The sequence below is a fragment of the Streptomyces boetiae genome (assembly GCF_031845405.1).
In the GTDB taxonomy this organism is placed as follows: domain Bacteria; phylum Actinomycetota; class Actinomycetes; order Streptomycetales; family Streptomycetaceae; genus Streptomyces; species Streptomyces boetiae.
Map to the genome: position 1 here is coordinate 1 of NZ_JAVREN010000011.1, position 113,127 is coordinate 113,127.

General features: G+C 73.7%; 97 protein-coding genes, 2 tRNA genes and 1 riboswitch (1 of these 100 only partly in view). Of the genes, 54 read left to right on the plus strand and 45 right to left on the minus strand.

Features of this window, described 5'->3' with window-relative positions; translation table 11 throughout:
- Positions 1 to 329: 329 nt before the first annotated feature.
- The 3 genes from RM780_RS10140 to RM780_RS10150 all read left to right on the plus strand — a co-directional run bounded on the left by RM780_RS10140 (position 330) and on the right by RM780_RS10150 (position 4,122).
- Positions 330 to 2,162 (plus strand): DEAD/DEAH box helicase, encoded by a 1,833-nt coding sequence (locus RM780_RS10140; protein WP_311630268.1) that lies wholly within the window; start codon positions 330 to 332, stop codon positions 2,160 to 2,162.
- An 87-nt stretch (positions 2,163 to 2,249) separates the two neighbouring features.
- Positions 2,250 to 2,325 (plus strand) — tRNA-Lys (locus RM780_RS10145).
- A gap of 105 nt (positions 2,326 to 2,430) precedes the next feature.
- Positions 2,431 to 4,122, plus strand: a complete 1,692-nt coding sequence (locus tag RM780_RS10150) for an ATP-binding SpoIIE family protein phosphatase (RefSeq protein WP_311630269.1) — start codon at positions 2,431 to 2,433, stop codon at positions 4,120 to 4,122.
- A 29-nt stretch (positions 4,123 to 4,151) separates the two neighbouring features.
- On the opposite strand, the gene RM780_RS10155 is transcribed toward RM780_RS10150, so the two are convergent.
- The gene (locus RM780_RS10155; RefSeq protein WP_311630270.1) at positions 4,152 to 5,300 is read right to left on the minus strand and encodes a thiolase family protein; all 1,149 of its coding nucleotides are present in this window, start codon (positions 5,298 to 5,300) and stop codon (positions 4,152 to 4,154) included.
- A gap of 110 nt (positions 5,301 to 5,410) precedes the next feature.
- Complete coding sequence (locus RM780_RS10160; RefSeq protein ID WP_311630271.1) at positions 5,411 to 6,142, minus strand: GntR family transcriptional regulator; 732 nt, start codon at positions 6,140 to 6,142, stop codon at positions 5,411 to 5,413.
- A 57-nt stretch (positions 6,143 to 6,199) separates the two neighbouring features.
- On the opposite strand from RM780_RS10160, the gene RM780_RS10165 reads away from it, so the two are divergent.
- The 12 genes from RM780_RS10165 to RM780_RS10220 are packed head-to-tail and all read left to right on the plus strand — an operon-like array spanning position 6,200 to position 17,669.
- Positions 6,200 to 7,120, plus strand: coding sequence for an amidohydrolase family protein (locus RM780_RS10165; protein WP_311630272.1), 921 nt, complete (start codon positions 6,200 to 6,202; stop codon positions 7,118 to 7,120).
- Positions 7,120 to 8,595, plus strand: a complete 1,476-nt coding sequence (locus RM780_RS10170; protein WP_311630273.1) for an aldehyde dehydrogenase family protein — start codon at positions 7,120 to 7,122, stop codon at positions 8,593 to 8,595. The genes RM780_RS10165 and RM780_RS10170 overlap by 1 nt, the downstream gene beginning before the upstream one ends.
- Before the next feature lies 1 nt (position 8,596).
- Positions 8,597 to 9,316 (plus strand): ABC transporter ATP-binding protein, encoded by a 720-nt coding sequence (locus tag RM780_RS10175; RefSeq protein ID WP_311630274.1) that lies wholly within the window; start codon positions 8,597 to 8,599, stop codon positions 9,314 to 9,316.
- The gene (locus RM780_RS10180; protein ID WP_311630275.1) at positions 9,313 to 10,056 is read left to right on the plus strand and encodes an ABC transporter ATP-binding protein; all 744 of its coding nucleotides are present in this window, start codon (positions 9,313 to 9,315) and stop codon (positions 10,054 to 10,056) included. Before RM780_RS10175 ends, RM780_RS10180 begins: the two co-directional genes overlap by 4 nt.
- Entirely contained in the window at positions 10,053 to 10,931 is an 879-nt protein-coding gene (locus tag RM780_RS10185) for a branched-chain amino acid ABC transporter permease (RefSeq protein WP_311630276.1), read from the plus strand. The genes RM780_RS10180 and RM780_RS10185 overlap by 4 nt, the downstream gene beginning before the upstream one ends.
- Positions 10,931 to 12,040, plus strand: coding sequence for a branched-chain amino acid ABC transporter permease (locus RM780_RS10190; protein ID WP_311630277.1), 1,110 nt, complete (start codon positions 10,931 to 10,933; stop codon positions 12,038 to 12,040). Before RM780_RS10185 ends, RM780_RS10190 begins: the two co-directional genes overlap by 1 nt.
- On the plus strand, positions 12,037 to 13,281 hold the full coding sequence (locus RM780_RS10195; protein ID WP_311630278.1) for an ABC transporter substrate-binding protein: 1,245 nt from the start codon (positions 12,037 to 12,039) through the stop codon (positions 13,279 to 13,281). Before RM780_RS10190 ends, RM780_RS10195 begins: the two co-directional genes overlap by 4 nt.
- 12 nt (positions 13,282 to 13,293) lie before the next feature.
- The gene (locus tag RM780_RS10200) at positions 13,294 to 14,853 is read left to right on the plus strand and encodes a long-chain-fatty-acid--CoA ligase (RefSeq protein WP_311630279.1); all 1,560 of its coding nucleotides are present in this window, start codon (positions 13,294 to 13,296) and stop codon (positions 14,851 to 14,853) included.
- A gap of 42 nt (positions 14,854 to 14,895) precedes the next feature.
- Positions 14,896 to 15,339: an ester cyclase gene (locus RM780_RS10205; RefSeq protein ID WP_311630280.1), complete on the plus strand. Its 444-nt coding sequence runs from the start codon at positions 14,896 to 14,898 to the stop codon at positions 15,337 to 15,339.
- Positions 15,336 to 16,442: an alcohol dehydrogenase catalytic domain-containing protein gene (locus RM780_RS10210; RefSeq protein ID WP_311630281.1), complete on the plus strand. Its 1,107-nt coding sequence runs from the start codon at positions 15,336 to 15,338 to the stop codon at positions 16,440 to 16,442. Before RM780_RS10205 ends, RM780_RS10210 begins: the two co-directional genes overlap by 4 nt.
- The gene (locus RM780_RS10215) at positions 16,439 to 16,870 is read left to right on the plus strand and encodes a carboxymuconolactone decarboxylase family protein (protein WP_311630282.1); all 432 of its coding nucleotides are present in this window, start codon (positions 16,439 to 16,441) and stop codon (positions 16,868 to 16,870) included. Before RM780_RS10210 ends, RM780_RS10215 begins: the two co-directional genes overlap by 4 nt.
- Positions 16,871 to 16,907: 37 nt before the next feature.
- Positions 16,908 to 17,669: an SDR family NAD(P)-dependent oxidoreductase gene (locus tag RM780_RS10220; RefSeq protein ID WP_311630283.1), complete on the plus strand. Its 762-nt coding sequence runs from the start codon at positions 16,908 to 16,910 to the stop codon at positions 17,667 to 17,669.
- A 203-nt stretch (positions 17,670 to 17,872) separates the two neighbouring features.
- Here RM780_RS10220 and RM780_RS10225 read toward each other — a convergent pair whose 3' ends face one another.
- Both RM780_RS10225 and RM780_RS10230 read right to left on the minus strand, forming a co-directional pair.
- Entirely contained in the window at positions 17,873 to 18,718 is an 846-nt protein-coding gene (locus RM780_RS10225) for a formylglycine-generating enzyme family protein (protein WP_311630284.1), read from the minus strand.
- Between the two features lie 100 nt (positions 18,719 to 18,818).
- The gene (locus RM780_RS10230) at positions 18,819 to 19,598 is read right to left on the minus strand and encodes an aminotransferase class IV family protein (RefSeq protein ID WP_394812929.1); all 780 of its coding nucleotides are present in this window, start codon (positions 19,596 to 19,598) and stop codon (positions 18,819 to 18,821) included.
- A 183-nt stretch (positions 19,599 to 19,781) separates the two neighbouring features.
- Between RM780_RS10230 and fxlM (RM780_RS10235) the strand changes: the two genes are divergently transcribed.
- From fxlM (RM780_RS10235) to RM780_RS10255, 5 genes are all read left to right on the plus strand, one after another.
- On the plus strand, positions 19,782 to 21,029 hold the full coding sequence (fxlM, locus tag RM780_RS10235) for a methyltransferase, FxLD system (protein WP_311630286.1): 1,248 nt from the start codon (positions 19,782 to 19,784) through the stop codon (positions 21,027 to 21,029).
- A 62-nt stretch (positions 21,030 to 21,091) separates the two neighbouring features.
- Complete coding sequence (locus tag RM780_RS10240; protein ID WP_311630287.1) at positions 21,092 to 21,283, plus strand: FxLD family lanthipeptide; 192 nt, start codon at positions 21,092 to 21,094, stop codon at positions 21,281 to 21,283.
- A gap of 77 nt (positions 21,284 to 21,360) precedes the next feature.
- Positions 21,361 to 24,411, plus strand: a complete 3,051-nt coding sequence (locus RM780_RS10245; RefSeq protein ID WP_311630288.1) for a lantibiotic dehydratase — start codon at positions 21,361 to 21,363, stop codon at positions 24,409 to 24,411.
- Positions 24,408 to 25,544 (plus strand): lanthionine synthetase C family protein, encoded by a 1,137-nt coding sequence (locus tag RM780_RS10250; protein WP_311630289.1) that lies wholly within the window; start codon positions 24,408 to 24,410, stop codon positions 25,542 to 25,544. Before RM780_RS10245 ends, RM780_RS10250 begins: the two co-directional genes overlap by 4 nt.
- A gap of 12 nt (positions 25,545 to 25,556) precedes the next feature.
- Complete coding sequence (locus RM780_RS10255) at positions 25,557 to 26,513, plus strand: thiopeptide-type bacteriocin biosynthesis protein (RefSeq protein ID WP_311630290.1); 957 nt, start codon at positions 25,557 to 25,559, stop codon at positions 26,511 to 26,513.
- Between the two features lie 14 nt (positions 26,514 to 26,527).
- On the opposite strand, the gene RM780_RS10260 is transcribed toward RM780_RS10255, so the two are convergent.
- The 6 genes from RM780_RS10260 to RM780_RS10285 all read right to left on the minus strand — a co-directional run bounded on the left by RM780_RS10260 (position 26,528) and on the right by RM780_RS10285 (position 37,716).
- Positions 26,528 to 26,935, minus strand: coding sequence for a hypothetical protein (locus RM780_RS10260; RefSeq protein ID WP_311630291.1), 408 nt, complete (start codon positions 26,933 to 26,935; stop codon positions 26,528 to 26,530).
- Complete coding sequence (locus tag RM780_RS10265; protein WP_311630292.1) at positions 26,932 to 29,409, minus strand: AAA family ATPase; 2,478 nt, start codon at positions 29,407 to 29,409, stop codon at positions 26,932 to 26,934. Before RM780_RS10265 ends, RM780_RS10260 begins: the two co-directional genes overlap by 4 nt.
- 208 nt (positions 29,410 to 29,617) lie before the next feature.
- Positions 29,618 to 32,878, minus strand: coding sequence for a type I restriction endonuclease subunit R (locus RM780_RS10270; protein WP_311630293.1), 3,261 nt, complete (start codon positions 32,876 to 32,878; stop codon positions 29,618 to 29,620).
- The gene (locus tag RM780_RS10275; protein ID WP_311630294.1) at positions 32,875 to 33,981 is read right to left on the minus strand and encodes a restriction endonuclease subunit S; all 1,107 of its coding nucleotides are present in this window, start codon (positions 33,979 to 33,981) and stop codon (positions 32,875 to 32,877) included. The genes RM780_RS10270 and RM780_RS10275 overlap by 4 nt, the downstream gene beginning before the upstream one ends.
- The gene (locus RM780_RS10280) at positions 33,974 to 35,614 is read right to left on the minus strand and encodes a class I SAM-dependent DNA methyltransferase (protein ID WP_311630295.1); all 1,641 of its coding nucleotides are present in this window, start codon (positions 35,612 to 35,614) and stop codon (positions 33,974 to 33,976) included. Before RM780_RS10280 ends, RM780_RS10275 begins: the two co-directional genes overlap by 8 nt.
- Positions 35,615 to 35,655: 41 nt before the next feature.
- Positions 35,656 to 37,716 (minus strand): hypothetical protein, encoded by a 2,061-nt coding sequence (locus RM780_RS10285; RefSeq protein WP_311630296.1) that lies wholly within the window; start codon positions 37,714 to 37,716, stop codon positions 35,656 to 35,658.
- A 360-nt stretch (positions 37,717 to 38,076) separates the two neighbouring features.
- Between RM780_RS10285 and RM780_RS10290 the strand changes: the two genes are divergently transcribed.
- The 3 genes from RM780_RS10290 (at position 38,077) to RM780_RS10300 (ending at position 39,537) form a co-directional block, all read left to right on the plus strand.
- Positions 38,077 to 38,625: a hypothetical protein gene (locus RM780_RS10290; RefSeq protein ID WP_311630297.1), complete on the plus strand. Its 549-nt coding sequence runs from the start codon at positions 38,077 to 38,079 to the stop codon at positions 38,623 to 38,625.
- Positions 38,622 to 39,305, plus strand: coding sequence for a hypothetical protein (locus tag RM780_RS10295; protein ID WP_311630298.1), 684 nt, complete (start codon positions 38,622 to 38,624; stop codon positions 39,303 to 39,305). The genes RM780_RS10290 and RM780_RS10295 overlap by 4 nt, the downstream gene beginning before the upstream one ends.
- A gap of 170 nt (positions 39,306 to 39,475) precedes the next feature.
- Positions 39,476 to 39,537, plus strand: a tRNA-Lys gene (locus RM780_RS10300).
- 4 nt (positions 39,538 to 39,541) lie between these two features.
- Here the strand turns inward: RM780_RS10300 and RM780_RS10305 are convergent.
- Entirely contained in the window at positions 39,542 to 39,997 is a 456-nt protein-coding gene (locus tag RM780_RS10305) for a DUF6907 domain-containing protein (protein ID WP_311630299.1), read from the minus strand.
- Positions 39,998 to 40,411: 414 nt separating this feature from the next.
- Between RM780_RS10305 and RM780_RS10310 the strand changes: the two genes are divergently transcribed.
- The 3 genes from RM780_RS10310 (at position 40,412) to gltX (ending at position 42,628) form a co-directional block, all read left to right on the plus strand.
- Positions 40,412 to 40,807: a hypothetical protein gene (locus RM780_RS10310; protein WP_311630300.1), complete on the plus strand. Its 396-nt coding sequence runs from the start codon at positions 40,412 to 40,414 to the stop codon at positions 40,805 to 40,807.
- The gene (locus RM780_RS10315; protein WP_311630301.1) at positions 40,804 to 41,166 is read left to right on the plus strand and encodes a hypothetical protein; all 363 of its coding nucleotides are present in this window, start codon (positions 40,804 to 40,806) and stop codon (positions 41,164 to 41,166) included. Before RM780_RS10310 ends, RM780_RS10315 begins: the two co-directional genes overlap by 4 nt.
- Before the next feature lie 94 nt (positions 41,167 to 41,260).
- Positions 41,261 to 42,628, plus strand: a complete 1,368-nt coding sequence (gene gltX, locus RM780_RS10320; protein ID WP_311630396.1) for a glutamate--tRNA ligase — start codon at positions 41,261 to 41,263, stop codon at positions 42,626 to 42,628.
- A 20-nt stretch (positions 42,629 to 42,648) separates the two neighbouring features.
- Here the strand turns inward: gltX and RM780_RS10325 are convergent, their stop codons facing one another.
- Positions 42,649 to 43,053 carry a type II toxin-antitoxin system VapC family toxin gene (locus RM780_RS10325; RefSeq protein WP_311630302.1) on the minus strand — a complete coding sequence of 135 codons (405 nt, stop codon included), beginning with the start codon at positions 43,051 to 43,053 and terminating at the stop codon, positions 42,649 to 42,651.
- Entirely contained in the window at positions 43,050 to 43,367 is a 318-nt protein-coding gene (locus RM780_RS10330; protein WP_311630303.1) for a type II toxin-antitoxin system Phd/YefM family antitoxin, read from the minus strand. The genes RM780_RS10325 and RM780_RS10330 overlap by 4 nt, the downstream gene beginning before the upstream one ends.
- A gap of 108 nt (positions 43,368 to 43,475) precedes the next feature.
- On the opposite strand from RM780_RS10330, the gene RM780_RS10335 reads away from it, so the two are divergent.
- Both RM780_RS10335 and RM780_RS10340 read left to right on the plus strand, forming a co-directional pair.
- Positions 43,476 to 44,675, plus strand: coding sequence for a macrolide family glycosyltransferase (locus RM780_RS10335; RefSeq protein ID WP_311630304.1), 1,200 nt, complete (start codon positions 43,476 to 43,478; stop codon positions 44,673 to 44,675).
- Positions 44,676 to 44,743: 68 nt separating this feature from the next.
- The gene (locus RM780_RS10340; RefSeq protein ID WP_311630305.1) at positions 44,744 to 45,178 is read left to right on the plus strand and encodes a hypothetical protein; all 435 of its coding nucleotides are present in this window, start codon (positions 44,744 to 44,746) and stop codon (positions 45,176 to 45,178) included.
- Positions 45,179 to 45,190: 12 nt separating this feature from the next.
- On the opposite strand, the gene RM780_RS10345 is transcribed toward RM780_RS10340, so the two are convergent.
- From RM780_RS10345 to RM780_RS10380, 8 genes are all read right to left on the minus strand, one after another.
- Complete coding sequence (locus RM780_RS10345; protein WP_311630306.1) at positions 45,191 to 46,420, minus strand: helix-turn-helix domain-containing protein; 1,230 nt, start codon at positions 46,418 to 46,420, stop codon at positions 45,191 to 45,193.
- A gap of 123 nt (positions 46,421 to 46,543) precedes the next feature.
- Positions 46,544 to 48,787 (minus strand): MMPL family transporter, encoded by a 2,244-nt coding sequence (locus RM780_RS10350; protein ID WP_311630307.1) that lies wholly within the window; start codon positions 48,785 to 48,787, stop codon positions 46,544 to 46,546.
- Between the two features lie 129 nt (positions 48,788 to 48,916).
- On the minus strand, positions 48,917 to 50,074 hold the full coding sequence (locus RM780_RS10355; RefSeq protein WP_311630308.1) for an alpha/beta hydrolase: 1,158 nt from the start codon (positions 50,072 to 50,074) through the stop codon (positions 48,917 to 48,919).
- A 229-nt stretch (positions 50,075 to 50,303) separates the two neighbouring features.
- Positions 50,304 to 51,371, minus strand: a complete 1,068-nt coding sequence (locus RM780_RS10360; RefSeq protein ID WP_311630309.1) for an NAD-dependent epimerase/dehydratase family protein — start codon at positions 51,369 to 51,371, stop codon at positions 50,304 to 50,306.
- Positions 51,368 to 53,710: an MMPL family transporter gene (locus RM780_RS10365; protein WP_311630310.1), complete on the minus strand. Its 2,343-nt coding sequence runs from the start codon at positions 53,708 to 53,710 to the stop codon at positions 51,368 to 51,370. The genes RM780_RS10360 and RM780_RS10365 overlap by 4 nt, the downstream gene beginning before the upstream one ends.
- On the minus strand, positions 53,710 to 55,383 hold the full coding sequence (locus tag RM780_RS10370) for an FAD-dependent monooxygenase (RefSeq protein WP_311630311.1): 1,674 nt from the start codon (positions 55,381 to 55,383) through the stop codon (positions 53,710 to 53,712). The genes RM780_RS10365 and RM780_RS10370 overlap by 1 nt, the downstream gene beginning before the upstream one ends.
- Entirely contained in the window at positions 55,380 to 56,150 is a 771-nt protein-coding gene (locus RM780_RS10375) for an HAD family hydrolase (RefSeq protein WP_311630312.1), read from the minus strand. Before RM780_RS10375 ends, RM780_RS10370 begins: the two co-directional genes overlap by 4 nt.
- Positions 56,147 to 57,166, minus strand: coding sequence for an AfsA-related hotdog domain-containing protein (locus RM780_RS10380; protein ID WP_311630313.1), 1,020 nt, complete (start codon positions 57,164 to 57,166; stop codon positions 56,147 to 56,149). The genes RM780_RS10375 and RM780_RS10380 overlap by 4 nt, the downstream gene beginning before the upstream one ends.
- A gap of 324 nt (positions 57,167 to 57,490) precedes the next feature.
- Between RM780_RS10380 and RM780_RS10385 the strand changes: the two genes are divergently transcribed.
- Together RM780_RS10385 and RM780_RS10390 are read left to right on the plus strand one after the other, a co-directional pair.
- Positions 57,491 to 59,539 (plus strand): AfsR/SARP family transcriptional regulator, encoded by a 2,049-nt coding sequence (locus RM780_RS10385; protein WP_311630314.1) that lies wholly within the window; start codon positions 57,491 to 57,493, stop codon positions 59,537 to 59,539.
- A gap of 356 nt (positions 59,540 to 59,895) precedes the next feature.
- A complete protein-coding gene (locus RM780_RS10390) occupies positions 59,896 to 61,143 on the plus strand; it encodes a lipase family protein (protein WP_311630315.1) in 1,248 nt (415 codons plus the stop codon).
- Positions 61,144 to 61,210: 67 nt separating this feature from the next.
- Here RM780_RS10390 and RM780_RS10395 read toward each other — a convergent pair whose 3' ends face one another.
- Together RM780_RS10395 and RM780_RS10400 are read right to left on the minus strand one after the other, a co-directional pair.
- On the minus strand, positions 61,211 to 61,492 hold the full coding sequence (locus RM780_RS10395) for a hypothetical protein (RefSeq protein WP_311630316.1): 282 nt from the start codon (positions 61,490 to 61,492) through the stop codon (positions 61,211 to 61,213).
- A 199-nt stretch (positions 61,493 to 61,691) separates the two neighbouring features.
- On the minus strand, positions 61,692 to 62,660 hold the full coding sequence (locus RM780_RS10400; protein WP_311630317.1) for an endonuclease/exonuclease/phosphatase family protein: 969 nt from the start codon (positions 62,658 to 62,660) through the stop codon (positions 61,692 to 61,694).
- A 194-nt stretch (positions 62,661 to 62,854) separates the two neighbouring features.
- Between RM780_RS10400 and RM780_RS10405 the strand changes: the two genes are divergently transcribed.
- Positions 62,855 to 63,994 (plus strand): PP2C family protein-serine/threonine phosphatase, encoded by a 1,140-nt coding sequence (locus RM780_RS10405; RefSeq protein ID WP_311630318.1) that lies wholly within the window; start codon positions 62,855 to 62,857, stop codon positions 63,992 to 63,994.
- A 410-nt stretch (positions 63,995 to 64,404) separates the two neighbouring features.
- On the opposite strand, the gene RM780_RS10410 is transcribed toward RM780_RS10405, so the two are convergent.
- Positions 64,405 to 65,898, minus strand: coding sequence for an MFS transporter (locus RM780_RS10410; protein ID WP_311630319.1), 1,494 nt, complete (start codon positions 65,896 to 65,898; stop codon positions 64,405 to 64,407).
- 90 nt (positions 65,899 to 65,988) lie between these two features.
- Between RM780_RS10410 and RM780_RS10415 the strand changes: the two genes are divergently transcribed.
- From RM780_RS10415 to RM780_RS10425, 3 genes are all read left to right on the plus strand, one after another.
- Entirely contained in the window at positions 65,989 to 66,504 is a 516-nt protein-coding gene (locus RM780_RS10415) for a winged helix-turn-helix transcriptional regulator (RefSeq protein WP_311630320.1), read from the plus strand.
- Positions 66,505 to 66,717: 213 nt separating this feature from the next.
- A riboswitch (cyclic di-AMP (ydaO/yuaA leader) is annotated at positions 66,718 to 66,888 on the plus strand.
- Between the two features lie 10 nt (positions 66,889 to 66,898).
- On the plus strand, positions 66,899 to 68,422 hold the full coding sequence (locus RM780_RS10420; protein ID WP_311630321.1) for a M23 family metallopeptidase: 1,524 nt from the start codon (positions 66,899 to 66,901) through the stop codon (positions 68,420 to 68,422).
- Between the two features lie 88 nt (positions 68,423 to 68,510).
- The gene (locus RM780_RS10425) at positions 68,511 to 69,470 is read left to right on the plus strand and encodes an aldo/keto reductase (RefSeq protein WP_311630322.1); all 960 of its coding nucleotides are present in this window, start codon (positions 68,511 to 68,513) and stop codon (positions 69,468 to 69,470) included.
- A 78-nt stretch (positions 69,471 to 69,548) separates the two neighbouring features.
- Here the strand turns inward: RM780_RS10425 and RM780_RS10430 are convergent, their stop codons facing one another.
- Genes RM780_RS10430 through RM780_RS10440 form a run of 3 tightly spaced genes read right to left on the minus strand, consistent with a single transcriptional unit; the run spans position 69,549 to position 75,333 of the window.
- Positions 69,549 to 72,143: an NB-ARC domain-containing protein gene (locus tag RM780_RS10430; protein WP_311630323.1), complete on the minus strand. Its 2,595-nt coding sequence runs from the start codon at positions 72,141 to 72,143 to the stop codon at positions 69,549 to 69,551.
- Between the two features lie 2 nt (positions 72,144 to 72,145).
- Complete coding sequence (locus RM780_RS10435) at positions 72,146 to 74,881, minus strand: tetratricopeptide repeat protein (protein ID WP_311630324.1); 2,736 nt, start codon at positions 74,879 to 74,881, stop codon at positions 72,146 to 72,148.
- 14 nt (positions 74,882 to 74,895) lie between these two features.
- On the minus strand, positions 74,896 to 75,333 hold the full coding sequence (locus tag RM780_RS10440; RefSeq protein ID WP_311630325.1) for a hypothetical protein: 438 nt from the start codon (positions 75,331 to 75,333) through the stop codon (positions 74,896 to 74,898).
- Positions 75,334 to 75,439: 106 nt separating this feature from the next.
- On the opposite strand from RM780_RS10440, the gene RM780_RS10445 reads away from it, so the two are divergent.
- Positions 75,440 to 76,249, plus strand: a complete 810-nt coding sequence (locus tag RM780_RS10445) for a phosphotransferase (protein WP_311630326.1) — start codon at positions 75,440 to 75,442, stop codon at positions 76,247 to 76,249.
- Here the strand turns inward: RM780_RS10445 and RM780_RS10450 are convergent.
- On the minus strand, positions 76,246 to 77,139 hold the full coding sequence (locus RM780_RS10450) for an NAD(P)-dependent oxidoreductase (protein ID WP_311630327.1): 894 nt from the start codon (positions 77,137 to 77,139) through the stop codon (positions 76,246 to 76,248). The genes RM780_RS10445 and RM780_RS10450 overlap by 4 nt on opposite strands.
- A 143-nt stretch (positions 77,140 to 77,282) precedes the next feature.
- Here RM780_RS10450 and RM780_RS10455 point away from each other — a divergent pair, with 143 nt between their 5' ends.
- Genes RM780_RS10455 through RM780_RS10465 form a run of 3 tightly spaced genes read left to right on the plus strand, consistent with a single transcriptional unit; the run spans position 77,283 to position 78,448 of the window.
- Positions 77,283 to 77,612 carry a winged helix-turn-helix transcriptional regulator gene (locus RM780_RS10455; RefSeq protein ID WP_311630329.1) on the plus strand — a complete coding sequence of 110 codons (330 nt, stop codon included), beginning with the start codon at positions 77,283 to 77,285 and terminating at the stop codon, positions 77,610 to 77,612.
- A gap of 35 nt (positions 77,613 to 77,647) precedes the next feature.
- Positions 77,648 to 78,199: a DUF6247 family protein gene (locus tag RM780_RS10460; RefSeq protein ID WP_311630330.1), complete on the plus strand. Its 552-nt coding sequence runs from the start codon at positions 77,648 to 77,650 to the stop codon at positions 78,197 to 78,199.
- Between the two features lie 15 nt (positions 78,200 to 78,214).
- Entirely contained in the window at positions 78,215 to 78,448 is a 234-nt protein-coding gene (locus tag RM780_RS10465) for a type II toxin-antitoxin system RelE family toxin (protein ID WP_311630331.1), read from the plus strand.
- Between the two features lie 167 nt (positions 78,449 to 78,615).
- Here the strand turns inward: RM780_RS10465 and fxlM (RM780_RS10470) are convergent, their stop codons facing one another.
- From fxlM (RM780_RS10470) to RM780_RS10480, 3 genes are read right to left on the minus strand one after another with little or no spacing between them, the layout of a single operon-like run.
- Positions 78,616 to 79,617, minus strand: coding sequence for a methyltransferase, FxLD system (gene fxlM, locus RM780_RS10470; RefSeq protein ID WP_311630332.1), 1,002 nt, complete (start codon positions 79,615 to 79,617; stop codon positions 78,616 to 78,618).
- 8 nt (positions 79,618 to 79,625) lie between these two features.
- A complete protein-coding gene (locus RM780_RS10475; RefSeq protein ID WP_311630333.1) occupies positions 79,626 to 79,859 on the minus strand; it encodes a hypothetical protein in 234 nt (77 codons plus the stop codon).
- Entirely contained in the window at positions 79,856 to 80,230 is a 375-nt protein-coding gene (locus tag RM780_RS10480) for an ATP-binding protein (protein WP_311630397.1), read from the minus strand. The genes RM780_RS10475 and RM780_RS10480 overlap by 4 nt, the downstream gene beginning before the upstream one ends.
- Before the next feature lie 292 nt (positions 80,231 to 80,522).
- Between RM780_RS10480 and RM780_RS10485 the strand changes: the two genes are divergently transcribed.
- Complete coding sequence (locus RM780_RS10485; protein ID WP_311630334.1) at positions 80,523 to 81,086, plus strand: Rv1733c family protein; 564 nt, start codon at positions 80,523 to 80,525, stop codon at positions 81,084 to 81,086.
- 33 nt (positions 81,087 to 81,119) lie between these two features.
- Positions 81,120 to 82,691 carry an Hsp70 family protein gene (locus RM780_RS10490; protein WP_311630335.1) on the plus strand — a complete coding sequence of 524 codons (1,572 nt, stop codon included), beginning with the start codon at positions 81,120 to 81,122 and terminating at the stop codon, positions 82,689 to 82,691.
- A gap of 64 nt (positions 82,692 to 82,755) precedes the next feature.
- On the opposite strand, the gene RM780_RS10495 is transcribed toward RM780_RS10490, so the two are convergent.
- Positions 82,756 to 84,666, minus strand: a complete 1,911-nt coding sequence (locus RM780_RS10495; RefSeq protein ID WP_311630336.1) for an AMP-dependent synthetase/ligase — start codon at positions 84,664 to 84,666, stop codon at positions 82,756 to 82,758.
- Between the two features lie 99 nt (positions 84,667 to 84,765).
- On the opposite strand from RM780_RS10495, the gene RM780_RS10500 reads away from it, so the two are divergent.
- Positions 84,766 to 85,224 carry an SCP2 sterol-binding domain-containing protein gene (locus RM780_RS10500; protein ID WP_311630337.1) on the plus strand — a complete coding sequence of 153 codons (459 nt, stop codon included), beginning with the start codon at positions 84,766 to 84,768 and terminating at the stop codon, positions 85,222 to 85,224.
- 147 nt (positions 85,225 to 85,371) lie between these two features.
- Here RM780_RS10500 and RM780_RS10505 read toward each other — a convergent pair whose 3' ends face one another.
- Genes RM780_RS10505 through RM780_RS10530 form a run of 6 tightly spaced genes read right to left on the minus strand, consistent with a single transcriptional unit; the run spans position 85,372 to position 91,508 of the window.
- Positions 85,372 to 86,943, minus strand: a complete 1,572-nt coding sequence (locus tag RM780_RS10505) for a nucleotide pyrophosphatase/phosphodiesterase family protein (protein WP_311630338.1) — start codon at positions 86,941 to 86,943, stop codon at positions 85,372 to 85,374.
- Positions 86,940 to 88,097: a metabolite traffic protein EboE gene (gene eboE, locus RM780_RS10510; protein WP_311630339.1), complete on the minus strand. Its 1,158-nt coding sequence runs from the start codon at positions 88,095 to 88,097 to the stop codon at positions 86,940 to 86,942. The genes RM780_RS10505 and eboE overlap by 4 nt, the downstream gene beginning before the upstream one ends.
- Positions 88,098 to 88,111: 14 nt before the next feature.
- Complete coding sequence (locus tag RM780_RS10515; protein ID WP_311630340.1) at positions 88,112 to 88,972, minus strand: TatD family hydrolase; 861 nt, start codon at positions 88,970 to 88,972, stop codon at positions 88,112 to 88,114.
- A 6-nt stretch (positions 88,973 to 88,978) separates the two neighbouring features.
- A complete protein-coding gene (locus RM780_RS10520; protein ID WP_311630341.1) occupies positions 88,979 to 89,683 on the minus strand; it encodes an EboA domain-containing protein in 705 nt (234 codons plus the stop codon).
- The gene (locus RM780_RS10525; RefSeq protein WP_394812930.1) at positions 89,677 to 90,585 is read right to left on the minus strand and encodes a sugar phosphate isomerase/epimerase family protein; all 909 of its coding nucleotides are present in this window, start codon (positions 90,583 to 90,585) and stop codon (positions 89,677 to 89,679) included. The genes RM780_RS10520 and RM780_RS10525 overlap by 7 nt, the downstream gene beginning before the upstream one ends.
- The gene (locus RM780_RS10530) at positions 90,582 to 91,508 is read right to left on the minus strand and encodes an SCO3242 family prenyltransferase (protein WP_311630342.1); all 927 of its coding nucleotides are present in this window, start codon (positions 91,506 to 91,508) and stop codon (positions 90,582 to 90,584) included. The genes RM780_RS10525 and RM780_RS10530 overlap by 4 nt, the downstream gene beginning before the upstream one ends.
- 345 nt (positions 91,509 to 91,853) lie before the next feature.
- Here RM780_RS10530 and RM780_RS10535 point away from each other — a divergent pair, with 345 nt between their 5' ends.
- From RM780_RS10535 to RM780_RS10550, 4 genes are all read left to right on the plus strand, one after another.
- Complete coding sequence (locus tag RM780_RS10535; protein ID WP_311630343.1) at positions 91,854 to 92,660, plus strand: SAM-dependent methyltransferase; 807 nt, start codon at positions 91,854 to 91,856, stop codon at positions 92,658 to 92,660.
- Positions 92,661 to 92,836: 176 nt separating this feature from the next.
- Positions 92,837 to 97,501 carry an RHS repeat-associated core domain-containing protein gene (locus tag RM780_RS10540; RefSeq protein ID WP_311630344.1) on the plus strand — a complete coding sequence of 1,555 codons (4,665 nt, stop codon included), beginning with the start codon at positions 92,837 to 92,839 and terminating at the stop codon, positions 97,499 to 97,501.
- Between the two features lie 53 nt (positions 97,502 to 97,554).
- Positions 97,555 to 97,869, plus strand: coding sequence for a hypothetical protein (locus RM780_RS10545; RefSeq protein ID WP_311630345.1), 315 nt, complete (start codon positions 97,555 to 97,557; stop codon positions 97,867 to 97,869).
- 28 nt (positions 97,870 to 97,897) lie between these two features.
- Entirely contained in the window at positions 97,898 to 98,362 is a 465-nt protein-coding gene (locus RM780_RS10550; protein ID WP_311630346.1) for a hypothetical protein, read from the plus strand.
- A 28-nt stretch (positions 98,363 to 98,390) separates the two neighbouring features.
- Here the strand turns inward: RM780_RS10550 and RM780_RS10555 are convergent, their stop codons facing one another.
- Positions 98,391 to 99,017 carry a TetR/AcrR family transcriptional regulator gene (locus RM780_RS10555; protein ID WP_311630347.1) on the minus strand — a complete coding sequence of 209 codons (627 nt, stop codon included), beginning with the start codon at positions 99,015 to 99,017 and terminating at the stop codon, positions 98,391 to 98,393.
- 148 nt (positions 99,018 to 99,165) lie between these two features.
- Between RM780_RS10555 and RM780_RS10560 the strand changes: the two genes are divergently transcribed.
- From RM780_RS10560 to fabG, 3 genes are all read left to right on the plus strand, one after another.
- Positions 99,166 to 100,317 (plus strand): acyl-CoA dehydrogenase family protein, encoded by a 1,152-nt coding sequence (locus RM780_RS10560; protein ID WP_311630348.1) that lies wholly within the window; start codon positions 99,166 to 99,168, stop codon positions 100,315 to 100,317.
- A 54-nt stretch (positions 100,318 to 100,371) separates the two neighbouring features.
- A complete protein-coding gene (locus RM780_RS10565; protein ID WP_311630349.1) occupies positions 100,372 to 101,559 on the plus strand; it encodes a thiolase family protein in 1,188 nt (395 codons plus the stop codon).
- A 67-nt stretch (positions 101,560 to 101,626) separates the two neighbouring features.
- On the plus strand, positions 101,627 to 102,385 hold the full coding sequence (gene fabG, locus RM780_RS10570; protein ID WP_311630350.1) for a 3-oxoacyl-ACP reductase FabG: 759 nt from the start codon (positions 101,627 to 101,629) through the stop codon (positions 102,383 to 102,385).
- On the opposite strand, the gene RM780_RS10575 is transcribed toward fabG, so the two are convergent.
- Together RM780_RS10575 and RM780_RS10580 are read right to left on the minus strand one after the other, a co-directional pair.
- A complete protein-coding gene (locus RM780_RS10575; RefSeq protein ID WP_311630351.1) occupies positions 102,366 to 103,754 on the minus strand; it encodes a helix-turn-helix domain-containing protein in 1,389 nt (462 codons plus the stop codon). The genes fabG and RM780_RS10575 overlap by 20 nt on opposite strands.
- Before the next feature lie 172 nt (positions 103,755 to 103,926).
- Positions 103,927 to 104,919 carry a helix-turn-helix transcriptional regulator gene (locus tag RM780_RS10580; RefSeq protein WP_311630352.1) on the minus strand — a complete coding sequence of 331 codons (993 nt, stop codon included), beginning with the start codon at positions 104,917 to 104,919 and terminating at the stop codon, positions 103,927 to 103,929.
- 62 nt (positions 104,920 to 104,981) lie between these two features.
- On the opposite strand from RM780_RS10580, the gene RM780_RS10585 reads away from it, so the two are divergent.
- The 4 genes from RM780_RS10585 (at position 104,982) to RM780_RS10600 (ending at position 108,837) form a co-directional block, all read left to right on the plus strand.
- Complete coding sequence (locus RM780_RS10585) at positions 104,982 to 106,520, plus strand: MFS transporter (protein WP_311630353.1); 1,539 nt, start codon at positions 104,982 to 104,984, stop codon at positions 106,518 to 106,520.
- Positions 106,521 to 106,606: 86 nt separating this feature from the next.
- Positions 106,607 to 107,275 (plus strand): hypothetical protein, encoded by a 669-nt coding sequence (locus tag RM780_RS10590; RefSeq protein WP_311630354.1) that lies wholly within the window; start codon positions 106,607 to 106,609, stop codon positions 107,273 to 107,275.
- 121 nt (positions 107,276 to 107,396) lie between these two features.
- On the plus strand, positions 107,397 to 107,903 hold the full coding sequence (locus tag RM780_RS10595; protein ID WP_311630355.1) for a hypothetical protein: 507 nt from the start codon (positions 107,397 to 107,399) through the stop codon (positions 107,901 to 107,903).
- 262 nt (positions 107,904 to 108,165) lie between these two features.
- Positions 108,166 to 108,837, plus strand: a complete 672-nt coding sequence (locus tag RM780_RS10600; RefSeq protein ID WP_311630356.1) for an enoyl-CoA hydratase-related protein — start codon at positions 108,166 to 108,168, stop codon at positions 108,835 to 108,837.
- A gap of 22 nt (positions 108,838 to 108,859) precedes the next feature.
- Here RM780_RS10600 and RM780_RS10605 read toward each other — a convergent pair whose 3' ends face one another.
- From RM780_RS10605 to RM780_RS10615, 3 genes are all read right to left on the minus strand, one after another.
- Positions 108,860 to 109,858 carry a zinc-dependent alcohol dehydrogenase family protein gene (locus RM780_RS10605; protein ID WP_311630357.1) on the minus strand — a complete coding sequence of 333 codons (999 nt, stop codon included), beginning with the start codon at positions 109,856 to 109,858 and terminating at the stop codon, positions 108,860 to 108,862.
- Positions 109,859 to 110,080: 222 nt separating this feature from the next.
- Positions 110,081 to 110,296, minus strand: coding sequence for a hypothetical protein (locus tag RM780_RS10610; protein ID WP_311630358.1), 216 nt, complete (start codon positions 110,294 to 110,296; stop codon positions 110,081 to 110,083).
- Positions 110,293 to 110,685: a hypothetical protein gene (locus RM780_RS10615; protein WP_311630360.1), complete on the minus strand. Its 393-nt coding sequence runs from the start codon at positions 110,683 to 110,685 to the stop codon at positions 110,293 to 110,295. Before RM780_RS10615 ends, RM780_RS10610 begins: the two co-directional genes overlap by 4 nt.
- 168 nt (positions 110,686 to 110,853) lie before the next feature.
- On the opposite strand from RM780_RS10615, the gene RM780_RS10620 reads away from it, so the two are divergent.
- Positions 110,854 to 112,212, plus strand: coding sequence for a hypothetical protein (locus RM780_RS10620; protein ID WP_311630361.1), 1,359 nt, complete (start codon positions 110,854 to 110,856; stop codon positions 112,210 to 112,212).
- Here the strand turns inward: RM780_RS10620 and RM780_RS10625 are convergent.
- Positions 112,202 to 112,693: a hypothetical protein gene (locus tag RM780_RS10625; protein WP_311630362.1), complete on the minus strand. Its 492-nt coding sequence runs from the start codon at positions 112,691 to 112,693 to the stop codon at positions 112,202 to 112,204. The two genes, RM780_RS10620 and RM780_RS10625, sit on opposite strands and share 11 nt — an antisense overlap.
- Before the next feature lie 213 nt (positions 112,694 to 112,906).
- Here RM780_RS10625 and RM780_RS10630 point away from each other — a divergent pair, with 213 nt between their 5' ends.
- Positions 112,907 to 113,127, plus strand: partial view of a VOC family protein gene (locus RM780_RS10630; RefSeq protein ID WP_311630363.1) — the beginning only. It continues 568 nt past the right edge of the window; 221 of the gene's 789 nt are visible here — the first part of the coding sequence; its start codon is at positions 112,907 to 112,909; its stop codon lies beyond the right edge, outside the window.

Below are 113,127 nucleotides of genomic sequence, written 5' to 3' on the forward strand. Positions count from 1 at the left end.
CCTCGGCCGCCCCCGAGGACCCCCGGCCCGACCCCGAGGAGCCGCCCGCGCCGCCGCAGCCCAGCGACCCGCCGCCGAGCCCCGAGCCGACGCCCGAGCCGTCCTCGCAGCCGCCGGGGGAGGGGGGCTCGCACTGATCCGTTTGCGCGCGCGGCCCTGGCGTGCGTATGCTTGTAGATCGTTTGATCCCACTTGCCCGGCGCCCCGAAGCAGCGCGCCGCGTGGCGCGTTCCTCATCTAGCCGTGGCTGACCGCATCCAGGCGGTCCAGAGCACCTACGGAGCCAAGGCGCGTGCCGACGACCGAACTCCGGAAGGTTCTCACTTCGCATGTCCGTCACCACCCCTGAGGCTCTCCTCCCCCTGGACGACGAGCCCACCATCACCTTCGCCGACCTCGGCCTGCCGCAGCCCGTCGTGCGCAAGCTGGCGGAGAACGGCGTCACCACCCCGTTCCCCATCCAGGCCGCGACCATCCCCGACGCGCTGGCCGGCCGGGACGTCCTCGGCCGCGGGCGCACCGGCTCCGGCAAGACGCTGAGCTTCGGCCTGCCGGTCCTCGCCCGCCTCTCCGGCGGCCGGACCGCCGCCAAGCGCCCGCGCGCCATCATCCTCACCCCGACCCGCGAGCTGGCCATGCAGGTCTCCGACGCGCTGGAGCCCTACGGCGACCTGCTCGGCCTGCGCCTGAAGGTCGTCTGCGGCGGCACCTCCATGGGCAACCAGATCTACGCCCTGGAGCGCGGCGTCGACATCCTCGTCGCCACCCCCGGCCGCCTGCGCGACCTCATCGGCCGCGGCTCCTGCGCGCTGGACGACGTCGAGATCGCCGTGCTGGACGAGGCCGACCAGATGGCCGACCTCGGCTTCCTGCCCGAGGTCACCGAGCTGCTGGACCTGGTGCCGCCGGGCGGCCAGCGGATGCTCTTCTCCGCCACGCTGGAGAACGAGATCGACACCCTGGTCAAGCGGTACCTGGTCGAGCCGGTCAGCCACGAGGTGGACGCCGCCCAGGGCGCGGTGAGCACCATGAGCCACCACGTGATGATCGTCAAGCCGCGCGACAAGGCGCCGCTGACCGCCGCCATCGCGGCCCGCGAGGGCCGCACCATCGTCTTCGTCCGCACCCAGCTCGGCGCCGACCGCGTGGCCGGGCAGCTGCGCGAGGCCGGGGTCCGGGCGGACGCGCTGCACGGCGGCATGACCCAGGGCGCGCGCACCCGCACGCTCTCCGACTTCAAGGACGGCCGGGCCAGCGTTCTCGTCGCCACCGACGTCGCCGCCCGCGGCATCCACGTGGACGACGTGGACCTGGTCCTCAACGTCGACCCGGCCGCCGACCACAAGGACTACCTGCACCGCTCCGGCCGCACCGCGCGCGCCGGCCGGTCCGGGACCGTCGTCTCCCTCGCGCTGCCGCACCAGCGGCGGACGATCTTCCGGCTGATGGAGGACGCGGGCGTGCACGCCGCGCGGCACACCATCGGCGGGCGGGGCGACCTGTTCGACCAGGACGTGGCCGAGATCGTCGGCGCGCGCTCGCTGACCGAGGTCCAGGCCGAGGCGGCGATGGGCGGCGTACGGCACGCCGAGCTGGAGGTCGCGCGCCTGGCCCGGGAGCTGGAGGGGGCCCGGGCGCGGGCCGCCGAGCTGCTGGAGGAGGCCGAACGCCTGACCGTGCGCGCGGCGCGCGAGCGCGGCGACGACCCGGCCGAGGCCGTGGCGGCGGCCGCCGAGGCGCGGCAGCGGGCCGTGGCCGAGGCGGAGCGGGCCGCGGAGCGCGAGGCGATCCGCGAGGCGCGGCGCGCGGAGAAGGCGGCGCGGACCGACGACCGTCGGGGCGGCTTCCGTGACGGGGACCGCGACGACCGGCGGGGCGGCTTCCGCGACGGGGACCGCGACCGCGACCGGCGGCCGTACCAGCGGCGGGACCGGGACGAGCGGGGCGGCGGCGAGGGCTTCCGCCGCGGGCCCTCCTCCTCCGGCGGCGGCTTCCGCCGGGACCGCGACGACCGCGGCGGGCACCGCCCGGGCGGCTCCTCTTCCACCTCGTCCTCCGGCGGCGGCTTCCGCCGCGACCGGGACCGGGACGACCGCCCCCGCTCCACCTCCTACGACCGCCGCCCCTCCACGGGCAAGCCCCGCTGGAAGCGCGACAGCTAACACCCGCGAGCACGCGCCGGCCCGGCCTCATCCGCGACACTCAATGTCCCGGGGGCCGGCCCGGCGCGGCGGCTATGCTGCTCCTGCGGGCCGTTAGCTCAATTGGCAGAGCAGAGGACTTTTAATCCTTTGGTTGTGGGTTCGAGTCCCACACGGCCTACCACGGCACAAGCGCCCGCCGGGGGCGTTCCCCGGACAGCCGCCTTCCGCTGGTGATGCAGCCGCTCCTCGCCAACGCTGGGAGTCCGGCGGTCCGAGGAGGTGCGGTATGGCGGAGGACGCCGGGGCCTTGAGCGGAGAGCGCCGGGCGGACCGGCGGGCGCGGTACATGGAGGAGCTGACCGACGCCCTGGCGCGGGCGGTCACCACCACGGACGTCCTCACGGCGGTCGCCGAGCACGTGCTGCCGCCCTTCGAGGCCACGGGCGAGGTCGTCTACAGCGTGGCCGACGACCAGTGGCGGCTGGTGGGGGTGGTCGGCTACTCCGACGAGTTCGTCGCCCGGCTGAAGCGCCAGGACGAGACCGGCGGGCCGTCCGACATCCTGCTCCTCGACCACCCGCAGTTCGCCGAGAATCCGGCCCAGTTCCTGAAGCTGTGGCCGCAGCGCGAGGAACTGGTCCGCATCAGCGAGAAGGGGGCCTGGGCGATCCTGCCCCTGTTCGCGGCCGGGCGGAGGGTGGGGACCTGCGCGGTGTCGTGGCCCAGGCCGCACTCCTTCGACGCCGAGCAGCGCAGTCTGCTCGGCACGTTCAGCGGCCTGGTCGCCCAGGCGCTGGAGCGGGCCAGGCTGTACGACGACGAGCACCTGCGCGCCGAGCGGCTCCAGGCCGCCCTGTTGCCCCGCGTGCTGCGCCCGCTGCCCGCCCTGACCGCCGTCGCCCGGCACCGGGGGGAGAACGGCGGCGCGGACGCCGGTGGCCACCTGTGTGACGTGATGCGCCTCCCGGCCGAGCGGGCGGCTCTGGTCGTCGGGGCCGCGCGGGCGGGCGGCGGGCTGGACGAGGCCATCATCATGGGGCGGCTGCGGACCGCGGTGACGACCCTGACCGCCCTCGACTACCAGCCCGACGAGATGCTGCTCCACCTGCACGACGCGGTGGGGGCGTTCGCCGGTGACCTCGGCGAGGGCGCGGTCATCACCTGCCTGTACGCCGTGTACGACCCGAGCAGCGGGACCTGCTCGGTCGCGAGCGCCGGTCACCAGCCGCCCGCCCTCGCCCGCGACGGTGCCTTCGAGATCCTGCCGGTCGCCGTCGGCCCGCCGCTGGGTGCCGAACAACCGGCGTACGAGCGTTCGGAGTTCGAGCTGGCGGCGGGCGTTCCGCTGCTGCTGCACACGGCGCCGGGCGACGTGCTCACGGCGGACTGGACGCGGCTGGAGGCGGTGGGCGCCGCGGTGGCGTCCTTCCACGCGGGACCCCCGCCGGCCGATGGGGACGAGGGGGCCGGCGGGGACGAGGAGATGGCCCGGCTGGAGGGCCTGGCCGCGGACGTCGCCGCGGCCCTGCCCGTCGAACCCTCCCGGCTCGCCTCGGCCGCCGCCGTGATGGCCGTGCTGCCCCGCCGCCTCGCGCCGGGGACGGTCGCCGAGTGGCGCCTGCCGTACGAGCCGGAGGCCGCGGGGCAGGCGCGGGACCGCGTGCGCGAGCAGCTCACGGCCTGGGGAGCGGAGGAGCTGGTCACCGGGACGGAACTCATCGTCAGCGAGCTGGTCGGCAACGCCATTCGCTACGCGGCGCCCCTCCGCGGCGACGCGCTGCGGCTGCGGCTGCTGCGCGCCGCCACCGTCACCTGCGAGCTGGCCGACGGCAGCGAGAGCAGCCCCCGCATCCGGCACCCGGCGCTGCTGGACGAGACCGGACGGGGGCTGCAACTCGTGGCGGCCGTCGCCCACCAGTGGGGCGCGCGCTTCACCGACAGCGGCAAGGTCATCTGGGCCGAGCAGCTCCTGCCGTGAACGGCGCCCCGGACGGGCGGGGGTGACCGTCAGTCCGGGGAGCGCAGCAGGGTGCCGGTGCCGATGCCGCCGCCCGCGCACATCGCCTGGAGGCCCCAGGTACCGGGCCCGGACGCGTGCAGGGCGTGCGCGAGGTGGGCGAGCTGTCGCGTTCCGGACGCGCCGAAGGGGTGCCCGATGCCGATCGCGCCGCCGTCCGGATTGACGCGGGCCGGGTCCGCCCGGTGCACGGAGAGCCAGGCGCAGACGGGCACGGCGAACGCCTCGTGCAGCTCGATGTGCGCGATGTCCTCGATCCGCCTGCCGTTGCGCTCCAGCAGCCGTTCGGTCGCCACGATCGGGCCCTCCAGCATGATCTCGGGATCGACGCCGACCGTGACGGTGTCCTCGATCCAGGCCAGCGGGCTGAGGCCGTACCGGTCGCAGGCGGTGGCGGACGCGAGAACGACGGCCGAGGCGCCGTCGGAGATCTGGCTCGCGTTCCCCGCCGTGGTCACCCCGGCGGGGTCGTAGACCGGCTTCAGGCGGGCGAGCGCCTCGGGCGTGGTGTCGGCGCGTATGCCCTCGTCGCGGTCGAGCAGGGCCGTCCCCCGGCCGGTGACGAGGCTGGTCTCGGCGGCGAACGCGCCGGACGCCCAGGCCCGCGCGGCACGGGTGTGGCTCTCGTAGCCCCAGGCGTCCGCGTCGGCGCGGGTGACCCCGTACTTGCGGGCCATCCGCTCCGCGGCGACGCCCTGGTGCGGCATGTCGAAGCGTTCGAGCAGGGCCGGGGAGTAGGGATTCCTGTCCTGCCAGGTCGAGAACATCGGGACCCGGGTGAGGGATTCCACGCCGGCCGCGAGGACCAGGTCCCGCTGCCCGGAGGCCACCAGCGCGTGTGCGAGGTTGGCGGCCTGCTGCGAGGAGCCGCACTGGGCGTCGAGTGTGGTGGCGGGCGTGGTGAGCGGGAGGCCCGCGGCCAGCCAGGCGTTGCGGCCGGTGTTGACGGCTTGCTCGGCGCCCTGGTGGGTGCACCCGACGAGCACCTCACCGATGTCCTCGGCCGGGACCGGGGCGAGGCTCCCGACGAGGTCGGCGAGGACGCCGGCGAGCAGATCGACGGGGTGAACGGCCGCATAGGCGCGACCGCCCTTGGCGACGGGGGTGCGTCTGGCGGCGACGACGGCGACTCTGGGCATGATCCGGCTCTCCTCGGTCGTGGCTCGGTCGTGGGCTCTGTGGCGGGCTCTGTGGCGGGCGGCCCGTCCCGCGCGGCGTGGGGCCGGCGCGGGCGGGTACCGCCGGGGCTCTAGGGCGTGCCGGCCGACGGGGTGCCGTCGGGCGCGGGGGCGTAGGCGCGGGCGCGCTCGCTCAGCAGGCGCAGGCCGCGTTCCAGGTGCGTGGTGAGCGCTTCCCGCAGGCCGGGCCCGTCCCGGTCGAGCGCGCGCCCCAGCAACTGGTCGTGCTCGTACTGGGCGTCGCCCGGCTCGAAGGCGGCGAAGAGGATCCGCAGGTGGCGCTCCGAGGCGTTCCACAGCACGTCGAGGATGCGGTTGTCCCAGACCGACGCGGCGGGCTCGATCATGGCTCGGTGGAACGCGTCGTGGGTGCGCAGGTCCTCGTCGCTGCTGGTCGAGCCCATCCGCTCGTACAGTTCGCGGAAGGCGGCCAGGTGCGTGTCCGTGTAGCGGGACGCGGCCCGTTCGATGAGGTCGCCCTCGATGAGGATGCGCAGCCGGTACACGTTCTCCACGTCGGCGACGTCGATGCCGGCCACCCGCGCCTTGCGCTGCGAATGCAGCGTCACCAGGCCCTCGTTGGCCAGCGAGCGCAGCGCCTCGCGGACCGGGATGTGGCTGACGTCGAACTCCTCGGCGAGCCTGGTCGCGGCCAGCTCCTGGCCGGGGCGCAGGGCCCCCGTGATGATGCTCCGTCGCAGCTCGTCCAGCAGCTGATCGACGACGCTCGCCCGGCGCAGTGACTTCCCCACGTCGCGAGTCCCCTCCCGGTCGGTGACCGATGTTCGGTGCGAGGCGGTCATTCCGTTTCCTCGTCCACACCACTTTACAAGTCTATAGCCTATAGCTACTTTCGGGCCATGCTCCTCGCTCACGTGACCGAGCGCACCGACGTACATGCGCATCTGGTCCCTCCGCCCTACCTCCGCCATCTGCGGGACCGGCCGGACCACCCGGCCGTGCGGGCCCATCTGCCCTGGCTGCTGCCGTTCGCAGAGCACGACGCGGACGCCCTCGTGGCCGGCATGGATGCGGCCGGCGTCGACGTCTCCTGGGTCAGCCTCCCGCCGCCCGGGGTGGTGGCCGACGACGCCCGGACCGCGGCGGTCCGGGCCCGCGAGCTGAACGACGTGCTCGCCGAGGCCGCCGCCGAGCACCCCGGCCGGCTGCTCCCGGTGCCGCTGCTGCCCCTCGCTCACCCGGCGGCCTGCGCCGAGATCCTGGACGGGCTGCCGGACTGCCCCGCGGTGACGGTGCACCTCCGCCCGTCGGGAACCCAGCCGGACGACCCGGAGTTCCGGCCCGTCCTCGCCGAGCTCCAGGCCCGGGGGCTGCCCCTTTTCCTCCACCCGGGCGTCGAGCCGCTCACCCCGCTGGCCGAGCCCTGGTCGCTCGCCGGGGCCGTCTCCGCGCCCACCGCGACCACGCTGGCGCTGGCCCGGCTGGTCCACTCCGGCACCCTCGACGCCCTCCCCGGGCTGACCCTCGTCCTCCCGCATCTCGGCGGGGCCCTGCCCGCCCTGCTCACCCGGCTGGAGGACCAGGCCAGGGGCCAGGCCAGGCACGGACTGCGCCACTACCTGACCACCCGGACCGTTCTCGACAGCGCCTGCTTCGACCCCCACGCCCTGCGCTGGGCGCGCGCCGCGCTCCCCGGGGCCCGCATCGTGCTCGGCTCCGACGCGCCGTTCCGCGGGCCCCTCACCCGGGCCGTCGACGTCTTCGCCTCGATCGCGGGCCCGCTCACCGTCCCCGCACCGGAATCAAGGAGGGCAGGCTGATGGACTTCGACCTGCTGGGCAGGACCGCCGCCACGGCGGGCCGGGAGCGCGGCACCCGCAGCGTGTTCGACCCGGCGACCGGGGAGGTCGCACGGGAGTTCCATGTCGCCGACGAGCACAGCGTGGACGCGGCCGTCGGCCGGGCGCACCAGGCGTGGCAGGAACACTGGCGGCACACCACGGCCGCCCGGCGAGCCGCCGTGCTGCGGCGGATCGCCGACCGCGTCCGCGCGCACGCCGACGAGATCGCCGCCCTGGAGGCGGTGGAGGTCGGCAAGCCGCTCACTCAGGCGCGGCAGTTCGACCTGGAGTTGTGCGTCGCCTCCTTCGAGTACTACGCCGGGCTGCTGGCCCACCCTCCCGGTCAGGTCCGCTTCGACGGCCCGCTCACCTCGGTGACCGAACTCGACCCCTACGGCGTGGTCGCCGGAATCCTGCCGTTCAACTGGCCCCCCATCCACCTGGCGGCCAAGTGCGCCCCCGCGCTCGCCGCCGGCAACGCCGTGGTCCTCAAGCCCCCGGAGCAGGCGCCCTCCGCGGTGATCCGGCTCGTGGAGCTGATCTCCCTCGAACTCCCCGACGGCCTGGTCCAGGCGGTCTGCGGGGGAGCGACCGTCGGCGAGGCCCTGGTCACCCACGAGAAGGTGGGCAAGATCAGCTTCACCGGCTCGGTGCCCGCCGGCCGCGCGGTCTCCGCCCTGGCGGCGCGGCGGCTGACGCCCACCCTGATGGAGCTCGGCGGAAAGAACGCGCTCGTGGTGCTTGCGGGCGCCGACCTGGGCGCCGCCGTGCGCGGAGCGGTGGAGGGCGCCTGGTTCAACCAGGGCGAGGCATGCACCGCGGCCTCCCGCCTGCTCGTCCACGAGAGCCTGCACGACGAGTTCGTCGCACGGCTGTCCGCCGCGGTCCGCCGCCTCGTCGTCGGGCCGCCCCTGGAGGCGCGCACGCACGTCGGGCCGCTGGTCAGCAGGCAGCAGCAGACGAGCGTGCTCGGCCATCTGGAGACGGCCGTGGCCGAGGGAGCCGAGGTGGCGGCCGAGGCCCCCCTCCACCTGCCCGACCGCTACGCCGACGGCTTCTGGGTGCGGCCGACGCTGCTGACCCGCGTGGACCCCGGCTCCCGGGCCGGGCAGGAGGAGATCTTCGGGCCCGTCGCCACGGTCACGCCCTTCGCCACCGCCGAGGAGGCCGTGGCCATCGCCAACGGCACTCCGTTCGCCCTCGTGGCCGGCGTCTACGACCGGGACACCGCGGCGGCCTGGGCCGTCGCCCGGCGGCTGGACGCCGGAATCGTCTTCGTCAACAACTACAACCGGTCCGTGCTGGGAACGCCGTTCGGCGGCAACCGGCACTCCGGCCACGGCCGTGAGCACTCCCCGGAAACGCTGCGCGCGTACGGCAGGAGCAAGAGCTACCGGCTCCCCAATGGCAGCGGCGAGGTGCCGCAGTGGTTCGCCGTGAACGAGGTGACGTGAAATGGACAGAACGAGCGCGCTCAGCGTCGAGCGCGCGACCGTGACCTTCGACGGCGTGACGGCCGTCGACGACGTGACGTTCTCGGTGCCCCGGGGCGTGACCCAGGCGGTCATCGGCCCGAACGGCGCCGGGAAGACCACGTTGGTCAACCTGGTCTGCGGCCTGGAGGCCGGCACCGGCGTCATCCGCCTCGGCGACGTGGCGATCTCCGGCCTGCGGCCCGACCGCCGCGCTGCGGCGGGTCTCGCCCGGTCGTTCCAGACCCCCATCCTGTGCCCCGACCTCGGCGTCCTGGACAACATCCGCGTCGGCGCCCCCCGAGCCGCGGCCCGCGACGCCGCGCGCGTCCGCGAACTGCTGGACGCGCTCGGGATCGAGGCCCCGCCGGGAGCGCCCGTCGACACCCTGACCCACCGCGACCGCCGCCTCGTGGAGATCGCGCGGGCCCTGCTGCGCGGGCCCTCGGTGCTCATCCTCGACGAGCCCGCGGCCGGCCTCGGCCAGGCGGAGGCCGATTCCATGATGGCCGCCGTCGTCGAGACGGTGTCCGCCACCGGCGGCACCATCGTGATCATCGAGCACAACATGGACCTGATCAGCACCTGGGCCGATCGCGTCCTGGTCCTGGACCGGGGCCGGGTGCTGGCCGAGGGCACCCCCCGGGAGATCCGCGCCGACGCCGCCGTGGTGGAGGCGTACCTGGGAGGTGAGTGGTCGTGACCGCCGCCCTCGAACTGCGGTCGGTCGACGCCTGGTACGGGCCGGTGCGGGCGCTGGAGGGTGTCGGCTTCACGGTCGAGGAGGGCCGGATCGCGGCCCTGCTCGGGCCCAACGGGGCCGGCAAGTCGACCACCATCAAGGCCATCACCTCCGCCGTGCGCTCCGCCGGGTCGGTGACCTTCCGGGGCGCGGAGATCGGCGGCCTGCCGACCCACCGGGTCGCCCGGCTCGGCATCGCCACCGTCAGCTCCGACCGCGGCACCATCCCCGGCCTGACGGTCGAGGACAACCTCCGGGTCGGCGCCGTCGCGGGACGTGGCCGCCGGGTGGCCGACCAGCGCGAACGGGTCCTGGGCCTCTTCCCCGACCTGCGCGGGATGCTCAGGCGCCCCGCCCACCTGCTCTCCGGCGGCCAGCAGCAGATGCTGGCCATCGGCCGCGCGCTGATGAGCAGGCCGCACCTGCTGATCCTCGACGAGCCCAGCCAGGGCCTGGCCCCGGTGATCGTGCGGTCCATCTTCGCCACGCTCAAGGACCTCACCGCGGCCGGCGAGATCACCGTCCTGATCGCCGAGCAGAACGCCGTCGCCAGCCTCGCCATCGCCGACACGGCGGTCGTGCTGTCCGGCGGCACGGTTCGCGCCCGCGGCCCGGCCGCGGAGATCCGGGCCTCCACCGAGATCGCGGACGCCTACCTCGGCGGCCGGGCGGCGACCGCACCCCCGAAGGACGCGCCATGACCACCTTCCTCCAGACGCTGACCGACGGCCTGTCCATCGGGCTGACCATCGGCGGGCTCGCCCTCGCACTGGCCGTCGTCTTCCAGGGCTCGGGCATCGTCAACTTCTCGCAGGGACAGCTCGCCACCGTCGCGGCCTACCTGGCCTGGCAGTTCACGGCCTGGGGGGCCGGCTTCTGGCCCGCCCTGCTGATGAGCGTCGTGCTGTCGTTCGCCCTGGGCATGCTGATCCAGGCCGCCTTCATCCGCCCGATCCTGGGGCGGGAGGAACTGCCCATCCTCATCGTCACCGTGGGGCTCTTCCTGCTGGCCGACTCGGTGATCGGCACGATCTGGGGCTACCTCCCCAAGAGCCTCGCCGGCCCGAGCCAGGGAACGGCCCGGGTGGGCGAGGTCGTGATCACCGGCCAGGTCATCGTCCAGGCCGCCGTGCTGCTGGTTGTCGTGGGCGTGACCACCGCGCTCTTCCGCTGGACGACGATCGGCCTGCAGATGCGCGCCGCCGCGGCGCACGCCCGCAGCAGCGAACTGTGCGGAGTCAGCCTGTCGTTGACCCTGGCGCTCGGCTGGGGCATCGCCGCCGCGGTCGGCGCGGTCACCGGCGCCATCAGCGCCCCGGTCACCGGGCTGTCGCCCGACATCAACAGCTCCACGCTGCTGCTGGCCTTCGCCGCCGCGGCCCTGGGCGGCTTCCACAGCCAGGCCGGTGCGCTGGCCGGCGGCCTGCTGGTGGGCTGCGCGACCTCGATGGCCGGCGAATACGTCGGCTTCGTCGGGAACGACCTGCGCCTGCTCGTGCCGCTGACCGTCATCGTGCTCGCGCTGCTGATCGCGCCCGACGGGATCTTCGCCCGCAGAAGGAAGGTGCGCGTCTGATGACCACGCTCCCCACGGCCACGCTCGCCGGGGCCCCCGCCCGCCGCCCCGCCCTGCGCAACGCCCTGCTCACCAGGGCCGCGCCCGCCCTCGCCGTCGCCGTGCTGCTCCTGGCGCCCCTGGCGGCCGGGGACTACCGCCTCTTCCAGTTCGGCAGAGTGGCCGCCGTCGCCGTCGTGCTGGTGGGTCTCCACCTGCTGACCGGGCGGGCGGGCCTGATCTCCGTCGGCCACGGCGCGCTGATGGGAATCGGCGCCTACCTGACCGCGATCCTGGTCCACCACCAGTCCTGGTCCTACCTGGCCGCCGTCCCGGCCGCGGCGCTGGCCTGCGCCGTGCTGGGCGCGCTGCTCGGGGTGCCGGCCCTGCGCATCCGGGGGCTGTACCTGGCCCTGGTCACGCTGTCCCTGGCGATCGCGCTGCCGCCCGTCCTGAAGCGGTTCAAGGACCTGACCGGCGGGCCCCTGGGCATCACGCCGCGTCCGCCCGACCTGCTGCTCGGGGGACTCACCGCGGCGCAGTCCACCTACCTGGTGGCGGCCCTGGGCCTGACGGCGGTGATGGCCGGCGCCGTGGCTCTCGGCCGGTCCGCTCCGGGTCGCCGTTTCGCCGCGGTCAAGGCCAGCGACGCGATGGCGGCGGCCTGCGGCATCCCCGTCGCCCAGACCAAGATCGTGGCCTTCGCGATCAGTTCCTTCCTGGCCGGGGCGGGCGGCGCCCTCTACCTGACGGTCGTGGGCACGGTCACGCCCGACACGTTCACCGTGACCCTGTCGATCACGCTGCTCACCGGGGCGGTGGTCGGCGGGCTGCACTCGGGCGCCGGCGCCGTCGTCGGCGCACTCTTCTTCGTCTTCGTCCCCGACGTCACCGCCGGACTCGGCGGCCAGGCACCGCAGATCACCTACGCCCTGGCGCTGCTGGCCGCCGTCTACTTCCTGCCCTCCGGACTGGCCGGGCTGCCCGGCCGTCTCCTCTCGTGGTGGACGGGCCGCTCCGGCCGCGGGCGGCGGACGACCGCCCCCGGCCCCGTGCGGCCACCCTCCCCGTCCCCCCACGCCTCTCCCACCTCTCCGGCCGAAGGCCCCAACACCGAGGAAGCATCATGAGCCGACACCTCGCGTCCCCGCGGCGCAGACGTACCGCCACCGCCCTGACCACCGGCCTCGCCGTGACCGTCGCCCTCGCCGCCTGCGGCGGCAACCCCGCCTCCACCCCGTCCTCCTCCGACGAGCTGGAGGAGGGCGCCGAGCTGGTCATCGGCGGCACCTTCCCGCTCACGGGCCCCCTGGCCTCCTACGGCGCCCTGGCCGACGGCTTCCGCGCCTACCTGGAGCAGGTCAACGAGGACGGCGGGGTCCGCGGTCATCGGCTCCGGCTGGAGGCCATGGACGACGCCTACGACCCCTCCCGCGCCGCGGGCAACGTCCGCAGCCTCGTCCAGCGGGAGAACGCCCTCCTGGTGGTGACCTTCGGCGGCGCCCCCGTCGTCGCCCGGGACTACCTCGAACAGGCCGGCGTTCCCCAGTTCGCCTTCGGCGGCCTGTCCGCGCTCAGCGACGTGGAGAACTACCACTACACCCGCGGCTGGTGGCCCGATCTGGAACTGGAGGGCCGGACGGCCGGCGCGTTCATGAGCGAGGAACTCGACGTCGACGAGGTCGCCACCATCGCCATCAACAACGACGCGGGCGAGGACTACGTGCGCGGCATCGAGGCGCAGGCGGAAGCCTCCGGCTACGAGGTCGTGCGGGAGCAGACCTACGAGCCGACCGACACCGTCGTCTCCTCCCAGGTGAACGCCGTCCGCGGCGCCGAACCCGGCGGACTGGCCACGCTGGTCACCGGCGCGGCCGAGATCGCCATGCTCGACTACGCCGACCAGGTCGAGCTGGGCATACCCACCTTCCTCTACTCCGGGTCCAGCTCCATCTCCGCCTTCCTGGAACCGGCCGGGGCGGCGGCGGAGGGCGTCTACGCGCCCCTGTGGCTGAGGGACCCGGCCGATCCGCAGTGGGAGGACGACCCGGCGCTGGAGGAGTACCGCGCCGTCATCGCCGAGCACGGCGACGGGGCCGAGGCCGACGACATCATCACCGCCAACGGCTACGGCCTGGCCGCCGCCCTGGTCGCCGCCATCGAGTCCGCCGAGGAGCTGACCCCCGACGGAATCCTGGACGCCTGGGACCACCTGCCGCCCACCGAGCTGGACGTCCTGCTGCCCGGTATCCGTCTGGAGGGCAACCCCGAGACCGGCCGCCTGGTGCAGGACTACCAGGTGTCGCGCTTCGACGGCACGTCCTGGCAGGCCGAGGGCGACATCCTCCGCGGCTCCGAGCTCGGTCGCTGACGGGAGCCCCGGATGCGCATCGACACCGTCCTGCGGCGCGCCGCCCACACCTATCCCCACAGCGTGGCCACCGAGTTCGAGGACCGCTCGCGGACCTGGTCCGACCTGCTGCACCGGGTGCGGCGGCTGGCCGGCGCCCTGCGCGGCCTCGGCGTCGGGCCCGGCGACCGGGTCGCCGTCCTCGGCCACAACTCCGACCGCTACCTGGAGGTTCTCTACGCCGTCCCCTGGGCCGGGGCGATCGTCGTCCCCGTCAACACCCGGCTGGCCGCCCCCGAGACCGACCACTGGCTGCGCGACTCCGGCAGCCGCGTCCTCCTCGTCGAGCAGGAGTTCCGCGACCTCGCCGAGAAGCTGCGCGGCGGCCTGCCCGGCCTCGCCCACGTGGTCGGGATCGACGTCCCGGACGCGCCCGCCGGCTGGCACGACTACGAAACGCTCCTGGCCGGGGCCGCCGCCCTGCCGGCGGCCGAGGGGCCCGACACCGACCCGGCCGCCATCTTCTACACCGGCGGCACCACCGGACGTTCGAAGGGCGTCACCCTCAGCCACCGCAACCTCCTGGCCAGCGCCCTTCAGAGCCTGGTGGACCTCGGGTGGAGCGAGAGCAGCGTCTACCTGCACGCCGCCCCCATGTTCCACATGGCCGACGGCCTGGGCACCTACGCGGCGCTGCTGGCCGCGGCACGCCAGACCATGTGCCGCCGCTTCGACGTCCCCCGGGTCCTGGCCGCCATCGAGGAGCACGGCGTCACCTGCTCCGTGATGGTCCCCACCATGATCGACATGCTGGTCAGCCACCCCGACACGGGCCGCCACGACCTCAGCACCGTGGCGTGCCTGGCGTTCGGCGGGTCGCCCATGCCCGAGGCCACCGTCAGGCGAGCCCGGGGCGTCCTCCCCGCCGCCCGGCTCTTCCAGCTCTACGGACAGTCCGAGGCCAGCCCGACGCTGACCGTCCTGCGCCCCGAATACCACGTCTTCGACGGCCCCCTGGCCGGGAAGACCCGGTCGGCCGGCCGCCCCGCGACGGGCTGCGAGGTGGCCGTCGTCGGCGAGGACGGTGCCTTCCTGCCGCCCGGCGAGGTCGGCGAGATCGTCGGCCGCGGCGACAACGTGATGCTCGGCTACTGGCAACGGCCGGAGCTGACCGCCGAGACCCTGCGCGGCGGCTGGCTCCACACCGGCGACGCCGGCTACCTCGACGAGGACGGCTTCCTTTTCGTCGTCGACCGCATCAAGGACATGATCGTCACCGGCGGGGAGAACGTGTACTCCGCCGAGGTGGAGAACGCCCTCATGCTCCACCCGGAGGTCACCGAGGCCCAGGTCATCGGCATCCCGGCCACCGAGTGGGGCGAGGCCGTCCACGCCATCGTCCGCGTCCGCGGCCCGCGCGTCCCCACCGCCGAGGAGATCATCGCCCACTGCCGGGCGCACATCGCCAACTACAAGTGCCCCAAGTCGGTGGAGTTCCGGGACGAGCCCTTTCCCACCAGCGGCGCGGGCAAATACGTCAAGCAGCAGTTGCGGGAGCAGTACTGGGCCGGCCGGGAACGCCGCGTCAACTGACCCCCTGCCCCTCGCGATCAACGGAAGATGGAGGCGCCCCCGATGTCCTCACCCCCGACCCGGCCCCAGGCCCAGGCCGCCGCCGAGGCGCGCAACACCGCCACGACCCGGCGCTGGCTGCTGGACGTCTTCAACCACAAGCGGATCGAGGACGTGCCCGGGATCATCTCGCCCCGGTACGTCAACGTCGGCACCACCGACCGCACCGGCGTCCCCGCCGGGGAGGACGTCATCCGGCAGGCCGACACCTGGGCCCCCGACCGGCGGATCGAGATCAAGTACCTCGTCGCCCAGGGCGACCTCGTCATGATCCTCTTCCGTCTGTACGGCACGCACACAGGCCCGTTCGCGGGCGTGGAACCCACCGGGGCGCCCTTCAGCGTCTGGCTGTCGGACATCTTCCGCTTCGACGAGGACGGGATGATGACCGAGGGCTGGGTGATCGGGAAGGGCGACCTGCGCACCGAACTGCTGAGGAACGCATGAGCACCACCCACGACAGCACCCCCGACAGCCCTGACAAGGGCACCGGCACCCGCGCGGACTCCGGCCGGATGCGCGCCATGGTCGTGCGCGCCCCCGGCGCCGCCCCCGCACTGGAAACCGTGGCCCGGCCGACGCCCGGTCCGGGCGAGGTGACCGTGGACGTCACCGCCTGCGGCGCCGGCCTCACCCTCGAAATGGCCCGGGACGGCTCCCTCGGCGGCACCTTCCCGCGCATCCTGGGCCACGAGCTGTCGGGCCGGGTCCGCCGGGCCGGGCCCGGGGTCACCCGGTGGCGGCCCGGCGACCGGGTCACCACCAGCTTCTACCTCACCTGCGGCCACTGCTTCTCCTGCGCCCACGGCCGCGAGACCCTCTGCCAGGACTTCCGCGGCTTCGTCGGCTCCGCGATCGACGGCGGCTTCGCCGAGACCGTCCGCCTGCCCGCGCGCAACCTGGTGGCCGTCCCCGACGGCGTGCGCCTGGCCGACGCGGGCATCGTCGCCGACGCCGTCGCCACCCCCCTGCACGTGGTCAACTCCCGGCTGCGGACGCCGCCGGGCGCCTGGGTGGCGGTGGTGGGAGCCGGCGGCGGCCTCGGCGTGCACATGCTCGGCGTGCTGAACGCCGTCGGCGCGCGCACCGTCGCCGTGGACTCCCGGCCGGCCAAGTGCGCCGAGATCGAACGCCGGGGCCTGGCCGACGCCGTCCTGGACGCGGACGCCTGGGCCGCGGCGGCCGGCCGTTTCGGCCCCGGCGGGATCACCGGCGTCGTCGACTGCGTCGGCAGCGCGGCCACTCTCGACGCGTCCCTGAACGCGCTGGCCCCGGGCGGAACGCTGGTGGTGCTCGGCGCGGCCCCCGGCGCCGAGGCCAGGCTCCCCGGCCTCGGCCTCATCCTGCGCGAGCTCACCGTCACCGGCACGCGCTACGCCAACCGCACGGAGATCGCCCAGGCCCTCGACCTCGTCGGCGCGCGCAAGGTGACCCCCGTCATCGGCGCCCGCTACCCCCTCGAACGGCTCCCCGCGGCCTTCGAGGAGATCCGCCGCGGCGAGGTGTTCGGCCGCATCCTGATCGACGTCGCCCCCGAGGACCCGGCATGACGCCCGGCCCGGAGCACTCCGAGGACTGCGTGTCCTGGGAACGCGGCTGGGAGGTGATCAGCCGCCTCGATGGCGACGGCGCCCGCCGGGTGACCCAGGCCCTGGAGGACGTGGCGCCCGGCCTGTCCCACCTGATGGTGGCCTATGGCTTCGGCGCCAGCTACTCCCGCCCCCAACTCGCCCCCCGAGACCGGCAGTTGGTCACGCTCGGCATTCTGGCCGCGCTCGGCGCCGACCGGCAGATCCCCCTCCACGTCTCGGCCGCCCTCCGCGCCGGGCTGACCCGGGAGGAGATCGTCGAGGCCCTCACCCACAGCGCCGTCTACTGCGGCTTCCCCCGCGCCATCAACGCCGTCCTCGCCGCCCGCGATGCCCTCGCGGACGGGTCCGCGCACCCCTCCCCGCCCGGAACGCCGGGCGGACAGTGACCCCGACCTCCCCCCACCCGACCCCTCACGGAGCACCATGGACATCACCGGAAGCGCGGCCCTGGTCACCGGCGCCGCGTCGGGTCTCGGCGCGGCCACGGCCGCTGCCCTGGCCGGGCGCTGCCGCACCGTCTACGGCCTGGACGTCCCCCGCGCCGTGACCGCGGCGGAGCAGCCCCCCGACGGGGTCACCCTGCTGCCCGCCGACGTCACCGACGAGACCCAGGTACGCCGGGCCCTGGCCGCCGCCGGGGCCGACGGCGCCCCGCTGCGCCTGGCCGTCAACTGCGCCGGGATCGCCCCCTCGGCCCGCATCCTGGGACGCCAGGGCCCGCACGACCTCGGCCTCTTCCGCAGGGCGCTGGAGGTGAACCTGCTGGGCACCTTCAACGTGCTGCGCCTGGCCGCCGGGCTGATGGCCCGCCAGCAGCCCGACGCCGGGGGCCAGCGCGGAGTGGTCGTCAACACCGCGTCGATCGCCGCCTTCGAGGGCCAGGTCGGCCAGGTCGCCTACGCCGCCTCCAAGGCGGGAGTCGCCGGAATGACCCTCGCCGCCGCCCGCGACCTTGCCCAGCACGGCATCCGCGTCGTCACCATCGCGCCGGGCCTCGTCGACACCCCGATGATGGCGGGCTTCGGCGACGAGGTGCGCGCCGGGCTCGCCGCCTCCGTGCCCTTCCCCCAACGCCTCGCCGAGCCCGCCGAGTTCGCCCGCCTGGTCGTGATGATCGCCGCGCACGACTACCTCAACGGCGAGACCATCCGCATGGACGGCGCCCTCCGCATGGCCCCGCGCTAGTGTCCTGCGCGTCTGACCTGGGCCTTCCTTCCCGTCGGCTCTGGCCAGGCGGGGCGCTCGCTTTCCCAGACCTCGTCCGCGCCCCCATGCGAGAGCGATGCATGAGCATATGTCCCGGTACACCAACCGATTTCGGCCCTGTTGTTGTGACTGCCCCCCCAGTGCGGCTCAAACGCATCCATCCTTGGCTCGCTGTCGTTCCGTCAGTCCCCGGGCGGCATGCTCTCCACCGCCGCGACGCAGCGGAAGCCGGTGTCGTCGTCCCGCATGGTCCCGGACGCGTCGTTGAACGAGGAGGGCGCGGCGCGTTCGAAGGGGCTCGTGAAGGCGCTGCCCTTGAGTTGGTAGCGTCCCGGCTGGGACTCGGTGGCGCACCATTCCCAGACGTTGCCGCACAGGTCGAAGACGCCCATCGGGCTCACCCCGCTCTGGTAGCGGTTGACCGAGGTGGTGCGCCCTATCCCGGATTCGCGAACGTTGCACTTGGCGGCGGTCGCGGCGTCGCCCCACGGATACGGGTTGCCCCGGGGGCCGCGAGCGGCCTTCTCCCACTGCTGGCTGGTCGGCAGCGACTTGCCCGCCCAAGCGGCGTAGGCGGCTGCCTCGTGCCAGGTCACCCACACCACGGGGTGGTCGTGGACGCTGTCCGGGCATCGGCCGTCGCCGCCCCAGTGCCGGGGTGGCGCCGCGCCGGCGTCCTGGACGTACCGGGCGTAGTCGGCGTTCGTGGTGGGGAAGACGTCGATCCAGAACGCGGGGAGCCACTGTGCCTCGTTGTCCCGGCCGGAGAGATAGATTCCCTCCTCGACCAGCACCATCAGCTTGCCGTCCACGGGATGGCGCCGGTGCCGGCGGGCGTCGGCCGCGAGTAACGTCTCCGTGCGCGGATCCTCGCCGGACGCGGCCTGTTCCGTGATCAGCGTGGCGAACCGCTCCTGGATCTCCGTGCCGGCGACGGACAACAGGGTGTCCAGCGCGGCCTGGGTGCCCTGACGCGGGACGATGCCGAGACCGCGCTTCTCCCACTTGGAGACCATGCGGTCGCTCACGCCGATCCGCGCGGCAAACCCCCGGACTGTCATGCGGTGCGCGAGCCGTAGCGCCTTCGTCTCCCGTCCGGTCCAGCGGACCACCCCCATGGCAACGTTCCTAGACAGGGTCGCCGGGCAGGCTCATGTACACGTCGCGCAGCGACGCCAGCACCGCGTGCTCGGTCGGCAGCGTGGTGTCGTCGATGGCCGAGATCACCCGGACCCCGATGCTGGTGTTGGTGGCGAACGCGGCCCGCATCCCATGTGCCTCGGACAAGGTCACGGGCGACGTCGTATGTGCATGGTGCTGCTGGAGCAGGGCCATGGTGACGCCCGGCAGGACCTCGCTCTTGGGCCACACGACGGCACCGTCGGCGTCGATGAACCCGACGTTCCAGGTACCGCCCTCGGACACGAGGCCGTCGGGACCGGCGAACAGCGCGTCGTCGAAGCCCGACAGCTGCGCGGCGCGCCTGGCGTGGAGGGTCCCGAAGAGGCCGAGGTGCTTGACGGCGGGCAGGTCACGCACGTACGGCACGGTTTTCACGCGCAGCGGCGGCAGCGGCATCGGGCCGGTGGGGCGCGTGGTCACCAGAATGTGCGGGGTCGCCGGCGATGAGGGGTGCCCCATGTCCAGGGCCGGGTCGAAGACGCTCACCCGGACGATGAACGACCCCTCCCGCCCGGTCACGCCCCGGCGCACGTACTCCCGTACACGGGCGGTGTCGAGCTGGGCGCCGAACACGGTCCGGCAGTCACGTTCAAGCCGCTCCAGGTGCAGGGCGAGACCACGCACCCGCTGGTCGTCCACGCGCATTGAGGTGAAGTGCCCATAGTTGGTCAGCGCCAGGGCCTTCAAGGACTCGGGGTCGGCGGGGCGTCCATTCAGTTCCATCACAAGGATCAGTGTGGCAGCGGGTGCTCGGGCGCCCGACCCCGAAGGCTGCGAACGGGCACGGAAGTTCAGCAAGAGTTCCTTCCCTGAGCGGCACCTCCACCGTTCTTCTTGTCATGACGCCGCTACCGAACGTCGCCATCAGCCTCAATCCGGACCCGGCGCGCATCGCCGAGAAGGAGAACCGTGGAGAACCACCCCGACATGACGACCGACGACGTGAAACCCGCCGTGCCAGCGCAGCAGCTGCGGGACGAGATGGTCAGGCAGCTCGTCGACATGGAAGCCCTCCGGGACAGCCGTGCCGTGGCCGCCTTCCAGAAGGTCCCGCGCCATCTCGCCACCCCCGAGCAGGACGTGGCGACGACCTACCGCGTGGAACACGCTGTGATCACGAAGACGGACGCCGACGGCGTTCAGCTCAGTTCTGTGTCCGCGCCCCGTATCCAGGCCATGCAGATCGAGCAGGGTGACATCCGTCCGGGAATGCGCGTTCTGGAGATCGGTTCGGGGGGCGTCAACGCCGCGTACCTGGCTGAGATCGTCGGGAAGAACGGCCTCGTGGTCACCGCCGACATCGACCCGGAGGTGACGGGGCGCGCGGAGAAGTTCCTGCACGAGACCGGCTACGAGGGCCGGGTCCGCGTCGTCACGGGAGACGGTGAGGCGGGAGTACCGGAGTACGCCCCGTACGACCGTGTCATTGTCACGGTGCAGGCCGCCGACGTCCCTCCGGCGTGGCGGGATCAGCTCGTGGAGGGGGGCCGGCTCGTCGTCCCGCTGCGGATGCGCGGCATGACGCGCACGGTGGCGTTCGTCCGCCGCGGGCACCGGCTGGTCAGCGACGGGTTCGAGCTGTGCGGCTTCGTTCCGATGCAGGGGGTCGGCGAGAACCGGGTCCGTCTGGTGCTACTGCATGACGTCGAGGGTGAGGAGGTCGGTCTGCGGCTGGACGGGCACCCGGAGCCCAACGTCGAGGCCCTGCGCGCCGCCCTGAACGCTCCGCGCGTCGAGGCGTGGTCCGGGGTGACGCTGGCGGGTGACGAGTCGAACGAACACCTCGACCTGTGGTTGACCACCGTCTTCGACAACCTCCCGCTCCTGACCGGGACACCGGCGGCCCGTGCCCGCGGGCTGGTCGCATCTGTCTCCCCGCACGGCATTCCCACGCTCGTCGAGGGCGCCAGCTTCGCCTACCGGACGGTCCGGCCGACCGACGATCCCGACCGGTTCGAGCTCGGTGCCATCGCCCACGGCCTTCACGCCCAGGCGGTCGGCGACGCGATGGTCGAGCAGATCAAGGTCTGGGGCCGGGAGCAGCGCGGCAACCGCGCCCGCATCGGGGTATACCCGGCGGATACGCCGGACGACCAGCTACCCGCGGGCCGCGTCATCGACCGGCCGCACACGCGGATCGCGATCACCTGGCCGTAGCGCCAACGGCACGGGCCAGGCAGCAAAGGCACAGCCACCACCACATTCCCAGGAGGAACGAGATGGCACCGCAGACCAGCGCAACGATCAAGACCGGTACCGAGTACGCGCCGGACGCCGGCTCGGATTTCGACCTCGACATCGAGATCCTCGCCTCTGCCCCGGTCGTGGCCGGGCTGCTCAACGACACCGGCGACGGCTGCACCTCCACCTGTCAGTCGGCCTGCTCCAACAGCACCTGCATCGGCGGCTGATCAAGCGGCACGGGGTCCGGGGCCCAGAGGCCGCCCCGGACCCCGCATCACACCGCGACGATGAAGGAGGCACTGCGATGTACCACGCCGTTGACGCCGCGCTCATCAGAACCGCGGCCCGCCCGCTGGCGGCCGAGCCGCCCTCCTGGCCGGACGTGGACGGCGACACCGCCGCCGACGTTCACCGCTGGCGGCAGTGGATGGGGCGCACCTGGGCCGACGACACCACGGCGGCGGCCATCGAGGTCGCCAGCCCCGCGCTGGCGTTAGCCGTGCACGGCGTGCTCGCCGGCCACATCCAGCGGCCACGTCCGGTGCGACGCGCCGTCGTGTCCCTGATCCGCTACCTCCTGCGGATGCGGCACCGCGCCACTCCCTTCGGCCTGTTCGCGGGAGCCACGCCCCTCCGCCTTGGCGACACCGTGGAAGTCCGTTGGGGAACGCGGCACCGCGTCACCGCCCGCGCGGACGCGAAGTGGTTGAACGACGCGGTCACCGCCCTGGAGACGCACCCTGGCCTGCTGCGGCTCCTGCCCGTCATGGCCGACCCCACCTGCTTCATTCGGGGCACCAAGGTCGTCCTGCCGCACCAGCCCGGCGTGGACGGGCCCGCCGAGGTGACCCTGCGGCGCACCCCAGCCGTTGAGACCGTGCTCAACCTCGCCCGCACCCCCATCACGGTCGAGGACATCGCGGCCAAGCTGCGGGGCGACTACCCGGACACCCCCACCACCGTGATCGAGGACATGCTGCGCCACCTCGTCGCGCACCGCGTTCTCCTCACCAGCCTGCGGGCACCCATGACCACCGACGACGCCCTCGGCCACGCCATGTCTCAACTCGCCTCCCTCGGCGCGGACGCCGTCTCCCAGGCCGCGCCCACCATCGCGCAACTCCGCCGGATCCACCAGCTCCTCACCCGCCACGACGCCGAACCGGCCGACGAGCAGCGGACCATCCGCGCCGAGGCGACCCACCGCATGACGGCCGTGACCGGGACGACCGACCGGCTACTCGCGGTGAACCTGCGCCCCGACTGCGACATCGCTCTCCCCACGGAGGTCGCCCGTGAGGCGGAGCGCGCATTGGCGGTCATGGCACGCATCTCGCCATTCCCGAACGGGGCCGTGGCCTGGCAGGACTACCGCGCCCGCTTCCTGGAGCGGTACAGCATGGGCGCCCTGGTCCCGCTACGAGATCTCACCGACCCCGACATCGGCCTGGGCTTCCCGGCCGGCTACCGGGACTCCGCCCTGAGCCGGCCCGTCCTGGCTACCACCCGCCGGGACGAACACCTCCTGGCACTCGCCCAGGAAGCCGCAGTGAACGGCGTTCGGGAAGTCGTCCTCACGGGAGAGGACTTCGCCGCGCTCGCGGTTGGCGATGTCTCCCAGGTGCCCGCGCACGTCGAGCTGTGCTTCACGGTGCTCGCGAAATCCCAGGCCGCCTTGCAACAGGGCCGCTTCGAGCTGTCCCTCGCGGGCCTGTCGCTGGCGGCCGGAACGACTACTGGACGCTTCCTGGCGACGCTGGAGGACGTCGACCAACAGCGCATGCTGGCCGCCTACGCCGCCTTGCCCACCTTGGCCGCGAGCGCCGTCCGGGTTCAGGTCTCCAGCCCGCCGCTGCGGCTGCGCACCCAGAACGTCAGCCGTACCCCCGCCGTCGTACCGCACCTGCTCTCCCTTGCCGAGCACAACCCGGCCGCCACACTCCAGTTGGACGATCTCGCCGTCGGCGCGGACTCCCAACGCCTCTACCTGGTATCGCTCGCCACCGGCAGGCGCGTCGAGCCGTCGGTGCTGAACGCCGTGGAACTCAGCAACGCCACACACCCGTTGGTCCGCTTCGTGACCGAGGTCCACCGCTCGCACGTCGCCGTGCTGGCGCCCTTCGCCTGGGGAGCCGCCGTTCGACTGCCCTTCCTGCCCGCGGTCCGCGTCGGCCGCACGATCCTCTCCCCGGCCTGCTGGCGGCTGAGGAAGCGCGACCTGGGTGCGCACGACGGGACCGGCTGGATACGCCGACTCGTGGACTGGCGCTGCCGTTACGGGGTATCCCGCACGGTCTTCGTCGGCTCCGACGACCAGCGCCTGCGACTCGACCTCGACGACCCCACGCACCTGCAGATGCTGCGCAGTGAGGTAGAACGCACCGACACGGTTACCGTGCACGAGGCACCGGAGGAGGCCGCGTACGGCTGGCTCGGCCGCGCTCACGAGATCACCATGCCGTTCGCCTCAACCCTCCCGCCCGCCACCCCACTTCCGTTCCATGGCACGGTGGTTCGTCGTGACTCCGGGCGCCTGCCCGGCACCTCCCGGTGGGCGTACCTGAAGCTCTACTGCCATCCCGAGCGCGCCGTGGAGATCCTGACCACGTACCTGCCCACGTTGTTCGAGCAGTGGGAGGACGGGGCACCGTCATGGTGGTTCACCCGCTACAGCGACTCGGGCACCCACCTCCGTCTCCGGCTCAAGCTGCCCGGCACGCACGCCTTCGGCGGCACGGCCCAGCGCGTCGGGGCCTGGGCGGCGGCGCTCCGCGACGACGGACTGATCAGCCGCATCCAATGGGACACCGACGAGCCAGAGACCGGCCGCTACGGAACCGGACACGTCCTCGACGCCGCCGAGCACTTCTTCGCCGCGGACTCCGCCGCCGCAACCGCGCAGCTGGCTCTCGTCATCCCGGCCGACTTTCGCCCGGCCGTCACCGCGGCCAGCTTCGTGGACATCGCGGTGGCCTTCACCGGCAGTCCGGTCGCTGGCCATCGCTGGCTGGTGGAAAACCTGCTGAAGTCGGAAGGCACCGCGCCCGCTCGCGACGTACAGAATCAGGCGGTACGCCTCTCCGCCCCGGACACCGGCCTCGCCACGCTGCGCTCGCTGCCCGGAGGCGACCGCGTCGCCGCAACCTGGGCCCGCCGCAGGACTGCCCTGGAGCAGTACCGCATCGCCCTCACCAACGAGGGCAACGCCGATCCACTCGCCGTCCTGCCCTCCCTCCTGCACATGCACCACAACCGGGCCGCCGGCATCGACCCGGACGGCGAGGCCACCTGCCGCCGCCTGGCGCGCACCGCCGCGCTGTCGTGGACCACGCGACACCGGGGAGCACCGAGGTGACGACCGCCTCGTCGTTGAACACCACCCGGCAGTCGCTCGCCCACGGCCCGCTCGGTACGGCCCTGCTTCCCATCGAACGGGCCCACCGTGGCACCGGCTCCTGGCAAGCCGTGCACAGCCATCTCGCCACCATCGGGCCCCTCATCGACGGCCCGGAGGCGAGTCTCTTCCTCGGCGCACCCGCGATGGCCTACGTCCTGCACCTGGCAGCCGCCGACAGCGACCGGTACGCAGGCGCCCTGCACACCCTCGACACGATCGTCGCCACGCACACCCGCCGCCGACTGGACGCCGCCCACGCGCGCATCGACGACGGGGCCCAGACCAGCTTCGCCGAGTACGACTTGCTACGCGGACTGACCGGACTCGGCGCCCTCCTGCTGCGCCGCGCCCCCGAAGGCGACGCGCTGAAGGGCGTACTGGAGTACCTGGTACGCCTCACCGAGCCGATCTCGAGCCCCGACGGACGCCCCCTGCCTGGCTGGTGGGTCTGGCACGGCCCCACACACCTCGACGCGCCCATGCCCGGCGGCCACGCCAACGCCGGACTGGCCCACGGCATCGCCGGCCCGCTCGCACTCCTCGCACTCGCCGCACGGCGCGGCATCACCGTGCCCGGCCACCACGACGCGATGCTCCGGATCTGCCGCTGGCTGGACCGGATACGTCAAAGCGATCATGCCAGCACCCGCTGGCCACGATGGGTCACCTCAACCACCGTAGTCCCCGACCACCCGGCCACTCCCTCCTGGTGCTACGGCACCCCAGGGCTGGCCCGCGCCCAGCAGCTCGCCGCCATTGCCCTCGGAGACCCCCACCGGCAACGCATGGCCGAGCGGGCACTCCTCGCATGCCTCTCCGGTCCGCTCCAACTCGCCCAACTCACCAGCCGCGGCCTGTGCCACGGCGTCGGTGGCCTACTGCGCACGGTCCAACGCGTCGCCCAGGACGCGGAGGACCCCGCCGTGTTCAAGTCGCATCTCCGCGAGCTCCGCGAACGCTTCCTAGCCCTCCGCCCTCCGAAGGAGGACGGACTGCTCGAAGGGACCGCAGGAGCAGTCCTGGCATTCCAGAGCGCCGAACCGGACTCCGAGCCCGCCACCGACTGGGATGCCTGCCTGCTCCTGTGCTGAGGAGACGACGAAGTGGACCACAAGGAAGCCTCTGCTCTGGAAGCCGCCATCCTGGCCGTCCTCACCGGAACGCCGGTGAGGGAGGCAGCGACCCAGGCGTGCACGTCCCCGGCCCGGCTCGCCGACATGGCCGACCGCTACCGCGCGGCCGGCGTGGCCACTCTCGACACCCAGCCGACGGGCTGGCACCAGGTGAACATCGAGTTCACCGACTACCCCACCGCCGAGCACGCCTTTCGCGCATTCCTCCTGCCGTCCCTGCGGGCCGACCCGGTCGGCGGGTGGTGGTTCGTGCGCAAGCACCCCTGCTGGCGCCTACGCGTCCAGCCGGACAGGGACGCGCGGGGCGCAGACACGGTCAGCCGCGTCGCCGAAGCGCTCGACCACGCAGCGTCCCGAGGCGCCGTCCAACGATGGTGGCCCTCCCTGTACGAGCCGGAGACAGTCGCGTTCGGCGGCACCTACGGCATGACGCTCTCGCACATGCTGTTCCACGTAGACAGCGTCGGTGTTCTCGACCACCACGAGCGGGCGGCAGACGGCGCCTGCGATCTCCTCGGCCCCAAGGAGACGTCCCTGCTCCTCATCACCGCATTCCTCCGCGTGGCCGGACTGGAGTGGGGCGAACAGGGAGATGTCTGGGGACAGGTCGAGGAACATCGGCCACTACCCCCTGATGTGCCTCAGGGCCAGGTCGGTCGTATGGCGCCTCCGCTGCGGCGACTCCTTGCCCTCGATACGGACGCCCTCCTCGCCGACGGCCCTCTGACGCCACTGCGAACCTGGGTCATCGACGTACGCAGCAGCGGAAGAGCACTCGGGCATGCCGCACGTGCCGGTAGCCTCCGCATCGGGCTGCGCAGCGTCCTGGCCAGGCACGTCCTTTTCCACTGGAACCGTATGGGCTTCACCACCCGCCAACAGGCCATCTGGGCCCGCGCCGCACGCGAGGCGATCCTCGGCCGCTGAGCGGCCGAAGGTGGTCAGGGAGCCAGCAGGGCGACGATCGCCGCCACTTCGGTACGCCAGGCGCGCACCTGGTCCTCCGTGGGGCCGATCTCGTACTGGTGGTAGTGGCATCCCAGACACAGCTGGCTCCACACGGCCCTCGCCCGGCGAGCGGTTCCGGCCTCGGCGCAGATGCGGAGCCAGATGAGTGAGGCCCGCATGGTGCCCTCACAGATTGCGTGCGGCGCGCCGTGGGCGGCGAGGCAGATGGCGACCGCGCTCTCCAGTGCGGCGCGGAGGGCGAAGGCAGCACCGCGACACCGGCTTGCCGCGGTGACCGGGAGCGCGCTGCCGCCGTTGGCAGAGCCGGTTGTGGCGGCGTCACCGTTGTTCTCAATGAGCAGCTCTGCTGTGTCGAGCAACTGATGCATCGTCACATTCACTGGGTGGGCTCCTCCGGCTTGCGTACGGTCTCCGCGACGGCCGCGATGGCCCCCACGAACCGAAGCGGGTCGGGCATCGGCGTGCCGGCCGGGTGTGCGCCCTCCTGGCACCGCCGGATGAGGTTCACGGCCCCGGAGCCGCACCGCCTGCGCAGCTCCCGGTAGACGTCACCGGTCCTGGACGGGTCCCCGAAGAGCCCCAGGGCGGCGATGTCCATCAGCTTGACCGCGGCCATGACGGTCTTCTCCGCCTCGTGCTCGGCCAGTCCAGCGCGGTGGAGGCGCAGCCACGCCGCCTCGGAGAATGCGCGTTCCAGGACGGTGCGGCAGAGACCGGGCAGTACATGGGTCAGGGCGGCCGGCGGAAGGTTCCGCGTACGGGCGAGGGCGCGTGCGTCGGCCAGCGCCTGGCCGACGGGATCGGTCACCCGGCGCACGGTCACCGCCGAGCGCCCCTCCCGTTCCACCTCCAGTACGGTCACCGGCAGATCCTGGCTGGTGAACGCCCGCTGGAGCCGCGTGTCGTGGGTGAACACCACGACCTGCCGGGTCTCACCGAGGTCGTGCAGGACCTTCGCGAGGCCGTGGACCTTCGCGGGGTCCATGGACTGCACGGGGTCGTCGATAACGATGAACGCGAAGGGGCTGTCCGGCGCGGCGGCACGCGGCAGGAAGAGCGAAAGCGCGAGGGAGTGCAGTTCGCCCTGGCTCATGACGCCGAGAGCCGCCGCCTCCGTACCGTCCACGGACACATCCATCACGAGCTTGCGCACGGTGGCCTTCTCACTGCCGGCGAGGCGTACGGAACGCAGGTCCACGTTGCTCTGCTGGCGCAGTTCCTCCCAGATCCGCTGCGAACGCTCCTCGAAGGGCCGCAGCCGGTCCTCGCGCAGCTCGGCACACGCCTCCCTGAGCCAATTGCGGGCCGCCCTGACCCGGCTCAGCTTCGGCCTGGCCTCCACCGCGGTCCGCGCCCGGCCGAGCCACCCCGCGACGCGGGTGACGCACTGCCGCCACGTCTCGTCGAGCATCTCCAGTTCCCGGGCGGCTTCCTCCCGCAGAGCCGCACAGGCATCGGCAAGGACGAGCGCGGCGGTCTCGGCGCGGGCAGCGAGCCGCTCGGCATCGTCGATCGCCCGGCAGGACGCCCACTCCTCCCACGGGGCGACGAGCGGAGCGGGCAGCCACGCGGGGGCCCGCGCGATGAGGTAACGGACGGCGTCCACCGCTTCTCCCAGCTCGGTGCGTGCCTGCTGGGCGGTGGCGGCCTCCCGCCGCAAGGCCGCCACCTGTTCAGCAGTCCGTTCGGCCCATACCTTGTCGAGCGGCCGGGCGGACCCGCACACCGGGCAGGTGCCCTCGTCTGCGTGCCGACGGCTGTGGTCCAAAGCCCCGGCCAGCAGTTCGGCGCGCTGGTGGGCGTCCTCGGCACCGGAGGCACGCACGTCATCGAGTACCGCTACGGCCTTACGCAGTCGGTCCACGGCCGCGCCGACCGCGTCGAGGTCGGGGCCTGTCAGCGCGACGGTCGCGCGAAGCTCCCGGAGACGACCGTCGTCCGCGTCGGGCAGCCCCGTCACAAGGGCATCCAGCCCAGTGAAGTCGGGCCTGCCTGACCCGCAGATGGCCGCCAGCGCGAGCCTTGCCCGGGGGTCGTCCAGCGCGGACAGCTCCTCGACGAGTGCGGGACGTTCGGCCTCGGCCGTCCTCACCGCGGAGTTGAGCTCCTTCTCGATGGCCTGGAGCCGCTCGTCCGCGGCCGCCAGTTCGCCGAGCCCGAGGATGGTGGCGACCGAGTCGAAGAGCTCGCTGGGCTTGCCGCTGATCACCTTGTCGAGATCGGAGTACGCCAGGAAGGGCCGGTAGTCGATCAGCGCCCGCTCCCAGCCGGCGTCCTTGAAAGGCCGCCGACCGTGCCCCGGCCGATTGAACTCGACCTCGGGAGCAGTGACGTCGTCGCCCGGCCAGGCGCACGTCAGCGTGGACGGCCGGGCGTCACCCGCGATGGCGAGGCGGACCTCGATCTTCGGCTCGGTCCCGTCGTGCAGGTTGCGCCAGTGCCTGCGCCATACCTCGCCGCGCTGCTTGTCGAAGCGGGCGGTCCGGCCGGTGAACGCCGTCTCGGCGCCCTCGGCAAAGCTGGATTTTCCCGATCCGTTGCGCCCCACCACGAGAGTGACACCGGGCTTCGCGCTCAGCCGCAGACGTGCCTTGCGGCCGATGCCGCGAAAGCCGCTGACGCTGATGGACTCCAGGAACACCTTGTGGTCGGGCTGCGGGCCGGTGGAGGCAGCCGAGCTGGCTCCCGCCCCTCGCAGCGCCTCGCGAAGGAGCGACTTGGTCGTCTCGGCGAGGCTGGACACTTCCAGACGGGCGGCCACCTCGGAGAGCGCCGAGGACCTGCCGCCGCCGAAGGGCTGCCCGGCCTGCTCGACGCGCTCGGGGGGCGGGTTCTGCCCGGGGTCTTCCGCCATGGTGCTCTCCGCTCTTCCGTTGTCTGTTCCGACGAGGAGCCGGCCGGGCGGGGCGCGGTGATGGGAGGGACGAGCCTCCGGCTGCGTACGAGCCCGACGCGACGGGACAGACGTTAGAGACGGAAAGAGTGCAAGACCTACGCCTGGCACGATAACCCTGGTTATCGAATGCCGAGGTCAGGTGAGTCGTTTCTGGTTGAGGTTTGGGCTACTTTGCGGCAGGTGCCCAGAGGGCGGCCACGATCTCCATCTGTTTGAGGACGAGGTCGACCGCCGTGCGTTCCTCCTCCGGCGGGTAGTCGAACATCGCCAGTACGCGGCGGATGCGAGTGCGGAGCTTGGCTCGGACGGGCTCGCGGGAGAGCCAGTCGACGGAGAGGTTCTTCTGGATGTCCTTGACCAACGCCCGGGCGATCTTGGCGAGTGTGTCCTGACCCCCTTCCATCAGCTCGGCCATGTTGCGGTGCGCGACCGCGTCGTAGAAGGCCAGCTCGGCGTGGGTCAGCGGCGGGTCGAACTGCTCGCCGCGGCGGGCCTCCGCCGACACCTCCCTGGCCAGGGCGGCGAGTTCGGCAATGACCTGGGCGCTGGTGAGCTGCTGAAGCATGTACCGCTTCATCAGGTCGTCAAGGCGCTGGGAGAAGCTCTCGTTGCGGACGACGTTGTGCTTGGTCACCTCTCGCATCCTCTGCTGGATCATGCGGCGCAGTGCCTCGGTGACCAGGTGCGGAGTTTCGGAATTCTCCAGCCTGCGCAGCTGCGCCTCGTTGAGGCGGGTGATGTCCAGCCGGCCGATCCCGGCCTCCGCGTACAGGTCGGTGATCTCGTCGGCGTCAACGACGGAGGCCGCAAGGGCCTGCAGGTAGCGCTGGACCTCGGCGCTGAGCGGCTCCCCGCTCGCCTCGCGCTGGGCGGCGTCGAGCTTGATCATCCAGGCACGGACCTCGCTGAAGAAGGAGATATCACGGCGCCAGTCGTCCAGTTCTTCACAGCGCTCGGTGATCTCCTTACTCATCGCGCAGACACGGTAGAAACGATCCAGCCGGGCGGCGCTGTCCTTGAAGCGAGCGGAGAGCGGTTTGGCAGGGGGCTCGACCTTGTTGCCCGGGTTCTTCGGGTCGCGCAGGAAGTCGGCGGTCAGGCGCAGTGCGCGCTTGCGGGAGTCGGGGCGGCGGGTGTCGGCCAGCCACTCCTTCCAACGGCTCCCGGCCAGCAGCCCCTTGATAGTGGCCAGCTCGTTCTTGACCTCGGTGACGGCTCGCTCGATGTCCGCGCCGAGGGTCTGGTCCTTCCGGTCCTGGTCCGAGTACTCGCGCAGGGCCTTGGCGAGGTTGTCGGTGAGCGGCGCGTAGCCGACGAGCAGGCCGTCCTGCTTGTTGCGGAAGCGGCGGTTGACGCGGGCCAGGGCCTGCATCAGGTTGGCACCCTGCATGGGGCGGTCCATGTACAGGGTGTGGATGGGCGGCGCGTCGTAGCCGGTGAGCAACATCGAGTGGACGATGAGCAGTTCCAGCTCGTCGTCAGGGTCCTTGGCGCGCTTTTGGATGACCTTCTGCTGGGACTTGCGCAGCGAGTGCTTGCGCAGGTGCTCGGGGTCGGAGTGGTCGCCATGGAAGACGATCTTCATGACGCCCTTGTCGACCTCCGTGCTCACCCAGCCGGGCCGCCGCTCGGCCAGCGCGTCGAAAACCCGTACGCAGATGTCGCGGGTCGCGCACACGAGTATCGCCTTGCCGGGCCCGCCGATGTCGGGCTTGACCAGCTCGCGCCGCTGCTCCCAATGGGCGATCAGGTCGTCCGCGAGCGTCGCTATGCGGTCGGGAGCGCCGTAGACAGTGTTCATCGTCGTCGCGTACTGGATGGCCCGGCGGCGTTCGGCGTCGTCCATGCCCTCGGTGAGGGTGTTGGCCTGCTCGTCAAGCTTTCCTGGGTCGACGCCATCGGGCAGGTCGACCTCGATGACGCGCGGCTCGTGGAACACACGGACCGTTGCCCCGTCGTCGACGGCGCGCGTCAGGTCGTAGATGTCGATGTACTCGCCGAAGACGGCACGGGTGTCGGCCTCGGCCTTCGAGATCGGCGTACCGGTGAAGGCGAGCAGGGTGGCGTACGGCAGGGCGTCGCGCAAGTGGCGGGCGTAGCCGTTGAGGCTGTCGTAGTGCGAGCGGTGAGCCTCGTCGACGATCACCAGGATGTTGCGGCGCTCGGAAAGGAGGGGGTGGGACTTGCCGGCGTCCTTCTCCTCCTTGCTCAGTCCGAACTTCTGGAGGGTCGTGAAGACGATCCCGCCGACGTTGCGACGCGCCAACTCGAAGCGCAATTCTTCCCGTTTGTCGACCTGGTGCGCCTTCTGCCCGAGCAAGGTCTCGCTGTCGAGGAAGGTGTCGTAGAGCTGATCGTCGAGGTCATTGCGGTCGGTGATGACGACGATGGTGGGGTTGTTCAGGGCCGGGTGGCGGGCGACCAGCGCCGCCGTCTCCACCATCTCCTCCGACTTGCCCGCGCCCTGCGTGTGCCAGACCACGCCGGCCTGGCCGTTCGTCCGCGAAGCCTCGACAACGGCGTCCACCGCCTTGTTCACCGCGAAGTACTGGTGCGGCTTCGCGATGCGCTTGCCGGAGAGAGGCTCTCCCGGCTTGGGCGGGGGGAAGTTGACGAAGTTGCGGGTGAGGGAGAGGAACCGGTCCTGCGTGAACAGGCCGTGCAGGGCCAGGTTCAGCGCGTCGAGGCCGTCGTAGCCGGGCTCGTTGGTGTCGACGCGCTCGCCCTCGTGGTCGACGTTCCAGGGCGCGAAGTGCTCGTACGGCGTGAATGCCGTGCCGTACTTGGCGGTTATCCCGTCGGAGACCAGGCAGAGGACGTTGTAGCGGAATGCAATCGGGAACTCCAAGATGTACGTCTGGAGTTGGGCGTGCGCCGACTTGAGGGTGGCGTTCTCGTCGGAGGCGCTTTTGAGTTCGATGACGGCGAGGGGGAGGCCGTTGACGTACAGAACGATGTCGAAGCGACGGTGGCTGCCGTCAGTGTCCCGGACCGTGACCTGGTTGACAGCGAGGTAGCTGTTCGCGTCGGGGTCGGTAAAGTCGACGAGGCGGACGGTGGGGGTCTGCTCGGCGCCGAACTCGTCGGTGTAGGTAAGGCGAATGCCGGCAGTCAGGTATGCGTGGGCCTGCTTGTTCTCCGGGTACGCCTCGCGAGAGGCGGGGTCGGTGGCGATACGGAGCGCTTCGTGGACGGCGCTTGCGGTCAGCTCCGGATTCAGTTTCTCGATGGCTGCCTGGAGTTCGTCGTGGAGGACCAGGTCGTCCCAGTCGCGGCGATGGCCGGTACCGGGGGCTAGGTCTTTGCCGGGCTTGGCCTGCCAGGCGAGCTCGGCGAGTTCGTCCAGGGCCAGGTGCTCCCAGGTGGCCTCAGTCATTTTGGCGTCGAGGTGGGCGGGGGTGTGCTCGCTGCTGCTTCCTGTGGTCATACGGCGTCCTCCACGATCTTCTCGGCGTCCCGGACGCGGAGCTTGCCGGACATCAGTTGGGGGAGGAGGGTGTCGCGGAGGTCGGCTAGGCCGCGCGACTCATTGCGGGCTTGCATGGCCCGATCAACCAGTGCCTGTGCCTGCCCCCGCGCGTCTCCAAGTACACGTGGGTCAACGACCGTCGAATTCATCACTTCATCCGGCCGCACTCGCTGATGACTCTTGGAAGTACCGGTCACTTTGGCGGCAAGACCGCCAAGCAGCTCAGGCTGGGACAGGACCGCCCAGAGCTCGGCCGTGGTCACTCCATTCTGCGGCTCCAACACCAGGAACTCGGTAGATGCAAGGGCTGGAATTTTACGATCCGGGGAAACATTCCACACCCGAGGGATTTCGGGGTTCAATTTCGACAAAAGGACGGACGGCTGTCGGACTGCAAATTTCGCGCTCTTGATGGATCGGGGATCTGTGATTTCCGGCATCGCACCAGAGTCGAACGCAGGCAGGCTGTAATGAGCTACGTTCACCTCAGTCAGATTTTCCGGCACTACTTGCCCCTTGCGCAAGACCGCGATCTCTCCCACAGGGATACGTGCCTCCTGTGACTGCTCCGAAAAGATGCCCCTGCAAAGGCTTTCGGCGGTGTATGCGACGCGCTTGTTGATCTCGACTTTATCGTCCAATGCGCCAACTGCGACAGCGATGGCCCTTTGCTCCGCAGGCTCCGGCAGCGAAATCCGGATCTGAGTGATGTAGTTCCGATTGAGCATGGGCTGAGCGGCCCCAGAATTGTATCCAGAAAAATCGATTCGATCAAGCAGGTAATAAGTGAACCTCGGGTCATTTCCCTGGAAATCTGTAACATAAAGTGCCGTATTGAGCGGCCAGAAATCGGTATCGCAATACGTCGCCTTGCCCATAGACGCCCCGGCGCGCCCCAGCACGACTCCCGGTGCTTTAGCCATCGCCGTGTCATGCGCACCGCTCTGGCCCGCAGCGCCCATGACAGGCACGCTTCCGGCTCTCCTTTGGGAGGTCGGGAGGTCGTGGCCACGCTGAAGCTTGACCAACTGGTCCAAGGTGGTCTGGCGCCACTCAGCCATCGATCCTCCTCAACTGCTCCCGCACTACTGCATCCAGCCGCGCCGACTCGTCCAACTGCTCGAACAGTTCCTTCGTCAGCCGAGCGATTCGCTCCTCCACTGGCTCTGCGTCCGGGTCTTCCTCGGGTTCTGCCGCCCCCACATACCGCCCCGGCGTCAACACATAGTCGTGCTTCTCGATCTCCTCCAGCGTCGCGCTGTAGCAGTACCCCGGCACGTCCTCGTATGTAAGGCCCTTGTCCTTCGCCGACTTCGTGCCCCGCCAGGCGTGATAGGTGTCGGAGATCTTCTCCAAGTCCTCGTCCTCAAGGACACGCTCTGTGCGGTCACGCATCATGCCCATCGACCGCGCGTCGATAAACAGGACTTGGCTTCGCCGGTCCTCCAGCGCCTTCGTGCCCCGCCGAGCCTTCTCCTTGGTGAGAAACCACAGGCATGCCGGAATCGAAGTCGTACGGAACAAGTTTCCCGGCAGCGCGATCATGCAGGACACCAGATCCGCCTCGACCATCGCCGCGCGAATCTCTCCCTCGCCCGACTGTTTGGACGACATCGAACCGTTCGACAGCACCACGCCCGCGCTGCCCCGATCCCCCAGTTTGGACACGATGTGCTGGAGCCACGCGTAGTTGGCGTTCGACTGCGGCGGAACCCCGTACCGCCACCGCCTGTCGTCCGACTTCCTCGCCCAGTCGGACATGTTGAACGGCGGGTTGGCCATCACGAAGTCGGCCTTCAGGTCCGGCAGTTTGTCGTCCGCGAACGTGTCTGCCCAGCGGTCGCCGACGCCCTTCGGGTCCATGCCGTGGATGGCGAGGTTCATCTTGGCCAGGCGCCACGTGCGTTCGTTCGCCTCCTGGCCGTAGATTGCGATGTCGTGCGTGTGGTCTTTACCGCGCCGCCGTGCCACGAACTTGCCGCTCTGCACGAACATGCCTCCCGAACCGCAGCACGGGTCATAAACCCGCCCCTCATACGGCTCCAGCACCTCGACGATCAGGCGGACCACGCTCGCCGGGGTATAGAACTCGCCGGCTCGCTTGCCCTCGGCACGGGCGAACTTCTCCAGGAAGTACTCGTACGTCTCGCCCAGCACGTCCTGCGCCGGGCGGTCGCCATGACCCGTGAAGCGCGCGTCGCTGATGAGGTCGACAAGTTCCTTCAGGCGCTTCTGGTCGACGTTGTCGCGGTTGAAGATCTTAGGGAGGACGCCGGTGAGGGTCTTGTTGGCCTTCATCACCTCGTCCATGGCCGTGTCCAGGAGCGCGCCGACGCCGTCCTCCGCGCTGCCCGCGTTCTCCGAGATGTAGCCCCAGCGGGCCGTCGGGGGAACCCAGAAGACGTTCTTCTCCGTGTACTCGTCCTTCTCCTCGAGGAAGGCCGCCCGGCGGTGCTCCGGGATCTGGGCCAGTTCGGGGTCGGCTGCCAGTTCCTCGCGGCGTTCGGCGAAGGCGTCGGAGACGTACTTCAGGAAGACCAGGCCGAGCACGAACTCCTTGTACTGGGCGGCGTCCATGGAGCCGCGGAGCTTGTCCGCGGCCTTCCACAGGATGTCCTGGATCTCCTTGGTGCTGGAGACACTGAGCAGTTCGCCCTGTCCGGCGGCTGCCGCGGCTCGCTTGCGGGGAGGCATTGTTCCTTCTTCCGGCTTGTCAGTGGATGTGCGCGGACGGATTACGTGCGGTCGATGGTTCGGGGTTCGCCGAGGGTGAGGGTGCCGTCGGCCAGGCCGGCGATCGTCAGGCGGCGGGCCTCGGCGAGGGCGTCGGACTGTGCCCGCAGCAGGCGTTCCCGGCGTTCGGTCTCGGCCAGAAGGGCATCGAAGCGCAGCACATCCTCCGGGTCGAGGTCGGGGAGCTGGTAGTCCTCGATGCGGCGAGCGGGGCGTACGGCACTGGGGCTGCGGGCGGTGCCACGGGCCGCGCCGAGCAGGGCCGCCAGGACCCGGGGGGTGAGCGGACGGGCGGCGTCGGCGTTGACGCGGAGGATGCGGGCCGGGAACGCGACGACCGAGAAGCCGTCGTGGTCGACATGTATGCCGAGGCGGGGCGCGAGGGTGTAGACGACATCTCCGGGCTCGGTGAGCGCCGCTCGTTCGTACGCCGTCGCCAGCAGCAGACGGTCGATACGGCGCCCGCCCACGGCTCGTTCGCCCGTGATCTCCTCGGGGCCCAGGACCGTGTGCTGGCCGTCGCGGGTGACGTGCTTCTCGTCGATCCGGTGGCCCGGGAGCCGGGTCACCCTGCGAGCGCTGATCAGCTTGCCGAGCGTGGTGCGCGTGGGAAGGCGGCCGACTCTGCGTAGTACGTCCCCCCGGTATGGGCCGCGCTCCTCCTCGTACGCGCGGGCCTCCGCCGACGCCCGTTCCAAGCGGGCCTCAGCCTCGGCGATCAGGGCGGGACGTTCGGTGACCTTGGCGGACCAGATCGCGGAGGCGGGCGGCGCGGGCGGGATCAGCGCACCGCCGAAGGCCCGGTCCAGGTCGGCGACGGGGACCACGCGGCCGTAGCGCGGGTCGTGGCCGTCGAGCGTTCGGAAGCCTTCCGCGCGCCAGAGGAGAACGTCCTCGGCGAGCCTCATGCACACGCCTGGCGTGAGCTGTTCCGAGCTGATGTCGGCCAGCAGCACCTTGCCTTCCGCCGCCGGGACGGGGCCCCGCGTGAGCGTCCACAGCGCGGGACGGTAGCCGGGGCGGAAGGGCAGGACCCCGCCGGGAAGCGCGATGACCGACTCGACGATGTTCTCGCGTAGGAGGGCCGAGCGGAGCTGGGCGGCCTCGGTGCTCTTCAGCTCGTCGACGAGGGCGTCGGCCGGTCCGAGGACGAGGGCCGTGCATCCAGGGCGGAGGAGGTAGGCGACGCGTTCGAGCTGCGTCAGGGCGGCGACTGCCGAGCGGTCCTCGCCGGGGCGGTACGGGAGCTGGGTGATGACGAGGTCCGGGTCCGCGAAGCGTTCTTCCAGGTCGGTACCGGTCTGCACGTCCAGGTCGAGTTCGCTGACGCCGGCCAGCAGGAGGCGGCGGCGGGTGATACGGGCGAGCCGGTCGTCGGGGTCGGCGGCGAGGACGGTGACGCGGTCGCGGTCCTCCGTGGCGTCGAGCAGCGAGGCGAGCAAGTCGCCGGCGCGGGCATGTGGGTCGGCAAGAGTGAAGGACTCGCCCCGCTCAAGGCGGACACGGAGGTCGGTGAGCCCGGTGAGCAGGCTCCGCAGCTCCGGCGTGACCGCGTCGGCGGCGAGGGAGTCCAGTCCGAGCCGGGAGCGGGCGGCGAGCAGCCACTCGTACGCGCCGCGTTCGTCGTAAGCGGACTCGATCAGCTCCTCGGCAAGGCGGGCGAGCGGGGCCACCGTGGCGTCCATGGTTCGTAGCTCGCGGAGCACGAAATCGTCCTCGGCGTCCATCCGTTCGGCTCGGCGCAGCAGCGCGGCCCAGAGTGCCTCGTCGGCTTCCGTGTCGGGAGGGAAGGCGCTCGCGTCGTCGGCCAGTGGCCGGCCGTCGAGTCGGCGCAGGCACAGCAGGCTGCCGAGCGTCTCGACCAGTTGCCATGGCGTGTAGCGGTCCCGAAGCGCGATGATGCCGAAGAGGGCCAGCTCGGACCGGAGCTCCGTCGGGGCGGCGTTGCCCAGGCCGGAGGCGATCAGCCAATCGGTCACCTGCGCGCCGTCGAACAGCGGTCGTCCCGAGTACTCGGACACGGCGGCGGGGAAGTCCGGGTGGCGTCGGCGCCAAGTGGACACGACAGGGCGCTTCACTTGGGCGAAAGCGGCGATTTCGGACATCGACATCAGGTGAGACGCTGAAGAACGCAGTGGCGCGTTCGGCGAGGCAGTTGCCACCGGTGGGCCCCTCCCCTGTCTGTCTCTCGGCACATTCGGCCGCTCCGGTCGTCGAGCCGGGGCCCGCCACCCGTGACGGTTCGGGTTGCGGCGGCTCCGGGAGCGACGTCACAGAAGGATACGACGATCCTGGGCGTCTTGGACTCCCCGCCTCGATAAGAGGGGTTATCAGATCCTCCCTGGCAGTGCCGTGCTGGTTCCGTGACAATGGCCGCCAACGTGACCCACGGGCAAGCCCTACTCCTGATTAGGAGGGAAGAGATGGACCAGCTTGAACTGCGCCGCGCGGAACAGCAGCTCCGCGAAGCGCTGCAGGACACCGCCCTGAGTTGGGTGATCGACGACGTCGACGCGGCCATCGCCGCCGGAGTGCCGGAGGAGAAGATCCTCCGCCGACGCCAGCAGCGTCACAGCGATGACTCTCCGGCCGCGGCAGCGGCTCGGTACGAGGTCGTGGCCCGCAGCTTGTTTGGCCTCGTCGAGTACGAAGCATCCCGCAAGCGGGGGACGCTGGTCATCGCGACACGAGCCCTGACCGATGGAGAGCGTGTCCAGCTCCTCCTGGATGCGGTGAGGCGGGTGCTCGTCGAGCTGCCTGAGACGGAAGTTGCGGTGCTGAAGACGCTCCGGAGTGAGCCCGAGGGAGACGCCGGCAGCCGGAGCCCCGCTGAGGCGGTCGTGTTTGTGCCGGACGAAGGCGCTCGATCGCGCGGTAGCCGGACGGAGTTCTGGGGCGATCGAGTGCCGGCGGGGCGCCGTGCACGCGTTGGTCAGCTGTTGGCCGACGTGACGAGGGAGGTGCGCAGGTGAACGCGGTTGATCACCTTGTGAGCGAGATCAAGAGCCTTCTGGCGGCGGGGGCGGTCTCATACGATTCCGCCTCGAAGCCGTCCGACGTCTACGAGGGCTTCATCTTCTCCTTGATCGTCGCCACTGCGAGTCGGCATGGCGCCACCGTCACCTACGAGGACGTCTACGGGGCCAAGGCCGACAGCCTTGTCTTCCGGACGGGGCCCGGACACCTGTACAGCAACGGCCAGCCCTTCACTCACGCCGTGATCGAATTCGACGGCGCTCCCGCCCTTGAGGTCCATCTCGGCGTGTACGTGACAGGTTCGTCGGGCGTACTGCACGAGTGTGACGTGCTTGTCCTGCCTGCTGAGGAAGCCGCACTGAGCCGTACCCAGCGCATCGCGCCGCGCGGCAGTCAGTGTGTCCTCATTGCGGAGTGCAAGTACTACGCAGTTGCCAATCTCGGCATCGGTCTCGCGCGAAACTTCGAGGGGCTGCGCGCCGACATCCGTACCCAGAACGAGCTTTTCGTCTCCAACACCCGGTCATCGAGCATCGTGCGCTACCTCGATGCGCGGAAGAGAGGCTTCGAGCCGGACGTGGTACCTAACTCAGCGCAGGCAGGCTATCTCCAGGCCGAGATCAGGAAGACGTTCAAGAGCTACTTGAGCAAGCATGCACCATCAACAGTGATCTGATTCCCGTTGGTTGAGCGTCGCGCGCTGAGATTCCGCGCAAGCCGACATGGCGGGATGATCCGCCCAGCTGCCGATGTCTGGTTGAGGGCGAATCCGGGAGCCGACCCGCTCTGCAAGACACTTGGCCCACCGCGTCCCAACGCCTTGGTCAGGCGAAGAGCGCCGGCGCTGGCTCGGACGGCAGAGCAGAGGACTTTTAATCCTTTGGTTGTGGGTTCGAGTCCCACACGGCCTACTCACTCGTCCTTCCCGGCGGTCGTCAGGTCCGTTGGGGGCGCGTCGGTGCCCGCCGGGGCGGCCTCGCGCTTGGTCTTGTCGCGGAGCTTCGCCAGCTCGCTCGCCAGCTTGCGGATTTCCTCGATGTGCCCGGTCATTTGGTCGGCCAGGGCGAGCAGCGCGTCGGGGTCGCAGTTGTGCCAATCGTCATCGACCTCCACCGCCATGTAGGGCAGGGCGGGGTCGTGGGCCCCGCCCTCGTCGAGCGGTCGCAGGCCGAGCCCGAGCCGGAGCAGCACGCGCTCCCCGCGCGGCAGGTCCAGGGTCAGCTCGATGTCCGGACCCGAGTGCTGGAAGTCGCCCGGGTGGTGCGAGTGGTCTGTGTGGTGTCCGGCGCACCATTCCGGCTCGGGCATCACCAGCATCCCGCCGCCCCAGGTCGGGACGGTGACCAGGCGGCGGTCGGACTCGGTCATGTCCGGCTCCTCGGGTTCGTCGACAGTTTCTGACAACGGAGCGGGCGGCGCCTCTCGGGCATTCCGGTGCCGCAGGGCCGACCGTAGGGCGGAGTGGACGCGCCTGCGCGGGCGCCGTCGTTTTTCGGGGGGCGCGTCGTGGTGCGCTGTAGCGGACAGACGCGTCGGTGCGCCGTTGAGCGCGATGGGCGATGCGGTGAACTCGCGGGCGGGACTGCGGAGTTGTCCCGGCCCGTGGGCGCGCGCCGGACCCACCCGCCGTCCCCCCGAAGCGTGAAAACGCCCCCCTTTCCGGCGTGGGGCGTTCACGTTTCGCTTGGGGCATGCCGTGTGGGGAATTGTCGCCTTATGGGAGCGGTCGGCCGGCGGGGTGCGGGGCTGTTGATTCTGGGGGCGTTCGAGGGGGCCTGGGGCGTGTCGTATCTGGTGGAGCCGCCGGCCGCCGCAGGGGGCACCGGGGTGCTGGCGGACTACGGCGGGGTGGGGGCGTGGGCGTGGCTGTGGGTCGCGGGGGCGGTGGTGGCCTGCGGGGCGGCGTTCGTGCGGATAGGGCGGGACGGGGCCGGGTTCGTCGCGGCGCTGGTGCCGCCGGCGGTGTGGTCGCTGGTGTACGCGGCGGCTGCGGTGAGCGGGGACCATCCGCGGGGCGGGGCCGCGGTCGTGCTCTACGCGGCCTGGTCGGCGATCGTCATGTGGGCGGCCACGGTGCCGGAGTTCTCGATGCCGAAGGGGCCGAAGGCGCCGAGGGGGCCGAGGGGGCCGAGGGGCCCGGCCGGGCCGACGGGGGCGGGGAAGGGCGGGAGGGCGTGAACGTGGGGGAGTGGGTGGGCCTGATCAGCGCGGGCTCGACGCTGCTCGGCGGCAGCGGGTACTTCGTGGCGCGGGCCACCGCGCGCGCCGCCGCGGCCACGGCGGCGGCCAGCGAGGCCGCGGCGCGGACGATGGCGGAGCCCGCCCAGCGCGCGGCCGACCTGGCCAGCTTCCGGGAGATCCGCGAGGACCTCCAGCGGCGCCTTGAGCAGTCCGAGGAGCGGGAACGCGCGCTGCGCGGACTGGTGCGGACGTTCGCCGCCTACGTCTCGGAGCTGTCCGCGCAGCTTCGGCGCTCCGGCGGCGAGCCGCCCGCGCCCCCCGAGGCCGTGGGGGAGTACTTCCGCACCGGCGTGTGACCGGGCGGCGGAGGCCGTGCGCCGCCGGACGGCTAGGGTGGGGGGCATGTCCGACGGTTCCGTGCGCGTGCGCTTCGCCCCCTCGCCCACCGGCATGTTCCATGTCGGCGGCGCCCGTTCCGCCCTCTACAACTGGGCCGTGGCCCGGCAGGCCGGGGGGACGTTCGTCCTGCGGATCGAGGACACCGACGCCTCGCGGAACCGGCCGGAGTGGGTCGAGGGCATCATCAGCGCGCTGGCCTCCATCGGGATCGGCGGCACGGACCCGTCCTTCGAGGGCCCCTACTTCCAGTCGCAGAACGCCGAACGCCACCGGGAGGCCGCGCGGCGGCTGTCCGAGGAGGGCAAGGCGTACTACTGCGACTGCACCCGCGAGCAGCTCGCCGAGCGCACCGGCTCGGAGCACCTGGGCTACGACGGGTTCTGCCGGGAGCGCGGGCTGGCGTACGAGCCGGGGCGCGCGCTGCGTTTCCGCACGCCGGACGAGGGCGAGACGGTGGTCGTGGACCTGGTGCGCGGCAAGCCGGCGTTCCCCAACGCCGCGATCGAGGACTTCGTGATCGCGCGCGGCGACGGCTCCCCGGTCTTCCTGCTGGCCAACGTCGTGGACGACCTGGACGAGCGGATCACGCAGGTGGTCCGCGGCGAGGAGCACCTCTCCAACACGCCCAAGCAGCAGTTGCTGTGGGAGGCGCTGGGCGCGCGGCCCCCGGTGTGGGCCCACCTGCCGGTGATCGTCAACGAGAAGCGGCAGAAGCTCTCCAAGCGCCGGGACAAGGTCGCCCTGGAGGACTACCTGGCCGAGGGCTACCTGCCCGAGGCGATGGTCAACTACCTGATGCTGCTGGGCTGGGGCCCCGGCGACGACCGTGAGCTCCGGCCGTACGAGGAGCTGGAGCGGCTGTTCCGCCTGGAGGACGTCAACACCTCGGCGGCGTTCTTCGACGTCAAGAAGCTGACGGCCTTCAACGGCGAGTACATCCGCGCCCTGGAGCCGGGGGCGTTCGTCGCGGCGTGCGCGCCCTGGCTGGAGCCCGGGCGTGCGCCGTGGGCGCCGGAGGCGTACGACCAGGGTGTGTTCGAGAAGGTCGCGCCCCTGGCGCAGACCCGGCTCGCGGTGCTCTCGGAGATCACCACCTACGTCGACTTCCTCTTCCTGGACCAGCCGGCGATCGACGAGGCGTCCTGGGCCAAGGCGATGAAGCCGGGCGCGGAAACGCTGCTGGCGGACGCGCGCGCGGAGCTGGCCGCGCTGCCTGGCTGGGAGGCCGAGGCGCTGCGCGCCGCGCTGGAGGCGGTGGCCGCCCGCCACGGCCTGAAGCTCGGCAAGGCCCAGGCCCCCATCCGCGTCGCCGTCACCGGCCGCACGGTCGGCCTCCCCCTCTTCGAATCCCTCGAACTCCTCGGCGCGGACCGCACGCTGGCCCGCCTGGACGCGGCCCGGGAGCGCCTGTCGGCGTAGCCGGGGGGCCGGGCCCGCCCTCAGGGAGCGCCGGGCGCGAGGACGGGCAGCCCGCGCTCCTCCGCCGCGGCGGCCAGCCGCTTGTCGTAGGTGACGAAGGCCGTCAGGGCGTCCTCCAACTGCTCCGCCGTGGCCAGGTGGATGGCGTCCAGGCTGCGCAGGTGCGGCATCGGGAACAGGTCGGCCGCGCGCAGGAGCTCCTCGGTGACGCGGATGCGCAGCACGCGGTCGAGCAGGTCCTCCGCGGCCTCCGCGGTCTCGGGGGCGGCCCGCGCGCGGATCAGGGTGCGGGCGATCTCCGTCCTGGCGAGCGCGGAGGTGACGTGGCCCTCGCCGGCCCTGGCCGACAGGAAGGCGCGCAGGCCGGGCGTTTCCGCCTCCGGGACCAGCAGCTTGACCAGGGCGCACGAGTCCAGATAGATCAACGGTCCTCTTCCTCGCGCAGCCGCAGCAGCACCTCCGAGAGGCTGGCCGCGGCCCCGGCCCCGGCCTTCCCGGAGGGCGTGCGCGGCGTCCACCCCGCGAGCCCGCCCGCCCGCTCCGCGTCCTCGGCGTTCTCCGCGTCCACCGCGCCGGTGCGGATCAGGTCCTCCCGCACCCGCTGCTCCGGATCGGGCGGGCTCAGAACGGCGACCAGCCGCCCGTTGCGCGTGATCTCGACGCGCTCGCCCGCGCTGACCCGCGCGATGATCTCGCTGGCGTGCTGCTGGAGCTGCCGGACGGGCACCCTGTCGGTCATGCCCCCACGATAGCCGCTGCGTGCGTCGCCTGCCTCCACCGTGCGTCGCTTTCGGAAACGCACTACAGTGCCGGGGACCTCCCCGCCCACCGGACGGAAAAAAGCACCATGAGTCACTTCGCCATGTTCTCGATCGCCGCGCACGGGCACGTCAACCCCAGCCTGGAGGTGATCCGGGAGCTGGTGCGGCGTGGGCACCGGGTCACGTATGCCATTCCGGGGGAGAAGGACTTCCCGGAGCTGGTGCGGGGCGCCGGTGCGGAGGCGAAGGTGTACCGCTCGGTGCTGCCCACGGACGACGATCCGGACGCGTGGGGCACCGAACTGATCGACAACGTCGAGCCGTTCCTGAACGACGCCGTGCAGGCGCTGCCGCAGCTCGCCGCGCAGTACGGGAACGACCGCCCCGACGTGGTCCTCGCCGACATCGCCGCCTACCCGGCGCGTGTGCTCGCCCACCGCTGGGGCGTGCCGATCGTCCAGCTCTCGCCCGCGATGGTCGCCTGGGAGGGGTACGAGGAGGAGGTCGGCGCCGGGCTCGTCGCGCAGATCAAGGGCTCCGAGCGCGGCCGGGCGTACTACGCGCGCTGGCGCGCCTGGCTGGACGAGAACGGCCTGGAGGGCATGGACCCCGACCGCTTCATGGGCCGCCCCGACCGCTGCCTGGTCCTCATCCCCCGCGCGCTCCAGCCGCACGCCGACCGCGTCGACCCCGGGCGTTACACCTTCGTCGGGGCCTGCCAGGGGGACCGCTCCCACGAGGGCTCCTGGGAGCCGCCGGCCGCCGCGGCCGGGCGGAAGATTCTCGTCGTCTCGCTCGGCTCGACGTTCACCAAGCAGCCGGCGTTCTACCGGGCCTGCCTCGACGCGTTCGGCGGGCTGCCCGACTGGTACGTCGTCCTGCAGCACGGCCGGCACCTCACCCCCGCCGCGCTGGGCCCGATCCCGGAGAACGCCGAGGTCCACCCGTGGATTCCGCAGCTCGCCGTGCTGCGGCACGCCGACGCGTTCATCACGCACGCGGGGGCGGGCGGCGCGCAGGAGGGGCTGGCCACGGGGACCCCGATGGTCTGCGTGCCGCAGGCCGCCGACCAGTTCGGCAACGCCGAGATGCTGGCCGCCCTCGGCGTCGCCCGCCACGTCCCGACGGAGGAGGCCACCCCCGACGTCCTCCGCGAGGCCGTCACCACCCTGGTCGAGGACCCGGACACGGCCGTCCGCTGCGCCGGGGAACGCGCCCGCGTCGCCACGGAGGGCGGCACGCAACGCGCGGCGGACCTGCTGGAGGCGGCCGTTCCCCGGGGCTGAGCGGGCGCCCGCCCTCACCCGTACGAAGGATCGTCCTGGAGCTCTGACCTGCGGTAACGTCCGGGGGTGTGACCGAGCGGGTGCGGGCGGATCAGACTGCGTTGTGGTCCTCGGCGGTGGCGACGGTGATCACGCTGTCGATCGGGGACGGGCGCTTCGACTGGCTGTGTCTGGCGCTGGGGACGGCCCAGGCGCTCCAGATGGCGGCGTTCTACCGGCCCGTGCCGCGGGAGGCCGGGGACCGGTGGGGGCGGTGGGCGGCGGCCGGGGCGTTCGGGGCGGTGGGCGGGCTGATAGCCGTGATGACCCTGGGCTGGCCCGTGCAGACGGTCGTCGGCACCCCGTCCAACTGCGCAGCCCTGTCCGAGATCAGCGCCATCGCCGTCCACAACTGCTCCGGCTTCGCCGCCTACCGCTGGCTCGGCCTGGTCTGGGCAACGTCCGCGGCGGGCCTGGCCTTCTGGCACTGGCGCGCGGTGGCGCCCAAGGAGGCGGCGCCCTGAGCGGCAGCGGCGTCATGGCACGCCGAGGAAGTCCCCCAGGGCGCGCTGCTCGCCCGTGAGCGGCCGTTTGCGCTGTCCGCGCGCCTCGCGGAAGATGTCGCCGGCCAGGCGCTGGTGCTTCAGCCATTCGGGGGCCTCGCCCTTCAGCTCTGACAGGATGCGGAAGGACTCCTCCCCGGCGCGCGTCCGGCTGTGGGCCTGGGCCACGGTGAGCCGGTGCCGCCGCCAGTTCGTGGAGGGCGACGCCGCGTTGGCGGGGAGCCGGGCGGTCAGGGCGAGGGCGCGTTCGGGACGGCCGCCGACCATGTGGTTCTCGATCGCCTGGAGGCTCACGCGCATCGCGTTGAAGTGGTTCCAGCCGTAGAGGTGTTCTGAGGTCTTTCCCCGCAGGGCGGTGGCGGCGGTCCGTGCGAGGGTGAGGTATTCACCGGCCTCCTCGGGCCGGTTGTTGCGTGCGGCGGCCGACGAGGCGCGGCGCAGGAGCCGTCCCCAGATGCCCAGTTCGGCCGGTGCGGCGCGCGAGATGCGGGGCTCCACTGCCTCGGCGGCGGCCAGGGTGATCCGCTCCGCCTCGTCCAGCCGCCCTTGCCGGAGCAGGGTCCAGCCCTGGGCGCTCACCGCGAGCGCCGCGCGCATCCGGTCGCCCGCCCGTGCCGCATCGCGGACGGCATCGGCCAGCGCCATGTGCGCGAGATCGTACGCCCGTACCTGCGTCAGATAGCGACCGGCCATCTGCGATACGTCCGCGCGGATGCGCAGCGCTTCCTCGCCGGGCGGCCCGTCGTCGAAGTGGAGCACGGCGACATGGGCCGACCGCACCAACTCCGGGAGGACTGCGGCCACGCGGCCGTAGTCGTCGCGGGCGTAGGCCGCGGAGAGGGCGCGGGCCGCACCCGCGAGGTGCGGCAGATTCGGCGGCTCGCCGTCCTCCCGGAGGAGCGTGCCGGTGACCGACAGGGGTGGGGAGACCGCCTGGCGCAGCGGCATGAGGTCTATGGCGTGGTCGTCCGCGTGCAAGTCCTGCGGGGGGCCCGCCGGTTCGAAGAGCTGGGAGGTGCGGATGCGCAGGGCGCGGGCCAGGGCGTGGTACGTCTCGATGCGGGCCTGGCCGCCGCGTTCGAGCTTCTTGACCACGCCGACGCTCAACTGGGCGCGCTCGGCCAGCGCTTCCTGCGTCAGCCCGAGCCGCTGCCGGAAGTCCCGCAGCCGGTCGCCGGGATGCGGGTCGGTCTGCTCGGTCATGGGGGTCCCCGTCCTGGCGGTCTGGGTCACACCCCCTCAGCATAGAGCGGTGAACGCGGCGTCACTCCTCGTGATCCGCCGGGCCCGCCCCGCCCGGGTCGCGGGCGGGGCGGGGTGGGGGAATCAGCCCTTGCGGGTGGCCAGTTCGGGGGAAGGCGCGGGAGCCGGGGGGTCGTCGTCCGGGGCGGTCTCGCTCAGGCCGAAGCGGTCGTGGAGGCGGCGCAGCGGACCGGGCGCCCACCAGTTGGCGTTCCCGGCCAGCCGCATGAACGCCGGGACCAGCACCGTGCGGATCAGCAGGGCGTCGACCAGGACGGCCAGGGCCATGCCGATGCCCAGTTCCTTGAGGAAGACGACGCGGCCGGTGGCGTAGGCGGCGAAGGTCAGCGCCAGGATGCCGGCGGCGGCGGTGATCAGCGGCGCGCTGCGCTGGATGCCGGTGGCCACGGCCGTGGTGTTGTCGCCGGTGCGGTCGTACTCCTCCTTGATGCGGGCCATGATGAACACCTCGTAGTCCATCGACAGGCCGTAGGCGATGCAGAACATCAGGATGGGGATGCTCGGCTCCATCCGGCCCGAGGCCGTGAAGTCCAGCAGGCCCGAGAGGTTGCCCTCCTGGAAGATGAACACGAGCGAGCCGAACATCACCGTCAGGCTCAGGACGTTGGCGACCGTGGCCTTGGCGGGGATGAGGACGCTGCCGGTCATCAGGAAGAGGATGACGAAGGTGACGACGAGGATGATCCCGATCACCAGCGGCAGGCGGTCCAGAAGCGCCGTGCGGAAGTCGGTCATCGCGGCGGGGAAGCCGCCGACGTACACCTCGGCGGGCGCATCGACGGCCCTCACCGCTTCCACGAGCTGGGTCATGTCGCCGTCGAGCGCGGCCCGGTCGGCGGTGACGGACATCCGGATGGCGCTGTCGGTGGCGTAGCGCCCCACCTCGGTCAGCGGGCCGGCGACGTACTCGCCCTCGGCCCAGGCGCCCGTCTCGAACTCCACCCGGAAGACGCCCGGGACCTCCGAGAGCCGCAGCGCGTAGTCCTCCCAGGCGGGGTCGGCGGCCGGGACCCCGGAGGCGACGATCTCCAGGGCGTCGGTCTCCTCGGTGGGGAAGTTCTCGCGGATCTGCTCCTGGGTGATGCGCGAGGAGGCGTCGGCGGGCAGGACCCGCTCGTCGGGCAGGCCGAAGCGGGCGCCGAGGAAGGGCGCGCCCACGGCGAGCAGCAGGATCAGCACGGGCAGGCCGTACAGCAGGGGGCGGCGCATCACGCGCAGCGCGATCCGGTACCAGCGGCCGGTGGTGAGGTCGGCGGCGGCCGGGGGCGGGTTCTTGCGCAGGGTGCGCTGCCCGACGGCGGCGAGCGCGGCGGGCAGGAGGACGACGGCGCCGAACGCCGCGGTCAGCACGACGGCGATCCCGGCCCAGGCGAAGGACTGGAGGAAGGGGAAGGGGAAGGCGAACAGCGCGGCCAGCGAGGCGGCCACGGTGATCCCGCTGAAGAGAACGGTGCGCCCCGCCGTCTCCACGGTCCGGGTGGCGGCGGCCAACTGCTCGCGCCCGGCGGCGCGTTCCTCGCGGAAGCGGGCGATGACGAAGAGGCTGTAGTCGATGCCCAGGCCGAGTCCCAGCACGAGGGCGAGGTTGGCCGCGAAGGTGGAGATGTCGGTGAACGCCGTCAGCGCGCGCAGGATCGCCAGCGTCGCGAGCACGGAGAACAGGCCCACGCCCAGGGTGAGTCCGGCCGCCGGCCAGCGCCGGTAGGCCCAGACCAGGAGCAGCAGCACGGCCGGGATGACGACGGCCTCGGCGCGCAGGAAGTCGCGCCGGGACTCCTCGCTCACCTGCCGGAAGATCTCGTCCTGGCCGCCGGGCTCCACGGTGACCAGCTCGGTGGTGCGGGTGAAGTCCTCGGATATGTCGATGAGTTCGGTGCGGACCTCGGTGACGTCCCCGGAGAGCCAGGCCACCACGAGGGCCTGGGTGCGGTCCTCGCTCACCAGGGTGGGGGCTTCGTCCCGAGTCCAGTAGCTGCCGACGGTGGTGACCATCGGTCTGTCCGCCAGCTCCTCCGTCAGCCGGCGGCCCTCCTCCGCCACCGCCGCCTCGTCCACGGTCCCCTCTCTGGCCGTGACCAGCAGGAGGAAGTTGGGGCTGCCGTCGCCGAATTCCTCGCGCAGGATGTCCTCGGCGGTGTCCGACTCCGAGCCGGGCGCCTCGAAGCGCGAGAGCGAGAGGGACTCCTGGGCCCCGGCGCCGAAGACGGCGGCGAGGAGGAAGAGGACCGCGCCGGCGATGAGGACGGCTCGCCGTCGTTGCGCGGCGACTATGCCGAGCCTGCGCAGCGGTGGCGGGGTTGCGGACATAGGGCGTTACTCCCGGATTCGTGGGGTCGGCGGGTGTCGGGGCGTCAGATGGGTGCTGACGTGGGGAGATCCCCCGGGGCAGGTGGAGCGCCCCGGGGGATCACTGCTGGTGGTGCGGGTGGCGGACGCTCATCCGCCGTGGCGGTCCAGCCAGTCGGCGAGCGTCTCGTGCACGAGCGGCGCCTGGCGTTCCAGGCCCATGTAGTGCCCGGCGTCGGGGACTTCGAGGATCTCGGTGTCGTCCGTGCCCGTGAACAGGGCCCGGTGCTCCTCGCCGCCGGTGACCCGGGCGTCCTCCTCGCCGTAGAGGAAGAGCACGGGCACGTCGATGTCCTGGATGCGCTGGGTGTCCATCAGCACGCCGCCGAGCTGGGAGACCATGTCGCCGCAGGGGTGGCGGTTCTGGTGGGGAACGGCCAGCTCCAGGACGGTGGGATCGGTGTCGTTGAAGTTACCGGTGGCGAACTCCTCCGATCCCAGGTCGTAGTAGGCGTAGCCGTCCTCGCCGCCGCGCAGGCAGGTCTGGAGCGAGGTGAAGAAGCGGGCGTTGGCCTGCGGCGTGAGACCGAGGTCGGTCCAGTCCATGATGACCAGGCCGTCCACGTCCTGGAAGGAGTATGCCGCTATCTGGACGACCTGGCCGCCGTTGGACTGCCCGGCGAGGAAGACCCGGTCGAAGGCGTAGGTCTCCCCGCCCTCGATCTCGTAGGAGCCCTCGCGCAGTTGGTCGACGATCTGCTGGGCCATGTCGGCCTGGCCGCCGATGCAGGAGCCGTTGCCGTTGGGCTGGTCGCTGGAGTCGTAGCCGAGGCGGTCGATGGTCAGCGAGGCGTGGCCGCGGCGGGCCAGCTCCTCGGCGTGGTGGTAGCCCTCGGCGTCCAGGCGCCAGTACCACTCGCCGGCCGCGATGCCGTGCTCGTAGAGGGTGATGGCCCTCTCCTCGCCGTCCGCGGCGGCTTCGAGCACGTCGGCGGGGGCGGTGAGGTGGCCGCGGATGGTGTAGGTCTCGCCGTCCACCGCGCAGGCCGCCAGGGTGCGGTTCTGGTTGACCACGGTGAACGACACGGGCAGGTCGACGATGTCGGCCGCGGCCAGCCGGGCGCGGGTGTCCTCGGCGGCGGCCTCGGCGTCCACCTCCACGCGGGTCCCGGCGGGGGACCCGGCCCCGGCGGTGGCCGGGTCGGACCCGGCGGCGAGCGCCCAGTACGCCGGGGTGAGGGCGAGGAGCGCCGCGACGGAGGCCAGGACCAGGGATCTGGCGGACCTGCGGCGGGCAGGGGATGGCATGGGAGTCGGCCCTTTCGTCGGTTCCGGGCGCGATGGCCTGTCCGGCCCGGATGTATGCGGTGGCGTGCGGTCGGTCGCGGTGCGTGGGGTCCGCCGGGGCGGCGCGGTGGTGATGCGGTCCTGGGTGTCGTGGCGGTCCTGGGAGTCCGCGGGTCCATGCGGTCACTGCGGTCCGCGCGGTCGGCCCGCGCGGCGGCGGGCGCCCGGCGCGGGGGCCGGGCCGGCCCGGTCAGGCGTCGGCGGTCAGCAGCCCGGCGTCGGCGTACCAGGCGGCCTCGTCGGCGAAGGTATCGGTCAAGGGGCGGAAGGCGACGCCGAGTTCGGCCTCGGCGCGGGCGGAGGTCAGGCGCATGCGGTTGCCGTCGAGCAGCGTGCGGACGCCTTCCCGGGTGGCCACCGGCGGCTTGCCGCGCAGCCGGGCCGCGGTCTGGAGGATCGTGGCGAACGTCAGCGCCGCGGCGGCCGGGATCTCCCGGGGCGCGCGGGTGCCCGTGGCCTCGGCGACGCCGGCCAGGGTGCCCGCCAGCCGCTGGAAGCGGCCGGCCACGATGTAGCGGCGCAGGCTCTCGCCCTTCTCGGCCGCCCGCACGCACGCGAAGGCCACGTCCCGGGCGTCCACCACGTGGTTCCCGGCGCGCGGAACGGCCCGCAACTCGCCCCGGGCCACGGTCAGGAAGAGCCGCCCGGCGGAGGTGGGGCCGGCGTCGCCGGGACCCCACATCCAGCCGGGCAGCACCAACGGCACGCGCACGGACGGGTGTTCGCGGCAGAACTCCCGGATGGCCCGCTCCGCGCGGATCTTGCTGGCGCGGTAGGCGTTGCGCTCCCAGTCCCCGGGCGGCGGCGCCGACTCGTCGGCCGGTTCCTGATCGGTGCCCCCGGAGACGGTGTTGATCGAGCTGGTCTGCACGACCGCGGGAACGCCCGCCGCCACGGCCTCGCCGAGCAGGGCGGTGACGGCCTCCACGTTGGTGCGGTGCAGCAGGCCCAGGTCGGCCTCCGGCTGGTAGTACTCGCGGAAGTAGGCCGCGGTGTGGATCACCGCGTCCGCGCCGGGCAGCGCCGGGCGGTAGCTGCCCGGGTCGTTGACGTCGCCGGTGTGCAGGGTCAGGCGCTCGTGGGCGGGCAGGAGGCGGCGGGCCTTGTCCGGGTCGCGGACCAGGGCCGTCACCTCGCTGCCCTCCGCGAGCAGGACCCCGACGACGGCCGAGCCGAGCAGGCCGGTCGCGCCGGTGACGAGGACGCGGGCCAGGGCGGGGCGTTGGACAGGGCCGGGGCCGGTGGCGGGGGTGGTCACGGGGCTTCCTCCAGGACGGGTTCCGGTGCGGGGCGGACGGGGGCCGCCCGCCCGGCGCCGGGGGGAGGCCCGGGGGGAATCTCGGCCTCCTCGCGCAGCCCGAAACGCTCCTGGAAGCGCCGCAGCGGGCCCGGGGCCCACCAGGTGGCCGCGCCGCCGAGCCGCATCACGGCCGGGACCAGCAGGCCGCGCACCACGGTGGAGTCCACGATCACGGCCAGCGCGACGCCCAGGCCCAGCATCTTGGTGTTGGTGATGCGGGAGGTGCCGATGGCCACGAGGACGACGGAGAGGATCAGCGCGGCGGCGGTGATGACCCCGCCGGTGCGCTGGACGCCCGCGACGATCGCCTCGCGCCGGTCGGCGCCGCGCCGGTGCTCCTCGGTGATCCGGGAGAGGAGGAAGACGCCGTAGTCCATGGACAGGCCGAAGGCGACGCAGAACATCAGGACGGGCAGGGTGACTTCGATGGTGCCGGTGGCGGTGAAGCCGAGGAACCCGGAGAGGTTGCCGTCCTGGAAGACCCAGACCACCACGCCGAACATGGCCGTCAGGCTCAGGGCGTTGAGCACCACGGACATCACCGGCAGCAGCACGCTGCCCGTCAGCAGGAACATCAGCAGCAGCGAGGCGCCGACGATGATCAGCGCGGCCCAGCCCAGGCGGGAGGAGATCGCGTCCTTGCTGTCCTGGAGTTCGGCCTCCGAGCCGCCCACCAGCGCGTCGAAGCCGGCGAAACGCTCCTGGCCGGCCAGGTCGCGGGCGCCCGAGAGGATGACGGCCGCCTCGGGGGTGCCGACCTCGATGCCGGACTCGGGGACCACCGAGACGTGGCTCATCCCGGCGGTGGTGCGCATCGCGTGCGCGGGCGTCGGGGAGACCAGCAGCTCGCCGTCCTCCCAGGTGCCCACGGGCGTGTCCACGTAGGAGACGCCGGGCAGCACGGACAGCCGGCCGGCGTAGTCGGCCAGCGCGGTGGCGTCGGCCTCGCGGGAGGGGTCGGCGGAGCGGGCGACGACCTCGACGGTGGCCGTGGCGCTGCTCTCGAAGCCCTCGCGGATGATCTCCTGGGCGACGCTCGGCTCGGCGCCCGAGGGGAGCTGCCGGTCGTCGGTGGTGCCGAACTCCACGCGCAGGAACGGCAGTCCGACGATGATCAGCAGGACGGTGGTGCCCAGCGCGAACAGCGGGGCGCGGCCCACGGAGGCGGAGGCGATCCGCCGCCACACCGCGCCGCCCGCGTCCGCGCCGGCCCCGGGCGTTGCCGGAGCACGGCGCCCGCGCCGCAGCGACAGCGCGTCCACCCGCGGGCCCAGCACCATCAGCAGCGCGGGCAGCACCACCAGGGCCGCCGCGGCGGCCAGCAGCACCACCGCGATCCCGGCGTAGGCGAAGGACCGCAGGAAGTACTGCGGGAAGACCAGCATCGCGGACAGGGAAACGGCCACGGTCAGCGCGGAGAAGATCACCGCGCGCCCGGCGGTGCGGACGGTGGTGGCCACGGCCTCGGCCACGGCCGAGCCGCGCGCCAGCTCCTCGCGGTAGCGGCGCACGATGAGCAGGGCGTAGTCGATGGCCAGGCCCAGCCCGAGTGCGGTGGTGAGGTTCTGTGCGAAGACCGAGACGTCGGCGAACTCGGTGATCACCCGCAGCACGGCGTTCGTCCCCAGGATGGCGACGATGCCGACGCCCAGCGGCAGCAGCGCGGCGACCACGCCGCCGAAGACGAGGAAGAGGATGAGCAGGGTCAGCGGGAGGGCGATCAGCTCGGCGGTGAGCAGGTCCTCCTCGATGGTGGACTGCACCGAGTCCAGCACGGCGACGCTGCCGCCGATCCGCACCTGGACGTGCTCGGTGCCCTCGGGCGTTCCGCGCAGGCCCGGCGCGATGCGCTCCAGCGTGGCGGAGGTCAGGTCCTCGTCGCCGTCCAGGTGGGCGAGGATCAACGCGTGCCTGCTGTCGTCGGAACGAAGCTGGTCGGCGCCTGTCTGCCAGTAGGAGGTGACGCCGGAGACGTCGGGTTCGAACGCCAGGCGCTCGGCCAGGGCGATGCCCTCCGCGGCGACCTCCCGGTCGTCCACCGAGCCGCCGCCGCGGGCCTCCACGAGCAGCACCAGGTTCGGCTGGCTGACGGGGAAGTGCTCCTCCAGCACCTCGGTGGCCCGCGCGGAGGCGGAGGAGGGGTCCTCGGTGCCGCCGCTGAGCAGCCGGTCGGCCACGTCGCCGCCGACGAGCACCGCGTCCACCAGGAAGAGGGCGGCGAAGAAGAGGACGAACTTCGGCCACCGGGCGCGGCGTTGGGCCCGGGTGTCGTCGTGCCTTCGGGCGGCCCGTGCCATCACCGCGTCCCCGGCAGGTCGCGGGACGGCGCGTGCGCCGCCGGGACGCCGGCGAGGAAGGCGCCGATCCCGGCGGAGCCGTCCACGGGAACGCGGGCGCCGGTCATGCCGTCGGGCCGCACGTACACGGCCTGGGCGGGGCGGGCGTTCTCGGAGGCGGCCAGCTCCGCCACGTCGTAGCCGGGCGCGGCGGGCGCGGGGCGGCCCAGGCGGTGGGCGCGCACCAGCAGCACGTCGGCGAGGGCGCGGTCGAGGCGGGCCCTGGCCTCCTCGGCGGCCCGCGCCGGGCCGTCGCCCGCGGAGCCGTCGTCGAAGACCAGCACGGTGTGGCGGCCGGAGGCGACGTAGCCGTGCAGGGTGGCGGCCTTGGTGCCGTGAACGGCGTCGATCACGGCGTCGGTCAGGCGGCGGCCGGGGCGGGCGGCGGCGTCGGCGCCCGGGGCGCTGTCCATGGCGTCGACCACGGCCGGGGAGGCGCTCAGGTCCAGGTCGATCTGGGCGAGTTCCGGGATCAGGCGGCGCTCCAGGGCGCCCGAGCGGGAGAGGCGGCCCAGCAGCAGGTCGCGCAGGCGGCGCACCAGCGGGTTGCGCACCAGCCACAGCTTGGTCTGCCGGTCGGCGTTGGCCACGGCGCGCACGGCGGTGGGGCGGCGCTCGGCCTGGTAGGAGTCCAGCAGGGCCGCGTCGGCGCCGCGGACGACGGCGGCCAGCTTCCAGCCGATGTCGTAGCCGTCCTGAACGCCGGTGTTCAGGCCCTGGCCGCCGGCCGGGGAGTGCACGTGGGCGGCGTCGCCGGCCAGGAAGACGCGGCCGGAGCGGAAGGCGGAGGCGACCTTGGTGTGCACCTGGAAGCGGCTGCTCCACCACAGGTCGCGGATGCGCCACTGGCCGGGGCCGCGCGCGTCCAGCAGGCCCTGGAGCTCGGCCAGGTCGGGGGTGTCGGTGCGGGTGCCCGCGGCCTGGTCGAAGAAGACGCGGTGGCCGCCGCCGGGGAGCTGCACGACGACCAGGACCCCGTCGGGCGTGAGGTGGTACTGCGCCTCGCGCTCGGGCAGGGCGCTGCCGCCCGCGGCGTCCAGGACGACGTCCCCGAGGAGGAAGTCCCGCCCGTAGGTGGCGCCTTCGAAGGCGACGTCGCCGAGCGTGCCGCGGACGGTGGAGTGCATGCCGTCGGCCGCGATCAGCCAGTCGGCGCGCTCGGCGGTGATCTCGCCGCCGTCGCGCGGGGCCAGGGCGACGGTGACGCCGTCGGCGCCCGAGGCCACCTCGCGGACCTCGGTGTTCCACGCGACGTCGCCGCCGAGCTGGAGCAGCCGCTGGTAGAGCAGCTCCTCGGTGACGGGCTGCGGCGCGCAGACCGGGCCGGGGAAGCGGGTGTTGGGCAGGCCGCCGAAGCGGACGGCGGCGAGTCGCCGGCCGCGCGACCAGTAGGAGGCGCCGGCCAGGGCCAGGGCCCGCTCGGTCAGCGGCCCGGCGACCTCCAGACGGTCCAGCACCTCAAGGGCCCCGCTCCACAGCACGATCGCCTTGGGCGCGGTGGCCGGGCCCGAGCGCCGGTCCACCACCCGCACGGGAACGCCCTGCTGGAGCAGCGTGCAGGCGGCGGTCAGGCCGGTGGGCCCGGCGCCGGCGATCAGCACGGCGTGGCCGTCGGCGGAATGCTCAGTGGTCATCGCCCGGACTCCTTCGGGTCTTTCGGGGCTTGCGGCGGGCCGGCCTGTGGGCCGGTCTGCGGGTCTGCCTGCGCGTGGAGGGCGGCCTCCACGGCGGCCGGGTCGAGGTCCAGCCGCACGGCGACGTCCTTGACGGCCTGCGCGGAGTTGTGGAACAGCAGGGTGTGCATGCCGAGTTCTGCGGCCGGGCCGAGGTTCTCGGCGGTGTCGTCCACGAAGAGGCAACGGCCGGGGTCGGCGCCCAGCCGCGTCAGCAGGCGGCGGTAGATCTCCGGGTCCGGCTTGCGCACGCCCTCCTCGGAGGAGTCGACCACGAGGTCGAACAGCTCATCGACGGGCAGGGTGGCGCGCCAACGGGGCCGCCACTCAAGGACGTTGTTGGTCAGCAGGGCCACGGGGCGGCCGGTGGCCCGGACGACGCGCAGCAGCGCCACCATCTCCGGGTTGGCCGTGCGCCCGCGGAACCACAGCTCGCCGAAGGGCCGTCCGCCCAGCAGCTCCGCCGCGGAGCCGGCCCCCTTGACCTCGGGCGGGAGCTCGGCCGCGATCCGGGCGACCATCGCCTCCTCGGAGATGGCCCCCGTCTCCAGGTCGGCCATGGGCGTGGCCCCGTGGCGCTCGGTCGCCGCGGCGAAGGCGGCGGCGATCGTCTCCAGCGGGATGCCGGTGTCCTCGGCGAAGGACTGGTAGGTCTCCAGCAGCGGGTTGGTCAGCACGCCGCCGTAGTCCACGACGAGCGTGGTGATCGGGGCACCGGGCGGGATCACGCCCACTGGGCCACCTCCACGGTGACCCGGCTGACGACCGAGCCGCTCTGCTCCATGCGGACCTCGACGGGCACGGACAGCATCCCCAGGTCCTTGGCGTGCCGCACCCCGTCCACCTGCGCGTGCACGGACGTGGACAGGTCCAGCTCGGCGAACTCGGTGAAGTCGCCCTTCAGCGCGGTGATCACGAGCTGCTCGGGGTAGAGGCCGTGCAGCCGGGCCACGGCCGCCACCGCGATCTGGCGGGCGCCCTCCAACTGGAGGTTGCCGGGCACGTGGTCCAGCTTGTGGTCGAACAGGTGCGGGTGGCCGGTGTCCACCACCAGGCGGGCCAGCGCCGCGCCGGAGGGGGCGACGGTGGGCTCGGTGATGACGACGTTGCGCGGGTCGCGCCGGCCGAGGGTGGCCGGGGCGGAGCGGGCCAGGCGGGAGACGAGCGCCGAGCCGGGCGTCGCCGTCTCCACCCGCTCGCGGCCCTTGGCACGCAGCATGCCGAACGCCCGCTTGCTGACGAAGGTCAGGGCGCCCGAGCCCTCCAGGGCGGGCACGCCGTCGATGCTCAGGGTGCCGGTGAACTCGAAGCCGAGGACCCGTCCGGCGCGGTTGCGGTCGGCGTTGACCTCCATGCTGATGACGGCCTCGCCGGGGCGGGGGCCGATGCGCATGGCCTCCAGCGAGATGACCCGGTAGCTGAGGGTCTTGAAGATGAACGCCGTGTCCAGCTCGACGTCCAGGTGCTGGTGGGCGACGAAAACGCCGGCCTGGCGCAGCACCTCCACGATCAGCAGGAAGTCGTAGGCGGGGGCGTGCTCGCCGATGAGGTGGCCGCGCGGCAGCTGGGCCGCGACCTCGAACGCGGCGTCGCGTCTGCCGATGCCGTTGGTGGCCGCCGCGACCGAGTCGGTGATGAACACCTCCGCGACCGAGGCCCGGTGGACCAGGGCGCGCGAGACGGTGGCGTCGAAGCGGAGGCGGTCGCGGGAGGTGGCCGAGGGGAGTTCCATGGGCAGGGTCATGGCCTGTGCTCTCCTTCAGGTCCTTCGGGGCTCGTGCGTTCAGCTCATGTGTTCTGTGGGTGACGATGCCGTTGCTCGCTGACCGGGAACTGGAAGGAACGCTGAAGGCGTCCGGAAGGCAAGAAGTTCACCAAGGAGACAATGAACACCACGTAACGTACGCACATTTGATGGTTCGGTCGCCTATGCTCCACACGGAGCACGGGACATACCCGAAGTGACCATTCGGATGCCTTGTGAGCGAGAACGGGGGTTGTCGTGACAGGCAACGAGGTGAGATTTGAGGTACTTGGTCCGCTGAGAGCGAGGGAGGGGCACGTCGAGGTGCCCCTGGGGCCGCCGCGCCAACGCGCGGTGCTGGCAGCGCTGTTGCTGCGCGCCCCGCGCCCCGTTTCGCCGGAGCGGATCATCATGGCCGTCTGGGGTGAGGGGGCCCCGGCACATTCGATCAATCTCGTACAGAAGTACGTCTCCGGGCTGCGGCGCTGCCTGCCCGGAAGCGCACCTATCACGCTCACCGCCGGCGGGTACGCCATCGACCCGCGCGGCGGATTCGACCTGTGGGAATTCGAGCGTTTGCTCGCGGAGGCGCGCGCCTCGCGGGGGAACGGCGACACGGCCGGGGCCTCGGTGGCCCTGGCCCGCGCGACCGCGCTGTGGCGGGGGCCGCTCGCCGAGGGCACCGGGGGTCCCGGCATCGAGCTGGAGCGCGACCGCCTCACCGAGCAGCAGCTCATCGCGCTGGAGGAGCTGTACACGCTGCGCCTCCTGCTGGGCCGGGGGCCCGAGAACGTCCCCGAGCTGGTCCGGCTCGCGGCCGAACACCCGCACCGGGAGCGGCTGCACGGCCTGCTGATGCGCGCCCTGGCCCAGTCGGGCCGCCAGATCGAGGCGATGGAGGTCTACGCCCGCATCCGCTCCCGGCTCGCCGAGGAGTACGGCACGGACCCGGGCCGCGAACTGCGCGCCGCCCACCAGGAGATCCTTTCCGGCGGCGCGCCGCGCGCCGCGGACCAGCGCGGCGCCGACGAGCGCACGCGGCGCGGCGGCGGCCGGGAGCGATCCGGCCCGGCCCGCGGCACCCCGGGGGCCTCCGCAGTCCCGGCGCCGGTCGCCTCCCGGCCCGCGGTGCACGCGCCGCTGCCGGTCCCCGCGTCCGCGCACGGCCTGGCTCACGAGGCCCCGGCCCACGCGGGCGTGCCCGCTCAACTCCCGCACGAAGCCCATGGGTTCACGGGCCGCGCCGAGGAGGTGCGGCGGATCGGGGGGCTGCTGCGGGCGGGCGGGACCACCCCCTTGGTGGTGGTGGAGGGCACCGCTGGCGTCGGCAAGACCGCCCTCGTGGTGCACTGCGGCCACCTGGTCGCGGACGACTACCCCGACGGGCAGCTCTTCGCTGACCTGCGCTGCTTCGACCCGCAGGGCCCGGCCACCCCGGGCGAGATCCTGGGCCGGTTCCTGCGCGCGCTCGGCGTCCCCGCCGACCGCGTCCCGGCCGACACCCGGGAGCGCTCGGGCCTTTTCCGCTCCCTGTTAGCCAAGAGGCGCGTGCTGATCGTGCTGGACAACGCCGCCCACGCCGATCAGGTCCGTCCTCTTCTTCCGGGCTCGCGCGGCTGCGCGGTCCTCATCACCAGCCGCCGGCGCCTCACCGGACTGGTCGCCCGCGAGGGCGCCCGCCGCCTGGCGCTGCCGGTGCTCACCCCGCGCGAGGCCGAGGAGCTGCTGCGCACCATGCTCGGGCCCGACGCCGTCGGGCCGGCCGCCGCCGCGCGGGTGGCCCGCCTGTGCGGGCATCTCCCGCTCGCCCTGCGGCTGGTGGCGGCCGGCGCGGCCGTCGGCTCCGAGTCCCTGGAGGCCATCGCCGGCCGGCTGGCCGCGGAGGGCCCCCTGGCCGGAGCGCGCATCCCCGGCGAGGACCACCACTCGGTGGCAGCCTCGCTCGACCTCTCCTACCAGAACCTCCTGCCGCCGGCCCAGCGCATGCTGCGCCTGCTCGGCCTGCTGAACGGCCACCGCGTGACCCGCGGCGGTGCGGCGGCGCTGGGCGAATGCTCCTTGGAGGAGGCAGAACGGCTGCTCGACACCCTCGTGGCGGCCACCCTCCTGGAGCCCGACGGCCCCGGAGGCTACCGCTTCCCGCACGAGCTGCTGCGCGAATACGCCAGGCAGCGCGCGCAGGCGGAGGACTCGTTAACTCAACGCGAGGCCGCGCAACGCCGGTTGACCACCTGGTCGCTGCGGATGACCCCGCTGTTCGAGGCACCGCTGCCCGACCTGCGGAGCCTCGGCACGGACAACGACGCCACGGGCGGCGGCCCGCTCGCCGCCCTCGCCATCGGCGCCTGCGCGACGGCGGCCACGCCCGTCTGACCCGGGCGGGGCGCCCCCTGCGGGGCGCCCCGCCCGAGCGGCCGTCCCGGACCGCCAGGTCCAACCCGCCACCCGGCCACGGACGTTACCCCGCGCCCAGCCCTTGGCGTTGCACCGAACGCCGGGGCCGGGCGGTCGGGCCGGGCGCCCGGCCCGGGGCGTTGACCGTGGCGGCTGCCCGGGCGGCGAGCCCATCGCGGCAGCACGCACTCGCCCGCGTGCGGGAGTCCGCGCGCTGTGTGTGGCGTGCGCGACTTGTGTCCGGATCGTTGACATGTCCTCGGCCGTGCTCCCAGCATGTCCGGGTCTCGTGCTGTCAACGATGCTCAAAGACGAGCGGATAGGGGAGAGCGGCCGTGCTGATCTCCGTCAACCGCCTGATCGCCTGCGTCCTCGCGCTGGCGTTCGGCATCACCCTGCTGGCCGTCTCTCCCTGGTCCGCCAGCGCGGGGAACCCGGCCAGGGACGTGCGCGTGATGGCCGAGGACCCCGGCGAGTGGAGCGGCGACTTCTACGCTCCGCCCTCCCCGCTGCCCGAGGGCGAGGACGGCGACGTCATCAGGACCGAGCCGGTGGAGTCCGGCAACGCCCAGGTGACGCGCGTGATGTACCTCAGCCGCGACGCGCACGGCGAGCCCACCGCCGTCACCGGCCTGGTCGTGGTCCCCGAGACCCGGTGGGACGGCCCCGGCGAGCGCCCCGTCGTCGCCTACGCGCCCGGCACCGCCGGGGTCGGCGACGACTGCGCCCCCTCCAAGTCGTACTCCGACCTGCTGCTGCGGCCCCTGCTGGACCGCGGGTTCGCCGTCGTCCAGACCGACTACCAGGGCCTGGGCACCCCCGGCGACCACACCTACGTCATCCGCGAGGCGCAGGCCCACTCCGTCCTCGACAGCCTGCGTGCCGCCCAGCGGCTGCCCGGCACCGGCCTGGCCCCCGACGGCCCGGTCGGCATCACCGGCTACTCCGAGGGCGGCAACGCCGCCGCCGCGGCGGCCGAACTCGCCGCCGACTACGCTCCCGAGCTGGACGTGCGCGGCGTCTACGCCGGCGCGGTGCCCGCCGACCTGTCCGTCATCGCCGAGTCCCTGGACGGCCAGTATGCCGTGGGCTTCCTGGGCTACGCGCTGATCGGGCTCAACCAGGCCTACCCCGAGCTGGACATCCTCGGCCTGGCCAACGACCGGGGCCGGGAGTTCTTCGAGCGGGCCCGCACGGTGTGCGCCGGGGAGGCGATGACCGCCTTCGCCTTCACCCGCACCAGCTCGCTGACGCGGGACGGCCGCCCGGTCGCGGAGTACACCGACGAGGAGCCCTTCGCCTCGGTGATGGACCAGGTGCGCATCGGGAACATCGCGCCCGAGGTGCCGGTCCTGGTGGAGCACGCCCGCAACGACGACATCGTCCCCTACGGCCAGGGCCGCCAGATGGCCCGCGACTGGTGCGCGGCGGGCGCCGAACAGGTCGAGTTCCGCAACATCTTCTCGCTGATCCCGCTCTTCTCCCATGTCACGGCCGGGCTTTCGGCGCACTTCCACTCCGCCGACTGGCTCGCGGACCGCTTCGCCGGGGAGCGGGCGGGCAGCAACTGCGGGCGTTTCTGAGGGCGTTACCCCAAAGCGTTACTGAGGGCGTCGAGGCTGACGGCCGCGCGACCCCCGCGCGCGGCCGTCAGCCTCCGCCGCCCCCGCAGCCGCCCCCGCCTCCGCCGTCGCCGCCCCCGCCGCCGTCGTTTCCGCCCCAGCCGCCGGTGCCCGAGTCACCCCAGCCGCCGGTGTCACCCCAGCCGCCCGAGGACCAGCCGCCCGAGGACCGGCGCTCGCCCCGGGCGCGGGCCTGAGAGCGCGTCCCTTGGCCCGAGCGGGCGCCCGGGCGGCCGGCCAGCAGCCCCAGCCACGCCAGCACCAGCAGGCCCAGCCCCAGCGCCCCCACCGCGCACAGCACCGCGATCATGACCTCACCGTCCCCCTGCCCGCTTCCTCGTCCCCGCCGCGCCCGCCGCGTGCGGCGCGTCCGGGAACGCCATGGGTCCACGGTGCACCAGCCACGCGTCGGCCGGGGAGGCCCCGCACGTCACAGCCTCGTCACGGTCGCGAATCGGCGGCCGTCCCCAGCTACCGCTGGGAGGTGCCTCCGGTCACGCGCCGGGCGGTCAGCCCGCCAGCCGGAGAAGCGCCTGCACCGGCACGTGGTCGGAGGGGTAACGGCCGTCGGTCCGGAAGGGATTGATGGCCACCGGGCCCACCCGCACGTGCCGGTTCGCCAGCAACCAGTCGATCCGGGTGCCGCCCTCCACCGGGTCGCGGTAGTTGGGGAACGTCCCCCAGGACGGGGTCCGCCGCTCTCCGGTCAGCCAGGTGTCGGCCAGGCCGCCCTCGGTGAGGATGCGGTAGGACTCGGAGGTCTCGGCCGGGGTGTTGAAGTCGCCGGTCAGCACGACCGGCAGGGCCGGGTCGAAGGCCGCGATCCGCTCCCGGATCAGGGCCGCGCCGCGCTGCCGGGAGTTCTCCGACTGATGGTCCAGGTGAGTGTTCACGTGTGCGAATTCCCGGCCCGTGCGGCGGTCGAGGAACCGCACCCAGGTGGTCATCCGCACCACCCGATTCCCCCAGGTGGCCGAGCCGATGAGGGCAGGCGTGTCCGAGAGCCAGAAGTGGTCGAAGTCCAGCGGCTCCAGGCGCCGCGCGTCGTAGTACACCGACATGAACTCGCCCCGGCCGCCGCCCTCCCGGCCCAGGCCGATCCACGCGTACCCGGCCGGCAGGTCCGCCTCCACCTGCCGCACCTGGTGGTACAGGGCCTCCTGCACGCCCAGCACGGTCGGGCGCTCCGTCTCCAGGAACGCCGCCAGCACCGGCCGCCGGTCGCTCCAGGAGTCGGGGGAGCCGGGCGCTGCCCCCGCGTCGTAGCGGATGTTGAAGGAGACCACGTGCAGCCGGTCGCCCGTGGCCCGGCCGATCACGGGCTCCGCCGTTCCCTCGGCCCGGGGCGCCGCCCGGGTCGCGGCCCGCGCCGTCCCGCCGCCGGCCAGCAGCCCGGCCGCGCCCGCCCCGGCCGTTCCCAGCACCACGCCCCGCCGCGAGACCCCGCGGCCCTCGCCCTGCTCGTTTCCGCTTCCCACCGGCTCCTCCTCGCGTCGTCCGCCCGTCCGTGCTCGCCGGCCACTCTCCGGGCGCGCGGTGTGGGCCCCGGGAGGCCCGGGGGGCCTGCGGTCGAACGGCAGTCGAACGCCCGGTTGGGGGCGCCTCCCAGCGGTAGCTGGGGGAGGGCCATGATCGACTCGCAGCGGCGCCGGGGCGGCGGCAGATTGGGAGCGTGCGCAGATCAGCGGAGTGGTGGCCGGGCGGGCGTGCCTATCCGCTGGTGCCCGCGCTGCTGATCGTCTCCGGGTTCGTCGTGGACCTCTTCATCAGCTCGAACATCTCGCTGACCCCGCTGTACGTGGCCGCGCCGCTGCTGTCCGCGCCCGTGCTGTCGCTGCGCGCCACCGCCCTGTACGGGCTGGCGGCCGTCGCCGCCGTCGTCTTCCACCTGCCCTGGCGGATGGGGGTCTCGTGGGAGGAGGGGGGGCTGCGGACCGGGACCGTGGTGCTGATCTCGCTGCTCGCCCTGGTCATCAACCGCCTCGTCGCCCACCGGGACGAGCGCATCGCCTCGGCGCAGAACGTGGCCGAGACCGTGCAGCGCGCCGTCGTGCCCGAGCCGCCCGACCGCGCGGGCACGCTGCGGGTCGCGGCGCGCTACCGGGCGGCGCAGCGGGACACGCTGGTCGGCGGGGACCTCTACGCGGTGCGCGAGACGCCGCACGGCGTGCGGGCCGTGGTCGGGGACGTGCGCGGCAAGGGCCTGACGGCCACGGAGGCGGTCGCGGTGCTGCTGGGGGCGTTCCGCGAGGCGGCCCAGCAGGAGGTGGATCTGGAGCGGGTGGCCACCCGCATGGAGGAGGCCCTGGTCAGGGAGCGGCGTTCCCGCGACAACCTGGACCCGGTCGAGGGCTTCACCACGGCCGTGCTGATGGAGGTCCCGGACGGCGCGCCCACCCGCCTGCGGCTGATCAACCGCGGGCACCCGCCGCCGGTGCTGCTGGGGCCGGGCGGGGAGGCGCGTTTCCTCAGCGGGCGGCAGGCGGCGCTGCCGCTGGGGCTGGGGGACCTGGTGCCGGGGCCCGAACTGCTGTTCACCGCGGACTTTCCCAGCGGCAGCCACCTCTTCCTCTACACGGACGGGGTGAGCGAGGCCCGCGACCCGGAGGGCACCTTCTTCGACCCGGTCCGCTGCCTGGAGGGCCACATCTTCCCCGGCCCGACGGCCCTGGTCGACCACCTGGTGAACGACGTGGTCGCCCACACCCAGGGCCGCCTGAAGGACGACATGGCCCTCCTCGACGTCTACCACCCGGTCCCGGAGGCGGAAACGGCCCTCCGCCACCCGTCGACGGGGGTGCGGGGGCCCTAGCCGGGCCTTGATCGGGGCGGGCCGGGGGGAACGCGCCGCCTTCCGCGCCAGGCGCTCGGCCGCGCGGGGCTGGCCGTCTCGCCCGCGGCGGGCTCTCGGCGCTGCGCGCGGATTCTGTGTGCTCGGCTGCGCCGGGCGCGGGCTGCGGGGCCGAGGGGCCCGGCCGCGGACGTCTCTCGCCTGCGGCGGGCCCGGGGGAACGGGGCGGGTTGCGCGTGCCCGCCGCGCGGGGCTGCGCGTCTGGCCTGGGGCGGGTTCCGGGGAGCGTCGCCCGGGCGGCCCGGGCGGCCCGGGCGCCTGCGCGGGGCCCCCGGCGCTCGGCGGGGAGGCCGGGCGTCGGGGGCGGGCGCCGCCGAGGCTGCTTGCCCAGCCGGGGCGGCGCGTCGGGCACCGCCCGGCGGACGCGGCCGTCAGCGGGCCGGCCCCGCCGTCGCGGGCGCCGCCGCGTCCGCCGGGGCGTCGCCCGCAAGGCGCGTCGCGCCGTGCACGCTCCCGCCGCGCGCGGCGCGCCGCAGGCCCGTCGCCATCACCGCCGCCGCCAGGAGGGCCGCGATCAGGGGGACCAGGAGGGCCGCCTGGAAGCCGTCGAGGAGGGCGGGGGTGGGGCCGTGGCCGGAGTCCTCGCCGGCGACCGCGACGTTGACGGCCGTGGCCAGGGAGAGGCCGAGCGCCGCGCCGAACTGGAAGCTGGTGTAGAGGAGGCCGCCGGCCAGCCCCTGCTCCGACTCGTCGATCCCGTCCGTGGCCGCGATCGTCAGCGGCCCGTAGGCCAAGGCGAAGGACACGCCCACCAGCAGCATCGTCGGGAACATCGCCAGGTAGACCGTGTCCGTGCCCACCGGCAGGAACAGCGCGTAGGCCAGCGCCGCTATCAGCAGCCCGCCCAGGATGACCCGCGTGCCGCCGAAGCGCTCCACCAGCCGGGGCGTGAGCAGCGGCGCGAGCACCGCGTCGATGCCGAGCACCAGCATCGCCAGGCTCGTCTCCATCGTGGACCAGCCGCGCAGCTCCTGGAGGTAGAGGACGGCGACGAACTGGAAGCCGAAGAAGGCGGCGGCCAGCAGCAGCCCGGCGAGGTTGGCCCGCACCAGCGCGGCCGACCGCAGGATGCCCAGCCGGACCAGCGGCGCCGCGGCCCGGCGTTCCACCAGGACGAACGCGCCCACCAGCGCGAACCCCGCCGCGAGCGTCGCGGCCGTGCGCCCGGCGCTCGCGTGCGCCGCCCGCTCCACGGCCAGCACCAGCAGCAGGATCGCGCCGGTCACCAGCACCGCGCCGGCCACGTCCACCCGGCCGGCCCGGGAGCGCCCGGTCTCCGTCGGCTCGCGGTCCGGCTCGCGGTCGTGCTCCGCGCGCGGGATGAGCGCCAGCGCGCTGATGAGGATGAGGAAGGAGAGGACGACCGGCGCGAAGAAGACCCAGCGCCAGCTGATCGAGGCCAGCAGCCCGCCGATCACCAGGCCGAGCGAGAAGCCGCCGGCCGCCGTGCCCGAGTAGATGAGCAGCGCCCGGTTGCGCTGCGGGCCCTCGGGGAAGCGGGTGGTGATGATCGACAGCCCTGCCGGGGTCATGAACGCCGCGGACACGCCCGTCACGAAGCGCGCGGCGATCAGCATCCAGCCCTCGGTGGCCAGCCCGCCCAGGCCGGAGAAGAGGAGGAAGACCCCGAGCCAGGTCAGGAACATCCGGCGCCGCCCGAACAGGTCGGCCGCCCGGCCGCCCAGCAGCATGAAGCCGCCGTAGCCGAGGACGTAGGCGCTCATCACCCACTGCAATTCTCCGGTGGCCAGGCCGAGATCGGAACGGATCGACGGGAGGGCCACGTTCAGCATGGCCACGTCGATCCCCTCCAGGAAGATGGCTCCGCAGAGCACGAGCAGCATCCCCCAACCGCGTGCGGACATGACGGCTTCCCCTCAGGTGGTGGCGGCTCTGACGCAGGTCAGAGTTGGTTCCCTCTTGTAACCGACAGCATCATGGGGAACCATTCCCGCATGGAAGAAGGCACTTTGAAGTCCCCCGGGCACATGCGGGATACCGTGACGGCCCCGGCCCCGGCGGCCCCGGCCGGGGAGGACACCGCCGACTGCGTCGCCGACTATCCCTACGACGTCAAGCAGTGGGACGTGCGCGAGGACTGCGAGGTCCGGCAGATCCTGGACCGGATCGCGGACAAGTGGTCCCTGCTGGTCATCGCCCTGCTGGACTGCGAGTCGCTGCGCTTCACGGAGCTGCGCCGCGAGATCGACGGCATCAGCCAGCGCATGCTGACCCGCACCCTGCGCCACCTGGAGCGCGACGGCCTGGTCAGCAGGACCGTGCACCCGACCGTCCCGCCGCGCGTGGACTACGCCCTCACGCCCCTGGGTTCGACCCTGCACGCCACGATCCAGTCGCTCGTCGCCTGGACCGAGCGGCACCAGTCGGAGATCGTCGCGGCGCGCGCCGCCTACGATGCCCGTGAGGCGCGCGAGGCGTACGGTGCGCCCGGGAAAGAACACGAGGGGTGAGCGCGGGATCTCACCGGCATAACAATTGACGCACCGTCAGCTACTCATCCGCAGACAGAAGGTCGCTGTTATGCCCGCTTTGGCGCGCTTGCTGGCTGAAAATCCTGGTCAGCGGGTGCGCTTATTTCCCCCGACCACTTGGAATCGGAGCCGGTCGTCTATTAACGTTCGATAACGCAGCGCGGTCGTCACCGCCGTCGCAAGAGACGGCACCGTGCTCCGTCGCCGAATCCGGCGCGTGCGAAACAACTGCACCAAAGGAACCGGGGAACCACCACGTGGGGTGAATCGGACCGCCGGCTGCCACCCACGGCCGGCCGCTCGTAGGGGACCTTCCTGCTCCGAACCCGTCAGCTAACCCGGTAGGCGAGAGGAAGGAAAGGAGAGCGCCCCCGTGGCGTTGAACCCGCATGCCTCACCTCGTGAGGACGCGTATCCGGCCCCGTACGGACCCTTGGACGGGTACGGCTTCGGGGGCCAGGACCCCGCGCACGGCGGTGCGGCCCGCACGGCCGCCGCCGCGGCCCACCAGGCGGCCCCGGCCTTCCCGGGCTTCTCCGACCTCTCCCGCTTCCCCGGCGCGACCGGCACCGCGACGTTCGCCCAGCCAGCCGCGTTCGCCCAGCCCCAGGCGTTCGGCCGGCCCGACGCGTCGAGCGACGCGCTCACGGACACCGCGAGCTTCGCGCCCTTCGGTCGCACCGCGCCCGCCTCCTACGCGCGTCCCGCCGAGGTCCCGACGGCCCCGGCCGTCTCCGGCCCCTCCGAGGCGGCCGTTCCCGCGGCGCCCGGACTGACGCTCCCCCAGGCCGCGCCGCGGACCGGCGACGAGGCCACCGCCGAGGACCCGGCCACCACCACGCTCGCGGCCGTTCCCGCCCCCGGCTCCTCCTCCGCCTTCGCGGACCTCGCCTCCGCCCCCGACTACTTCGGCCCCTCCGTCTCCGCCGAGGAGCCCTACGCGGAGTGGAACCCCAGCGCCGAATCGATCCGCCCCGTGCGCGGCCGGCACCGCGTCGCCCGCCAGCGCGGCGGCACGATAGCGCGCAGCCGCGCCGTGCTGGGCGTCGGCGTGATGGCCGCGGTCGGCGCCGGCGGCATGGCCACGGCCAACGAGGGCGGCGCGTCCTCCGTTCCCGGCATGGGCGCCGCGGCCGACACCCTGCGAGACGACGTGCCGATGCTCGGCGGCCTGCTCGGCCTGGCCGGCGGCTCCGACGCGGGGGGCTCCGGCGACACCGCGCTGGCCACCGCCCCGCTGAGCGAGGCCGCGCTGCCCGACGCCGACGTGGCCGCCGGCGTCACCGACGCGGGCGAGGCGCTGCGCGCTCGGATTCTCGCCCAGGCCGACCACCAGGACGCCGAGGCGGAGGCCGAGGCCCGCGCCGAGGCCGTGGACGCCGCCGCCGAGGAGGCCGCCGCCGCGGCCGAGGCCGAGCGCGCGGCCGAGGAGGAGCGCCGCCGCCAGGCCGAGGAGGAGCGCGAGCGCCGCGAGGAGGAGGAGCGTCTGCGTGAGCTGCGCGAGAGCTTCTCGCTGCCGCTGGGTGACTTCCGCCTCTCCTCGCTGTTCGGCGCGGCAGGTTCGCTGTGGCAGGCCAACCACACCGGCCTCGACCTCTCCGCCCCCGCCGGGACGCCGATCCGCAACGTCCACACCGGCACCGTCCAGGAGGCGGCCTGGGCCGGCTCCTACGGGTACCGCGTGATCGTGGAGCTGGAGGACGGCACCGAGGTGTGGTACTGCCACCTCTCCTCGATGGGCGTCTCGCCCGGCGACCGGGTCGACACGGGCGACACGATCGGCAACGTCGGCTCCACGGGCAACTCCACGGGCCCGCACCTGCACCTGGAGATCAGGCCCGGCGAGAGCCCCATCGACCCGCTGGCCTGGCTCCGCGGCAAGGGCCTGACGATCTGAGGGGCCGTTCCTCCGCGTCGCGCGCACTACCCCGGCGGCCCTGGCGGCCTCCCCCCGACGCCAGGGCCGCCGGTCTAACCTGGGGCGCATGACCGCACCGCTTCGCGCCCCCCGCACCCTCGGTTCGCTCACGATCTCGCCCCTGTGCCTGGGCGGGAACGCCTTCGGCTGGACGGCGGACGAGGCCGCCTCGTTCGCCGTGCTCGACGCCTACGCGGGCGGCGGGGGCAACTTCATCGACACCGCCGACGTCTACTCCGCCTGGGTCGAGGGGAACCGGGGCGGCGAGTCGGAGACCATCATCGGCCGGTGGCTGGCCCGGCGCGGGCGGCGCGAGGAGATCGTGGTCGCGACGAAGGGCGGCGGCCACCCGGACTTCAAGGGGCTGGCGGCCGAGACCCTCAAGCGCGCGGCCGACGAGTCCCTGCGCCGCCTGGGAACGGACCATATCGACCTGTACTACACGCACTTCGACGACGAGTCCGTGCCCGTCTCCGAGATCATCTCGGCCCTGGACGAGCTGGTGAAGGCGGGCAAGGTCCGCGAGATCGGCGCCTCCAACATCTCGCCCGAGCGCCTGGCCGCCTCCCTGGCCTTCTCCGACAGCGAGGGCCTGGCCCGGTACGTCGCGGTGCAGCCGCACTACAACCTGGTCTCCCGGGAGACCTACGAGGGCGAACTCGCGGCCGTCGCCGCCCGCAACGGGCTGGCCGCGATGCCCTATTTCGCGCTCGCCTCCGGCTTCCTGACCGGAAAGTACCGCCCCGACACGCCCGTTGAGTCGGCGCGGTCCGGCCGCGCCGGCGAGTACCTGGCCACGGAGCGTGGCCGCCGCGTCCTCGCCGCGCTCGACCGGATCGCCGCCGACCGCGCCCTCTCCCCGGCCACGATCGCCCTGGCCTGGCTCGCGGCCCAGCCCACCGTCGCCGCCCCCATCGCGAGCGCGCGCACGCCCGACCAGCTTCCGCCGCTTCTCGCTCTGAGCGGCGTGATGCTGACGGAGTCCGAACTGGCCTCGCTGTCGGCGGCTTCGACGCCGGACGTGTAGCCTCCGCGGGGCGGCCTGCCGCTGTCGTTGGTCCCTATTGGGCAACGTCCGGGGCGGGCCCCGGTGTTCAAACGCCCGTCAGTCCCGGTTCGGACCCTTCGCCTCGCGGCGGGCCGTTTCGGCCTGGTCGGGGGCGTTGGCCGCCTCGTACGCCTCCGCCGAGCGGTGCCAGGCCGCCGTGATCTCCTCGGGGGGTGCGGCCGTCGCTCGTAGGGCCTTGGCGTAGCCCTCGTGGGCCTGGCCTGTCAGGAACGCGTCGCCGAGGTCCGCGAAGAAGGCCGCCGCGCGTGCGGCCTCCGCCCGGGCCTCTTCCGAGCGGCCCAGGCCGAGGAGGGCCGTGGCCGCGTTGTGCCAGGTCATGGCCTCGCCCTCGGCGTCGCCCTGGTCGCGCCAGAGCCCGGCCGAGACCCGGGCCGCCTCCAGCGCCTCCTCGTAGCGCTCCATGTGCTCCAGGGCCAGGCCCATCTGGAGCCAGCCGTTGGCCTCCAGCTCCCGGCTGGACAGCTCGCGGCCCGTCTCCCGCATCGCCAGGCCGGCGTCGCCCGCCTCCCGGTGCCGCCCCAGCTTGCGCAGGGCCTCGGCCTCGATGCCCCAGCAGCGCCCCACCGTGTCGAGGTTGCCCGTCTCGCGCCCCAGGCGCCGCGCCTCCCGGGCCGCCTGCCTCGCCTCCTCGTGGCGCCCCAGCCCGTTCAGCGTCGAGGCCAGGCTGCGCAGCGCGTCGGCCTCCGCGTCGGGGTAGGTGACCTCCCGGCTCACGGCCACGGCGCGCTCCGCAGCCTCCAGCGACTCGGCGAACCGGCGGGCGTCCCGCAGCGCCGCCGAGAGCGAGACCCACGCGTTCGCCCGGCCGTGGCCGTTGGGCGTGCCCTCGTAGAGGTCGCGGGCGGCGGTCGCCGCCTCGACGGCCCCGGCGGGGCGGCGCAGCATCTGGAGGGCGCCGCAGGCGACCAACTGCCCGGCGGCCTCCACCTCGCGGTTGCCCGCCTCGCGCGCGAGGCGGACCGCGGCCAGGCCCGCCTCCAACGCCTCCTCCCCGCGCTCCAGTTGGTGCTGGGAGCCGCCGATCATCAGCCACGCCTGCGCCTCGGCCACGCGGTTGCCCGTCTCCCGGGCGATGTCCCGGGCCACCGTGGCGAATCCGATCAGCTCGTCGAAGAACCGCCGCTCCTCGAAGTAGGCGGACAGCGCCCCGACGAACTCGGCCACCCGCGGGTCGTCCGGCATGGCGTAGGCCACCGCCGAGAGCGTGGAGCGCTCGTCGTCCAGCCAGCTCATGGCCGCCTCCCGGCTGCCGAACAGGCCCGCGACCTGTTCGTCCGGGCCGGCGTTCAGCCACTTCCCGGCCGAGGTCACGGTGCGCAGGTAATGGTCCATCAGCCGCGAACGGGCCTGCTGGTGGCGGCGCCTGGCCTCCCGGCTGCGCTGCGCGTGCTCCCTGGCCTGTTCGGCGGCGAACTCGCCCAGCAGGTCGTGCAGATGCCAGCGGTCGCGGACGGTGGGGGAGCGGTCGATCAGGTGGGCCATGGCCAGCGAGTTCAGCAGCGCCCGCGTCTCCTGCTCGCCGCGGTCGGCCAGCAGGGAGGCCGCCTTGGTGGAGATCTGCGGGCCGGGGTTGAGGCTCAGCAGCCGGAACAACTCGGCCTGCTGGGGCGTGAGCAGGGCCAGGGACTCCTCGAAGACGGCGCGCACCGCACGCGATCCGTCGGTGAGGTCGCCCAGACGGCTCTCGGCCACGGCGAGTTGGGCCGCGCGTTCGGCCAGCGGCTGGCCGGGGTCGGCGGTCAGCAGGGAGCCGGTGATCTGCAACGCCAGGGGCAGGTAGCCGCAGGCGCGGGCCAGGGCCTCGGCCCCGGCCGGGTCCTCCTCCACGCGCCGGTCCTCCGGGTCGGCCACCCGCAGCGTGCGGCGCAGCAGGTCGACGGAGCCCTCCGGGCTCATCGTGCGCAGCGGGATCAGCCGCGCGCCCAGGCCGATGAGGGTGCGCCGCGAGGTGACCACGAGCCGGTGGTGGGGCGTTCCGGGCAGCAGCGGCCGTACCTGCTCGGGGTCGGAGGCGTTGTCGAGCACGATCAGCAGCCGCTCGCCCCCGGCCGCGAACTCCTCCAGCCGCGAGCGGTAGAGGCCGGCGCGCTCGTCGGGGCCGGAGGGGATGTGCGCGTCCGGCACGCCGAGGGAGCGCAGCAGCGAGCCCAGGGCCTGCGCGGGCTCCACGGGGCTGGGGCCGTAGCCGCGCAGGTCCACGAACTGCACGCCGGAGAACCACTTCTTCTCCCGGGCGCGCTCCCAGGCGGCTGCCACCAGCGTCGTCTTGCCGACGCCGGGCAGGCCGGTCACCACCACGGCCGCCGGGGCCGGGTCCGCGCCGGCCCCGGGCGTTTCCCTCGCGGGGCGGGCCCCTGGCGGGGCGAACAGGCCGAGCAGCGTGCCGACCTGCTCCTCCCGGCCCGTGAACTCCGGCGGCGGGGCGGACAGTCCGCGCAGCGCGGTGGGCGTGGCGGGGGCGGCCAGGCCGTTGTAGTTGAACTGGGGGCCGTTGACGGCGGTGGGGCCGGCGAACGTCCCGTGGCGGAAGTCGTTGTGCTGCGGCCGACCGCCGCCCTTGCGCCGGTTCTTGCCGCCCTTGCTGTTCTTGGCGCTCTTCCCGCCGCCGCCCTTGGCGCTCTTGCTCGCCACCGCTACGCCTCCGGCCCCGCCTCGGTCGCCAACTCCCCGGCACGCTCCGCGCGTTCGGCCGCCGGCTGATCCCCGGCCGCCCGGTACGCCTGCGCCGAGCGCCGCCACGCCCCGGCCACCTCGGCCGTTCCCCGCCCGGCGGCGGCCAGGGCCAGCGCCAGGCCCTCGTTGGCCAGCCCGGTCTCGAACAGGTCGCTCGAGCCCTCGAAGTAGCGCACCGCCTCCCCGGCCGCCGCGACCGCCTCCTCCGCCCGGCCGCCGTTGCGCAGCGCCGTGCCCGCGTTGTACCGGCAGCGGGCGACGCCGTCCGCGTCGCCCAGCTCCGTCCAGACGGCAGCGGCTTCCTCCGCCGCCGCGACCGCCTCGTCGAAGCGCCCCAGCGCCTCCAGGGCCCGGCCTACCGCGCTCAGGCCGTGGGCCCGCAGCACCTCGGAGCCGGTCTCGCGCCCCGCCTCCCGCACGGCCTCCGCGCGGGCCAGCGCCTCCTCGTGGCGCCCCAGGCCGCGCAGGGCATGGGTGATCTTCAGGTCCGCGTACGCCTCGTCGGAGCGCAGGCCGAGCTCGCGGCTCAGCTCCCGGGCGCGCTCGCCGGCCGTCAGGGACTCCTCGTAACGCCCCAGGTCGTCCAGGAGGGCGGCCGTGCTGCGCAGGCCCGCGGACTCAAGTCCCGCCTCCCCGGCCGCCGCCGCCCGCTCGCGCGCCGCCCCGCCCGCCTCCAGCGCCTCCTCAAGCCGCCGCAGCGCCCGCAGGCAGTCGGAGATCTGGAGCAGGGAGCGCGCCTCCCCCGGGGGGTCCGCCTGCGCGCGCCGCAGCTCGAGGGAGGTCCGCGCCGCCTCCAGTGCCTCGGGGTAGCGCTTGAGCGTCTCCAGCGACAGCGAGATGTCCATCTCGGCCTGCGCCTCCTCCGGCCGCGCGCCGAGCCGCCGGAACGCGTCGCGCGTCTCCCGGTAGACCGCGAGCGCCTCCTCGTGCCGGCCCAGGGCCCGCAGCGCGTCGCCGGTCACGTCCCGGGCGCGGGCCACCAGCTCGCTCATCCCGGCCTCCCGCGCCCGCTTCTCCGCCTCCTCGGCGGCGGCCAGCGCCTCGGCGGGGCGCTCCATGTTCAGCAGGCAGCCGGCGATCAGTCCGCCCGCGCCCGCCTCGCCTTGGGCGTTGCCCGTCTCCCGGGCGATGTCCCGGGCCATCACCGCGAATTCGTGGAGCTGGTCGAAGGCGTGCCGCTGCTGGAAGTAGGAGGCCAATGTCAGGGCGAGCTGCGTCAGTTCCGCCTCGCGCGGCATGGTGTGCCGCAGGGCGGTCAGCGTGGGCTGCTCCTCGTCCAGCCAGCTCAGCGCCTCCTCGCGGCTGGCGAACAGGCCCGCGATCTGCTCGCCAGGCAGGGCCTCGACCCACTTGGCCGCCGAGGAGACGGTGCGCAGATAATGTTTGGTCAGCCGCAGTTGCGCCTGCTGGTAACGGCGCCTGGCGTCGCGGCTGCGCTCGGCGTGCGCCCGCGCCTCCTCGGCGGCGAAGTCCCTGACCAGGTCGTGCATCTGCCATCGATCGCGGGCGGTGGGGGAGCGGTCGATCAGGTGGGCGAGCGCGAGCGCGTCGAGCAGGGCCCGCGTCTCCTGCTCGCCGCGGTCGGCCAGCAGGGAGGCGGCCTTGGTCGAGATGACCGGGCCGGGGTTGAGGCTCAGCAGCCGGAACAGCTCGGCCTGTTGCAGGGTGGTCCGCTCCAGCGACTCCCGGAACACCGCACGCACCGTGCGCGTTCCGTCGTCCAGCCCCGACAACCGGTCCCCGGCCGCGGCGAGTTGCCCCGCCCGTTCGGCCAGCGGCTGGCCGGGGTCGGCGGTCAGCAGCGAGCCGGTGATCTGCAACGCCAACGGCAGGCGCCCGCAGGCGCGCGCCAGGGCCTCGGCCCCGGCCGGGTCCTCCTCCACGCGCCGGTCCCCGGGGTCGGCCACCCGCAGCGTGCGGCGCAGCAGCCGCACCGAGCCCTCGACGCTCAGCGTCCGCAGGGTGATCAGCCGCGCGCCCAGGCCGATGAGGGTGTGCCGCGAGGTGACCACCACGCGGTGGTGGGCCGTTCCGGGCAGCAGCGGCCGGATCTGCGCGGGGTCGGAGGCGTTGTCCAGCACGATCAGCAGCCGCTCGCCCTCCCGCGCCAGGCGGGCCAGCCGCGAGCGGTAGAAGCTCTCGCGCCCGTCCGGGGTGGGCGGGACGCCCGCGTCGGGCACGCCGAGGGAGCGCAGCAGCGCGTCCAGGGCCTGGGCCGGCTGCACCGGACTCTGGTCGTAGCCGCGGAGGTTGATCACCTGCACGCCGGTGAACCAGCCCTCCTCCAGCGCGCGGTGCCCGGCGGCCACGGCCAGGCTGGTCTTGCCGACGCCGGGCAGGCCGGCGACCACGGCCGTGGAGGGCACGGGGTCGTCGCCGTCCCCGTCCCCGTCACTGTCCCCGTCGCCGGCGCTCCGGCCGGGCGGGGCGAGGAGCGCCAGCAGGCCCTCCAGGTCCTCGTCCCGCCCCGTGAACTCGGGCGGGACGGGCGGCAGGGCGTCCAGCGCGGTGGGCGAGGCGGGCGCGGAGAGGGCGTTGTAGGTGATGTGCTGGGTGCCGCTGCCCTGCACCGGGCCGTGGAACGCGCCCTTGCGCAGGTCGTTGCCCGGGTGCCCCCGCCCGCCGGGCTTCTTCTTCTTGCCGCTCTTGCCGCTGCTCTTACTGCTCTTGCTGCTCTTCCCGGTCTTTCCGGCCATGCGCGAACCGGCCGTTACGGCTTCTGCTGATAGGTGATGTGCTGCGTGCCGCTGCCCTGGACGGGGCCGTTGAAGGTCGCGTGGCGGAAGTCGTTGTGCACGCGCGGGCCCTGGCCGTCCTCCGCGCCCTCGTGCCGGGCGACGGCCGCGAGCAGCGCCTCGGCGGCCTCGGGGTCGGCGTCCAGCGTGGCGCGGAACTGTGCCTCCCACAGCCGCAGCGCGCGCTCGAACTCGGCGTCGGCCGCCCGGCGTTCGCGGATGGCCCGCTCCAGCTCCCCGGCCCGCGCCTCGTCCTCGGGCCGCTCCTCCAGCGCGTCCAGCGCCGCCTCCTCGGCGCCGCCCCTGACGGTCCGCCGGATGATCCCGGACAGCCCCTGCCAGACCTGCCGCCCCAACTCCCCGCCGGCACCACCGGCGAGGGCCGCCAGCACGGCCAGCGAAATCGGCTCCATCTGTCATCCCCCAGGCGTCGGCTCCTCGGCACCGTCAGGCTACCGGACGTAATCTTCACCTTTCCCGCCCAACGGCCAATCGCACCAGACCCGTTACGGTTCCCGCATGAACGCGCTCCCCGAGGCGGACGACCCCCTCCCCGGCGGCCTCTGCCACCCCGGCGCCGTCCGCCGCGACGGCGAGGCGGTCGAACGCCCGGCCCCGCCCCACGCGTTGGCCCTCCACGCCCACCTGCGGGCCCTGCGCGTCCGCTCCTTCGACGCCGCCCCCGTCCCCCTCGGCCCGCCCGCCGCCGGGCGCGAGCGCCTGAGCTACCTCCCCGGCGAGGTGGCCGTCCCGCCCTACCCGGCCTGGTCCCACGCGCCCGGGGCGCTGGCCTCCGTCGCCCGCCTCCTGCGCCGCTACCACGACGCCGCCGCGGCCGTTCCCCCCGACCCGTCCGTGCCCTGGCCCGCCGACCTGGCCGACCCCGAGGGCGGGCCGGTGCTGTGCCACAACGACCTGTGCCTGGAGAACGTCGTCTTCCGCGGCGGCGAGGCCGCCGGCCTCATCGACTTCGACCTGGCCGCGCCCGGCCGCCCGCTGTGGGACCTGGCCATGGCCGCCCGCTACTGGGTCCCGGTGCTCGACCCCGAGTCCGCCGCCGTCACCAGCCGCGACCACCTCGACGTGCCCGCGCGCCTGCGGCTCTTCGCCGACGCCTACGGCCTCCCGGCCGGCGACCGCGCGCTCCTCCCCTCCGTGATCGAGGCCGCCACCGCCCGCACCCGCGCCTTCGTCACCGCCCAAGTCGCCGCGGGCTCCCCGGCGTTCACCGAGGCCATCGCCGCCCACGGCGGCTGGGCCCGCTGGGACCGCCTCCAGCGGTGGCAGGCCGCCCACCGCTCGGACCTCCGGGCGGCGCTCGTCCGCTAGGTGGCCGCTTCCCTCGGCTTCCGCAGCACCTCCGTCAGCGCGGCGATGCTGTGCTCCCCGTACCCGGCGTCCGCCGCGCGCCGCACCAGGTCGTACAGGGGTGCCAGCCAGGCCGTGTCGACGTCCGCCTCCCGGCCCACCTCCTCCTCGTGGGCCGCCCCCGCGAGGAAGAGGTTCACGGAGGAGGCGCCGTCGCTGTAGTCCCGGCGGTCGATCTCCCCGGCGAAGACCGGCAGCACGGACTTGATCATGTCCAGCCACTTCCCGGCGAACCGCACCATGCTGCGCGCCTCCAGGCCGCGGGCCTGCACGAGCGCCGCGCCCTGGAAGAAGCCGGTCAGCGCGGGCAGCAGCATCGCGCCCACCGCCATCTCGTACAGCGCGGCCAGGTCGGTCTCGGGCCCGAGGTACACGGTGTCGCCGCCCAGGACCCGCAGCGTCGCCTCGTGCTCCTCGAAGACCGCCGCGTCGCCGCCGTAGTACAGCAGCGTGTCCGCCGCGCCCACGGCCGAGGGCACGTTCTTGACCGCCCCGGCCAGGAACCGCGCCCCGTTCCCCGTGGCCCAGGCCGCCAAGGCGCGGGCCCCGGCGGGCGAGCCGCTGTTCAGCGTCACGAGGGAACGCCCGGCCAGCGCCGCCGCGGCCGGCTCCAGCGCGGCGCGGGTGTCCTCGAAGGTGGTCAGGCACGCGACGACGAGCGGGCTCGCCGCGACCGCCTCCGCCGCCGTCCCGGCCTGCACCGCCCCTTCCTTCACCAGCGGCGCGGCCTTGGCCGCCGTGCGGTTCCACACGGTCGTCGGATGCCCGGCCCGCACGAACGCCCCGGCCAGCGCCCGTCCCATGGCGCCGAGCCCGATGACGGTCACGGGCATAGGGGTGTCCCTGGTCATACGTCACTCCGGATCGTCGAGGGGAATCGCCGCACGGATCGCGGCGCGGCGCCCGTTCATCCTGCGACGGCACGCACATTCCCTCAAGTACCTACAATTCTGTTCGGTACCCACATTCATGTCAGTGAGGAGCGCTTCCCTCCATGCCCCAGCGGACCTACACCTGCGGACTCGACGCCGCCATCGCCGTCATGGGCGGCAAGTGGAAGGGCCTGATCCTCTTCTCCCTCGGCGAGGGCCCCCTGCGCTTCGGCGAGCTGAAACGCGCGGTCGCCGGCATCAGCGAGCGCATCCTGATCCTCCAGCTCCGCGAAATGGAAACCAGCGGCCTGATCCACCGCGAGGTCTACCACCAGGTCCCCCCCAAGGTGGAGTACTCCCTGACCGACTTCGGCGCCTCCCTCAACACGGCCCTCGCCCCCCTGGGCGAGTGGGGCGAGGAACACATGGACCGGATCGTGGCACTGCCGTAGGGGCCGGGCCGGGCCGGGCCGGGCCGGTACGCTACGTGCTCGCGTGGAGCGAGGAGGTGCGCCCGGTGGAGCAACGGGAGACGGTTGGCCGGCTGGACGGCGCCTGGGTGTGGGCGCGGCTGTCACCGGAACAGCGGGTCCGGTTCCGGGACGAGCTGGCGTTCGCGCTGCGCGGGGCCCGGCTGACGTTCGAGGTCGAGCCGGTGGCCGCGGTCGTGCGGCGCTGGTGGCTGGAGGCCGGCGGCCCGGCCGAGACGGCCGCGCAGGACGAGGCCGCCGCCCGCGAGGACGCGCTGATCACCCGCCGCCCGCACCCCCCGCAACAGGACCCCACCCGCTGGGTGGACCGCACCGGCCCCGCCGTCCACGCGGCACTGTCGGACGACGACCGCGCCCGGTTCGAACTCGACTTCTCCGGAGCGCTCTCCCGCGCGGAATCGCTCCACGATCACCGGGCCCCGCTCGCCGTCATCCACGACTGGTGGGGCACGGCCTTGCGCGAGGCGAACCCCGAACAGAACGAGAAGGACGCGGACTTGGCCCGCCGGATCGAGGCGGGCGACATGAGCATGTTCCCCTCCCCCTGAGGGAAGTTACCCGCCGTGAGGTACGAACTTCGCTATGTGCAGGTCGCGGAGGAACAACTGCGGGCCCTGCCCCCCACTGCGCGCAAGGCCGTCGATAAGGAACTCAGCAAGATCCGCGACGATCCCTACCGCGGCGCCAAGAAGGGCGCCCACGGCACCTTCTGGCGCGACTTCCCCGCAGGGCAGATCCTCTACATGATCTCCGACCACATCATCACCGTGACGGTGCTGCGCATCACTGCTCTCTGAGGCTCCGACCTCCTGCCGTTCCAGTCGTCATGTCACGGTGAGCCGTGCGCTGCGCTTCTCGATGACCACGCCGCTGGGCTGCTCCGAGCCTCGGCGTCGGTAGGCGCGTACGACAGGCTCGCCGCGTCGCCCTCCCCGCCGGGGCCGTGGCCGATGGCGCCCAACTCCTAGTGCTCACCTTCTCCCGGTGCGCGGCGCAGCGCCAAGTAGGCGAGCGAATCGTCGTTCCACACCGCGCCCGCGCCGATGCTCGGAACCCACCCCACCAGCCCCCGTTCCGCCGCCGCGGAAGACGCACGAAGCCGCCCGTACGGAGACACGGCCCCCGCCAGCCATACGTTCAGCGGGGGCAATAACCCCTCCGAGCCGGTCAGTTCCACACCGGTCCAGCGCTCGTTCGGATGCGTGGCGAACGCTCCGCGCAGCGCTCGGTCGTCGGTCGGCTGGCCCTCGTCGACCACCAGCCGGACCTCTGGACCGGCCAGCCGCACCGAACGTGGCGCGTGCGCGCTCTGCCCCTGCATCGCCAGGAAGCCGGAGATCACGGTGGTGTCGCTGCGCAGATGCTCCCCTTCCCAGGCGAACGCGAGGGTGCGGGACAGGCCGCGGAAGCGCAGGGGAACGATCAGCCGCCCCTGCGGGGCCAATTGGCCGAACCACGCGTCCGGGAGGTCGGCGGCCCCGGTGGTGACCACGATGCGGTCCCAGCCCTCGGCGGGGGTCTCCGCGAGGGGTTGCGCGCCGTCGCCCGTGCGGACCTGCACCCGCGCGTATCCGGTCTCGTCCAGCAGCCGTCGCGCGCGGCCGGTGATCTCGGGGTCGATGTCCACGCTGGTCACGGACCCGTCCGGGCCGACCATCTCGGCCAGGAGCGCGGCGTTGCACCCACCGGAGCCGATCTCCAACGCCCGCATGCCCGGAGCCAGTTCAGCGGCCTCCAGCATGCGCGCGTGCAGCCACGAGGCGGAGATCGAGCTGACGGCCCGGCCGCCCTCGGCCCGCTTGGTGAAGATCGCCTCCGGCGCGCCGTACACCTCCGCCGCCGGAACCCCGGGAGCGAAGCGATGCCGGGGAACCGCGCGAAACGCCGCCTCGACGGCCGCGGACACGATCGCGCCGCGCTCCACCAGCTCCCGCACCATGCGCTCGCGCAGCTCTGCAAAGCCCACGTCGCCCCTCACCCGCCGATGTGGCGGCGTGGGTCGACGCGGCGCATCGCGTAGAGGACCGTGGCGGGGCTCATCGTAAAGGATTCGCCGCTGCCGAAGTCGAGGCGGCGGGCGCCGCGGGGGAGGGCTCTTATGTCGCGGACGGTGAAGACCTGGCCGCCCATGAGCAGTTGATCGCCCTGGCGGATGCTCGCCGCGTCGACGGTGACGCCGACGACCGCGCCGCTGTCGTTCTGCCTCATGCGTGCTCGCCCCTTCGGGCCTGGGGTACGTCCAGCTCGCACCAGACAGCCTTGCCCTCGCCGCGGGGGCCCCAGCCCCAGCGGTCGGCCAGGGCCGCCACCAGGACCAGGCCGCGCCCGCACTCCGCGTCGGGCGTGGGCGGGGCCGTGCGGGAGAGGGAGGGGCTGCGGTCGAACACCTCGACCCTGATGGCCCGTTCCGTCCACGCGACGCAGACGGTGTCCAGCCCGCCGCCGTGCCTGAGGGCGTTGGTCATCAGCTCGCTCGCGCACAGCACGAGGTCGTCCAACCGCTCCACGGCCAGGGGCAGTTCCCTCTCCCGGGTGACGCCGCCGAGCCGGCGGACGTCCGCGACCGAGCGCGGGGACATCGGCACCGTCCACACCACCGGCGCGGGTGAAGCAGGAAGAAGATCAGCGAGAGAACCGCTGAGATTCACTCAACGGTTGTGGATGCGGGTGTAGATTCCCGGCTCGGCCAGGTGGTCTGGTAGATCGGAACGGCGGGACCGCAAGGCGCGGCCATGCGGCCGTAACGCGCGGCCATGTGCGGCGACTGCCGGGGGGGATTTCCGCTTCTGTTCGGTTTCGCGCCGCGCGGGTACTCCTTCCGCACGAGGGCCGTAGCAAGGACGCGGGCGAGGCGGGAGGCGTGCCGTGCGTATGAAGAGGAAGGGAACCGTTCTGCTCTGGCGCTGGCGGCGCAATCCGCTGCGGCGCCGTTCGGATGTCGCGGAGGCGTGGATCGGGGTCGCGGCCTGGGGCGCGTTGCTGGTGGGCGTTCCGGCCGCCGCCGCGCTCACCGCGACGGGCGCCGCCTCGGCCATGCTGCGGCAGGCCGAGGAGCTGCGGCCGGTCGCGGCCGAGGTCACCGAGGACGTGCCCGAGTCGCACGGCCTGCACGGCGGGCGTTCCCCCGCCTCCGTGCGCTGGGCCGGGGAGGACGGGGCGCCGGGGACCGGCTGGACGCTGCTCGGGCCCGGGACGCCGGCCGGCACCCGCGTGACCGTCTGGGTGGACGGCGAGGGCCGGGTGCAGCCCGAGCCGCCGCCGCCCGCCGTCGCGTGGGCCGGCGGCGCGGTGCTGGGCGCCGCCGCCGCGGCCGGCACCGGCCTCGCGGTCGTGGGCCTGCGCCACGGGGCGCGCGCCCGGCTTGAGGCGCGCTGCCGCGAGCGCTGGGAGCGCGAGTGGGCGGAGATCGCGCCGCAGTGGTGTCGCGGGGCCTGACCGGGCCCGGGGCGGCGTGCCACTCTGGTCGGCATGAGCAGGGTGGCGGTGGGCATCGACCTGGGGGCCTCGGCGTCCTCGATCGCGGTGTTCGACCCGGCGCGCGGCGGCGTGCGGGTCCTCCCGGGGCGCACGGGCTCGACCCGCACGCCCAGCGTGGTGGCGTTCACCGAGGACGGGCGGCGGCTGGTCGGGCAGGCCGCCCGCGACCGGGCGGTGCTGCACCCGGCCGCGACGGTGGAGCGGGTGCCGGTGGGGCTGGGGCGCGGCTGGCGGTTCGAGCACGCCGGGGCGCGGTACGAGCCGGAGGACCTGGCCGCCGCGCTGATCGCGGCGCTGCTGGACGACGCCGAGCGCGAGCTGGGGGAACGCCCGCGGTCGGCCGTGTTCGCGGCGCCCGCGCACCTGGGGCCCGAGGGGCGCGAGGCGCTGGTGGACGCGGCGGGCCGCGCCGGGCTGACCGTGCCGCGGGTGATCGCCGACACGGTGGCCACCGCCCTGGCGTACACCGCGGCGCTGCCGCCGGACGAGACGCGCACGGCGCTGATCTTCGACCTGGGCGGCGGCAGCCTGGGCGCGACGCTGGCCGACGCGGGCGACGGGGTGTGCGACGTGCTGGCCACCGCGGGGGACGGCGCGCTGGGCGGGGCGCTGTGGGACCAGCGGCTGGCCGGGCGCCTGATCGACGGCTTCGAGGAGCTGCACGGGGCGGGCCTGCGGCGGGACGTGGCGGCGGTGCGGCGGGTGACGGAGGCCGCGGAGCGGGCCAAGGCCGAGCTGACCTCGGCGGCGGAGGCGACGGTGCGGGTGCCGTTTCTCCAACGCGCCCGCGACGGGCGTTTCTTCGACCTCGTGGACTCGGTGACCCGGCGGGAGTTCGAGGGGCTGACGGCCGATCTGACCGCGCGCTGCGGGGCGTTGCTCGACGTGCTCTTCGCGGCGATGGACCCGCACCGCGACTACCGGCCGGGGCCGGGGGAGGTGGAGGAGATCCTGATCGCGGGCGAGGCGGGGCGGATGCCGGCCGTGGCGGCGCTGCTGCGGGCGCGCTGCGGCGGCACGGAGCCGCGGCGGACCACGGGCCCGGCGGGGGCGGCGGCCGGGGCGGCCTGGCAGGCGGCGCTGCTGTCGGGGCTCCAGGGGAAGTTCCTGCTGCTGGACGCGAACACGGCCACGCTCTTGGCCGGACCGGTGGTTCCGGCGGGCGGGGCGGGGGAGTTGACCACGCTGGTGCGGCGGGGCGTTTCCATACCCGTGCGGCGCTCGGCCGGCCTCGAACTGCCGCCCGGGACCTCGGCGGTGGGGCTGTGGTCGGGCGAGTCGCGCACCCCGGCCGGGAACCGGCTGCTGGCCGTGCTCGACCTGCCGGACCCGCTGCCGCCGGGCGGCGGGCCGGTGGAGTTCGTGCTGGACGTCGACGCGAACGCCCGCCTGCACGCCGCCGTCACCCACCCGGGCACGGGGCGTACGGCCCGGGTGATGGTCTCGCGCCGCACGGCGGCGGAGGCGGCCGAGGCGGTCCAGGCGGCGCGCCGCGGGCAGGGACCGGGCGCGGGGCCCGGCGCCGGGCCGCCCGGCGCGCGGCGGGCCGGCTCGGGGTGTTGAACGGCCGGGACCAGGGCGGACGTCGAACGCCGGGGCGCGCGCCGGGCGTTGACCCCCGGTGGCGTCAGCCGCCGTACAGCTCCTCGATGTCCTTGGCGTAGGTCTCGGCCACGGCCTTGCGCTTGACCTTGAGGGAGGGGGTCAGCAGGCCGTTCTCCTCGGTGAAGTCGCCGTCGATGATGGTGAACTTGCGGATGGACTCGGCGCGGGAGACGGCCTCGTTGGCGTAGTCGACGGCGCGCTGGACGTCCGCGATGAGGTCCTTGTCGTGGCGAAGCTCGGAGATGGGGGTGTCGCGGGGGCGCTTGCGGACGCTGAGCCAGTGGTCCATGGCCTCGGGGTCGAGGGTGACCAGGGCGCCGATGAACGCCTGGCCGTCGCCGACGACCATGCACTGGCCGATCGGGGGGCGGCTGCGGAGGCGGTCTTCGAGGACGGCGGGGGAGACGTTCTTGCCGCCGTTGGTGATGATGATGTCCTTCTTGCGGCCGGTGATGGTGAGATAGCCGTCCGCGTCCAGCGCGCCGATGTCCCCGGTGGCGAACCACGCCTCGTCGTCCAGGACTTCCTTGGTGGCGGCGGGGTTGTTCCAGTAGGAGCCGAAGACCGTGCCGCCCTTGATCAGCACCTCGCCGTCCTCCCCGATGCGCACCGCCATGCCGGGGATGGGCTGGCCGACGGTGCCGGGGCGCGGGGTCAGCGGCGGGATGAGGGTGGCGGCGGCGGTGGTCTCGGTGAGGCCGTAGCCCTCGTAGATCACGATGCCGCAGGCGTAGAAGAAGAGGTTCAGGCGCCGGTCCAGCGGGGAGCCGCCGCTGATGGCGTAACTCATGCGCCCGCCCAGGGCCTTGCGGATGCGGCGGTAGACCAGCAGGTCGTACAGCAGCCGCGCGGCGGAGAGGCCGAAGCCCGGACCGGGGCCGGTGCCCAGGTACTTGGCCAGCGCCGCCTCCCCGTAGCGCACCGCGATGCGGTCGGCGCGTTCGAAGGAGGAGCCCCGGCCCATGCGTTCGGCCGTGGCCCGGCCGGTGTCGTGGATCTTCTCGAAGAGATAGGGGACGCCGACCAGGAACGTCGGGCGGAACGCGGCGAGTTCGGGCCGCAGGTCGTCCGGCTTGATGCTGGGGCAGTGCCCGATCTCGATGCGTGCGGAGAGGCAGGCCATCTGGAGGGTGCGGCCCAGGATGTGCGCCAGGGGCAGGAAGAGGAGGGTGGAGGCGGTCTGCCCGGTGACCTCCTCGAAGGTGGGCTTCAGCAGCTCGACCAGGTTGGCGCACTCGGCGTGCAGGTTGCCGTGGGTGAGCACGCAGCCCTTGGGGCGGCCGGTGGTGCCGGAGGTGTAGACGAGGGTGGCGATCGTCTCCAGCGTCAGGGCGGTGCGGCGGGCGTCCACCTCGGCGTCGGGAACGTCCTTGCCGAGCGCGGTGAGCTGCCCCAGGGCGTCCTCGTCGATCTGCCACACGCGCACGTCCAGGCCGCCGGGGACGTTGGCGGCGTGCTCGGCCGTCTCGACGACGATGGTGCGGGCGCCGGAGTCGTGCAGGATCCACTCGACCTGCTCGGAGGAGGAGGTGGCGTAGACGGGGACGGTCTGCCCGCCGGCCGCCCAGATCGCGAAGTCCAGGACCGCCCACTCGTAACAGGTCCGGGCCATCACCGCCACGCGCCCGCCCGGCTCCAGGCCGGAGGCGATCAGGCCCTTGGCCACGCCGGTGACCTCCCGGGCGAAGGCCGCGGCGGTCACCGGGGTCCAGCGCCCGCCCGTCTTGCGGCGCAGGACGACGGCGGCGGGGTCCTCGGCGGCGTTGGTGAAGGGGATGTCGGCGGGGGTGCCGGAGGCGGGCGGCTCGACCAGCGCCGGGACCCGGACCTCCCGGACCACCCCGTCCTCGCGGATCACCTCGGGCCGCGCACGGTCGGCCAGGTCCCCGCGCTTCTTCGCCCTCCGCATGTCACCGAGAACCCGTGCGTACATGGCAGCTCCCTTGCTGAATGCCGGTCCGGGCGGCTAATTTATCGCCGGGTAAGTTTACTCGTCAGTTAGATAGCGGGACGGATCGAGGAGACGCACGTCATGGCAGACATCGCCGACCTGGCCGCGCTGGACTTCGCCAGTGTGACGCCGCAGGAGTTCGCCCGGATCGTGAAGGGCCTGTCGAAGAAGGAGGTCAGCCAGCTGGCAGAGGACTCGGCGCTGCGCACGCGCGTGATCAGCGAAGTGGTGAAGCGCATGCAGGAGCAGTTCAAGCCGGAGAAGGCGGGCTCGCTGAAGGCGCTCATCCGCTGGGAGGTCAGCGGCGACCCGGTCGTGGTCTACGAGACCGAGGTCAAGGACGGGAAGGTGACCGTCACCGAGGGCCGCTCCGAGCGCGAGCCGCGCGTGACCCTGACGGCGAACGACTACGAGTTCCTGCGGCTGGTCTCCGGGAACGCGAGCCCGGTCACCCAGTTCATGACCCGCAAGCTGAAGGTCAACGGGGACATCGGGCTGGCCTCGGCGCTGCCGAAGTTCTTCGACATCCCCAAGGCGTAGCGCGGCCCGCCTGCGGCGCGAGGCCGCAGGCGGCTTTGGGCCTGGGCGCGAGCCGTGCTCAGGCGCCGGTGGCCGCCGGGGCCGCCGGCGCGGCCGGACCTCACCGGTCGGCCGGGGCGGCGGGGTCGCCGCCGTGACGGCGGGACCCTACCGGTCGGTCGGGGTCGCGCCCGTCGGGGCTGCCGACGGGGCGGCGGGGGCTGTGCCGGCCGGGGCCGTGGCAGCCGGCGGCGTGCCCGCCGGAGCCGTGCCGACCGGTGTCGGGCCGGAGGGCACCGCCGGGGCCGAGACCATCGCGGCCTGCGGCGTGGCCGCCAGGCGCAGCAGGAGGGAGGGGACCTCCGTCGCGTGGTAGCGGTCCTGGGGCTCGTCGTCCGCGAGGGTGGGGAGGATGAGGAGCGGGCCGTCCTCCGGGCGTTCGGGCAGGCGGCCGTGGCTGCCGCGCACCCAGGCCGCCTCCAGGGGGACCACGGGGAACGCCGTGCGCAGGCCGAGCCGCCCGCGCGCCGCCGCCACTCCCGCGCGTACCCGCACCAGCGGGTCGCCCGGGTCGAGGAACAGCTCCGCCGGGTCGTAGCCCGGCTTGCGGTGGATGTCCACGCAGCGTGCGAAGTCCGGCGCGCGGGCGTCGTCCTGCCAGTAGTAGTAGGTGAACCAGGCGTCCGCCTCCGCGACCGCCACCAGCTCGCCCGAACGCTCGTGGTCGAGGCCGGCCGCCGCCTTGCCCTTGGCGTCCAGCACCTCGGCCACCCCCGGCAGCCCGGCCAGCAGCTCCCGGACGGCCGCGACATCCCCGGGCCGCCGCACGTAGACGTGCGCCACCTGGTGGTCGGCGACCGCGAAGGCCCGCGAGCGCCAGGGGTCCAGGTACTCCATCCCCGCCTGCGCGTACACCGACAGCCAACCGGCCGCGCGCAGCGCCCTGTTGACGTGCACCGGCCGCTGCACGGCCGTGACCCCGTACTCCGAGAGCACCACCACGGCCACGCCCCGCTCCCGCGCCGCGTCCAGCAACGGGCCGACGATCAGGTCGAGATGGGCCGCCGCGGCGGCGGCCCGCGGGTCGTCGGGGCCGAACCGCTGGAGGTCGTAGTCCAGATGGGGCAGGTAGGCCAGCGTCAGGTCCGGGCGCGCGGAGTTCAGCACGTGGGTGGTGGCGTGGGCGATCCACTCGCTGGAGGCGATCCCCGCGCCGGGCCCCCAGTACTGGAAAAGGGGGAACGGCCCGAGCCGTTCGGTCAGTTCGTCGTGCAGTGCGGGCGGGGTGGTGTAGCAGTCGGGGCTCTTGCGGCCGTCCGCGTGGTAGACGGGCCGGGGCGTGACGGTGAGGTCGGTGCCCGCGCCCATCGCGTACCACCAGCACAGGTTCGCGGCGCGGTAGCCGGGGAAGCGGCGGCGGGCGGCCTCCCAGACGCGCTCGCCGCGCACGAGGCCGGCGTGCTGCCGCCACAGCAGGATCTCGCCCAGCTCGCGGAAGTACCAGCCGTTTCCGACGATCCCGTGCTCGCGCGGGGCGAGCCCGGTGAGCAGGCTGGCCTGGACGGTGCAGGTCAGGGCGGGGAAGACGGGGTCCAGCGGGACGGCCCGGCCGGCGGCGGCCAGGCGCGGCATGTGGCGCAGCAGGCGCGGGGTCAGCGCGGCGACGTTCAGCACGAGCAGGGGGCGGGGGCGGCCCTGGCTCGCCTTGCGGGCCGTGGCGGCCGGTCGCTTTCCGGTCATGTGGGCTCCTCGGTCAGTCCATGGGCGAGCAGGCGGGCGCGGGTCCAGGCGAGTTCGGCGGCGATGCCGGCCGTGAGGCCGCCGGGCTCCGGGGGCTCGGGCAGCACGGACCAGGTGTAGGTCTCGGCCTCCAGGTGGTCGGTGACGGGGGCCGGGCCGGCCAGGAGGGCGGTCAGGGTCTCCTCCAGCACCGGCCGGGTGGAGGCCAGCGGCGGCGCGGGGTCGGCGTGCAGGGGGATGTGCATGTGGGTGCGCCAGGGGCCCGGCGCATCCGGGGGCGCGGTCAGCGCGGCGGGCAGGTCGTCCCAGCGGGCGCAGGGCGCCGGGCCGCGGGTCTGGTGCAGGAAGCGGGGCTCGGCGAAACGGCCCAGCGCGGCCCGCGCCGTAGGGTCCCCCGGCCGGTCGGTCTGGAGCGCGGCGGAGAGCTGGGCCTTGACGACCGGGAGGCCCGCGCGGGTCAGGGCCGCGACGGCGGAGGCGGGGCGTTCGAAGTCCACGGCCAGGTGGCAGGCGTCCAGGCAGACGCCGACGCGCTCGGGGTCCACCCGGCCGGCGAGGCGGGCCGCCGCCTCGGCGGCCGTGTCCACGGCAGCGCCCGGCTCGGGCTCCAGGCCGACCCGCACGCGGCGGCCGGTCTCGGCGGCGAGCTTGGCCAGGCCGTCCGCGAGCAGGGCCAGGTGGAACAGCGCGCGCTCCTCGCGGGCCGGGGACCAGCCCGCGCCCCAGCCCAGCGGCACGGTGGAGACGCTGCCGCGGGCCGCGTCCTCCGGCAGCAGCGCGGCGAGCACCCGGGCCAGGTCCAGCGTGTGGGCCAGGCGCCGCGGGTCGGTCCAGTCGGGGGTGAACACCCGGCGCTTGACGACCGGTTCGTGGAAGCCGCGGTACGGGAAGCCGTTGAGGGTGACGGTCTCCAGGCCGCGCACGGCCAGTTCGCGGCCCAGCCGGGTCACGGCGGAGGGGTCGGCGGCCAGGGCCCGGGCGGCGTCCCGGGCCAGCCACAGGCCCAGGCCCAGGCGCCCGGTGTTCAGGCGCTCGCGCACCGGCTCGGCGTGGGCCGCGAGTTGGGCCAGGACACCCGGAAGGTCCTCGGCGGGGTGGACGTTGGTGCAGTAGGCGAGGTGGACGGGCGTGCCGTCGCGGTGGCGGAAGCGCATCCCCGGGCCCGCCCTCAGCCGCCGCGCACGAGCGAGCTGCCCAGGTACCGGTCGCCCTCCTCGGCGGCCACGGGCGGGGGTTCGGACAGGTCGAGCCGCCCGCTCGCGCCGTAGAAGGCCACGGGGTTGTGCCAGAAGACCTGCTCGACGCGCTCCTCGGGGAAGCCCGCGTCGAGCATGGCCCGCGCGGTGCGGGCGGTGGTCAGCGGGTCGCTGCGGCCCCAGTCGGCCGCCGAGTTGATCAGCACCCGGTCGGTGCCGGTCTCGGCCAGCAGCCGCACCGTGCGCTCGGGGTCGAGCTTGGTGTGGGGATAGACGGAGAGGCCCATCCAGCAGCCGGTGGGGGCGACTTCGCGAACGGTGGACTCGTTGAGGTGGTCGAGCAGCACCCGCTCGGGCGGGATGCCGGACTCGCGGACGGCGGCGAGAGTGCGCCGGGTGCCGGCGAGCTTGTCGCGGTGCGGGGTGTGCACCAGGGCGGGGAGGCCGTGGGCCAGGGCGAGTTCGAGCTGCACGGCCAGCGCCTTGTCCTCCTCCGGCGTCATGGTGTCGTAGCCGATCTCGCCGACCGCGACGACGCCGTCCTTGGCCAGGTAGCGCGGCAGGAGGTCCAGCACCCCGGCGCAGCGCGGGTCGTTGGCCTCCTTGGGGTTGAGGGCGAGCGCGCAGTGGTGGCGGATGCCGAACTGCGCGGCGCGGAAGGGCTCCCAGCCCAGCAGCGTGTCGAAGTAGTCGACGAAGCTGCCGACGCTGGTGCGCGGCTGGCCGAGCCAGAACGCCGGCTCGACGGCGGCGCACACCCCGGCGGCCCGCAGCGCCTCGTAGTCGTCGGTGGTGCGCGAGGTGAGGTGGATGTGGGGGTCGAAGATGCGCATCGCGGGTCAGCTCCTGGGCAGGTGGCCGGTGAGGAACCACAGGTCGGAGGGCACCGGGCGCCCGGCGTCGGTGAGTTCGACGGCGTAGTCGCACGCCATCCGGCGCAGCTCGCCGTCCCGGCGCCGCACGACGCCGTCGACGGCGGCCAGCGGGATCGAGCGGTGCAGGCACTTGAGGACGGCGTGCCGCCAGGTGTGGGGGTCGAGGTTGCGGGCCGCGTAGGGGCCCAGGGCGGCGGCCAGCAGGCGGGCGTCGTCGGTGCGCAGCGCGTCGCGGACCAGCGGCAGCGCGTGCTCGCCGACGTCCAGCAGGGACAACGCCCGCAGCACGCCGCGTCGTTCGGCCGCGTCGCCCTCGTGATAGACGGCGGAGGCTCGGGCCGCGAGCTCGGCGCCGCGCAGGGGGACGGCGGCCAGCAGCAGGGCGCGGGCGGCGTCGTCCACGGTCCAGGCGAGGCCGGCGGGCAGGCCGTCCGCCTCGGCGGGGGCGTCGGCCTGGTCGGCGCGGTCCGTCTCCTCCGCCGGTTCGAGGGCGCCGCGTCCGCAGCGGCGGCCCGCCTCGGGGAAGTGGCGGTGCAGCGCGGCGGGCTGGGCGCCGATCTCGCGGGTGGCGGCGGCCAGCCAGTCGGCGGCCTCCGGCCCGGCCCGGCGGGTCAGGGCCTCGCGCAGCCCGGCCAGCGTGCTGATCCGGGGCGCCCGCGCGGTCAGCATGCCGCTGCCCGGCGCAGGAACCGCAGCGAACGCTCCGCCACCGCGGGCCCGTCGTGGCTGTGCCGGGGCAGCTCCACGCTGACCAGCCCCCGGTAGCCGCAGTCGTCCAGGGCGCGCAGCACGGGCGGGAAGTCCATGCCGCCCGCGCCGAATTCGAGGTGCTCGTGCACGCCGCGCCGCATGTCCTCGATCTGCACGTGGACCAGGCGCGGCGCGGCCCGCCGCACGCAGTCGGGGACCGGCGCGTCCTCCAGGCAGTGGCAGTGCCCCAGGTCCAGCGTCAGCCCGAAGGCGGGGGGATCGCCGAGGAGCCGGGCCAGGCGTTCGTAGCCCTCCAGTGTGTCCACCAGCATGCCGGGCTCGGGCTCGAACCCCAGGGTGACGCCGTGCCGTTGGGCCTGGTCCAGCACGCGGGCGCAGCCCTCGCGCAGCCGCTCCCAGGCCGTTGTCTCGCCCAGGTCCGGCGGGGCGGCGCCGCTCCACAGGGACACGGCCTCGGCGCCGAGGTCGGCGGCGACGCGGACGGCCCGGCCCAGGTAGTCCAGGCGGGGCGCGGGGTTTTCGTCGAGCAGGGTGGGGGCGTGCTTGCGGCGCGGGTCGAGCAGATAGCGGGCCCCGGTCTCCACGACGACGGCCAGGCCCAGGTCGGCCAGGCGCTTGCCCAGCCGGGCGGTCCGGTGGGCCAGCCCGGGGGCGAAGGGGTCGAGGTGCGCGTGGTCGAGGGTCAACGCGACGCCCTCGTAGCCGAGTTCGGCCAGCAAAGCGAGGGCGTCCGGGAGCCGGTGGCCGGTGAGGCCGTTGGTGCCGTATGCAAAGCGGTGGCCTCCGGCCGGGCGGGGGCCATCCGCCGGGGCGGGGCGGGGGGCGGTCGCGGGGCCGGGGAGCGTGCGGTCGTGCGTCACGTCGGATTCACCTTCCGGAACAGCGGACGGGTCAGGGGAACGCCCGCGAGCAGCGCCGCCGCGCGCCCCGGCGCCCCGGCGCGGGCGGCGCAGGCCGCCTGGAGCGGCAGCAGCGCGGAGAGCCCGGCGGCCACGGCCGGCCGGGTCCCGGCCCGGGGCCGGCGCGCGGCGGCGAGCTGGCCGGCGCCGAAGCGCAGGGCGTAGAGGGCGGCGGGGGCGGCGGTGGCCGCGCGAGCGGCGGCGGGGCGCGCGCCGTTGAGCCACGCGCCCCGGCGCGTGGCTGGGCGGGCCGCCGTCGCAGCGATGAGGGCGGTGGCGGCGAGCCCCGCGGGGACCAGGGCCGGGGGCGCGAGGCGGGTCTCGAAGCGGCCGAGCGCCGTGACCACCGCCGTGTGCGCGGCGATCAGGGCCGCCGCCGGGGCGGCGGGCGCGAGGCGGCCGGGGCCCGCGCCGAGGAGCACGTCCAGGCCGCGCGCGGCGGCCATCGCGGCCGGTCCCGCCACCGGGTGCCGCTTCAGCCGCAGGTCGTAGGCCCACACCGCCCCGGCCAGCGGCCCTGCCACGGCCAGGGCCCGGCGCCCGCCCGCCGCCCCGGCGAGGCCGAGCCCGGCGGTGGTCAGGCCGCAGGCCAGGCCGAGCGCGAAGGAGGGGGCGATCCGCCCGGAGGGCAGCGGGCGTTCGGGCCGGTCGCGGGCGTCGGCCGCGCGGTCGGCCCAGTCGTTGAGCGCCATGCCCGCCGCGTACAGGCACAGGGACGAGGCCGTCAGCAGGGGCGTTGCCCGGTGGAACGCCCGCCCAGCCGCCGCCGCGCCCGCGAGTCCGTCGCCGGGGACGGTCAGGGCGGCAGGGGCGCGGAGCAGTTCGGCCACGGCGCGCCAGCCGGGCGGGCCAGGCCGGGCGTGGGGGCGGCCGGCGTCGGCCATGGGGAGTCCTTTCGCGACGGGCGGGGCGGGCGGGGGCGGCCGGGGACCGCGCGGGGTCACTTCCGCGGCGAGTTTATTGCTGAGGGAAATTAATGCGGCGCAAGGCGCCGTGGGCCGTTCGCGGCGCGTCTCCGGGCGTTCGCGACCGCATTCCGGGGAAGGTCGGACCATGCGATGAACGGCCCGCGGGGGCGCGCCGGGCGGGTCCGCCGTTCGTTGACGGCCGGTAACTTCCGCAGGTAGCTGGGCTGTTGGGGACACGCGGAGTTAGGCTGACCCGGCGCACGAACGAGCGTGGCACAGCACGTAAGAGCACGGACACCGTGCGGAAGGGGGCGATCTGTCGTGACGGAGCCCGAGGAGCAGCCGGAACCCGGGATCGACATGAGCCGGCCCAGCATCGCGCGGGTCTACGACGCCGTGCTCGGCGGCAAGGACAACTACGCGGTGGACCGGGTCGTCGCCGACGAGGTCCGCCGGACGATGCCGCACATCAGCGACGTGGGCTGGTACAACCGGGCCGTCCTGGGCCGGATGGTGCGCCACCTCACGACCGAGGCAGGGATCCGCCAGTTCCTCGACCTCGGCGCAGGGCTGCCCACCCTGGAGAACACCCACCAGGTGGCCCAGCGCCACGCCCCCGACGCCCGCGTGGTCTACGTCGACATCGACCCCATCGTTCTCGCGCACGGCCGGGCCCTGCTGGAGGAGAACGAGCGCACCACCGTCGTCACCGCGGACCTGCGCGACCCGAAGGCCGTCCTGGGCCACGAGGGCGTGCGGCGCCTGATCGACTTCTCGCAGCCGGTGGGCGTTCTCCTCGTCGGCATGCTGCACCACCTCCACGACGACGAGGACCCGCAGGGCGTGGTCGACGCCTACATGGCGGCCGTGCCGTCCGGCAGCCACCTGGTGGTCACCCACTTCTGCGACACGGGCCCCGAGGCGCGCGCGGTGGAGGAGACGATGATGGAGTTCCTCGGCACCGGCCGCTTCCGCACGCTGGACGAGATCGGCGCCTACTTCCGCGGCCTCGACCTGCTGGACCCCGGCGTCGTCCCCCTCCCGCAGTGGCGCCCGGACGCCCCCGTCGACGGCCCCCTCACCGTGGCCCACCGCCTGATGGCGGGCGGCGTCGCACGCAAGCCGTAACGCCCGCGATCCCCCCTCGTCCCCACCCCGCCCCCGCCCGTCGTCCCCGGCGCGAACGTCCCGTCGCCGCGCCGGGGTTCGTGGGCATGCTGTGACATTCCTGTCGTTGTCCGGAGGCGTGCGCACTCGTAACGTCGCGGCAGAACCATGCGGGGGAACGAGGGGAGTGATCGGCCGTGTCGCGTCCGTCTGACTGGTCGCCGGTGGACCTGGACCGGGACCCGACGCCGGGGGATCCGGAGGAGATCCGGGAACTGGCGGAGGAGTTGCAGGACTTCGCGGACGATGTGGGGGAGGCGCTGGGCCGTATCCGGGGGATGGCCTCCGACCGCGCCGTGCAGGAGTGGGCGGGGCTGTCGGCGGAGGCGTTCCGTGCGGAGTTCGACGGGGTGCCGGGGAACCTGGACAAGCTCCAGCGCTCGTACGACATGGCTGCCGACGCGCTGGCCCGGTACTGGCCGGAACTCCAGACCGCGCAGGGCATGGCCGACCGGGCGTTGCAGCGGGCGATCGACGCGCAGGCGGCCCTGTCCTCCGCGCAGACGGAGCTGAGCGGGGCGCGGGACTGGGTCTCGCGGGCCGGGGACGAGGCCGAACGCCTCCAGGACGAACGCGACCAGGAGGACGCCCCCGAGCCCCCCGACGAAACCCAGGTCCGCCAGGCCGTCCGCGACCACCAGGCCGCCCAGCAGGCCGCCTCCGCTGCCCAGTCGCGGGTGGACAACGCCGAGGCCGACCTGTCGGCCGCCCGCGAGCTCGCCCGCCAGGCCCTGGAGATGCGGGAGGAGGCCGCCCGCACCTGCGCTCAGGGCATCGACGAGGCTTCGGACGCGGGTATCCAGAACCGCAGTTGGTGGGAGCGGGCCATCGACTGGGTGGTCGACAACTGGGACACCATCGTCGACATCTGCAAGGCCATCGTCGCCGTCCTCGGCATCGTGGTCCTCATCATCGGCGGCCCCCTCGCCTGGGTCGTCCTGGCCGCCGCGCTCGTCGTGCTCGCGGACACCCTCATCGACTACGCCAACGGCCGGGCGACCCTGTGGGATGTGGCTTTTGCGGCACTTGACTGCATTCCGGGGATGCGCGGCCTGACGACCCTGGGCGGACTGGCGCGGGGGCTGCGCGGGCTGGCGACCACCGGCCTGCGCGGCATCTCCGCCGGAGTGCGCGGCCTGGGGCAGTCCATCCGGGGCCTGGGGCGGGGCATGCAGCGGCTCTTCTGCCGCACCGACCCCGTGGACATGGCCACCGGCGAGGTCGTCACGGAGGCCACCGACGTCCGCCTGCCCGGAACGCTGCCGCTGGTCCTCGCCCGCAGCCACCGCACGTCCGTCGCCGCCGGCCGCCTCTTCGGTCCCTCCTGGGCCTCCACCCTCGACCAGCGGCTGATCCTCGGCGAGTACGGCGTGGAGCTGTTCACCGAGGACGGCATGCTGCTGCACTACCCGCTCCCGCTGCCCGGCGAGCCGGTGCTGCCGGTCGAGGGCCCGCGCTGGGGCCTGAGCCGGGACGGCGGCCCCGACGCGCCGATGACCGTGCACCAGCCCGACACCGGCCGCACCCTGCACTTCGGCCGGGTGCCGGGCGGGCCGGGCGGCTCCGGCGGGCCCGGCGCCGAACTCCCGCTCATCGCGATCGCCGACCGCAACGGCAACCGCGTCCGGATCCTCCACGCCGAGGACGGCGCCCCGGCCGAGGTCGTCCACGACGGCGGCTACCGCGTGGGTGTCTCCACCCAGGAGGGCCGCGTCACCGCGCTGCGCCTGCTCAGCGCCCCCGGCGAGCCCGTCCTGCTGCGGTACGGCTACGACGAGCGGGGCAACCTCGCCGAGGTCGTCAACTCCAGCGGCCTGCCCCTGCGTCTGTCCTACGACGAGGCCCACCGCCTCACCGGCTGGGAGGACCGCAACGGCACCCGCTACCACTACACGTACGACGCGGACGGCCGGTGCGTGGCCACCCACGGCACGGATGGCGTTCTCGCCAGCACCATCGCCTACGAACCCGACCGCTACCGGACAGAGTTCACCGACTCCCTCGGCCACACCACCGTCTACCAGTTCAACGACTGCTACCAACTCCTCACCGAGACAGGCCCGTCGGGCGCCGCCGTCCACCGCGCCTACGACCGCTACGACCGGCTGCTGAGCCTCACCGACCCGCTCGGCAACACCACCCGCCACGCCTACGACGACCGCGGCAACCCCGTGGTCCTCACCCGGCCCGACGGCGCGCGGCTGGCCATGACGTACAACGACGCGGGCCTGCTGACCGAGGTCACCGAGCCGGACGGGACGCGCTGGCTGCGGGAGTACGACGCGGCCGGCAACCGCACGGCCGTCACCGACCCCCTGGGCGGCGTCGTCCGCTACGCCTACGACGACCGCGGCGCCCCCGCCGCGGTCACCGACCCGCTGGGCCACGTCACCCGGGTGACCTGCGACGCGGCCGGCCTCGCTCTGGCCGTGGAGGCGCCGGACGGCGCGGTGACCCGCTACGCCTACGACGCCTTCGGCCGCATCACCGAGGAGACCGGACCCGACGGCGCGGTCAGCCGCACCGAGTGGACGCCGGAAGGCAAGCCCGCCCGCCACGTCGCCCCGGACGGCACCGTCCAGACCTGGACCTGGGACCCGGAGGGCAACTGCCTGAGCCACACCGACCCCGCCGGGGCCCATGTCGCCTACGCCTACGGCCCCTTCGACCTGCCGGCCACGCGGACCGGCTCCGACGGCTCCTTCACCCGCTACGAGCGGGACACCGAGCTGCGGCTGACGGCCGTGACCAACGCCCTTGGCGCGACGTGGCGTTACACCCACGACGCGGCCGGGAACCTCGTCGCCGAGACCGACTTCGACGGCCGCGTGGTCCGCTACGGCTACGACGCGGCGGGGCAGCTGACCGAGCGGGTCAACGCCGCCGGCCAGCGCGTCGTCCTGCACCGCAACGCCATGGGCGAGGTCGTCCGCCAGGAGAGCGACGGCCGCGTGACCACCTTCGAGCACGACGCCGCCGGGCAGCTGGTGCGCGCGGTCAGCCCCGAGGCCGAGCTGCTGATCGAGCGCGACCCGCTGGGCCGCGTGCTGGCCGAGACCGTCAACGGCCGCACCACCGCCTACGCGTACGACGCGATGGGGCGGCCCGTGCGCCGCCGTACCCCGGCCGGCGTGGAGAGCCTGTGGTCCTACGACGCGGCGGGGCGCCCGGCGCGCCTCACCTCCGCCGGGCGGGAGATCGCCTTCGAGCGCGACGCCGCCGGGCGCGAGACCCGGCGCCGCATCGGGGCAGGACCGGTCGTCGAGCACCGCTGGGGCCCGGCCGGGACGCTCACCGGGCAGTCCGTGGTGCTGGGACAACGGGTCGTCGCGCGCCGGGAGTTCGGCTACCGGGAGGACGGCTGCCTCACCTCGGTCGCCGACTCCGCCGCCGGGACCACGGGCCTGCGCCTGGACGCGGCCGGGCGCGTGGTGGCCGTGGACGCGCCGACGGGGCCCGAGGCGTACGCGTACGACGTGGCGGGGAACCAGACCCACGCCCGGTGGCCCGCGGCGTACGGCGGGCAGGACGCGACCGGCGAACGCGCCTACGAGGGCGGCCGGATCACCGGCGCGGGCCGTACCCGGTACGAGTACGACGCGGCGGGCCGGATCGTGGTGCGCCGCCGGGCGCGGCTGTCGAAGAGGCCGGAGGAGTGGCGTTACACCTGGGACGCCGAGGACCGGCTCACCTCGGTGACCACGCCGGACGGCGCCCGCTGGGAGTACCGCTACGACCCGCTGGGGCGGCGGATCGGAAAGCGGCGGGTGGCCGGGGACGGCACCACCGCCGAGTGGACCGCGTTCGTCTGGTCCGGCACGCAGCTCATCGAGCAGATCGGCGGCGTCGGCCCGGAGGGGACCGCGGGCGAGGTCGCGAGCGTGGACCGGGGCGCAGGCCTGGGCCAGGGCGCGGGCGGGGAAACGTCCAGCCTGACCTGGGAGTTCAACGGCCTGGCGCCGCTGGCGCAGATCGAGGGGCACGCGCCGGGCGGCGGCCTGGCGCGGGTGCCGCAGGAGGAGATCGACCGCCGGTTCTACGCCCTCATCACCGACCTGGTGGGCACGCCCACCCGGATGGTCGACGAGGCGGGAGAGGTGGTCAGGGAGCTGGGCGCCACGCTGTGGGGCCGCGTCCCCGGCGCCCCGGCGGGCGCGGCGGACACCCCGCTGCGCTTCCCCGGCCAGTACGCGGACGCCGAGAGCGGGCTGCACTACAACGTCCACCGGTACTACGACCCGGAGACGGCGCGCTACCTCACGCCCGACCCGCTGGGGCTGACGCCCGCGCCGAATCCGCACGTCTACCCGCACAACCCGCACACGTGGGCCGACCCGCTGGGCCTGGCCCCGTGCATGGTCGACCTCTACCACGGGACGTTCGGCGCGGCGGCGACGAACATCCGCGCCAACGGCATCGACCTGGCCTACAGCACCCGCAACATGGACTTCGGCCGCGGCGGGTTCTACGTCACCAACAGCCGCCGCCAGGCCGAGGACTGGGCGCAGCGGCTGGCCGGGCGCAACGGGGACACGCCCGCGGTGCTGCACTTCCGGGTGCCGCGCAGCGAGCTGGACTCCTTCAACCGGCGCCTCTTCGACGGGCCGAGCGACGAGCTGGCAGACTTCATCCGCCACCACAGGAACGGCGGCGCGATGCACAACTACGACATGGTCGAGGGCCCCATGCTGCTGAACGTCGGCCCGTTCCTGCGCCGGGGCGCCGATCCGGTCTTCGGCGGGCACCAGATCGCGATCTTCTCGCCGGACGCGGCGAGCCTGTTCAACCGGTCCCTTCAGTGAGCACCGATCCCTTCAGTAAGCACAGCGCAGTGAGCGAGGAGCCGGAGAGAGCCGTGGCGGAGTTTCTGATGGCCACCGGGGATGCCGGGATGCAGGAGTACTTCGGGGAGATCGCGGAGGTGATGGTGGAGGAGTTCGGGATCTCCCGGGCCGAGGCCGTCGCGCGGGTCAACGAGGCGTTCAAGGACCAGGAGTTCGCCCCCTACCCGGACGTCATCTGTCACGAGCTGCCCGAGCACTGGGCGTTCGGCCTGTACTACGGCGACGTCCCGTACTGGGAGGAGTCGGCCGACCGCTCCTCCTGGACCCCACGGCCGGCGCCGCCCCGGGACTCCGAGTCCTGGACGGTGGCCCCGGACGGGGAGTGAGCCCCGTGGGCAGGAGCCTCCCGTAGCGATGCGGATCGAGTTCAGCGTGCGCGAGGGCCGGCCCCCGCCGGCCTCCGGGTTCGACCTCGGGGACATCGACGTCGAGGGCAACTGGGGGGCCGCGACCTCGCGCGGACACCGGCCGGACCAGGGGATGATGATCCACCTCGCCGTCGCAGAGCTGCTGGACACCTTGCGCGCGCTGGTGGCGGGGCGCAGGCCGGGGAAGGCCGTTCGGCGGGAGTTCGTGGGCGCCGACTCCTCCTTCACCCTGGACTTCACGCTGACCCGGGAGGGGAGGCTGGTCACGGCCCAGGGGGGCCAGGTGCTGGACGAGTCGCCGGCCGGGGAGGCGCTGCGCGAGGTGGGCCGGGCGGCCGAGGCGTTCGCCGCCGCCCACCTGCCGACGCTGCCGGAGGACGACGCGGCGCGCGGGGACCTGGAGGCCGCGCTGCGGGCGTTTCGCGGCGTGGCCGCCGGGGTGGGGGAGTAGGCGCCGCGCCGGGAGGTGACGACGCGCGTCAGGGCAGGCGTTCGTACTGGGTGGTGAGGCCGTCCAGGAGGGCGGTGAGGCCCGTTTCGAAGGCGCCCTCGTCGATGCGGCGCTGGTGGCCGGCCATCAGGTGGGCCTCGGCGAGGTGGGGGTAGTCGGCGGCGTAGAGGCTGGCGTCGGTGGGGAAGCCGGTGGCGAAGGAGGCCAGGGCCGAGCCGGTGACGAAGTACCGCATCAGGGCGCCGATGCGGGTGGCCTGGGCGCGGGGCCAGCCGGCCTGGATCAGGGCGCCGAAGACGGCGTTGGCCAGGCGCAGGCCGGCCGGGCGGCGGCCCGGGCCGCGGGCCAGGACCGGGACCAGGTGGGGGTGGGCGGCCAGGGCCGCGCGGTAGGAGCGGGCCCAGGCGCGCAGCGCCTCGGCCCAGGGGTCGCGGCCGAGCATCGAGATGTCGACCTGGTCGAGCACGCCGTCGGCCATCGCGTCGACGATCTCGTCCATCGTCGCGAAGTGGTTGTAGAGGGAGGGGCCGCTGACCCCCAGGTCGGCGGCCAGGCGGCGGGTGGTGAGCGCGGGCAGGCCCTCGGCGTCGACGATCCGCAGGGCCGCGGCGGTGATCCGTTCGCGGCTGAGCAGCGGCTGGCGCGGGCGGCCCATCGTTCCTCCAGGGCGGCGCGGGGCGGGCGCCCGGGTGGCGTCCGCCTCCGGCGAGCGGGTGTGGCGTCCGCCCTATCCAAGCACGGGGATCGCTGTGTAGGGTCATTAAAACTTGCAGCGGTAGTTTTATGGACCGGAGGTGGTCCCCGTGGACCTGGCCCTGGGAGAGGAGCAGGTCGCAGCCCAGCGGCTGGCGGCCGACTTCACCGATCGCGAGATCGTTCCGTTCGCGACCGAGTGGGACCGGGCCGAGGCCGTGGACCGGGGGATCGTGGCAAAGCTGGGCTCGGTCGGCTTCCTCGGCCTGACCGTCCCCGAGGAGTACGGCGGCTCCGGCGGCGACCACCTCGCCTACTGCCTGGTGCTGGAGGAGCTGGGGCGCGGCGACTCGGCCGTGCGCGGCATCGTCTCCGTCTCGCTGGGCCTGGTGGGCAAGACGATCGCCGCTTTCGGCACCGAGGAGCAGAAGCGGCGGTGGCTGCCGGGCATCTGCTCCGGCGAGCTGATCGCCTGCTTCGGCCTGACCGAGCCCGGCACCGGCTCCGACGCGGGGAACCTGGCCACGCGCGCCGAGCGTCAGTCCGGCGGCGACTGGCTGATCACCGGCTCGAAGATCTTCATCACCAACGGCACCTGGGCGGACGTGGCCCTCGTCTTCGCCCGCACCGGCGGCCCCGGGGCCAAGGGCGTCACGGCCTTCCTGGTGCCCACGGACGTGCCCGGCTTCGAGCGGCGGCCCATCCACGGCAAGCTGGGCCTGCGCGGGCAGCCCACCGCCGAGCTGAGCTTCGATCGTGTGCGCGTGCCGGACTCGGCCCGTCTGGGCGAGGAGGGCAAGGGCTTCCGGGTGGCGATGACCGCGCTGGCCAAGGGCCGGATGTCGGTGGCCACCGGCTGTGTGGGGATCGCGCGGGCCAGCCTGGAGGCGGCCGTTGCCTACGCGCGGGAACGCGAGCAGTTCGGCAAGCCGATCGGCGAACACCAGCTCGTGCAGCAGCACATCGCGGACATCCGGGTGGAGACGGACGCGGCGCGGCTGCTGACCTGGCGGGTGGCCGACCTGATCGACCGCGGGCAGCCGTTCGCCACGGAGTCCTCCGTCGCCAAGCTCTATGCGAGCGAGGCGGCCGTGCGGGCGGCGAGCAAGGCCCTCCAGGTCTTCGGCGGCTACGGCTACATCGACGAGTACCCCGTCAGCAAGTACCTGCGGGACGCGCGGGTGATGACGCTGTACGAGGGGACCAGCGAGATCCAGAAGCTGATCATCGGGCGGGCCGAGACCGGGCTCAGCGCGTTCTGAGGCGCGGGCCCGGCGCCCCCGAATAACCACCGTCTTCACGGGAGTTGATGCCAGATGCGGCCGGTCTATTTCCTCGCCGCCCGCCGGACGCCGATCGGGCGGCTGCGCGGCGCGCTGTCCACCGTGCGGCCCGACGACCTCGCCGCCACCGTCGTCCGCGGCCTGCTGGCGGACGTTCCCGCCCTGGACCCGGCGCGGATCGACGACGTGTACTGGGGCGCGGCGAACCAGTCCGGAGAGGACAACCGCAACGTCGGCCGGATGGCCGTGCTGCTGGCCGGGCTGCCCGACACCGTGCCCGGCGCGACGGTCAACCGGCTGTGCGCCTCGGGGCTTGAGGCCGTCACCAGCGCGGCGCGGGCGGTGGCCTCCGGCGAGGCGGAGATCGTTCTCGCGGGCGGCTCGGAGTCGATGAGCCGGGCGCCGTTCGTGCTGCCGCGGCCGGAGGAGGCGCTGCCGCGCGGCATCGAGACCTACGACACGCGCCTGGGCTGGCGGATGACCAACGCCCGGATGCGGGAGCTGCACGGCGTGCTGGCCATGGGCGAGACCGCCGAGGAGGTGGCCGGGCGGTACGGGGTGAGCCGCGAGGACCAGGACGCGTTCGCGCTGCGCAGCCAGCAACGGGCCGCCGCCGCGCGGAAGAACGGTCACTTCGACGCCGAACTCCTGCCGGTCACGCGGCCGGACGGCGTGCGGGTGACGGCGGACGAGGCGATCCGCGAGGACACCTCGGCGGAACGCCTGGCCTCCCTCGCGCCCGTCTTCCGGGCCGGCGGCACGGTCACGGCGGGCAATTCCTCGCCCATGAACGACGGCGCGGCCGGCCTGCTGCTGGTCGGCGAGACGGCGCTGCGCGAGCTGGGCGTGGACCCGCTGGGGCGCTGGGCGGGCGGGGCGAGCGCGGGGGTGCACCCCGACGTCATGGGCATCGGCCCGGTGCCGGCCACGCGGCGGCTTCTGGAGCGGACCGGGCGGCGGATCGAGGCCGTGGAGACGGCCGAGCTGAACGAGGCGTTCGCGGCCCAGGCGGTGGCCTGCCGCCGCGAACTCGGCCTGGACGAGGAGATCGTCAACCCCGACGGGGGCGCGATCGCGCTCGGGCACCCCCTGGGCTGCTCCGGCGCGCGCATCCTCACCACGCTCCTGCACCGCATGGCCCGCACGGGCGCCCGCCGCGGCCTGGCGGCCATGTGCGTGGGCGTGGGCCAGGGCACGGCGGCGCTGGTGGAGCGGGACTGAGTCGTGAACGGCCCGTCCCGCCGCGGTGGCGGGGCGGGGGCGTCGCAGGGAGAGAAGGGAAGGCGTCGTGGCGAGGTTCAGTGAGCGGGTGGCCGTGGTGACCGGGGGTGCCCAGGGGATCGGGGCGGCCACCGCGCGGCGGCTGGCGGCCGAGGGGGCCGCGGTGGCCGTGGTCGATCTCGGTGAGGAGCGGGGCAAGGAGACGGTCGAGGCGATCACCGCGGCGGGCGGGGTGGCCCGCGCCTACGGGTGCGACGTGGCGGATTTCGACGCGGTCGGCGAGGTCTTCGGGCGGGTGGCCGAGGACCTGGGCGGGCTGCACATCCTGGTCAACAACGCCGGGATCACCCGGGACAACCTCTTCTTCCGGATGGGCAAGGAGGACTGGGACGCGGTGCTGAGCGTCAACCTCACCAGCGCGTTCAACTGCTGCAAGGCCGCCCAGGGCCGGATGGTCGAGCAGCGCTACGGCAAGATCGTCTCCCTCTCCAGCCGCTCCGCGCTCGGCAACCGCGGGCAGGCCAACTACGCCGCGGCCAAGGCCGGCATCCAGGGCCTGACCGCGACGCTGGCCATCGAGCTGGGCCCCTTCAACGTCAACGTCAACGCCGTCGCGCCCGGCTACATCGCCACCGCGATGACGGCCGCCACCGCCGCCCGGGTGGGCGCCGAGGCCGAGGAGCACCAGCGCCTGGCCGCGGAGCGCACGCCGCTGCGGCGGGTGGGGCAGCCCGAGGAGATCGCCGCGGTGGTGGCGTTCCTGGCCAGCGACGACGCCTCCTACGTCAGCGGGCAGACGCTGTACGTCAACGGCGGCGCGCGCTGAGGGCGTTGCTCCCGCGCGCGCCCGGCACGCCGGGGGCCTTGCGCTCCGGCCGGGGCGCCGGGGCCTGGGTTCCGGCGCTCGCTGGGCGCGCCTGCGCCCCGGCCTGGGGCGTCCCGCTCGGAGCGGCCGGTGCCGCGCCGGCCGGGCGGGTGCCGGTCAGCGAGCGGGTCCGCAGCGCGAGCATCGCCGCGAAGCGGAAGGACGGGTCCGCCAGCTGCGGCCCGAACAGGTCGTCGAGCTGCCGCATCCGGTGCCGCGCGGTCTGCGGGTGGATGCGCAGCGCCTCGGCCACCTCGGGCGCGGTGCGCCGCCAGGACATCAGCAGGGCGTCGAGCGTCTCGGCCAGCCGGGCCGCCTTGCCGGGGGCCAGGCGCTGGAGCGGCAGCAGGGCGCGCTCGCCCAGGAGCTGGCCGAGCTGCGCGCCGTGCAGCAGGTGGATGTCCACCAGGTGGTCGGCGGCCTGCACGATCCCGCGCGGGGCGCGCGGGGAGCCGCGCCGCTCCAGGCGCAGCGCCAGCCGGGCGCAGTGCAGGGACAGCCAGCACTGCTCGACCGGCACGGTCGGCCCCACGACCAGGGCTCCGTCCGCGCGCTCGCGGAACAGCTCCTGGATGCGCCGCAGCCGCCCGGCGCCCTCCGGGTCGGGGACGATCAGGTCCAGGCCGGTGCCGCGCCGCACGGTCAGCACCTCGGCCAGCGTCGGCTCGTTCAGCTGGGCGCGCAGCGTGGCGTCGGCGGTCGGGACGACGAGGACGGCGACCCGTTCGGGCCAGGACCAGCCCGCCCGGGTGGCCAGCGACTCCACGGGCTCGGCCAGCGGCGAGGGCCCGGACTCCAGCAGGCGCTCGGCCAGCGCGCGCCGGGCGCGCAGCACGTCGTCCGCGCTGAGGGCGCGCGCCGCGGTGAACCCGCGCACGGCCTCGTTGGAGAGGTTGCTGATGTGCGCGAGGACGGCGTCGCTGAGGGAGAAGGTGACCTCCTCGGGGAACGACGCGGCGCGCGCGATCTGCACGAAGCGGCGGGCCGCGACCCGGGCGCCCACCCGGTAGGCGGCCTGGAGCGCGTCGGTGCTGCGGCCGTTGACGAACTCCAGCTCGCCCAGCCGCTGGAAGAACTCGGCGTTGCGCTCGGTGTCGGGGTTGTCGATCAGCTCGGCGAACTGCTCCAGGGAGCGGTGCACCGCGGAGACGACGTACCGCCCGAGGAGGGAGTCCATCGGCTGCCGGTAGACCTCCACCTCGTGGCGGATGGAGCGGATGACCTCCGTCGCGATGTCCTTCAGGTGGGGCCGCAGCAGTCGTGCCAGCTCCTGCGGCAGGTCCTGCCACGGGGTGTGCGGGAGGACGGCGGCGGCTTCGGTCCTTGTCACGGCCTGCATGACGGCATCACTGCCTTCCAGACGTAGCGGCCGGTTGGGGGCCCGGCGCTGCGAGTGTTACCCAACGGTAACCACGTGGTGTCACCCGGGGGAAGGGTCGTGACACGAGTTCGCTGCGGCTCCTTCGCGCGAGCCCGGCGCTCGGCCGGCGCCGGGCCGGTGCTCAGGCCGCCTCCCGGGGCGCGGTCCCGGCCGCCCTCCGGTACCGCTCGGCCAGGCGTCGCACCTGGTCAGCCAGCTCGGGCGAGGAGGAGACGTCGAAGTCGGCGCCCAGCAGGCCCAGCCAGGCCGCCAGCGTGGCCGCACTGTCCGAGCCAGTCTCCACGACGGAGGTTCCCTCGTCCACGGGTTCGACGGACCCGGCCGAGAGGGGCAGTCGTTCGGCCACCTCGGCCGCCGGGGCGTGCACGGTGACCCGCGCGCGGAAGCGCCAGGGGGCGGAGGCGACCCCGCGCGAGACGTACGCCGCCACGTCCTCGTCCGGCAGCGGGCGGGGCGCGAACCGGGGCCCGGTGGGCGTGCGCGGCGGGCCGATCCGGTCCACGCGGAACGTCCGCCAGTCGGCCCGGCCCGTGTCCCAGGCGATCAGGTACCAGCGGCGGCCCCAGTTCACCAGGCGGTAGGGCTCGACGTCGCGCAGGGCCGCGTCCGCCGCGCCGTGGCCGCGGTAGTCGAAGCGCAGGCGCTCGTGGTCCCGGCAGGCGGCGGCCAGGGTGGTCAGCAGGGAGGGGTCCACGGTCTCGGGCTCGCGGCGCTGCCGCGGGGGAACGGCCACGGTGTAGGTGGTCAGGGCGTTCACCCGGCGGCGCAGCCGGGGCGGCAGGACGCGTTCGAGCTTGGTCAGGGCGCTGAGGGACGCCTCCTCGATGCCGGCCAGCGAGCCGCCGGCGGCCGTGCGCAGGCCGACCGTGACGGCCACCGCCTCGGCGTCGTCCAGCAGCAGGGGCGGCAGCTCGCTGCCCGCGCCCAGGCGGTAGCCGCCGACCGCGCCGCGGGTGCCGTGGACGGGATAGCCGAGGCGGCGCAGGCGCTCGACGTCGTTGCGGACCGTGCGCGGGGTGACCTCAAGGCGCTCGGCCAGCTCCGAGCCGGTCCACTCGCGGGGGGTCTGGAGGAGGGAGAGGAGGCGCAGCAGGCGTGCGGATGTTTCGAGCATGCCGGAAGTCTGTCAGCAATATAGGAATCTAACGTTCCTAATGCGCTGCGAGGGTGTTCCCCATGGACCTCACGCACACCGCTTCACCCGCCTCTCCCGCCCCGGCCGGCGCCTCCGCCGACGGCCACCCGCGCCGCTGGCTCGGCCTGTTCGCCGTCCTGGCCGCGATGATCATGAACATCCTCGACTCGACGGTGGTCAACGTCGCCGCCCCCTCGATCCAGGCCGACCTGGGCGGCTCGGAGGCCAGCCTCCAGTGGATCGCCGCCTCCTACACCCTCGCCCTCGCGGTCGGCCTGCTGACCGGCGGGCGGCTGGGGGACATGTTCGGGCGGCGGCGGATGATGCTGATCGGCGTCACCGGCTTCCTGGCCGCGTCGATCGCCTGCGCCCTGGCGTTCTCGCCGGGAACGCTGATCCTGGCGCGGGTGGCCCAGGGCCTGTTCGGGGCGGTGATGATCCCGCAGGCGTTCGGCCTGATCCGCGACCTCTTCCCGCCGCGCGAGATCGGCAAGGCCTTCGGCGCGCTGGGCCCGGTGATCGGCCTGTCCACCATCCTCGGCCCGGTCGTGGCCGGCGTGCTGGTCGACGCGGACCTGTGGGGCACCGGGTGGCGGATGGTCTTCTTCATCAACCTGCCGCTGGCCGCGTTCTCCCTGCTGGCCGGGCGGGCGGCCCTCCCGGAGCGCGGCACGCCCCGCCCGGCCGGGATGCGGCTGGACGCGGGGGGCGCGGTGCTGGCCGGCGCGGCGATGTTCCTGGGCGTCTACCCGCTGGTGCAGGGCCGCGAGCAGGGCTGGCCGGCGTGGCTGCTGGCCGTCACCGCGGGCGCGGTGCTGACGCTGGGCCTCTTCATCCGGCGGCAGATCCTGCGCAAGCGGGCCGGTGAGACCCCGCTGGTCGAGCTGAGCGTGCTGGCCAAGCGGTCCTACACCTCCGGCGTGGCGTTCGTCATCGTCTTCTTCGGCTCGGTCGTCGGCTTCTCCCTGACCCTGGGCCTCTTCCTCCAGATGGGCCTGGGCCAGAGCCCGGTGAGGGCCAGCCTGACCATGGCCTCCTGGGCGGTGGGCGCCTTCCTCGGCTCCGGCTTCGGCGCGACGATGATGGGCCGGCTCGGGCGGCGCATCCTGCACCTGGGGCTGGCGCTGATGGCGGTCGGCCTGACGTTCACCTTCGTGGTGCTGGGCGGCGCCGGGGCCTCCGTGGACGGCTGGGACCTGGCCGGGCCGCTGCTGGGCTACGGGTTCGGCATGGGCATGATCTTCGTGCCGCTGTTCGACATCATCATGGGCGAGATCCGCGACCACGAGGTGGGCTCGGCCTCCGGCCTGCTGGAGTCCTTCCAGCAGCTCGGCGCGAGCCTGGGCGTCGCGGTGCTGGGGACGGTCTTCTTCTCGGCGGTCGGCGGCTCCTTCGCGGCCGGGCCGTTCGTGGACGCCTCGCGGCAGGTGACGCTGATCTCGCTCGGGCTGACCGTCCTGGCCTTCGGACTGGCCTTCCTCCTGCCGCGCCGGGCCCGCGAGGGGCACGGGACGGCCGGTGAGGAGATCGCGGAGGAGGCCGGGGCGGAGGTCCCGCCCCGCGAACCTGCCCTGGCCTGAGGCACTCGCCCTTCGCTCTTCCGGCCCCCGTGCCGCCTCCGCCCCTTCCGGGCGCGGGGCGGCGCGGGGGTCCTAGGCTGCCGGGCATGGGGAGCTGGATGGGGCTGGCGGGGCCCTCGGTGCGCGGGGAGGCCGGGGCGGTCTGGGGCGCGGAGCGGCGCCGGGGGGCGCGAACGGTCATGGCGCGCGTGGTGCGCGACCTGCCGCCCGGCGGGACGGCGGGCGGCTACCGGGAGGCGCGGCGTGCGGGCGTGCGGGCGTTCACCCTGCGGCGCGAGGGGGCGGGCGGCGAGCTTCTCGCGCGGGTGCGCACGCCGGCGGCCGAGGGGGCGCGGGGCATGACGTACGAGGTCGTGGGCGCGGACGGCCGGCCGCTGGCGCTGATCCGGCGCGAGCCCCTGGCGTTCCCCCGCAGGTGGCGCGCGCGCTGGACGGTGCTCCCGCAGGGCTCCGGCGGCTTCGAGGCCACAGGCTGGACCGGTGGGCGGCTGGGCTGGTGGCTGTGGCTGCCGACCGTGCCCGCGCAGGTCGCGCTGGCCTTCGCCGCGGAGGGCGAGTTCACCGGGGCCGGGCCCTCGCAGCGGGTGCGCCTGCGCTCCGGTGGCCGCGTCGTCGCGGACCACCGGCCGGGGGCGTCGCGGATGGGGCTGCCGGTGCCCGGCTGGGACCCCGCCGTCGCGGCGGCCCTGCTGGTCCTGCTGGAGAGCTGGGTCCCCGGGCGGCGGCGCCGCCCGGCGCACCCGGACGGCGTCTGACGCGCGCCGGCCCTCGCGCGCCCCGCCGCGGTGCTACTTATCACCACCGCGGGTGAACCGCGGTGGCTTCGGGCCGGGCGGTGGAAACGCTGGTCCCCAAGTGGACCCAAGCGAGGTGAAGATGGCCGCCGCGCCCCCCTACCCGTCGACCGGCTCGGTGTCGGACCTGGTCAACGGCGAGAAGATGATCGTGAGCGCCCACTCCGGAGGCGTTCTGATCCCCGACTCCTTCGTCAATAAGCGCCAGCATCTCAAGGCCCTGCGCGAGGACTGGACGGAGCTGAAGGACTACCACCGGTGGGAGTTCACCGCCTCCGGGAACGGCTTCTTCGTCCTCAGGCACCTGGGCACCGACCGTCACCTGGAGCCGCTGCGCAAGCACGAGAGCGACCCGGTGTACGAGAACGTCAGATTCCAGGGCCCGATCCTGCTGGAGAACGGCACGCTGGAAGGGGCGCGGAACGAGTGGGAGATCCGGCGGCGCGGTGACTACTGCCAGATCGCGCTGCGCGACACCCGCTTCGTCGTCGGCCTCACGCACCCCGACCACAGCGACAGCTGGGTCACCCTCGTCGACGACTGGTGGAGCCTGGACCGCCTCTGGCTGATCCACGACGTGCCCGGCTGATCCGCCCGGGGCCTTCGCGCCCCCTCCGGGGCCCGCCGTGCCGTCCCGGCGCGCCCGCCCGCTCAGCGGCCCGCTTCCGGCGGGCCGCTGTGTGCCGCCGAGGGCTTGCGGTCCGCCCGCGGGCCCGCCGCCCCGAGGGGCTTGCCGTGCGGCGGGCGGGGGGTACGATGCGGTCGAGATAGTTACTGGTCGGTAGGGCCAGGGGTGCGTCCGGCACCGTCGCGGACCCGCCACCGCCGGCCTTCCGCGAAGGAGCCCCGCCATGCCCACGCTCGACCGCCGGGACGACGTCTTCGTCCTCGACCTCGGGGACACCGAGAACCGCTTCCACCCCGACTGGCTCGCCTCCGTCGGCACGCTGCTGGACGAGGTGGAGAAGGCCGAGGGCCCGCGCGCCCTGGTCACCGCCGCGACCGGCAAGTTCTTCTCCAACGGCCTCGACCTGGACTGGCTGCTGGCCCACACCGACCAGGGCGAGAGCTACGTCACTGCCGTCCACGCGCTGCTGGCCCGGGTGCTGGCCCTGCCGTTCTTCACCGTCGCCGCCGTGCAGGGGCACGCGTTCGCCGCCGGGGCGATGCTCACCCTCAGCCACGACGTCCGCGTGATGCGGGCCGACCGCGGCTACTGGTGCCTGCCCGAGGCGGACATCGACATCCCCTTCACCGAGGGCATGTCCGCGCTGATCCAGTCCCGGCTCGCGCCGCGGGTCGCGCACGAGGCCATGGTCACCGCCCGGCGCTACGGCGGGCAGGACGCGCTGGACGCCGGGATCGTGGACCGCGTGGCCGAGGAGGGCGCCGTCCTGGACACGGCCGTGGAGATCGCCCGCGCCCAACTGTCCAAGGCCGGCCCGACGGTGGGCACCATCAAGGCCCGGATGTACGCGGACGCGCTGCGGGCGCTGCGCGAGGGCGACATCGCGCTGGGCTGAACGAACGGCCGCCGCGGGCCGGTCAGTTCGAGGGGCGGGGGACGGACGGGTGGCGGACGGTGACCACGATCTTGCCGATCTGGGCGTTGGACTCCAGGTAGCGGTGGGCCTCGGGCATCCGCCCCAGGCCGTCGAAGACCCGGTCCACGACCGGCCTGAACTCCCCTGTCGCCAGGCCCGCGTTGACGAAGGCGACGGCCCGGCGCAGCTCCTCGGGGTCGGCGAAGGTGCGGCGCACCGAGTAACCCCGCAGCTGAACGCCCGAGCGCAGCAGCGGGAGGGCGGGCACCTCGATCGTGGGGCCGGCCAGGGCGCCGTAGGCGACGAGAACGCCGCCGGGGCGCACGGCCGCGGCCAGGTCCGCCAGGCCGGGGCCGAGGACGGGGTCGAACACCACGTCGGCGGTGGGCAGGAGGGCGTTCCCGCCGGTGACGATCACCTCGGCGGCGCCCGCGCGCAGCAGCGCCTCGCGCTTGGCCGCCGATCTCGTGGTGGCGATCGGCACGGCCCCCACCCGCCGGGCGACCTGGATCGCGGCCAGGCCGACGCTGCTCGCGGCGGCGGTCAGCAGTACGGTGTCGCCCGCGCGCAGGCCGCCGGTGCTCACCAGGCCGCCGTGCGCGGTCAGGTACGCCATCCACACCGCCGCGCCGGTCACCGCGTCCACGTCCGCCGGGCGGTGGACGACCGCGCGGGCCGGGACGATCGCGGAGGCGGCGTAGGTGTGGTAATCGGTCATCGAGAAGGCGGGCAGGACGGAGACGGCGTCGCCGGGAGCGAACTCCGTCACGTCCGGGCCCACCGCCTCGACCTCCCCGGCCGCCTCGTAGCCGAGGCCGGTGGGGAAGCGGCGCACGGGCTCGCCGTAGGTGCCCGAACGGAACAGCGACTCGGCCCTGTTGAGCCCGATCGCGTCCACGCGCAGCCGCAGCTCGCCGGGGCCGGGAGGGGCGATCTCGACGTCCTGGAGCGTGAGGACGTCGGGGCCGCCGTAGGCGTGGAAGCGGATGGCCGTGGTCATGGTGGCGAATCCTCCGGATGGCGCGGGCCGGCGGGCCGGCTCGCGCCGGCACGCCGCAGAAGATAGTTCGAGGATATTCGGACTATCCGCAGCGGAGGGAAAGGCTCTCCCATGGATCGGCAAAGTCCTGACCCGGGGGATCGGAAGGGGCGGAAGGGCCGGCAGAGACCGAAGGGAAGGAAGGCGTCGAAGGGGGGCAGGCGCGCGGTCGGTGGTCCGCCGTCAGCGGCGGCCGAGGGAACGGCGGCGGGTGGCCCACATGACCGTGGAGGCGCGCATCGTGAAGGACTCGCCGGAGGCGAACTCCAGGCGCCGGCCGCCCCGGGGCAGGGCGACCATGTCGGAGACGGCGTATGCCTGGCCCCCGATGAGGATCTCGTCCCCGCGCCGGACGGTGGAGGAGTCCACCATCACCTGCTCCATGATCCCGCCGCTCACGGGACGGTCACCGTGCCGGCCGCCGCGGCTGTCATCGCGTCGCACAGGCGGCGCACGTCCGTCAGGCAGGTGCCGCGCGGGGGGAGCAGCCAGCGTGTGGCCGGGCCGCGGGTCCAGGCGGCCGGGGGGACGGCGAGCTGGTGGCCCGCGCCCAGCACGCGGATGCCGGGAGCCGCCGGGGGGAGCCACGCGTCGCCCGAACCGGGGGCGATCAGCCAGTGCAGAACGCCCCGCGCCTGGTCCTCGATCACCGGGCCCGAGCGTTCGCCGAGCAGCGTCAGCGTCCGCGGGCCCGCGGCACCGTACACCTCCACCGCGTCGAACCACCTGCCGCAGGGCAGCACCCGCACGCCCTCGCCGTCCGCCGGCAGCCAGGTTCGCACCGGCATGCGACACCCCTTCCCTCTCGCGTGTCTCCTCGCGCACCTCTTCTCGCGCACCCAGATCGGCGGGTACGTAGCAGGTACCAAGAAGAGGTAATGCAGAGGGGCTTGCGCCCGGTAGCGTTGGGGAGGCGGGTCACCATGAAGGCCATGAACGCCCGCGGGAGTTCACGCATGGCAGCTCGTCCCGGCAGTCGTCCCCGCACCCCCAACGCCTCGCTCGGCGCGCTCCTGGAACAGGCGCGATGGTCCCGCACCCAACTCGCCCTCGCCGTCAACCGGGTGGGCGCCGAGGCGGGACTGGAACTGCGCTACGACCAGTCTGCCGTCTCCCACTGGGTGGGGGGAACTATGCCCCGGGCACATGTTCGCCCTTTAGTTTGTGAAGCCCTCTCCCGTCGCCTCAACCGCCCCGTCACATTGAGGGAGGCAGGCTTCGCCGGGCCTGGTTGCCCCGGCGAAGGTGTCGATCTGGCCGAGGAGCTCATCGACATAGGGAGGCAGGACATGGACCCGTCACGCCGCGGCATGGTCCAGGCCGGCATGTATTCGGCGGCGCTGGCCGTCCCGGTCTTCGCGGAGCTGGCCGGGCGGTCCGCCGCCGTCGCCGCCGGCCGCACCGCCCGGATCGGCACCGGGGAGGTCACCGGGGTGCGCACGATGACCGAGCGGATAGCCGCCATCTGCGACGAGCTGGGAGGCGGCAACGCGCGGCCGATGGCCGCGGCCTTCCTGGTCAACACCGTCGGTCCCTACCTGCGCGCCTCCGCCGCCGACGATGTCCGGAAGAAGATGCTGTCCGCCGCCGCCGATCTGGTGTATCTGACCGGGTGGATGGCCATGTACGAACGCGAACACGGCGTGGGGCAGCGGTACTACGTCAAGGCGCTGGAGCTGGCCGCCGCCGCCGAGGACCACGTCACCTTCTGCCGGACGCTGCGGGGCATGAGTCTCCAGGCCACCAGCCTCGGGCACGGCACCCTCGCCCAGGACCTGGCCGACTCCGCGGCCGAGGCCGCGGACGCGAGCAGCCCGCGGCTGCGCGCGTTCCTCGCCGGGCAGCAGGCCGGGGCCACCGCCATGGCCGGGGACCGGCGCCGGGCCTTCGTGCGGCTGCGGGAGGCCGAACGCGCCCTCTCCCGCGCCGAGTCGGACGCCGCCCCGCCCTCCGCCGTGGGCGGCTACGACCGCTGCGCCTACCAGTTCCACCTCTCCTCCGTCCTGTACGAGACCGGTGACCTGCCCGGCTCGATCGACGCGCTCCAGCAGTCCATCCGCGTGCAGCCGCCCGGCGAGCGGCAGAGCCGGATGCACGCCCACGCGGTGCTGGCCGGGAGGCAGTTCGAACTCGGGCACCTGGACGCGGCCTGCGCGAGCTGGCAGCACTTCCTCGACGACTACCAGTACGTCTCCACCGCCCGCGGCGACGGCCACCTCAGGACCATGCGCCGCCGCCTGGCGGCCTGGACCCGCTCCGCCCCGGTCCGCGAACTCCTGGGCCGCGCGCGGCAGGTGGCCGACCTCAAGAGCTGAGGGTGGCCGCCACGCGCTCGATCGCCGCGCGTATGCCCCCCGCGAAGCCCTCCCCGGCGACCGCGCCCGCGCGGGCCTGGGCGCGGGCCAGGTGGGAACGCGCCCGGTCGTCGTCTCCCAGCCGGTGATAGTCGGCGGCCAGGCTCAGGTGCAGGGAGGGATAGAAGCCGCGGATGCGCGGGGCCGAGCCCCCCGCCCCCTCCCCGCCGTCGCCGCCCCCCGTCGCGGCGTCAGCCGCCTCCAGGGCCCGCAGGTCCCAGCGCAGCCGCTCTCCCGGGTCCTCCGTCAGCGCGGCCAGGTGGTGCGCCAGCACGCAGCGGTGGAACGGGTCGCCGTCCGGCGGGGTCTCCGCCCAGATCCCGGCGAGCAGCGCCCGGGCCCCGGCCGAGTCCCCGGCGTGCCGGAGCCTGACGGCCTGCTCGATCCTGCCCATCGCGGAGCCGGCGTCCCGCCCGCCCCGCTCGCTCTCCTCATCGCGCATACCGGGAAGCGTACGCGGGGCCACTGACAGTGACACCGCGCTCGTGATGCCGATGCGCGAAGGGGGCGTTAGCGTGAAAAGAACGACGGGAGAACGTGGAAGCGGAGCGCGACGCGCGCACGACGGAACGCGATCCGGAGCGCAGGAGGGAGCGCGGGCCGCAGCGCGTGAGGGAACGCGAGACCGCGCCCGCTCGAAAGGAAGGGGCGCCCCGTGGCTGGGTTCGCTGAAGGTGTGCCGTGCTGGACGGACGCGACCGTGCCGGACGTGACGGCCGGGAAGCGGTTCTACGGGGAGCTGTTCGGCTGGTCGTTCGCCGAGGGCCAGGAGGAGTACGGCGGCTACGCGCAGGCGTTCTCCGACGGCAAGGCCGTGGGTGCGCTCGCCCCGCAGATGGCCGGCCAGGACGTGCCGCCCGCCTGGACCCTGTACTT

Excerpts from the sequence above, each read along its gene's own strand:
- RM780_RS10415 (WP_311630320.1), top strand. The coding sequence starts at position 65,989 with ATGGAAGAAGGCACTTTGAAGTCCCCCGGGCACATGCGGGATACCGTG.
- RM780_RS10520 (WP_311630341.1), bottom strand. The coding sequence starts at position 89,683 with ATGCTGACCGCGCGGGCGCCCCGGATCAGCACGCTGGCCGGGCTGCGC.
- RM780_RS10615 (WP_311630360.1), bottom strand. The coding sequence starts at position 110,685 with ATGCCGGTGCGAACCTGGCTGCCGGCGGACGGCGAGGGCGTGCGGGTG.
- RM780_RS10330 (WP_311630303.1), bottom strand. The coding sequence starts at position 43,367 with ATGACCGACAGGGTGCCCGTCCGGCAGCTCCAGCAGCACGCCAGCGAG.
- RM780_RS10280 (WP_311630295.1), bottom strand. The coding sequence starts at position 35,614 with ATGCCTCCCCGCAAGCGAGCCGCGGCAGCCGCCGGACAGGGCGAACTG.
- RM780_RS10435 (WP_311630324.1), bottom strand. The coding sequence starts at position 74,881 with ATGGCCGGAAAGACCGGGAAGAGCAGCAAGAGCAGTAAGAGCAGCGGC.
- RM780_RS10215 (WP_311630282.1), top strand. The coding sequence starts at position 16,439 with ATGACGCCCGGCCCGGAGCACTCCGAGGACTGCGTGTCCTGGGAACGC.
- RM780_RS10490 (WP_311630335.1), top strand. The coding sequence starts at position 81,120 with ATGAGCAGGGTGGCGGTGGGCATCGACCTGGGGGCCTCGGCGTCCTCG.
- RM780_RS10530 (WP_311630342.1), bottom strand. The coding sequence starts at position 91,508 with ATGGCCGACGCCGGCCGCCCCCACGCCCGGCCTGGCCCGCCCGGCTGG.
- RM780_RS10155 (WP_311630270.1), bottom strand. The coding sequence starts at position 5,300 with ATGCCCAGAGTCGCCGTCGTCGCCGCCAGACGCACCCCCGTCGCCAAG.
- RM780_RS10450 (WP_311630327.1), bottom strand. The coding sequence starts at position 77,139 with ATGACCAGGGACACCCCTATGCCCGTGACCGTCATCGGGCTCGGCGCC.
- RM780_RS10445 (WP_311630326.1), top strand. The coding sequence starts at position 75,440 with ATGAACGCGCTCCCCGAGGCGGACGACCCCCTCCCCGGCGGCCTCTGC.
- RM780_RS10505 (WP_311630338.1), bottom strand. The coding sequence starts at position 86,943 with ATGACCGGAAAGCGACCGGCCGCCACGGCCCGCAAGGCGAGCCAGGGC.
- RM780_RS10480 (WP_311630397.1), bottom strand. The coding sequence starts at position 80,230 with ATGTCCCCGCGCTCGGTCGCGGACGTCCGCCGGCTCGGCGGCGTCACC.
- RM780_RS10495 (WP_311630336.1), bottom strand. The coding sequence starts at position 84,666 with ATGTACGCACGGGTTCTCGGTGACATGCGGAGGGCGAAGAAGCGCGGG.
- RM780_RS10485 (WP_311630334.1), top strand. The coding sequence starts at position 80,523 with ATGAAGAGGAAGGGAACCGTTCTGCTCTGGCGCTGGCGGCGCAATCCG.
- RM780_RS10335 (WP_311630304.1), top strand. The coding sequence starts at position 43,476 with ATGAGTCACTTCGCCATGTTCTCGATCGCCGCGCACGGGCACGTCAAC.
- RM780_RS10170 (WP_311630273.1), top strand. The coding sequence starts at position 7,120 with ATGGACTTCGACCTGCTGGGCAGGACCGCCGCCACGGCGGGCCGGGAG.
- RM780_RS10365 (WP_311630310.1), bottom strand. The coding sequence starts at position 53,710 with ATGGCACGGGCCGCCCGAAGGCACGACGACACCCGGGCCCAACGCCGC.
- RM780_RS10305 (WP_311630299.1), bottom strand. The coding sequence starts at position 39,997 with ATGACCGAGTCCGACCGCCGCCTGGTCACCGTCCCGACCTGGGGCGGC.
- RM780_RS10275 (WP_311630294.1), bottom strand. The coding sequence starts at position 33,981 with ATGGCTGAGTGGCGCCAGACCACCTTGGACCAGTTGGTCAAGCTTCAG.
- RM780_RS10395 (WP_311630316.1), bottom strand. The coding sequence starts at position 61,492 with ATGATCGCGGTGCTGTGCGCGGTGGGGGCGCTGGGGCTGGGCCTGCTG.
- RM780_RS10595 (WP_311630355.1), top strand. The coding sequence starts at position 107,397 with ATGGCCGCCGCGCCCCCCTACCCGTCGACCGGCTCGGTGTCGGACCTG.
- RM780_RS10600 (WP_311630356.1), top strand. The coding sequence starts at position 108,166 with ATGCCCACGCTCGACCGCCGGGACGACGTCTTCGTCCTCGACCTCGGG.
- RM780_RS10550 (WP_311630346.1), top strand. The coding sequence starts at position 97,898 with ATGCGGATCGAGTTCAGCGTGCGCGAGGGCCGGCCCCCGCCGGCCTCC.
- RM780_RS10160 (WP_311630271.1), bottom strand. The coding sequence starts at position 6,142 with ATGACCGCCTCGCACCGAACATCGGTCACCGACCGGGAGGGGACTCGC.
- RM780_RS10500 (WP_311630337.1), top strand. The coding sequence starts at position 84,766 with ATGGCAGACATCGCCGACCTGGCCGCGCTGGACTTCGCCAGTGTGACG.
- RM780_RS10345 (WP_311630306.1), bottom strand. The coding sequence starts at position 46,420 with ATGACCGAGCAGACCGACCCGCATCCCGGCGACCGGCTGCGGGACTTC.
- RM780_RS10205 (WP_311630280.1), top strand. The coding sequence starts at position 14,896 with ATGTCCTCACCCCCGACCCGGCCCCAGGCCCAGGCCGCCGCCGAGGCG.
- RM780_RS10200 (WP_311630279.1), top strand. The coding sequence starts at position 13,294 with ATGCGCATCGACACCGTCCTGCGGCGCGCCGCCCACACCTATCCCCAC.
- RM780_RS10195 (WP_311630278.1), top strand. The coding sequence starts at position 12,037 with ATGAGCCGACACCTCGCGTCCCCGCGGCGCAGACGTACCGCCACCGCC.
- gltX (WP_311630396.1), top strand. The coding sequence starts at position 41,261 with ATGTTCCATGTCGGCGGCGCCCGTTCCGCCCTCTACAACTGGGCCGTG.
- RM780_RS10270 (WP_311630293.1), bottom strand. The coding sequence starts at position 32,878 with ATGACCACAGGAAGCAGCAGCGAGCACACCCCCGCCCACCTCGACGCC.
- RM780_RS10350 (WP_311630307.1), bottom strand. The coding sequence starts at position 48,787 with ATGTCCGCAACCCCGCCACCGCTGCGCAGGCTCGGCATAGTCGCCGCG.
- RM780_RS10555 (WP_311630347.1), bottom strand. The coding sequence starts at position 99,017 with ATGGGCCGCCCGCGCCAGCCGCTGCTCAGCCGCGAACGGATCACCGCC.
- RM780_RS10455 (WP_311630329.1), top strand. The coding sequence starts at position 77,283 with ATGCCCCAGCGGACCTACACCTGCGGACTCGACGCCGCCATCGCCGTC.
- RM780_RS10515 (WP_311630340.1), bottom strand. The coding sequence starts at position 88,972 with ATGCGCATCTTCGACCCCCACATCCACCTCACCTCGCGCACCACCGAC.
- eboE (WP_311630339.1), bottom strand. The coding sequence starts at position 88,097 with ATGCGCTTCCGCCACCGCGACGGCACGCCCGTCCACCTCGCCTACTGC.
- RM780_RS10580 (WP_311630352.1), bottom strand. The coding sequence starts at position 104,919 with ATGCTCGAAACATCCGCACGCCTGCTGCGCCTCCTCTCCCTCCTCCAG.
- RM780_RS10265 (WP_311630292.1), bottom strand. The coding sequence starts at position 29,409 with ATGGCGGAAGACCCCGGGCAGAACCCGCCCCCCGAGCGCGTCGAGCAG.
- RM780_RS10370 (WP_311630311.1), bottom strand. The coding sequence starts at position 55,383 with ATGACCACTGAGCATTCCGCCGACGGCCACGCCGTGCTGATCGCCGGC.
- RM780_RS10440 (WP_311630325.1), bottom strand. The coding sequence starts at position 75,333 with ATGGAGCCGATTTCGCTGGCCGTGCTGGCGGCCCTCGCCGGTGGTGCC.
- RM780_RS10565 (WP_311630349.1), top strand. The coding sequence starts at position 100,372 with ATGCGGCCGGTCTATTTCCTCGCCGCCCGCCGGACGCCGATCGGGCGG.
- RM780_RS10590 (WP_311630354.1), top strand. The coding sequence starts at position 106,607 with ATGGGGAGCTGGATGGGGCTGGCGGGGCCCTCGGTGCGCGGGGAGGCC.
- RM780_RS10210 (WP_311630281.1), top strand. The coding sequence starts at position 15,336 with ATGAGCACCACCCACGACAGCACCCCCGACAGCCCTGACAAGGGCACC.
- RM780_RS10150 (WP_311630269.1), top strand. The coding sequence starts at position 2,431 with ATGGCGGAGGACGCCGGGGCCTTGAGCGGAGAGCGCCGGGCGGACCGG.
- RM780_RS10625 (WP_311630362.1), bottom strand. The coding sequence starts at position 112,693 with ATGCGCGATGAGGAGAGCGAGCGGGGCGGGCGGGACGCCGGCTCCGCG.
- RM780_RS10185 (WP_311630276.1), top strand. The coding sequence starts at position 10,053 with ATGACCACCTTCCTCCAGACGCTGACCGACGGCCTGTCCATCGGGCTG.
- RM780_RS10620 (WP_311630361.1), top strand. The coding sequence starts at position 110,854 with ATGGCAGCTCGTCCCGGCAGTCGTCCCCGCACCCCCAACGCCTCGCTC.
- RM780_RS10605 (WP_311630357.1), bottom strand. The coding sequence starts at position 109,858 with ATGACCACGGCCATCCGCTTCCACGCCTACGGCGGCCCCGACGTCCTC.
- RM780_RS10140 (WP_311630268.1), top strand. The coding sequence starts at position 330 with ATGTCCGTCACCACCCCTGAGGCTCTCCTCCCCCTGGACGACGAGCCC.
- RM780_RS10410 (WP_311630319.1), bottom strand. The coding sequence starts at position 65,898 with ATGTCCGCACGCGGTTGGGGGATGCTGCTCGTGCTCTGCGGAGCCATC.
- RM780_RS10425 (WP_311630322.1), top strand. The coding sequence starts at position 68,511 with ATGACCGCACCGCTTCGCGCCCCCCGCACCCTCGGTTCGCTCACGATC.
- RM780_RS10585 (WP_311630353.1), top strand. The coding sequence starts at position 104,982 with ATGGACCTCACGCACACCGCTTCACCCGCCTCTCCCGCCCCGGCCGGC.
- RM780_RS10475 (WP_311630333.1), bottom strand. The coding sequence starts at position 79,859 with ATGAGGCAGAACGACAGCGGCGCGGTCGTCGGCGTCACCGTCGACGCG.
- RM780_RS10175 (WP_311630274.1), top strand. The coding sequence starts at position 8,597 with ATGGACAGAACGAGCGCGCTCAGCGTCGAGCGCGCGACCGTGACCTTC.
- RM780_RS10220 (WP_311630283.1), top strand. The coding sequence starts at position 16,908 with ATGGACATCACCGGAAGCGCGGCCCTGGTCACCGGCGCCGCGTCGGGT.
- RM780_RS10245 (WP_311630288.1), top strand. The coding sequence starts at position 21,361 with ATGTACCACGCCGTTGACGCCGCGCTCATCAGAACCGCGGCCCGCCCG.
- RM780_RS10290 (WP_311630297.1), top strand. The coding sequence starts at position 38,077 with ATGGACCAGCTTGAACTGCGCCGCGCGGAACAGCAGCTCCGCGAAGCG.
- RM780_RS10165 (WP_311630272.1), top strand. The coding sequence starts at position 6,200 with ATGCTCCTCGCTCACGTGACCGAGCGCACCGACGTACATGCGCATCTG.
- RM780_RS10380 (WP_311630313.1), bottom strand. The coding sequence starts at position 57,166 with ATGACCCTGCCCATGGAACTCCCCTCGGCCACCTCCCGCGACCGCCTC.
- RM780_RS10190 (WP_311630277.1), top strand. The coding sequence starts at position 10,931 with ATGACCACGCTCCCCACGGCCACGCTCGCCGGGGCCCCCGCCCGCCGC.
- RM780_RS10355 (WP_311630308.1), bottom strand. The coding sequence starts at position 50,074 with ATGCCATCCCCTGCCCGCCGCAGGTCCGCCAGATCCCTGGTCCTGGCC.
- RM780_RS10240 (WP_311630287.1), top strand. The coding sequence starts at position 21,092 with ATGGCACCGCAGACCAGCGCAACGATCAAGACCGGTACCGAGTACGCG.